91 protein-coding genes and 4 tRNA genes (2 of these 95 only partly in view) are annotated in these 115,343 nt (G+C 38.4%); 54 read left to right on the top strand and 41 right to left on the bottom strand.

What is annotated here, in order from left to right; translation table 11 throughout:
* The 3 genes from bap to EG365_RS04235 all read left to right on the top strand — a co-directional run.
* Positions 1-1,526: the 3' end of a biofilm-associated Ig-like repeat protein Bap gene (gene bap, locus EG365_RS04245; RefSeq protein ID WP_123806485.1), read on the top strand. 20,395 nt of this gene lie to the left of the window's left edge; 1,526 of the gene's 21,921 nt are visible here — the last part of the coding sequence; its start codon lies beyond the left edge, outside the window; the stop codon is at positions 1,524-1,526.
* A 148-nt stretch (positions 1,527-1,674) separates the two neighbouring features.
* Positions 1,675-3,330: a hypothetical protein gene (locus EG365_RS04240; protein WP_000257906.1), complete on the top strand. Its 1,656-nt coding sequence runs from the start codon at positions 1,675-1,677 to the stop codon at positions 3,328-3,330.
* Complete coding sequence (locus tag EG365_RS04235; protein WP_000221997.1) at positions 3,327-5,051, top strand: CapA family protein; 1,725 nt, start codon at positions 3,327-3,329, stop codon at positions 5,049-5,051. Before EG365_RS04240 ends, EG365_RS04235 begins: the two co-directional genes overlap by 4 nt.
* On the opposite strand, the gene EG365_RS04230 is transcribed toward EG365_RS04235, so the two are convergent.
* The gene (locus EG365_RS04230) at positions 5,048-5,764 is read right to left on the bottom strand and encodes a metalloprotease (RefSeq protein WP_000722324.1); all 717 of its coding nucleotides are present in this window, start codon (positions 5,762-5,764) and stop codon (positions 5,048-5,050) included. The two genes, EG365_RS04235 and EG365_RS04230, sit on opposite strands and share 4 nt — an antisense overlap.
* Positions 5,765-5,845: 81 nt before the next feature.
* Here EG365_RS04230 and EG365_RS04225 point away from each other — a divergent pair, with 81 nt between their 5' ends.
* Entirely contained in the window at positions 5,846-6,175 is a 330-nt protein-coding gene (locus EG365_RS04225) for an MGMT family protein (protein WP_000377324.1), read from the top strand.
* A 55-nt stretch (positions 6,176-6,230) separates the two neighbouring features.
* Here EG365_RS04225 and EG365_RS04220 read toward each other — a convergent pair whose 3' ends face one another.
* The 5 genes from EG365_RS04220 to carA form a co-directional block, all read right to left on the bottom strand.
* Positions 6,231-6,668 carry a universal stress protein gene (locus EG365_RS04220; protein ID WP_000966781.1) on the bottom strand — a complete coding sequence of 146 codons (438 nt, stop codon included), beginning with the start codon at positions 6,666-6,668 and terminating at the stop codon, positions 6,231-6,233.
* Positions 6,669-6,790: 122 nt separating this feature from the next.
* A complete protein-coding gene (locus EG365_RS04215; protein WP_000380747.1) occupies positions 6,791-7,423 on the bottom strand; it encodes a CatB-related O-acetyltransferase in 633 nt (210 codons plus the stop codon).
* Positions 7,424-7,501: 78 nt separating this feature from the next.
* On the bottom strand, positions 7,502-7,978 hold the full coding sequence (gene greA, locus EG365_RS04210) for a transcription elongation factor GreA (RefSeq protein ID WP_001190204.1): 477 nt from the start codon (positions 7,976-7,978) through the stop codon (positions 7,502-7,504).
* Positions 7,979-8,065: 87 nt separating this feature from the next.
* Positions 8,066-11,296, bottom strand: coding sequence for a carbamoyl-phosphate synthase large subunit (gene carB / locus EG365_RS04205; RefSeq protein WP_001126297.1), 3,231 nt, complete (start codon positions 11,294-11,296; stop codon positions 8,066-8,068).
* Positions 11,297-11,310: 14 nt separating this feature from the next.
* Positions 11,311-12,450, bottom strand: a complete 1,140-nt coding sequence (gene carA, locus EG365_RS04200; RefSeq protein WP_000106446.1) for a glutamine-hydrolyzing carbamoyl-phosphate synthase small subunit — start codon at positions 12,448-12,450, stop codon at positions 11,311-11,313.
* 313 nt (positions 12,451-12,763) lie between these two features.
* Here carA and EG365_RS04195 point away from each other — a divergent pair, with 313 nt between their 5' ends.
* Complete coding sequence (locus EG365_RS04195; protein ID WP_001282880.1) at positions 12,764-13,351, top strand: hypothetical protein; 588 nt, start codon at positions 12,764-12,766, stop codon at positions 13,349-13,351.
* 59 nt (positions 13,352-13,410) lie between these two features.
* Here the strand turns inward: EG365_RS04195 and EG365_RS04190 are convergent, their stop codons facing one another.
* Both EG365_RS04190 and yhbY read right to left on the bottom strand, forming a co-directional pair.
* A complete protein-coding gene (locus tag EG365_RS04190; RefSeq protein WP_000179363.1) occupies positions 13,411-13,947 on the bottom strand; it encodes a DOMON-like domain-containing protein in 537 nt (178 codons plus the stop codon).
* Positions 13,948-13,961: 14 nt separating this feature from the next.
* On the bottom strand, positions 13,962-14,285 hold the full coding sequence (gene yhbY / locus EG365_RS04185; protein WP_000729551.1) for a ribosome assembly RNA-binding protein YhbY: 324 nt from the start codon (positions 14,283-14,285) through the stop codon (positions 13,962-13,964).
* 199 nt (positions 14,286-14,484) lie between these two features.
* Between yhbY and rlmE the strand changes: the two genes are divergently transcribed.
* The 4 genes from rlmE (at position 14,485) to EG365_RS04165 (ending at position 18,597) form a co-directional block, all read left to right on the top strand.
* Complete coding sequence (rlmE, locus tag EG365_RS04180; protein WP_000235573.1) at positions 14,485-15,135, top strand: 23S rRNA (uridine(2552)-2'-O)-methyltransferase RlmE; 651 nt, start codon at positions 14,485-14,487, stop codon at positions 15,133-15,135.
* Positions 15,136-15,269: 134 nt separating this feature from the next.
* The gene (ftsH, locus tag EG365_RS04175) at positions 15,270-17,165 is read left to right on the top strand and encodes an ATP-dependent zinc metalloprotease FtsH (RefSeq protein WP_001286662.1); all 1,896 of its coding nucleotides are present in this window, start codon (positions 15,270-15,272) and stop codon (positions 17,163-17,165) included.
* A gap of 131 nt (positions 17,166-17,296) precedes the next feature.
* On the top strand, positions 17,297-18,148 hold the full coding sequence (folP, locus tag EG365_RS04170; protein ID WP_001176038.1) for a dihydropteroate synthase: 852 nt from the start codon (positions 17,297-17,299) through the stop codon (positions 18,146-18,148).
* A 134-nt stretch (positions 18,149-18,282) separates the two neighbouring features.
* On the top strand, positions 18,283-18,597 hold the full coding sequence (locus tag EG365_RS04165) for a DUF5713 family protein (RefSeq protein WP_000461267.1): 315 nt from the start codon (positions 18,283-18,285) through the stop codon (positions 18,595-18,597).
* Here EG365_RS04165 and EG365_RS04160 read toward each other — a convergent pair whose 3' ends face one another.
* Together EG365_RS04160 and EG365_RS04155 are read right to left on the bottom strand one after the other, a co-directional pair.
* Positions 18,598-18,942 (bottom strand): hypothetical protein, encoded by a 345-nt coding sequence (locus tag EG365_RS04160; protein ID WP_025467456.1) that lies wholly within the window; start codon positions 18,940-18,942, stop codon positions 18,598-18,600.
* A 75-nt stretch (positions 18,943-19,017) separates the two neighbouring features.
* Positions 19,018-19,103, bottom strand: a tRNA-Leu gene (locus tag EG365_RS04155).
* A 196-nt stretch (positions 19,104-19,299) separates the two neighbouring features.
* Between EG365_RS04155 and EG365_RS04150 the strand changes: the two genes are divergently transcribed.
* Complete coding sequence (locus tag EG365_RS04150) at positions 19,300-21,063, top strand: alkaline phosphatase D family protein (RefSeq protein ID WP_001290926.1); 1,764 nt, start codon at positions 19,300-19,302, stop codon at positions 21,061-21,063.
* Between the two features lie 102 nt (positions 21,064-21,165).
* Here the strand turns inward: EG365_RS04150 and EG365_RS04145 are convergent.
* Both EG365_RS04145 and EG365_RS04140 read right to left on the bottom strand, forming a co-directional pair.
* Positions 21,166-21,251 (bottom strand) — tRNA-Leu (locus EG365_RS04145).
* An 11-nt stretch (positions 21,252-21,262) separates the two neighbouring features.
* Positions 21,263-21,336 (bottom strand) — tRNA-Cys (locus EG365_RS04140).
* A gap of 152 nt (positions 21,337-21,488) precedes the next feature.
* On the opposite strand from EG365_RS04140, the gene folD reads away from it, so the two are divergent.
* On the top strand, positions 21,489-22,337 hold the full coding sequence (gene folD, locus EG365_RS04135; RefSeq protein WP_001229847.1) for a bifunctional methylenetetrahydrofolate dehydrogenase/methenyltetrahydrofolate cyclohydrolase FolD: 849 nt from the start codon (positions 21,489-21,491) through the stop codon (positions 22,335-22,337).
* Between the two features lie 240 nt (positions 22,338-22,577).
* Positions 22,578-23,246 carry a class I SAM-dependent methyltransferase gene (locus EG365_RS04130; RefSeq protein ID WP_001278011.1) on the top strand — a complete coding sequence of 223 codons (669 nt, stop codon included), beginning with the start codon at positions 22,578-22,580 and terminating at the stop codon, positions 23,244-23,246.
* 22 nt (positions 23,247-23,268) lie between these two features.
* Here the strand turns inward: EG365_RS04130 and EG365_RS04125 are convergent, their stop codons facing one another.
* Both EG365_RS04125 and EG365_RS04120 read right to left on the bottom strand, forming a co-directional pair.
* Positions 23,269-23,691, bottom strand: coding sequence for a hypothetical protein (locus tag EG365_RS04125; protein ID WP_001043188.1), 423 nt, complete (start codon positions 23,689-23,691; stop codon positions 23,269-23,271).
* A gap of 116 nt (positions 23,692-23,807) precedes the next feature.
* Positions 23,808-25,139: an MFS transporter gene (locus tag EG365_RS04120; RefSeq protein WP_001984607.1), complete on the bottom strand. Its 1,332-nt coding sequence runs from the start codon at positions 25,137-25,139 to the stop codon at positions 23,808-23,810.
* 374 nt (positions 25,140-25,513) lie between these two features.
* Here EG365_RS04120 and glpK point away from each other — a divergent pair, with 374 nt between their 5' ends.
* Together glpK and glpD are read left to right on the top strand one after the other, a co-directional pair.
* Positions 25,514-27,022: a glycerol kinase GlpK gene (gene glpK / locus EG365_RS04115; protein WP_000063779.1), complete on the top strand. Its 1,509-nt coding sequence runs from the start codon at positions 25,514-25,516 to the stop codon at positions 27,020-27,022.
* A 154-nt stretch (positions 27,023-27,176) separates the two neighbouring features.
* The gene (gene glpD, locus EG365_RS04110; protein WP_000868064.1) at positions 27,177-28,694 is read left to right on the top strand and encodes a glycerol-3-phosphate dehydrogenase; all 1,518 of its coding nucleotides are present in this window, start codon (positions 27,177-27,179) and stop codon (positions 28,692-28,694) included.
* A gap of 41 nt (positions 28,695-28,735) precedes the next feature.
* Here glpD and EG365_RS04105 read toward each other — a convergent pair whose 3' ends face one another.
* Positions 28,736-30,568, bottom strand: coding sequence for a phosphoenolpyruvate carboxykinase (GTP) (locus EG365_RS04105; protein ID WP_000214355.1), 1,833 nt, complete (start codon positions 30,566-30,568; stop codon positions 28,736-28,738).
* A 391-nt stretch (positions 30,569-30,959) separates the two neighbouring features.
* On the opposite strand from EG365_RS04105, the gene EG365_RS04100 reads away from it, so the two are divergent.
* The 5 genes from EG365_RS04100 to groL all read left to right on the top strand — a co-directional run bounded on the left by EG365_RS04100 (position 30,960) and on the right by groL (position 44,977).
* Positions 30,960-31,898: a diacylglycerol/lipid kinase family protein gene (locus EG365_RS04100; RefSeq protein WP_001247650.1), complete on the top strand. Its 939-nt coding sequence runs from the start codon at positions 30,960-30,962 to the stop codon at positions 31,896-31,898.
* Entirely contained in the window at positions 31,879-32,637 is a 759-nt protein-coding gene (locus tag EG365_RS04095) for a metallophosphoesterase family protein (RefSeq protein ID WP_000924309.1), read from the top strand. The genes EG365_RS04100 and EG365_RS04095 overlap by 20 nt, the downstream gene beginning before the upstream one ends.
* 303 nt (positions 32,638-32,940) lie before the next feature.
* The gene (blp1, locus tag EG365_RS04090; RefSeq protein WP_000250958.1) at positions 32,941-42,753 is read left to right on the top strand and encodes a biofilm-associated Ig-like repeat protein Blp1; all 9,813 of its coding nucleotides are present in this window, start codon (positions 32,941-32,943) and stop codon (positions 42,751-42,753) included.
* Between the two features lie 240 nt (positions 42,754-42,993).
* The gene (locus tag EG365_RS04085) at positions 42,994-43,284 is read left to right on the top strand and encodes a co-chaperone GroES (RefSeq protein ID WP_000065579.1); all 291 of its coding nucleotides are present in this window, start codon (positions 42,994-42,996) and stop codon (positions 43,282-43,284) included.
* Positions 43,285-43,342: 58 nt separating this feature from the next.
* Positions 43,343-44,977 (top strand): chaperonin GroEL, encoded by a 1,635-nt coding sequence (gene groL / locus EG365_RS04080; protein WP_001274623.1) that lies wholly within the window; start codon positions 43,343-43,345, stop codon positions 44,975-44,977.
* A 175-nt stretch (positions 44,978-45,152) separates the two neighbouring features.
* Here groL and EG365_RS04075 read toward each other — a convergent pair whose 3' ends face one another.
* The gene (locus EG365_RS04075; RefSeq protein ID WP_000379022.1) at positions 45,153-45,527 is read right to left on the bottom strand and encodes a diacylglycerol kinase; all 375 of its coding nucleotides are present in this window, start codon (positions 45,525-45,527) and stop codon (positions 45,153-45,155) included.
* 106 nt (positions 45,528-45,633) lie between these two features.
* Here EG365_RS04075 and EG365_RS04070 point away from each other — a divergent pair, with 106 nt between their 5' ends.
* Positions 45,634-46,596: an MBL fold metallo-hydrolase gene (locus EG365_RS04070; RefSeq protein WP_000732900.1), complete on the top strand. Its 963-nt coding sequence runs from the start codon at positions 45,634-45,636 to the stop codon at positions 46,594-46,596.
* Positions 46,597-46,640: 44 nt separating this feature from the next.
* On the opposite strand, the gene EG365_RS04065 is transcribed toward EG365_RS04070, so the two are convergent.
* On the bottom strand, positions 46,641-47,783 hold the full coding sequence (locus EG365_RS04065; protein ID WP_000488525.1) for a glycerophosphodiester phosphodiesterase: 1,143 nt from the start codon (positions 47,781-47,783) through the stop codon (positions 46,641-46,643).
* Between the two features lie 263 nt (positions 47,784-48,046).
* On the opposite strand from EG365_RS04065, the gene EG365_RS04060 reads away from it, so the two are divergent.
* Positions 48,047-51,142 carry a multidrug efflux RND transporter permease subunit gene (locus EG365_RS04060; protein WP_000949242.1) on the top strand — a complete coding sequence of 1,032 codons (3,096 nt, stop codon included), beginning with the start codon at positions 48,047-48,049 and terminating at the stop codon, positions 51,140-51,142.
* Between the two features lie 72 nt (positions 51,143-51,214).
* Positions 51,215-51,790 (top strand): DUF4112 domain-containing protein, encoded by a 576-nt coding sequence (locus EG365_RS04055; RefSeq protein WP_001135457.1) that lies wholly within the window; start codon positions 51,215-51,217, stop codon positions 51,788-51,790.
* Positions 51,791-51,839: 49 nt separating this feature from the next.
* On the opposite strand, the gene htpX is transcribed toward EG365_RS04055, so the two are convergent.
* Together htpX and EG365_RS04045 are read right to left on the bottom strand one after the other, a co-directional pair.
* On the bottom strand, positions 51,840-52,745 hold the full coding sequence (gene htpX, locus EG365_RS04050; protein WP_000984535.1) for a protease HtpX: 906 nt from the start codon (positions 52,743-52,745) through the stop codon (positions 51,840-51,842).
* Between the two features lie 257 nt (positions 52,746-53,002).
* On the bottom strand, positions 53,003-53,866 hold the full coding sequence (locus EG365_RS04045; RefSeq protein ID WP_000798647.1) for a lytic transglycosylase domain-containing protein: 864 nt from the start codon (positions 53,864-53,866) through the stop codon (positions 53,003-53,005).
* A 503-nt stretch (positions 53,867-54,369) separates the two neighbouring features.
* Here EG365_RS04045 and ttcA point away from each other — a divergent pair.
* Both ttcA and EG365_RS04030 read left to right on the top strand, forming a co-directional pair.
* Complete coding sequence (gene ttcA / locus EG365_RS04035; protein WP_000271249.1) at positions 54,370-55,275, top strand: tRNA 2-thiocytidine(32) synthetase TtcA; 906 nt, start codon at positions 54,370-54,372, stop codon at positions 55,273-55,275.
* Between the two features lie 206 nt (positions 55,276-55,481).
* Entirely contained in the window at positions 55,482-55,865 is a 384-nt protein-coding gene (locus tag EG365_RS04030) for an SCP2 sterol-binding domain-containing protein (RefSeq protein WP_001110719.1), read from the top strand.
* Between the two features lie 91 nt (positions 55,866-55,956).
* Here EG365_RS04030 and EG365_RS04025 read toward each other — a convergent pair whose 3' ends face one another.
* Complete coding sequence (locus tag EG365_RS04025) at positions 55,957-57,069, bottom strand: transglycosylase SLT domain-containing protein (protein WP_001984613.1); 1,113 nt, start codon at positions 57,067-57,069, stop codon at positions 55,957-55,959.
* A 372-nt stretch (positions 57,070-57,441) separates the two neighbouring features.
* Here EG365_RS04025 and greB point away from each other — a divergent pair, with 372 nt between their 5' ends.
* Together greB and EG365_RS04015 are read left to right on the top strand one after the other, a co-directional pair.
* Complete coding sequence (greB, locus tag EG365_RS04020; RefSeq protein ID WP_000841361.1) at positions 57,442-57,936, top strand: transcription elongation factor GreB; 495 nt, start codon at positions 57,442-57,444, stop codon at positions 57,934-57,936.
* Between the two features lie 89 nt (positions 57,937-58,025).
* Positions 58,026-58,115 (top strand) — tRNA-Ser (locus EG365_RS04015).
* 79 nt (positions 58,116-58,194) lie between these two features.
* Here EG365_RS04015 and EG365_RS04010 read toward each other — a convergent pair.
* The gene (locus EG365_RS04010) at positions 58,195-58,749 is read right to left on the bottom strand and encodes an SgcJ/EcaC family oxidoreductase (protein ID WP_000270080.1); all 555 of its coding nucleotides are present in this window, start codon (positions 58,747-58,749) and stop codon (positions 58,195-58,197) included.
* 583 nt (positions 58,750-59,332) lie between these two features.
* Between EG365_RS04010 and posA the strand changes: the two genes are divergently transcribed.
* From posA to EG365_RS03995, 3 genes are all read left to right on the top strand, one after another.
* Entirely contained in the window at positions 59,333-63,331 is a 3,999-nt protein-coding gene (gene posA, locus EG365_RS04005) for a delta-poly-L-ornithine synthetase PosA (RefSeq protein ID WP_001071463.1), read from the top strand.
* Between the two features lie 460 nt (positions 63,332-63,791).
* Positions 63,792-64,877 carry a hypothetical protein gene (locus EG365_RS04000; RefSeq protein ID WP_001090811.1) on the top strand — a complete coding sequence of 362 codons (1,086 nt, stop codon included), beginning with the start codon at positions 63,792-63,794 and terminating at the stop codon, positions 64,875-64,877.
* 663 nt (positions 64,878-65,540) lie between these two features.
* Positions 65,541-66,119, top strand: a complete 579-nt coding sequence (locus EG365_RS03995; RefSeq protein WP_001133239.1) for a TetR/AcrR family transcriptional regulator — start codon at positions 65,541-65,543, stop codon at positions 66,117-66,119.
* Positions 66,120-66,198: 79 nt separating this feature from the next.
* Here EG365_RS03995 and EG365_RS03990 read toward each other — a convergent pair whose 3' ends face one another.
* Entirely contained in the window at positions 66,199-67,062 is an 864-nt protein-coding gene (locus EG365_RS03990; protein ID WP_001090411.1) for a metal-dependent hydrolase, read from the bottom strand.
* Positions 67,063-67,170: 108 nt separating this feature from the next.
* Between EG365_RS03990 and EG365_RS03985 the strand changes: the two genes are divergently transcribed.
* Positions 67,171-67,788, top strand: coding sequence for a TetR/AcrR family transcriptional regulator (locus tag EG365_RS03985; RefSeq protein ID WP_000256447.1), 618 nt, complete (start codon positions 67,171-67,173; stop codon positions 67,786-67,788).
* Between the two features lie 115 nt (positions 67,789-67,903).
* Here the strand turns inward: EG365_RS03985 and EG365_RS03980 are convergent, their stop codons facing one another.
* Both EG365_RS03980 and EG365_RS03975 read right to left on the bottom strand, forming a co-directional pair.
* A complete protein-coding gene (locus EG365_RS03980; RefSeq protein WP_001100696.1) occupies positions 67,904-68,509 on the bottom strand; it encodes a nitroreductase family protein in 606 nt (201 codons plus the stop codon).
* A gap of 37 nt (positions 68,510-68,546) precedes the next feature.
* Complete coding sequence (locus tag EG365_RS03975; RefSeq protein ID WP_000116132.1) at positions 68,547-69,329, bottom strand: SDR family NAD(P)-dependent oxidoreductase; 783 nt, start codon at positions 69,327-69,329, stop codon at positions 68,547-68,549.
* A gap of 122 nt (positions 69,330-69,451) precedes the next feature.
* Between EG365_RS03975 and EG365_RS03970 the strand changes: the two genes are divergently transcribed.
* Positions 69,452-70,018: a TetR/AcrR family transcriptional regulator gene (locus EG365_RS03970; protein WP_000868723.1), complete on the top strand. Its 567-nt coding sequence runs from the start codon at positions 69,452-69,454 to the stop codon at positions 70,016-70,018.
* On the opposite strand, the gene EG365_RS03965 is transcribed toward EG365_RS03970, so the two are convergent.
* Positions 70,015-71,172 (bottom strand): glycerate kinase, encoded by a 1,158-nt coding sequence (locus tag EG365_RS03965; RefSeq protein WP_000869504.1) that lies wholly within the window; start codon positions 71,170-71,172, stop codon positions 70,015-70,017. The genes EG365_RS03970 and EG365_RS03965 overlap by 4 nt on opposite strands.
* Positions 71,173-71,566: 394 nt before the next feature.
* Between EG365_RS03965 and EG365_RS03960 the strand changes: the two genes are divergently transcribed.
* The 5 genes from EG365_RS03960 to epmA all read left to right on the top strand — a co-directional run bounded on the left by EG365_RS03960 (position 71,567) and on the right by epmA (position 77,500).
* Entirely contained in the window at positions 71,567-73,975 is a 2,409-nt protein-coding gene (locus EG365_RS03960) for an FdhF/YdeP family oxidoreductase (protein WP_000370439.1), read from the top strand.
* Between the two features lie 78 nt (positions 73,976-74,053).
* Positions 74,054-74,845: a formate dehydrogenase accessory sulfurtransferase FdhD gene (fdhD, locus tag EG365_RS03955; RefSeq protein WP_000187643.1), complete on the top strand. Its 792-nt coding sequence runs from the start codon at positions 74,054-74,056 to the stop codon at positions 74,843-74,845.
* 119 nt (positions 74,846-74,964) lie between these two features.
* Entirely contained in the window at positions 74,965-75,357 is a 393-nt protein-coding gene (locus EG365_RS03950; RefSeq protein WP_000119198.1) for a YkvA family protein, read from the top strand.
* 104 nt (positions 75,358-75,461) lie between these two features.
* On the top strand, positions 75,462-76,529 hold the full coding sequence (locus EG365_RS03945; protein WP_000706093.1) for a 4-phosphoerythronate dehydrogenase: 1,068 nt from the start codon (positions 75,462-75,464) through the stop codon (positions 76,527-76,529).
* Positions 76,526-77,500, top strand: a complete 975-nt coding sequence (gene epmA, locus EG365_RS03940; RefSeq protein ID WP_000059537.1) for an EF-P lysine aminoacylase EpmA — start codon at positions 76,526-76,528, stop codon at positions 77,498-77,500. Before EG365_RS03945 ends, epmA begins: the two co-directional genes overlap by 4 nt.
* A 58-nt stretch (positions 77,501-77,558) precedes the next feature.
* Here the strand turns inward: epmA and EG365_RS03935 are convergent, their stop codons facing one another.
* Positions 77,559-78,536, bottom strand: a complete 978-nt coding sequence (locus EG365_RS03935; RefSeq protein WP_000451848.1) for a Tim44 domain-containing protein — start codon at positions 78,534-78,536, stop codon at positions 77,559-77,561.
* A gap of 82 nt (positions 78,537-78,618) precedes the next feature.
* Positions 78,619-80,007, bottom strand: coding sequence for a DNA repair protein RadA (gene radA, locus EG365_RS03930; RefSeq protein WP_000048860.1), 1,389 nt, complete (start codon positions 80,005-80,007; stop codon positions 78,619-78,621).
* Between the two features lie 489 nt (positions 80,008-80,496).
* Here radA and EG365_RS03925 point away from each other — a divergent pair, with 489 nt between their 5' ends.
* The 4 genes from EG365_RS03925 (at position 80,497) to dapF (ending at position 84,392) form a co-directional block, all read left to right on the top strand.
* Positions 80,497-81,903 carry an amino acid permease gene (locus EG365_RS03925; RefSeq protein WP_000070815.1) on the top strand — a complete coding sequence of 469 codons (1,407 nt, stop codon included), beginning with the start codon at positions 80,497-80,499 and terminating at the stop codon, positions 81,901-81,903.
* Positions 81,904-82,043: 140 nt separating this feature from the next.
* Positions 82,044-82,268 carry an LPS translocon maturation chaperone LptM gene (lptM, locus tag EG365_RS03920; protein WP_001255198.1) on the top strand — a complete coding sequence of 75 codons (225 nt, stop codon included), beginning with the start codon at positions 82,044-82,046 and terminating at the stop codon, positions 82,266-82,268.
* A 22-nt stretch (positions 82,269-82,290) separates the two neighbouring features.
* Positions 82,291-83,541 (top strand): diaminopimelate decarboxylase, encoded by a 1,251-nt coding sequence (lysA, locus tag EG365_RS03915; RefSeq protein WP_000011145.1) that lies wholly within the window; start codon positions 82,291-82,293, stop codon positions 83,539-83,541.
* A gap of 5 nt (positions 83,542-83,546) precedes the next feature.
* Positions 83,547-84,392, top strand: a complete 846-nt coding sequence (gene dapF, locus EG365_RS03910) for a diaminopimelate epimerase (RefSeq protein ID WP_000923487.1) — start codon at positions 83,547-83,549, stop codon at positions 84,390-84,392.
* An 86-nt stretch (positions 84,393-84,478) separates the two neighbouring features.
* Here dapF and EG365_RS03905 read toward each other — a convergent pair whose 3' ends face one another.
* Positions 84,479-85,102 (bottom strand): LysE family translocator, encoded by a 624-nt coding sequence (locus tag EG365_RS03905; protein ID WP_000207641.1) that lies wholly within the window; start codon positions 85,100-85,102, stop codon positions 84,479-84,481.
* A 162-nt stretch (positions 85,103-85,264) separates the two neighbouring features.
* Here EG365_RS03905 and xerA point away from each other — a divergent pair, with 162 nt between their 5' ends.
* The 4 genes from xerA (at position 85,265) to gyrA (ending at position 91,367) form a co-directional block, all read left to right on the top strand.
* A complete protein-coding gene (gene xerA / locus EG365_RS03900; protein ID WP_002000102.1) occupies positions 85,265-86,152 on the top strand; it encodes a site-specific tyrosine recombinase/integron integrase in 888 nt (295 codons plus the stop codon).
* A 435-nt stretch (positions 86,153-86,587) separates the two neighbouring features.
* Positions 86,588-87,337, top strand: a complete 750-nt coding sequence (locus EG365_RS03895; RefSeq protein ID WP_000646179.1) for an electron transfer flavoprotein subunit beta/FixA family protein — start codon at positions 86,588-86,590, stop codon at positions 87,335-87,337.
* A gap of 17 nt (positions 87,338-87,354) precedes the next feature.
* Positions 87,355-88,287: an electron transfer flavoprotein subunit alpha/FixB family protein gene (locus EG365_RS03890; protein ID WP_000025985.1), complete on the top strand. Its 933-nt coding sequence runs from the start codon at positions 87,355-87,357 to the stop codon at positions 88,285-88,287.
* Positions 88,288-88,652: 365 nt separating this feature from the next.
* Positions 88,653-91,367, top strand: coding sequence for a DNA gyrase subunit A (gene gyrA / locus EG365_RS03885; RefSeq protein WP_000116444.1), 2,715 nt, complete (start codon positions 88,653-88,655; stop codon positions 91,365-91,367).
* 51 nt (positions 91,368-91,418) lie between these two features.
* Here the strand turns inward: gyrA and EG365_RS03880 are convergent, their stop codons facing one another.
* The 8 genes from EG365_RS03880 to EG365_RS03845 all read right to left on the bottom strand — a co-directional run bounded on the left by EG365_RS03880 (position 91,419) and on the right by EG365_RS03845 (position 100,334).
* A complete protein-coding gene (locus tag EG365_RS03880) occupies positions 91,419-93,065 on the bottom strand; it encodes an ArnT family glycosyltransferase (protein ID WP_001188108.1) in 1,647 nt (548 codons plus the stop codon).
* A 9-nt stretch (positions 93,066-93,074) separates the two neighbouring features.
* Positions 93,075-93,455, bottom strand: coding sequence for a GtrA family protein (locus EG365_RS03875; RefSeq protein ID WP_000494036.1), 381 nt, complete (start codon positions 93,453-93,455; stop codon positions 93,075-93,077).
* Positions 93,455-94,435 (bottom strand): glycosyltransferase family 2 protein, encoded by a 981-nt coding sequence (locus tag EG365_RS03870; protein WP_001022410.1) that lies wholly within the window; start codon positions 94,433-94,435, stop codon positions 93,455-93,457. The genes EG365_RS03875 and EG365_RS03870 overlap by 1 nt, the downstream gene beginning before the upstream one ends.
* Positions 94,432-95,226 carry a ChbG/HpnK family deacetylase gene (locus EG365_RS03865; protein WP_001140944.1) on the bottom strand — a complete coding sequence of 265 codons (795 nt, stop codon included), beginning with the start codon at positions 95,224-95,226 and terminating at the stop codon, positions 94,432-94,434. The genes EG365_RS03870 and EG365_RS03865 overlap by 4 nt, the downstream gene beginning before the upstream one ends.
* Positions 95,227-95,490: 264 nt before the next feature.
* A complete protein-coding gene (locus EG365_RS03860; RefSeq protein ID WP_000657696.1) occupies positions 95,491-96,582 on the bottom strand; it encodes an ABC transporter permease in 1,092 nt (363 codons plus the stop codon).
* Entirely contained in the window at positions 96,579-97,649 is a 1,071-nt protein-coding gene (locus EG365_RS03855) for an ABC transporter permease (RefSeq protein ID WP_000258022.1), read from the bottom strand. Before EG365_RS03855 ends, EG365_RS03860 begins: the two co-directional genes overlap by 4 nt.
* A 63-nt stretch (positions 97,650-97,712) precedes the next feature.
* Complete coding sequence (locus tag EG365_RS03850) at positions 97,713-98,834, bottom strand: HlyD family secretion protein (RefSeq protein ID WP_001070881.1); 1,122 nt, start codon at positions 98,832-98,834, stop codon at positions 97,713-97,715.
* A 12-nt stretch (positions 98,835-98,846) separates the two neighbouring features.
* On the bottom strand, positions 98,847-100,334 hold the full coding sequence (locus EG365_RS03845) for a TolC family protein (protein ID WP_001142049.1): 1,488 nt from the start codon (positions 100,332-100,334) through the stop codon (positions 98,847-98,849).
* A 379-nt stretch (positions 100,335-100,713) separates the two neighbouring features.
* On the opposite strand from EG365_RS03845, the gene serC reads away from it, so the two are divergent.
* Positions 100,714-101,793 carry a 3-phosphoserine/phosphohydroxythreonine transaminase gene (gene serC, locus EG365_RS03840; protein WP_001203182.1) on the top strand — a complete coding sequence of 360 codons (1,080 nt, stop codon included), beginning with the start codon at positions 100,714-100,716 and terminating at the stop codon, positions 101,791-101,793.
* A gap of 57 nt (positions 101,794-101,850) precedes the next feature.
* Here the strand turns inward: serC and EG365_RS19300 are convergent, their stop codons facing one another.
* Positions 101,851-101,997, bottom strand: coding sequence for a hypothetical protein (locus tag EG365_RS19300; protein ID WP_000691794.1), 147 nt, complete (start codon positions 101,995-101,997; stop codon positions 101,851-101,853).
* 33 nt (positions 101,998-102,030) lie between these two features.
* Positions 102,031-102,972, bottom strand: a complete 942-nt coding sequence (locus EG365_RS03835) for a hypothetical protein (protein WP_000795874.1) — start codon at positions 102,970-102,972, stop codon at positions 102,031-102,033.
* A 256-nt stretch (positions 102,973-103,228) separates the two neighbouring features.
* Between EG365_RS03835 and EG365_RS03830 the strand changes: the two genes are divergently transcribed.
* From EG365_RS03830 to EG365_RS03810, 5 genes are all read left to right on the top strand, one after another.
* Entirely contained in the window at positions 103,229-103,714 is a 486-nt protein-coding gene (locus EG365_RS03830) for a YaiI/YqxD family protein (protein ID WP_001985538.1), read from the top strand.
* A 10-nt stretch (positions 103,715-103,724) separates the two neighbouring features.
* Positions 103,725-104,633 carry a DMT family transporter gene (locus EG365_RS03825; RefSeq protein WP_001140078.1) on the top strand — a complete coding sequence of 303 codons (909 nt, stop codon included), beginning with the start codon at positions 103,725-103,727 and terminating at the stop codon, positions 104,631-104,633.
* 247 nt (positions 104,634-104,880) lie between these two features.
* Complete coding sequence (locus tag EG365_RS03820; protein ID WP_001984636.1) at positions 104,881-106,116, top strand: lipoprotein-releasing ABC transporter permease subunit; 1,236 nt, start codon at positions 104,881-104,883, stop codon at positions 106,114-106,116.
* Positions 106,109-106,795, top strand: a complete 687-nt coding sequence (gene lolD / locus EG365_RS03815; protein WP_000049403.1) for a lipoprotein-releasing ABC transporter ATP-binding protein LolD — start codon at positions 106,109-106,111, stop codon at positions 106,793-106,795. The genes EG365_RS03820 and lolD overlap by 8 nt, the downstream gene beginning before the upstream one ends.
* A gap of 85 nt (positions 106,796-106,880) precedes the next feature.
* Positions 106,881-109,313 (top strand): DNA internalization-related competence protein ComEC/Rec2, encoded by a 2,433-nt coding sequence (locus EG365_RS03810; RefSeq protein ID WP_000472705.1) that lies wholly within the window; start codon positions 106,881-106,883, stop codon positions 109,311-109,313.
* Here the strand turns inward: EG365_RS03810 and EG365_RS03805 are convergent.
* The gene (locus EG365_RS03805; RefSeq protein WP_001984639.1) at positions 109,266-110,249 is read right to left on the bottom strand and encodes a lysophospholipid acyltransferase family protein; all 984 of its coding nucleotides are present in this window, start codon (positions 110,247-110,249) and stop codon (positions 109,266-109,268) included. The genes EG365_RS03810 and EG365_RS03805 overlap by 48 nt on opposite strands.
* 136 nt (positions 110,250-110,385) lie before the next feature.
* Here EG365_RS03805 and sppA point away from each other — a divergent pair, with 136 nt between their 5' ends.
* Both sppA and EG365_RS03795 read left to right on the top strand, forming a co-directional pair.
* Positions 110,386-111,402: a signal peptide peptidase SppA gene (gene sppA, locus EG365_RS03800; RefSeq protein WP_001286615.1), complete on the top strand. Its 1,017-nt coding sequence runs from the start codon at positions 110,386-110,388 to the stop codon at positions 111,400-111,402.
* An 18-nt stretch (positions 111,403-111,420) separates the two neighbouring features.
* Positions 111,421-112,230, top strand: coding sequence for an alpha/beta fold hydrolase (locus EG365_RS03795; RefSeq protein WP_000114076.1), 810 nt, complete (start codon positions 111,421-111,423; stop codon positions 112,228-112,230).
* A gap of 63 nt (positions 112,231-112,293) precedes the next feature.
* On the opposite strand, the gene purN is transcribed toward EG365_RS03795, so the two are convergent.
* Complete coding sequence (gene purN, locus EG365_RS03790) at positions 112,294-112,923, bottom strand: phosphoribosylglycinamide formyltransferase (RefSeq protein ID WP_000975536.1); 630 nt, start codon at positions 112,921-112,923, stop codon at positions 112,294-112,296.
* Positions 112,920-113,990, bottom strand: a complete 1,071-nt coding sequence (purM, locus tag EG365_RS03785) for a phosphoribosylformylglycinamidine cyclo-ligase (protein WP_000071984.1) — start codon at positions 113,988-113,990, stop codon at positions 112,920-112,922. Before purM ends, purN begins: the two co-directional genes overlap by 4 nt.
* 135 nt (positions 113,991-114,125) lie before the next feature.
* Here purM and cxpE point away from each other — a divergent pair, with 135 nt between their 5' ends.
* Together cxpE and hda are read left to right on the top strand one after the other, a co-directional pair.
* A complete protein-coding gene (gene cxpE, locus EG365_RS03780) occupies positions 114,126-115,319 on the top strand; it encodes a chloramphenicol efflux transporter CxpE (protein WP_001153980.1) in 1,194 nt (397 codons plus the stop codon).
* 20 nt (positions 115,320-115,339) lie between these two features.
* On the top strand, positions 115,340-115,343 hold the 5' end (the start) of the coding sequence (hda, locus tag EG365_RS03775; RefSeq protein WP_001249535.1) for a DnaA regulatory inactivator Hda. The gene runs 695 nt beyond the window's last position; the window shows 4 of its 699 coding nt (coding positions 1-4); its start codon is at positions 115,340-115,342; its stop codon lies off the right edge, out of view.

The raw sequence follows: 115,343 nt of genomic DNA, 5'->3' as shown, positions 1-115,343 counted from the left end.
CAGATGGTAATGTATTGACTGATGACGTAACTACGTTAACTACTCAAGTTACCACTGTGACATCTGAAGTAGTGGGTGCTCTACCACAAACTGTCGGAACAGATACAGTTATAAACGGTGCATACGGTACATTGGTGATTTCTACAAATGGTCACTACACCTATACACCAAATACAACTGATCTGAGCGCGATTGGTAAAGTGGATTCATTCACTTATACAATTCGTGATGTATTAACAGGGGCAACAGATACAGCGACATTACATGTTCAGGTTGGTTCACCAGACGTAACGATCGCATGGGATGCTGCTAACCCAGCAAATGATGGCGTAGTACAATTAACTGCTAATCCTGATCATGTGGTTACAACTACAGACTTCTCAAATGCTGCTGATCTACCAGTAGATGTGGCGAGCCCTGTGGTTTCTGTAAACCTCATCGGTTCTAATTCAGTAGTGTCTGATCAGTTTGTAGTAGGAGCTGGAACTGTTGCTAATATTGATCTATCAGCGGTTTATACAGCACAACCTTTAGCAAGTGTACTACCGACAGTAAGTTATGTGATCCAAAGCTGGAATGGTACAGCATGGGTGAATACAATTTACTCAGGTTCTCAAACTGCTCTAGGAAGTGTGGCAACTATTCAAGCGGGTAGTGTTGCATTCCAAGACACTGTTGAGCATTTAGCTGCAGGTACCTACCGCGTACAATATACGCTAACAGGTGTTTCACTTGGTGCGACTTCACTAGATACAAATGTTTCTACAACGACAGTTCATCTAGATACTTATCGTTCAGATTGGATCAGCGGAAATGTGTTGGCAGGAGACAACATTGGTGGAGTAGCGGATACAGGCATCTTGTCTCATGAAGGAGCTAAACTCCAAGTTTGGGATAATGCACAAAATGCTTATGTTGATGCAGTTGGACAAACAATCAATACCGGTAACGGTGTATTGATTATGCAATCAAATGGTGAATATGAGTACCGTCCAAATGATGTGACTACAACCACACAATTGGCGTCTACTGACAGTATTAACTATAAGATTGTGTCCGTAACTGGTGGAGTTGAATCTCAATCAACCTTAACGATTGATTTAACACATACTGATTACAATCTTCTTTACACAAGTACTTCTGCGAATGACACATTCACAACAGGTACGGGTTCAGATACTGTGATTTATCAATTGTTGAATGGAACTGCTGCTACAGCTAACAATGGTGCAAATACAGGTGGTAACGGTGTAGATACTTGGACTGACTTCCATGTTGGTAATGTTGCTACAGACAAACAAGCTGATCTGATTGATATCAGAGCCTTGTTAGATGGAGATCAAACAGATGCTAATATTGGACAATATCTGAATGTCACTACAAGTGGTGGTAACACTACAATTCAGATTGACCGTGATGGATTATCAGGACTCATCCCAGGTAATAACTTCACTACATTGTTAGTCTTACAAGGTGTTACTACAACAGAGACTGAATTACTTAACAATGGTCAAATTCTCTATTAATAGATAATTGAATCATCAGAAAAAGAGAACCCTAGGGTTCTCTTTTTTTATTTTTAAACAATACTTTAACCTAGCTTTGAAAGAGTTCATGCTATGATGCATTGAGAATTTTATAGAACAACAAATAACGGATAGGGACTTAATTCGAGTGGCGGTATTTTTAGACTTCAAAAGACAGCTCAAGCTTTGGTTAGAACATATTGTTCACCATGTTTCAGACCTTCAAGAAGAAACTATTTTATTTATATCATTTGGCCCTAAAGATCACAGATGTAGCGTATGGCATAGTGAAAAAACAGTGCTTACACAAGCAACTCTACAATTATTTGATTTTATTGATGATCAGTTTTCGCCAGATCAACTTCCAGACTACATAAAAATTGATGTTGCGTACAATTTAGAAAAGCAAAGTTGGAACCAAATAGAGCAGCAGGTTCATCACCAATTTCACAATAATCATTACCGCAGAGGTATTGGATTTGATGATTCCTGTTCGTTAGCTTTTCTGGAGCAAGAAATATATGGAAAAGCCATTATTCGGGGCTTAAGTTATGACAAGCCGAACTTTTTTGATGAAACAAATCTGAACTATGCAATTAAACAAAAATATCGTGCAACAAAGCCGGAAATTAAACTTAAGTCACTACAAGAAGTGTGGACTTTCGATACCTATGCAACTTTTTATGAAAATGGACAATTTATTAATTTAGCGAGTCGCTACGATGCAAATGGTATTAGAGCCATTGCTAGCAATAAAAAACAGCACTTTAGAGACCTCATTGAAAAAAATGCAGCGTTTTTACATAGCCAGATTCAAGAAAATGGCAAATTCATTTATGGATATTTTCCTGCTTATGATCGTGATATACGGAACTATAATACGGTACGTCACTGTACTTCGCTTTACGCGCTTTTAGAGACTTTTGAAGTACAAGATAAACCTGAATATTGGCCTAAAATTGTTGCAGCAATTCAATACGCACTTACTACTTTCTATAAAGAAAAAGACCCAATAACTGCGTTTATGATTGATGGTAAAGAAGGGGAGCTAGAAATTAAATTAGGTGCAAATGCCGCAGCTATTTTAATGTTAACGAAATATCAAGAAATCACAGGAAAAGATGATTATTTAAAATATGCAGAGAAACTTGCTCATGGTATTTTAGAATTAGTGGATCCGGATGGATTAACTACTCATGTATTAAATTATCCAAATTATGATTTAAAAGAAAAGTTCAGAATCATTTATTATGATGGAGAAGCAGCATTAGCTTTATTAAGGTTATATCAAATTAATCAGGATAAAAGATTATTAGACACAGTTAAGTTAATGTTTGAAAATTTTATTCATAAAAGATATGAAAAATATCATGATCACTGGTTAAGTTATTGTACCAATGAGCTTACAAAAATATGCCCTGAAGAAAAATATTTTATTTTTGGTTTAAATAATTATTTAAAACATTTTATTTTTATTCGAAATAGAAAAACAACATATGCCACTTTATTAGAAATGCTAATGGCAGCCTATAAAATGGTAAATCGTTTAAAAGAGCAAGGCCATAATGCACTTTTTGAACAAGCATATATGTCTGAGTTAAAAAAACTCATTACATTTCGAGCCGAATTTCAAACCACAGGTTTTTTCTATCCAGAAATAGCCATGTATATGGCTCGACCAGATAAAATATTGCATGCTTTTTATGTACGGCATGATCGCTTTAGAGTAAGAATTGATGATCAGGAACACAACCTTTCTGGTTATATTGCCTACGTAAAAGATTTCGAAGGAGGGGAGATATGACTTACCCTCTATTTGAAATTAAGCTGCTAACCGCTCTTGATCATGCTCAATTTGAAGAGGCAATTTGGGCATTTGAAATTGATGGAGACATTTCTACATTATTACTGATTGATTATGCATTAGAACAATTCCATCAAAAAAAAGTTCAAGCTGATGAAGTCTATCGGGTTCCTGAACAAAAAATTAAGAAAATTGGTGAACAAAATTTAGGTCTAGAAAAAAATGAATCATATACATTTGCTGAGCTCTTACAATTCTTAATTTTTACTCAGGCAAATGATGTTAAAGATGCCTTAAGCAATATGCTGTTTGGCTCTATTGAGCAAACACAATTAATCTTGTTTAAAAGAGCAGAAGATTACCAGTTAGCTTTAAGAGCACCTAATCAATTAAAAAATCTATTTTTGTTGGTAAAACACATTTATAGCTATCCAGCCGAGCTGAAAAAACTTTTCTTTATTAGAACACTTTCTTTTAAAAATAAAGTATATCAACCGATTACGCCTTTGCTTGCTCATCCGGTACTCACTTCGGTTTTATATATCTCACATACCTTTAGACAGATTTATATCACTTATTCCGAACATAACCGGAGCATTGGTTTTTTCTCTTTTCTGGATGATATTCACCGTCTGGAGCATATGGTTCCTTACTACCATTATTTTCAAGAAGGGCATGTCGAGGCCAAAAAATATTCTTCTCAAACAGGCATTATCAATATTCTTGGAGATACCTATTTTGGTGAAATGTATACCGAAAAGCGTAAGTCTAGAGGGCAAACAGATGCCTTACAGCAATATGGGTATCATTATTCATTTGAAAAAATACAGCCCTTTTTAGGTAAAAATGACATCAACATCGCTAACTTTGAAGCAGTATTTTCTTTAGAAAATCAATCGCCGTTAAAAGATAAAAAGCCATTTGTTCTAAAAGCAGATGCTAAAAAAACATTAGAAGAATTTAAGAGTATTCATCTAAATTATTTGGTTTTAGCAAATAACCATTTGAAAGATTACGGTGAGCAAGGATTAGCCTATACATTACATCAGTTGGATCAGGCGAGTATTTCTTATATTGGCGCTGGACTGAACCAAAAAGATGCTCACAATTACTTTGAAATCACTTTTGAGACTAAGCACTATGCGATTTTTAATGGTTATTGGCATAGAGACACGGCTTATCTGGATTATGACTTTTATGCGTTAGGATCAAGAAGTGGAGTAGCTTGCTTAAATGGCGTTTTACTTGAACAAATAATGCGTTATAAGCAGGCTCATCCAGAACGCAAAATTATTGTTATTTGTCATTGGGGTGTCGACTTTAAGCCTATTACAAAAGACCAAACTAAACTCGCGACTATTCTTACTCAAGCAGGAGCGGATCTGATCGTTGGTCATGGTGCTCATACTATTCAACCAATCCAGATCATCAATCAAAAGCCTGTTGTTTTTAATATAGGCAATGCAGTCTTTAATAGTGACGGTGAATATGAACAGCAAAATGCTTTGCCATTTGGCTGTATAGCTAGACTTGATTTAGCAAAAGATATCATTCGCCTTTACCCCATTTACACCAATAATTTACAAACATTTTGGCAGCCTTATCCTGTAGATGCTGAAGACTTCTCAAAGGCCAGTATTTATATGACATCTTTACTGACCCCTGAGAATTACATGGCATCCCAAGATAAATTAGGGAGATATCTTGAAGTTAAATTTTAAGGATATTGGTTGTAAGTCGATAAAATGGTTTGCAGTTGTACTGGAGTAAACCCTAAATTTCTTAAGCCACCACTGCCTAATTTACATTCGGCACTTGTCATAATATTGGTTGGAGTACGTTTTGTAGCCTTCGGTGCACAAACATGTTTTAGACCAAATACATGCCCCATCTCATGCACACTACCAGCCTGAATATTATAATTTAGACGGTTCCAATCTAATAAAATAAAAGGTTTGCCATTATTACGAAATGCTCTGCTTGTTACATCTTCAAATTTCCATTTTGTTGAGTAGGCATCATAAATAAAGACAATGACTTCTTTACTTGCAGTGCGCTTAGGAAAACATGTATTTACACTGGCAGGAATAGTTTCAGTAGAAATGGGATAAGGCTGATTAATTTGCTGTTTCAAATCACAATGTAACTTTGAGAACTCTTCATAAGGGATATAACGGTGTAATTTAAATTTGAAAATCTTATTATTTTTATCATCTACATAATATTTATTTAAAATCTTAATTTCCTTACGCATTTGTTGATAATTATCAAATTTTGTAGCCTGAGGAGTATTGGTAGTAAAAACAAAAGTGACGGGAACAATAGGCCGACCATCTGCAGATATACTTGGACCTCTTTCTGAAAGCAGAGGGGGACGAGTAGTACAAGAAACACACAGTAAAGTTCCACTGATCAACAGCAATATTTTTTTCATGCGATTTTCCCTTGAGCTCATCTTAGAGTAGGTTTAATTTTATTCAAAAATTTTTATATGATATGAATAATGTCAACGTTTATGGATTCCATTTTGACAACTCAGTATGAACTACATCGACAAATTTTAGAAGTCATCGCTTTGATTCCATATGGAAAAGTTGCAACTTATGGCCAAGTTGCTCGTATGGCAGGTTTACCTAAACATGCCAGATTAGTTGGGTATGTGCTTAAACATCTTGAGGCAGATCATCAGGTCCCTTGGCACCGTGTTATTAATTCGCAAGGTAAAATTAGCCTAAGTAAGTTTAATGAAAAGGGCGAAAATATTCAGCAGTTAAAGCTTGAAACAGAGGGAATCTATTTATTAAATGGCAAAGTAAACTTAAAGCAATTTGCTTGGCAGCCTTAAAAGTATTTTAATAATTGCCTGCCTTGCTGTATTAAGCTAGACAGGCTTTTTAGTTTTAACGAACTATTAAAACCGGGATATGACTTTCACCTAAGACCTTTTGCGCAACACTTCCTAATACAAGTTTTCGTACACCTGTGCGGCCATGAGAACCCATCACAATCAGATCAGCATTAAGCTCTTGTGCAGCTTGAATAATTTCTTCGTGAACAACAAAACCTTCAAGTAATTTGGTTTCTACACTAAGTCCTTCTTGCAAAAATTGTTGCTTAGCTTGCTCTAAAATATCTAGCAAATATGTTCTAGTACGCTCAATCAATTCATTGGTTTGCCCCGTCTTAACGTAAAGGTCAGCAATAATCGGGTCAAGTGCCATAACTTGTACAACCGTAATTTTACTGTTTAATGCTTTCCCAATTTTGATTGCTTCCTTCATAGCAACCATAGAAGTTTCAGAACCGTCAATTGGTACAAGAATATGTTGATATAACATGAGTTTATTCCTTATTGTAATGATGGTTATTTATTCAATACTTTATACTTCTTTTCTTACGATTTAAATTCGAGCACGTAATCATTTGTGTTTTTTAAGCAAGAAATTCTTGCAAATATATTTTATTCGCTCTGTAATTTTTTAAGATGTGCTGTTAATGCATCTATATCATCCGTTTGTAAATATTCCCGCATTTTTAAAACTTGTTTTTCATCTAAATCATAAATTTTTAAAGCAAGTAGTTTTTCTATTTGCTCCTGAGGAAAACGGTATTTAATAATTTTTGCAGGTACGCCACCAACAATTGTATAAGGGGGGACATCTTTAGTGACCACAGCTCCAGTTGCAACAACAGCACCTTCACCGATTTTTACACCTTGCATAATCATTGCACGACTTCCAATCCAGCAGCCATCTGCAATTATAGTGTCACCAGCGGCTAAAAAACTTCGGGTGTCAAAGGGGAATGTCGATATCCAGTCTGGCCGATGAAGTTGGTTACCACCCATCATAATCACGCATTCAGCGCCAAAACAAACAAAATTACCAATATAGAGCTGATCAATTGGCTTGTCTGGAGTAGAAGGCTTGTCATGTAGATATCGCACTACACAGCGTTCAAAACCTTGATCCCAATATGCCGAGTAGTAAGAGTAATTCCCTTTAATATGGATATTTGGATTTTTCACAGTTTTGGAAATAAACTCAAATTCACACCAATGGCGGACTGGTGTGTTAATTAGAGGAGTATCCATAATTTATTATCCAAACAAAAATGAGCCAAACCATATTAAATAAAAACCCCTCATAAAGAGGGGTTCAAGTGTATTACCTTAGAGGTATTCTACACTTACAACTTCGTATTCCACTTCGCCTTGAGGAGTGGTAATTTTTACTTCATCACCTTCATTTTTACCCAAAAGGCCACGTGCAATTGGCGAATTTACTGAAATTTTATTGATTTTAAAATCAGCTTCATCATCACCAACAATCTTATAAGTCTTGCGTTCTTCAGTATCAAGGTTTTCAATCGTTACCGTAACACCGAATACAACACGACCGTTTTGTTCTAAGTCTTTAACATCGATGACTTGTGCAGCACCCAATTTCCCTTCGATATCTTGGATACGGCCTTCACAGAAACCTTGCTGTTCACGAGCAGCATGATATTCTGCATTTTCTTTTAAGTCCCCATGTTCACGTGCTTCAGCAATCGCTTGAGTAATACGTGGACGTTCAACAGTTTTCAGATGTTGTAATTCTTTCTCTAAGGCGATTTTACCTTCAGGGGTCATTGGATAACGTTGCATTTCGGTCCCTCTTAAGTTGAGAAAACACAGTTAAAAAAATGAAAAAATCCCGCCACCGATAAGGTGGCGGGACTTATCGGAAAAAAATTAACCTACAGTTAAATCTTGCAAGCGGTATACATCCATTGGCAATTTCACAGCAAAGGCTTGGCAAACCGCTTCTGCGCCATTGATAGTCGTTGTGTAATACACTTTGCCTTGTAGGGCAGCACGACGAATCATTGCAGAGTCATATTGAGCTTGTTTGCCTTCAGTAGTATTGACAATAAGGTGTATTTCACCATTTTTCAAGCGGTCAACAATATGTGGACGGCCTTCAGTTACTTTATTTACAGATTCACATTCTAAACCTGCTTCTTTAAGTACCTGATATGTTCCACCTGTTGCTACAAGTTTGAAGCCATATTCAACTAATTTCTTAGCAATATCAGCGATGTATTTCTTGTCTGACTCACGAACAGATAAGAAAGCATGCTTTACTTCACCTTCAGTTGGCAAGCCTGGTAAGCGGTCATTTGAGCCTAAAACAGCCTTATAGAATGCTTCACCAAAGGTTTGACCAACACCCATTACTTCACCTGTAGATTTCATCTCAGGGCCAAGCATTGGGTCTACGCCAGGGAATTTTGCAAATGGGAATACTGCTTCTTTTACTGCGAAACGATTTGGAATAATTTCTTTAGTAAAACCTTGAGACTCAAGTGATTGACCCGCCATACAACGAGCAGCTACTTTTGCTAAAGATTCACCAATACATTTCGATACGAATGGAACAGTACGTGATGCACGTGGGTTTACTTCAAGAACGTAAATATCGTTGCCTTTCACTGCGAACTGAACGTTCATTAAACCAACTACACCAAGTTCTTTTGCCATCGCAATTGTTTGACGACGCATCTCATCCTGAATCTCTTTAGAAAGAGAGTAAGGAGGGATAGAACATGCAGAGTCACCTGAGTGAATACCTGCTTGTTCGATGTGTTGCATAATACCGCCAATCACGACATCTTTACCGTCAGATACGCAGTCAACATCAACTTCAGTTGCGTCATCAAGGAAGTGGTCAAGAAGAACAGGTGCTTCATTAGAAGCCTGTACTGCTTCACGAAGATAACGTTTAAGCTCATCTTCGTTATAGACGATTTCCATTGCACGGCCACCTAATACATAAGATGGGCGAACAACTAATGGATAGCCAACTTTCGCAGCTTCAGAAATACCTTCTTCAGCAGATTTTACAATGCTGTTGTTTGGTTGACGAAGCTGTAAACGTTGAATCATTTGTTGGAAACGTTCACGGTCTTCTGCACGGTCAATTGCATCTGGAGATGTACCGATAATTGGAGTACCAGCTTCTTCTAAAGCACGTGCCAATTTAAGTGGAGTTTGACCACCATACTGTACGATTACGCCTTTAGGCTTCTCTGTACGTACGATTTCAAGTACATCTTCAAGTGTTACAGGTTCGAAGTATAGACGATCAGATGTGTCATAGTCGGTAGAAACAGTTTCAGGGTTACAGTTCACCATGATTGTTTCATAACCGTCTTCACGCATTGCTAAAGCAGCGTGTACACAGCAGTAGTCAAATTCGATACCTTGACCAATACGGTTTGGACCACCACCAATAACCATGATCTTGTCACGATTTGATGGGTTAGCTTCACACTCTTCATCGTAAGTCGAGTACATATATGCTGTACCAGATTCAAACTCGGCAGCACATGTATCAACACGTTTGTAAACAGGGTAAACACCCAAGTTCCAACGTTGCTTACGGAATTGCTTTTGAGAAATACCCATGAGGTTCGCAATACGAAGGTCAGATAAACCTTTACGTTTGAACGAACGGATATTTTCAGCAGTGAGATCACCAAAACCTAAAGTTTTTACTTGAGCTTCTGTGTTGACAATATCTTGAATTTGGATCAAGAACCAACGGTCAATTTTAGTTGCTTCAAATACATCATCTAAAGAGAAGCCGTGACGGAATGCATCTGCTACGTACCAAATACGTTCAGGTCCCGGAACTTTAAGCTCTTTTAGAATAGTTTCTTTTACATTTGTTGCACCAGCTTCGACTTTCTCATCGAAACCGCTTACGCCAACTTCAAGACCACGTAATGCTTTTTGTACAGATTCCTGGAAGTTACGACCAATAGCCATGACTTCACCAACAGATTTCATCTGAGTGGTTAATACAGGTTCTGCTTGTGGGAATTTCTCGAAGTTAAAACGAGGAATCTTTGTTACAACGTAGTCAATTGATGGTTCAAAGCTTGCAGGAGTTACGCCACCAGTGATGTCATTTTTCAATTCATCAAGGGTGTAACCAACAGCAAGTTTGGCTGCGATTTTTGCAATTGGGAAACCAGTTGCTTTAGACGCAAGCGCAGAAGAACGAGATACACGTGGGTTCATCTCGATCACAACCATACGGCCGTCTTTCGGGTTAATACCGAACTGAACGTTAGAACCACCTGTCTCAACACCAATTTCACGAAGAACTGCAACTGAAGCATTACGCATCAATTGATATTCTTTGTCAGTTAAGGTTTGAGCCGGTGCTACAGTGATTGAGTCACCTGTGTGAACGCCCATTGGGTCGAAGTTTTCGATCGCACATACGATAATACAGTTGTCGTTTTTGTCACGAACAACTTCCATTTCGTATTCTTTCCAGCCAATTAAAGATTCATCGATCAATAATTGGTGAGTAGGAGAGAGGTCGAAACCACGTTCACAAATCTCTAGGAATTCTTCGCGGTTATATGCAATACCACCGCCTGAACCACCCATAGTGAATGACGGACGGATAATTACTGGGAAACCAAAGCGAGATTGAATTTCCAATGCTTCTTCCATTGTTTCAGCAATGGCAGCTTTTGGACATTCCAAGCCGATTTTGCGCATTGCTTCATCAAACAATTTACGGTCTTCAGCTTTTTCAATTGCTTCTTTTGTTGCACCAATAAGTTCTACGCCGTATTTTTCTAATACGCCATTTTCATCAAGTGCAAGTGCGCAGTTAAGAGCAGTTTGTCCACCCATAGTAGGGAGTACTGCATCTGGGCGCTCTTTTTCAATGATTTGAGCAACAGTTTGCCAAGTAATTGGCTCAATATAAGTTGCATCAGCCATTGAAGGGTCAGTCATAATGGTTGCTGGGTTAGAGTTAACCAAAATAACACGATAGCCTTCTTCACGAAGTGCTTTACATGCTTGAGCACCAGAATAGTCAAACTCACAAGCTTGACCAATGACAATTGGACCAGCACCAATAATTAAGATGCTTTTAATATCCGTACGTTTAGGCATTATTCGCTCCTTAATTACTGTTTAGATGCTTCAATAAGTTCGATGAAATGATCGAACAAAGGTGCACAGTCATGTGGACCTGGGCTTGCTTCAGGGTGACCTTGGAAGCTGAAAGCTGGTTTGTCTGTACGATGAATCCCTTGTAGAGTGCCATCGAACAATGATTTATGCGTTGCTTTTAAGTTAGCCGGTAATGTTTCTGCATCTACAGCAAAACCATGGTTTTGAGATGTAATCATCACTGTACCATCTTCAAGATTTTGTACAGGGTGGTTCGCACCGTGGTGACCATGATTCATTTTTACAGTTTTTGCACCAGAAGCGAGTGCCAAGATTTGATGTCCTAAACAGATACCAAATACAGGTAATGTTGTGGTTTCAACAATAGTTTTTACAGCTTCGATAGCGTAATCACAAGCAGCTGGGTCGCCAGGGCCGTTTGAAAGGAATACGCCATCCGGATTAAGTGCTAATACTTTTTCAGCCGGAGTTTCAGCAGGGACAACAGTGAGTTTACAACCGCGGTCTGCAAGCATACGCAAGATGTTGGTTTTGACACCATAATCGTATGCAACCACATGGTATTTTAACTCAGGTTGAGTAAAGCCTTTACCTAATACCCACGAACCTTCAGACCATTCAAAGCCTGTCGGGTCACAGCACTCTTTTGCAAGGTCTAAACCATTTAAACCACCAAAAGCGCGAGCTTTAGCAATAGCTTCTTCTTCAGTAATATTTTCGCCGGCAAGGATGCAACCATTTTGTGCACCTTTATCACGTAAAATACGAGTAAGTTTACGTGTGTCAATATCAGCAATTGCGACAACATTGTGCGCTTGCAAATATTCACTTAATGATTGCTCAGAACGGAAGTTGCTGTGTAATAGTGGAAGGTCACGAATAATTAAACCATTCGCCCATACTTTATGGATACGACCAGATTCAACGTCTTCTTCGTTGCAACCAGTGTTACCAATATGAGGGTAAGTTAATGTCACAATTTGTTGTGCATAACTTGGGTCAGTCAAAATTTCTTGATAGCCTGTCATGGCTGTGTTAAAAACGACTTCTCCAGTCGTACTTCCCGTTGCGCCGATTGACGTTCCTTTAAAGATCGTTCCATCTGCGAGGGCTAAAATGGCGGGGGTGCTCAAACCAAAGCTCCTGAATTTCGGCTGTAAAAAAGCGAGTAGACCTAAAAAAGATAGGCGATGTTCTAAAAAAACATGCCCCTCCTCACTGGTCTGCTCGCTTGTAACTTAACAGCGCATTATACGCATGGAACCTTAAAAAGTCTATTTATTTTCTATTAAAAAATTTAATTCATTGCTTGCTTTTAGCAAAAAAATTCATCCACTTGTCTGAAATTGATACTTTTAGCAAATTGTCTGACAATCTGGCTGCTGAAATTGTCTAATTCCTCTTATTGTAATGTTAGCTAAAAAATAAACAATACGAGGAAATAGCATGAGCGATAACCAAGTTTCAAAAGACATAGCTGAGAATACTTCATCAGTAGCAGAGACTGTAAAAACAGAAGTAGCTGAAGCTAAAGAGGCCGTAGCCAAAACGACGACTCGAGCTAAAAAAGCGGTTAGCACTAAAGCTACACAGGTAAAAGAAGTTGTAGCTGAAAAAACAGAACAGGTCAAAGAAGTCGCTCACGAAGCGACTTCGCAAGTTAAAGAAGCTATTGCAGAAACACAAGAGCAAGTAAAAGCTGTAATTAATGAGACCGAAGAAAAGATTGAAGCTGAAACACAAGAATTGAATCAGAACATTCACAATCAATTTGCTCAGATTAAACAAGATATTTTACAGCGTCTTGATGTGATTAAAGCTCAGTTCAATACTTCACAAGAAGGATTGAATGAATTAAAAAATACTTTAAAAGCTGAAATCAATGCATTAATTGAAGATCTAACCAAAGTGACTAAGGAACTTAAAGGTGACATTAGCCAAATTTCTTTAAAACACAAAGACTCTTTAACTGAAAGCTTAAAACGCACTAAAAATAATGCGGTTGAAGCTTGGAACAAAGCAAGAGATCACTAAAGATTTAGCATTAAAAGTTAATAAAAAAAGCGAGAATTAATTTCTCGCTTTTTTGTTTTTTAAAACTCATGCAGCCAATCACGTTTATTGTGAAAATCAGCATGTTTTCCACTATGCTGCATTGCATAGTACTGCATACCATCTTTTGTTTTTAAAACAGCAGTCAAACCTAGATAAAGGTTTGCCCATTTTAAGCGGTGCTGTTGCATAAACTGGCTTAAGTCAAGACTTACATTTAACCCATAGTGGGTACGTTTGAGATGATTCAATTCGATATCGTAAGCAACGAGGGGAGGCATGCTTTCCGGATAGCGATATTCTTCAAACTGGTAAGTCTGCCATGCTTGAGAAGGGGAAAGATTAATTTCCCGGTAGAAATCTTCATCATGCACGCCAATGAAAATTTCAAAACAAGTCTCTTCCCACAAAAAGTCCTGGCGAGGATGAGCTGCGACTTCTTGGGGCCAGATAATTAGTTGGTTTGGATCACGAATCCAAAAACCCACATTTAATGTATATGGGGCTTGCTGTTCAATTGCGCCAACAACAGAAACAGCATGAAAACGATCAAAAGCTGAAAGTTCGTAACTTGCCATAAGTAGTCAATAAGTTAGTTTGCTAAGTGTGCGTGACGAACAAGGTTAGATAAATGTTGATTTTGCTTAGCTGCTTTTTTATAGAGTAAAACAATTTTACCAATTTTCTGTACAGCTTCAGCACCAGTTGCTTCTACAATCGCATCAATTACTGCGGCACGAGCTTCACGGTCTTCACCAGCAATTTTTACCTTGATGAGTTCATGATCGTTTAAAGCACGGAGCGTTTCTTCAATAACAGCGTCTGTTAAGCCTTGTCCACCAATCATGACAACTGGATTAAGCACATGACCAATTTGACGTAAACGTTTACGTTCATGAATAGATAAAGCGGCCATTAAAAATACCTGATTTTAAAAACGACTTAGTATAGCAAAAAACTTAAAATCAAATGTACGAAAAACTGTATAAATAATCGATCAACATTATTGGAAAAAAACTGTAAAAGTTATTGAGATTACGTTACATCCGTACTGTAATGAGAGTAATTTTCACGTACAATGAGCAATCAGAAGTTTTTTTGATATTTAGTGAGTTATGGCAACACGCATCACCAACCAAAAATTGTCTAAAAGTAGTCGTGCGTGGATGAGGGAACATCTAGACGATCCTTTTGTAAAAAAAGCACAAAAGGAAGGATATCGTGCACGAGCAGCGTATAAACTTCTTGAAATTCAAGAAAAATATAAGTTGATCAAGCCAGGCATGACAGTGGTGGACTTGGGAGCAGCTCCTGGGAGTTGGTCACAAATCGCTGGGAAACTCGTTGGTAGTAAAGGATTGGTTATTGCTTCCGATATTTTACCTATGGATGCTTTGCCAGATGTCACTTTCTTACAAGGCGACTTCAGAGAAGAAGCTGTATTTGAAAAATTGTTAAATATTTTAAACGGAAGACAAGTAGACATTGTAATTTCTGATATGGCCCCCAATACATCAGGTAATAGGGCTGTTGATCAACCTCGACAGATTTACTTGTGTGAACTTGCTTTAGACTTTGCTCAGAAAGTCTTGGGTCCAAATGGACAGTTTGTTGTTAAAGTGTTCCAAGGCGCAGGATTTGATGAGTTTCGTAAACAAGTCGTTGATAGTTTTGATGTGTTAAAAACAGCAAAACCAGCAGCTTCTCGGGCACGATCTAAAGAAGTTTTTTTGGTTGGACAAGGGCGTAAGAAAGCATTGCAATAAAGTTTACTTGCCAAGCTCCTAAAAATTGTGCATTTTGTATCTTTTAGGTTATCCGCAAGCAAGACAATTGCTGTTTTTAAGACGATCGGCCAAGTTTGGGCATGATCAAATTAGATTGATATGGGAATAAAGCTTTGAGCGATTACTTCAAGAATGCCGTATTGTGGCTAATAATACTTGGTGTTCTGATTTTAATTTTCAGTAATATCAGTGACCGCAATAAGCCAACTGCAATGAAATATTCAGATTTTGTTGCAGCGGTGAATGCTGGCCAAATTAAGCAAGTCACGATTGACGGTTTAAATATTAGTGGTGAAAAAACTAACGGATCTCAGTTTGAAACTGTTCGTCCGCAGGTTGAAGACACTGAACTTATGCCAAGCTTAAACAAGCAAAATGTTGTTGTAGAGGGCACAGCACCACAACGTCAAGGCATTTTGATGCAACTTCTCATTGCTAGTTTCCCTGTACTGTTAATCATTTTGTTATTCATGTTCTTTATGCGTAACATGGGTGGTGGTGCAGGCGGCAAAAATGGTCCGATGAGTTTTGGTAAGTCGAAGGCAAAAATGCTTTCTGAAGACCAAATCAAAGTGACTTTTGCTGACGTTGCCGGTTGTGATGAAGCGAAACAAGAAGTTGTGGAAATTGTAGATTTCTTAAAAGATCCTGCAAAATTCAAACGCTTGGGCGCTACTATTCCACGTGGCGTGCTTATGGTTGGTCCTCCAGGTACTGGTAAAACGTTATTAGCCAAAGCAATTGCTGGTGAAGCAAAAGTTCCATTCTTTAGCATTTCTGGTTCTGACTTTGTTGAGATGTTTGTGGGTGTGGGTGCGTCCCGTGTCCGTGATATGTTTGAACAAGCAAAACGTCATGCGCCATGTATTATCTTTATTGATGAGATTGACGCAGTAGGTCGTCACCGTGGTTCAGGTACAGGTGGTGGTCATGATGAACGTGAGCAAACCTTAAACCAAATGCTCGTAGAGATGGACGGTTTTGAAGGTAATGAAGGCGTAATCGTTATTGCTGCGACTAACCGTGTTGACGTATTAGATAAAGCATTGTTACGTCCAGGCCGCTTCGACCGTCAAGTTATGGTTGGTTTACCTGACATCCGTGGTCGTGAACAAATTCTGAATGTACATTTGAAAAAATTGCCTTCAGTTACTGGTGTAGATGTTAAAGTTTTATCTCGTGGTACACCTGGTTTCTCTGGTGCTCAGTTGGCAAACCTTGTAAATGAAGCTGCTTTGTTTGCTGCTCGCCGTAATAAGAACACTGTCGATATGCATGACTTTGAAGATGCAAAAGACAAGATCTATATGGGTCCTGAACGTAAATCAATGGTTCTACGTGAAGAAGAGCGTCGCGCAACTGCTTACCATGAAGCTGGACATGCAATTGTTGCTGAGATTTTACCGGGTACTGACCCTGTGCATAAGGTAACAATTATGCCGCGTGGTTGGGCTTTAGGTGTAACTTGGCAGTTACCTGAACAAGATCAGATTAGCCACTATAAAGACAAAATGCTAAATGAAATTGCAATTTTGTTTGGTGGACGTATTGCTGAAGAAGTCTTCATTCAGCAACAATCGACTGGTGCTTCAAATGACTTCGAACGTGCTACAAAAATGGCTCGTGCGATGGTAACGAAGTACGGTATGTCTGACAAAATGGGTGTGATGGTTTACGAAGATGAAAACCAAAATGGATTCTTCGGTAACGTAGGTAGCCGTACAATTTCTGAAGCGACTCAACAACAAGTTGATCAGGAAGTACGCCGTATTTTAGATGAACAATATAAAGTTGCTCGTGATATCTTGGAAAATAATAAAGATATCGCCCATGCAATGGTTAAAGCGTTGATGGAATGGGAAACTATTGATCGTGACCAAATCCGTGACATCATGGAAGGCCGCGAACCTCAACCACCGAAAGTTTATATTGCTGAAAATCCGGTATCTGCGTTTGAGCCGCCAAAAGATGGTCCATCTACTCCGCCGCCATTACCAGCGATGAATTAAGTTAATTAATAAAGAAGCCACAGTCATGTGGCTTTTTTATTTGTCTTAACTTTGGATAAAGCTGAAAAGAAATCGACAGCATGTAAAGCTTACTTGCTAAAATAGCCGCTGATTTTGAACCGGAGCTTTTTATGCAGTTAATATCTTTACCAAAGCAGATTTTACAGTGTGGACAGCTTCAATTAGATTTATCTCAGCCCCATGTTATGGGTATCTTAAATGTCACTCCTGATTCTTTCAGTGATGGTGGTAAACATAACCAATTAGACCAAGCGGTTGATCATGCACTTAGTATGATTGAGCAAGGCGCGACTATTATTGATATTGGGGGGGAATCTACCCGACCTGGTGCTTCAGAAGTTGTAGTAGAAGAAGAAGTGCGTCGTGTGGTACCTGTGGTCGAGGCTTTATCTCACCATAACGTTATTTTGTCGATCGACACAAGTCAGCCAGAAGTTATTCGCGCAGCAAAAGCAGCAGGGGCACATATCTGGAATGATGTCCGTGCCTTAACACGTCCCAATGCTTTAAAAACTGCCGTAGAATTAGATATACCTGTAGTAATTATGCATATGCGCGGTGAACCAACGACAATGAATCAGTTGGATCAGTACACTGATGTAACACTCGATGTGATGCAAGAGTTGCAACAGCGTATTGATGAGGCTTTGGCTGCTGGGGTAAAAAAGCACAATATTATTGTTGATCCTGGATTTGGCTTTGCGAAAAATGCCCAGCAAAATTTAAAACTATTAAAAGAATTTTGGAAACTTAATGAACTTGGTTATCCAATTTTATCCGGGCTTTCTCGTAAACGTTTCATAGGTGAAGCTTTACAAGGCGCTCCTGCAGATCAACGTGCTGTGGGAAGTGTAACTGGGCATTTGCTTAGTATTCAGCAGGGAGCATCCATTGTAAGAGCGCATGATGTAAAGGAAATGCATGAAGCAATTTTAGTTTGGAAAGCGATGCAGCAAGTCTGAATAATGACGTTATAAAATTGGACTCACTCAGTGCTCATTAAAATAGAGTGGATGAGTGAGTCGGGTAAATATCTCGTGATTTTTACGAAAATATGTTATAAGCGGCAAGTTTTTGCTGTTGTGTAAACTTTTGTATGTTTGAAGACTTACTTCTCCCAATGTTTGATGATGAATATTATCCAGATATTTTGGTCGCTGAACTCAAGCAGCTTATTGAGCAATTTGCTAAAAAAGTTCAAAAACCTGCGTTAGCTGAGCAAGATATCTATCGATACGCTCATCAAACTGTAAATGAAATTAATGAAATGAAGCCACAGTTCGAAGATCTAGACTCATCGCTTGATGATAGTGCTGCTGATTATATTGCTGAGGCAATGATGATGGTGGTACAAGATGCAGGATATTTGGATCTGGAAATGGAAGAGTTGGTGATGAATCGAGAGTGGTGATTACTCTCGATTTTCAAAATTTTTGAGAGCATCTAATAAATGACATGTCTCGTCTAAGTGAACTTCGTCTATTTTCTCAATTTTTAAAATTAAATTTCCATTCTGCTGTTCATTTACTTCTGCCAACACGCTGACCCAATAGTTTTTTTGTTGCTGCTGTAGCTCTTTAAATTGAGTAAATATCTCTTGAGGGGCTTCAATTAGATAGTCATCTTGAGTAATAGAGCAGCGTACAAAGTGCCAATCATTATTTTTGAACAAGATTGTACCGTTAAATATATCTTTGGCATTTGCAAAGGGTATAAAAAAGAGTAGAGCGGATATAAATATTAATATTCTGATCATGGCATTATTTTCATCAGGCATAAAAAAACCAGCTTACGCTGGATTCTTTATGGCACCAAATTCAATAGTTGAAAATGGTGCCCGGGGCCGGACTCGAACCGGCACGCTTTGAGGGCGGGGGATTTTAAATCCCCTGTGTCTACCTATTTCACCACCCGGGCATGTGCGCAATAATAGAGGACAAGTGCGCGATTGGCAAGAGAAAAACAGAGAGTTTGCTTTATTTTCAATCAGTTCTTATCAGTATTTCTATAAATTAACCAATTTATGTCATGATTTGTTCATCAAACTGAGATCAGTTGTTCATCTTCTCTACTTAAGTTTAAGACACTCATTGCTTAAAACTTAGGTAATTTTATGTCAGAGAAAATTTCACGCCGAGAATTAATTCAAAAAAGTCTGCTCGGTTTTGGGGCTTTATCTATACCTGTTGCTTTTACAGGTTGTAATGATGGCTCAGATGATGAAAGCCCAGAAATACAAGCAGATTTTCTTCATGGTGTCGCAAGCGGGGATCCACTACAAGATAAAGTTATTTTGTGGACACGAGTAACACCGACAGACTCTGGGGTGCGCTTAAAAGTTGTATGGGAAATTTCAACCGATAATCAGTTTAAACAAAATTTAAAGACGGGAATGGTTGAAACAAGCAAGACTGATGACTTTACAGTGAAAGTTGATGCAGCTGGGTTACAAGCAGATACGGTGTACTACTACCGTTTTAAATTTGGTAATAAAGTTTCACCGGTTGGGCAGACGAAAACATTACCAACATCCACCAATAAAGTGAGCTTTGCAGTATGTTCTTGTTCTAACTATCCTGCGGGTTACTTTTATGTTTATCGTGAACTGGCAAAACAGAATGTTGATGTCATTATTCACTTGGGTGACTATATTTATGAATATGGGGCAGATGGCTATGCGACAGAAGATGCAACCAAGTTAGGCCGTAATTTACCTGCCGATAATAATAAAGAAATTATTAAATTAGATGATTACCGCAAACGTTATGCGCTTTATCGTCAAGATAAAGATTTGCAAGCAGCTCATCAGCGCCATCCTTTTATTGTGATTTGGGATGACCATGAGTTGGCAAATGATGCTTGGCGTGAGGGGGCGGAAAACCATCAAAGTAATGAAGGGGCCTTTTCGGACCGTAAATTAGCTGCCCTACAGGCCTATTTTGAATGGATGCCAATTCGTCCAGTTTCTAGTACAGATCATTTAAATATTTATCGCCAGTTTAATTTTGGCTCTCTTGTTCAGTTAACCATGCTAGATACGCGTATTATTGCGCGTGATAAGCAGCTTGCATATACAGACTATATGACGGCTACAGGCTTGGATATTGCAAAGTTTCAGGCAGATTTAACTAATCCGGTGCGTACTTTGATGGGATATACGCAAAGAGATTGGTTGGTCGATAAATTAAAGCAATCTACAGCAACATGGAATGTAGTAGGACAGCAAGTATTAATGAGTAAAATGTGGATTCCAGCTGAGTTGTTGGCGTCTTTAGGGCAAATTACTTCAGGAGGAACTTCGCCTGAGGCGCTTGCTAAGATGAATGCACAAATTACCGAGTTAGTCGCTTTAAAACTTCGTTTACAACAAAATGATCCGACATTAACAGCCCAAGAAAAAGCAAGAATTATGATGGTTGCGCCATATAATCTCGATGCTTGGGATGGTTACTATGCTGAGCGAGAGTTTGTGTACGATAAATTGGCAGAGTTTAATAAAAAGATCATTGTGTTAGCCGGGGATACACATAATGCATGGGCATCTTATTTATATAGCCAGAAAGGGAAATATGTTGGAGTTGAATTAGCGACCAGTTCTGTATCGTCTCCAGGTTTAGAAAAATATTTAAGTATTCCACTGGCTCAGCTTCAACAGTTTGAATTTGCATTTACTACATTAATTGATGAATTGGTTTATTGTAATTTAAATCAACGAGGATATCTGTTGGTTACTCTAGATCAGGCGCAAGTTCATTCTGAGTGGAGATTTGTAGATTCAATTAAAAATACCGAATATCAGATAGATTCAAGCCGACAAAACGATATTGTATTGAATCTAAATTTGATGCCGTTAAAACAAGGTCAAAAGACTGCTTGAAATTATAGAAAATTAGAGGGTTGCTGAGGTAACCCTTTTTTTAGGCATAAAAAAACCAGCTTACGCTGGATTCTTTATGACACCATATTCAGTACTTGAAGATGGTGCCCGGGGCCGGACTCGAACCGGCACGCTTTGAGGGCGGGGGATTTTAAATCCCCTGTGTCTACCTATTTCACCACCCGGGCTTTACCAAATTTGGAGGCGGAGGTCGGAATCGAACCGGCGTCCACGGAGTTGCAGTCCGCTGCATGACCACTCTGCCACCCCGCCTGCATTTGGTGATGCACATATTAGCAACCTTTACAAAAAAAACAATACTGTTTTGAGCGAAGATGCACATAAAAACAACATCTAGAATAAAATTGTCGAAATTATCATGTATTATTGGCACATTAAATTCATGTCTACCTTGGAGATGTGCTGTGGCATTGGTTTTAGACGGTCGTGCATTAGCAAAGCAAATTGAAGAAAATTTGTTGGTACGTGTTGAAGCTTTAAAAGCGAAAACAGGTCGTACCCCAATTTTAGCGACTATTTTGGTTGGGGATGATGGTGCTTCTGCAACTTATGTACGTATGAAAGGGAATGCCTGCCGCCGAGTAGGTATGGATTCATTAAAAATCGAATTACCACAAGAAACCACAACAGAACAATTATTAGCTGAAATTGAAAAGCTTAATGCCAATCCAGATGTTCACGGTATTCTTTTACAGCATCCAGTTCCTGCACAAATTGATGAGCGCGCATGTTTTGATGCAATCTCTTTAGCAAAAGATGTAGATGGCGTAACTTGCCTTGGTTTTGGCCGTATGGCAATGGGTGAAGCTGCATATGGTTCAGCGACTCCTGCTGGCATTATGACGATTCTTAAAGAAAACAATATCGAAATTGCTGGCAAACACGCGGTTGTAGTTGGTCGTTCAGCAATTTTAGGTAAACCAATGGCAATGATGTTGTTGCAAGCAAATGCGACAGTAACGATTTGTCATTCACGTACACAAAACTTACCTGAGCTTGTGAAACAAGCTGACATTATTGTTGGTGCTGTAGGTAAAGCTGAACTTATTCAAAAAGATTGGATTAAACAAGGTGCAGTTGTTGTTGACGCTGGTTTCCATCCACGTGATGGCGGTGGTGTAGGCGATATTCAATTACAAGGTATTGAAGAAGTTGCTTCTGCTTATACACCTGTACCGGGTGGTGTTGGTCCAATGACCATTACAACTTTGATTCGTCAAACTGTAGAAGCTGCTGAAAAAGCTTTAGGTTAATTTAATTTATTCACGGCGGCATCCTACCGTTTAACGCAAATGTTAGGAGCTCGTATGTTACTTTTCTTTCGGGATGAGTAGCGAATGCTACGCAAGACCAAAACGGTTGCACTAATTAAAGCAGTGGAATTGAACTAACGTATTTTTAGTAACTAGCCACTATCATGCTTTAAGCTACTGTTTTAGTCTTGCTCGTTATGCAGATGATCAAATAGTAATTATAAATTGTTGAGCTTATTTATGAGCTGCACCTTTCAACTGTCCAAAGTCCCTGAACATTTACTTCAAGCCTTACATGAAGTCATTCCTCATTGTGAATTAATGGCACAACAGTTGCCAGAAACTCCAATTTCTTTATGGTTGATTCCACCTGTTTTTCCAACTGATCGGTTGGATGACGAAGTTATTCGCCGTATCTGGAATGACACGCCGTATTGGATTTTCTGTTGGGCATCAGGCTTGGCGATGGCTCAGTGGATACTTGCAGAGCCGCACCATGTTAAAGATAAAGTGGTGTTAGATTTCGGAGCAGGTTCTGGTGTAGTGGCAATTGCTGCAAAAATGGCAGGAGCAAAACGCGTAATCTGCTGTGATATTGATCAGGTCAGTTTAAATGCTTGCCGTGAAAATGCTTTACTTAATGATGTAGAACTCGAATATTTGGATGATTTATATAAGGCTGAACAAGTCGATGTTTTACTTGCTGCCGATGTGTTATATGACCAATGTAATCGCTTTTTCTTAGATGAATTTTTAAAATTTGCACCAGAAGTTTGGGTAGCAGATAGCCGAGTTAAAAATTTTAGTCATCCAAAATATGAAAAAATTGAAGAAAGAAGTGCAACAACTTGGCCAGATCTGGATGAAGCGAAAGAATTTAGAAATGTAAGTTTTTATAAGACGCTGTAAGAGAACAGCGCCTTTTTTTATGTTATGAACAAGTATAACGAACGACTTTTAATGTACTTGGACGTGCTTCAAGTGCTTGGCGTGTCGCATAATCTTCACCATTATTTAAGCTAGGTGTATTTGATAAGCCAAAAGAAGCGCGGGTTTCACCTAGTTGAATTCCGTAATGCTCATCTTTAGCTGGATTAGGAATTTCATTGATGCTTAAAATTGATAATTTATAAACTTTCTGAGCACCTAACACATTTTGACAAGCACGTTGCAATTTACGCTCATCAAGTTGCTGGTTACTACGACCAGCTAAAGTGTAAGCTAAAGTCGCTGAAGTTTTTGTTTGGTTTTCAATCTGGTAGCCAGTTGAACCATTATATTGTCGAGGCGTAGTCTGACATGCAGTTAAAATGAACATACTACTTAATGCCAAACATAGAATACTTTTATTCATCAGTATCGTCCTTATTTTCTTATATGAAGTATCTCATAAAATAGAAACGTTGTTGGAGCTTATTCACTAAGTTAGAGCTAACATTCACTTATGATATTAGCTCTAATTGAAGGATTTTAATGTTCTTTAATTTTTGAATGATGCTTGGTGTCTTTCATGAAGATATAAATCAGCAATGAAATGAAAATCATGATACTGACGTAAATAAAGAACCAAGATTCGTGCCCGGCTTCTTTAAAACTTAATGCAAAAAACTCGGCTGTACCACCAAATAAAGTATTCGCAATTGCATAAGGTAATGCGACACCTAAAGCTCGAATATGTGCAGGGAAAAGTTCAGCTTTCACTACAGCATTAATTGATGTGTAGCCAGTTACCATGACTAGTCCACCTAAACATAACCAGAAAGCAGTCCAGTAGTTATGCGTGTTTGCAAGTGTATCAAACAAAATATAAGTGAATAAAACACCTGTAACCCCGAAGGCGATCATAAGCGGTTTACGGCCAATTCGATCTGATAAGGCACCTGCCAATGGCTGTAAGCACATAAAGATGAATAAGGCTAAAGTGGTAATTTGAGTAGCCTCAGGCTTGGTAAAACCAGAAGTATTCACTAAATATTTCTGTAAATAGGTGGTGTAAGTATAAAAAGCTAAAGTACCACCAGCAGTTAGGAATAATACAGTGAAGGCCTCTTTAGGATAATGTTTAAATAAAGCAAACATTCCTGATTTCGGCTGATCTGTTTCTGCTTGAGCGTTTTTAAAGGATTGAGTTTCCAATAAGCCACGACGAATACGGAACACCACAATAGCTAAAAGGGCTCCGATGAAAAACGGAACACGCCATCCCCAGTCATGCAGTTGTTCTTCGGTGAGTATCATTTGCAAGATGAGTAGTACGCATAAAGCTGTAAGCTGTCCTGCAATTAAAGTGACATATTGGAAGCTTGAGAAAAAACCACGTCGATCTTTTTCTGCCATTTCACTTAAATACGTTGCACTTGCGCCATATTCACCGCCTACACTTAAGCCTTGAATTAAACGTGCAATAACCAAAAGCAATGGAGCAAATACGCCAATACTTTCGTAGGAAGGTGTAACAGCAATCAGTAGCGAACCGATACACATTAAAGTAACGGAAAGCGTAAGGCCCGCTTTACGTCCTTTACGGTCAGAATAGATCCCCATAATCCATGCGCCAATGGGACGCATAAGGAAACCCACTGCAAAAATAGCGGCAGCTTGAAGAAGTTGAGCGGTTTGACTTCCTTTTGGGAAAAATGCATGAGCAAAATAGAGCGTAAATGCGGCATATACATACCAGTCGTACCATTCGACAAGGTTACCGGCAGAACCGCCCAAAATTGATTTTAGACGGGTTTTTGTATCTAAATTAGAATGTGGAGTTGTTGCGGTAGAAGGTTGATCAACCATGATTCGCTCCATGTTTCGCTTGGGTTGAATGCTAAAAAAGAGAAGATTTATTCCGTTTTTACATATTATCTACAGGAGTATTTCACTTTATTTTTTTTATGTCTGTAAAACAATGTTTATTATTTAAGCAAAGGAATAAGTTGAATATTTATGTGATTTCAAATTAGCCGATCAGCATATTTTTATCTTCTAATTTCAATATTTTTCTTATTACTTTTTTCCATGCAGTAAAAAATTGATAAAGAATGGGTAATGTTTGGACGAAGAAACCCTATACCACTTAAAAATAATGATATATTCCAAAGAAAATTTTAAATAAATACAGTTAGGCATGATGTTTTTGCATTGTGGGCTAGATGTGTGTGGAAAATGAAAGGGACATTCAGATGTCAAATTGCCCGAAAAAATATATTGTCGCTTTTGATCAGGGAACAACAAGCTCAAGAGCAATTGTTTTAGATCATGATGCGAACGTTGTCAGTATTGCTCAAAGAGAATTTACCCAGATTTACCCTCAGCCAGGTTGGGTTGAGCATGATCCTATGGAAATTTGGGCAACTCAAAGTGCTGTATGGGTCGAAGCATTGGCTCAAGCTGGCATCAAGAGTGAACAAGTTGCGGCAATTGGAATTACAAACCAACGGGAAACCACTATTGTCTGGGACAAAAAAACAGGAAGACCTATTTACAATGCGATTGTTTGGCAAAGCCGACAAACAACGGAAATATGCAATCAATTGTATAAAGCAGGTTGGCAAGAATATATCCGTAAGACCACTGGTTTAGTCATTGATCCATATTTCTCGGCCACAAAAATTAAATGGATTTTGGATCATGTTGAAGGCAGCCGTGAGCGTGCTGAACGAGGAGAGCTATTATTCGGTACGGTGGACACTTGGCTGATTTGGAAACTAACTAATGGGGCCGTCCATGTCACTGATTTTACCAATGCATCTCGAACCATGCTGTTTGATATCGAAAAGCTTGAGTGGGATGAAAAGCTTTTACAAGCTTTAGACATTCCTAGAGCAATGTTGCCGGAGGTTCGTAGTTCATCTGAGGTTTATGGATATACACATACCATTAGTGGACAAGAAGTAGGAATCCCAATTGCCGGAATCGCGGGTGATCAGCAGGCTGCGCTTTTTGGTCAAATGTGTGTTGAGTCGGGACAGGCTAAAAATACCTACGGTACTGGCTGTTTTCTACTCATGAATACGGGTAAAAAGATTGTCCGTTCAGAGCATGGATTACTCACAACTATTGCCTGTGGTGCGAGTGGTGAGGTGAACTATGCCTTAGAGGGTGCCGTATTTAACGGTGGTTCTTGCGTACAGTGGTTACGTGATGAATTAAAGGTTATTAAGAATGCTAAGGATTCCGAGCTTTATGCAACACGTGTAAAGGATAATAATGGTGTATATGTAGTACCTGCTTTTACCGGGTTAGGAGCACCGTATTGGGACCCGACAGCTCGCGGCGCAATTTTTGGTCTGACGCGTGGGGCTAGTATTGAACATATTATCCGCGCAACTCTAGAGTCTATAGCCTTTCAAACTCGGGATGTTTTAGATGCCATGCAACAAGATGCAGAAGAAGAGCTTCGTACACTCCGTGTCGATGGAGGAGTAACGGAAAATAATTTCTTAATGCAATTTCAGGCTGATATTTTAGCGACACCAGTAGAACGTCCAATAATGAAAGAAACTACTGCTTTGGGTGCAGCTTTCCTTGCTGGGCTGGCGACGGGTTTCTGGCAAGATCTACATGAGTTAAGAAATAAATCTGCCATAGAAAAGGTATTTGAGCCAAAAATGTCTTCTGAGCAATCTGAGATGATTTATAAGGGTTGGCTCAAGGCAGTTAAACGTAGTCAAAGTTGGGCTGAGGATTAGTTCGTTCTTTAACTGGTTGAATTCACTAGTAGGGTAATCAATTAACGGTTAAACACTTAGTTATTTAAAATTGATTATTCTACTTTTTTGATTGTTGTTTCATCAATTTGATGTTTTAATTTTTATAAGATCAACAATAAAAAGAACATGAGAAATGAAAGTACAACCTAATGATTATTCAAAAATATATGATCTTGCCGTAATTGGCGGTGGTATTAATGGTGTTGGTATTGCCAATGATGCAGCAGGGCGCGGATTATCGGTATTTTTATGTGAAAAAGATGATTTAGCCAGCCATACCTCATCTGCTAGCAGCAAATTAATTCATGGCGGCCTACGTTATTTAGAACATAAAGAATTCAGGCTGGTCAGAGAAGCATTAGCAGAGCGTGAAGTATTGCTAGCTAAAGCGCCACATATTATTAAACCAATGCGTTTTATCATGCCTCATCGACCCCATTTACGCCCTGCATGGCTAATTCGAGCAGGTCTATTTTTTTATGATCATTTGGGAAAACGAGAAAAATTATTAGGATCAAATCTCATTTATTTCAAAGAAGATAGCCCTTTAAAACCAGCGATAACACGTGGTTTTGAATATTCTGACTGTACTGTAGATGATGCGCGTCTTGTGGTATTAAATGCACTACAAGCTAAAGAGAAAGGGGCGAAAGTCGTTACACGTACGCGTTGTGTTAAGGCTTATAGGCAACAGGAATTGTGGCATCTGGAGTTACAAAGCGGAGCTGAGTTCTATCAGATACGTGCGAAAGCTATTGTAAATGCGGCGGGACCTTGGGTTGAAGAAATTATTAGTGAAAACCTGAGTTTAAGTTCACCTTATCAAATTAGGCTTATACAAGGAAGTCATATTGTTGTGCCAAAATTATATGACTGCCATAAGGCCTTTATTATGCAAAACGAAGATCGAAGGATCGTTTTTGCAATTCCTTATTTAGAAAAATATACCCTCATTGGTACAACAGATCAGGAATACACAGGTGATCCACAAAAAGTAGAGATTACTGATGTGGAAATCGATTACCTTTTGACAGTGACAAATTCACATTTTAAAAAGCAGTTGACGCGAGCTGATATTGTAAGTCAGTACTCGGGTGTGCGTGCTTTATGTGATGATGAGTCTGATAATCCATCTGCAATTACACGCGATTATACTTTGGCTCTACAGGCAGAAGATAAAACTACACCATTGCTCTCAGTGTTTGGGGGCAAGATTACAACTTACCGAAAGTTAGCCGAAGCTGCTTTAGAGCATCTGGCTCCGTTTTTTAATGACATGGCAGAGGAGTGGACTGCAGATGAGCCATTACCTGGCGCCGAAAACTGGACCACACTAGATGATTTAATCAATCAGATTAAAACACGTGTAAGTGGAATTTCTGACTCACTTGCCAACCGTTGGGCTCATGCATATGGCACAAGAGTGTGGAATATGCTTAAAGAGCGAAATGCTATAGAACAATTGGGTCAACATTTTGGCCATGATTTGTTTGAGTGTGAAGTCAGATATTTGTGTGAATATGAATGGGCTCACACAGCAGAAGATATACTTTGGCGCAGATCTAAATTAGGTTTGGCATTTGATGAAAAACAGGTAAAAGTTTTAGAAGCTTATTTATCTGAACGTCGATTAAAAGACGATGCCGCATAATAAAAAAGGTCGCACATGGCGACCTTTTTTATATAGAGCAATTAGAAGCCAGTTTTTACAGCTTCAAGTAAAGCTGCTTGACGTTCTTTTAATGCTTTAGGTAAGCGTTCGCCAAGTTTATTGAATAACTCAGTGTGGCTTTCAATTTCAGTAACCCACTGGTCTTTATCTTGATTTGTGATGAGGTCAAATTGTTCTTTAGTGAACTCAGTACCTTCCCAATTCAAGTCTTCATATGTTGGAACAAAACCGATAGGTGTTTCAACAGCGTTCGCACGACCTTCACAACGATCAATGATCCACTCAAGAACACGCATGTTTTGACCGAAACCAGGCCATACGAAGTTGCCTTCAGCATCACGACGGAACCAGTTTACATTGAAGATTTTTGGTAATTTGTTGCCAGAAGCTTCAGCTTTTTCACTTACTTTCGCACCAAGGTTTAACCAGTGGTCAAAGTAATCAGCCATATTATAGCCAGCAAATGGAAGCATCGCGAATGGGTCACGGCGAACAATACCTTGTTGACCAACAGCAGCAGCAGTAGTTTCAGAACCCATAGTTGCCGCTTTATATACACCGTCAACCCAGTCGAAAGCTTCAGAAACTAAAGGTACTGTATCTGCACGACGACCACCGAAGATGAATGCAGAAATTGGAACACCTGCTGGGTTTTCCCAATCAGCATCGATAGATGGACATTGACCTGCTGCAACAGTGAAACGAGCATTTGGATGTGCTGCTTTTTCGCCGTTTACGTGAGGTTGACCTTTCCAGTTAGTTAAGTTTGCTGGAACTTCTTTAGAAAGACCTTCCCACCATACTTGACCATCGTCAGTTACTGCTACGTTTGTATAGATAACGTCTTTGTGAAGAGTTGCCATACAGTTCGGGTTAGTTTTGGTATTTGTACCAGGTGCTACACCGAAGAAACCAGCTTCAGGGTTAATCGCATATAAGCGACCATCTTCACCTGGTTTAATCCAAGCAATATCGTCACCTACAGTTTCGATTTTCCAACCTTCATAACCTGCTGGTGGAATTAACATTGCAAAGTTTGTTTTACCACAAGCAGACGGGAATGCAGCAGCGATGTAGTGTTTTTCACCTTGAGGGTTAGTTACACCAAGAATAAGCATGTGTTCAGCTAACCAACCTTGTTCGCGTCCCATGACAGAAGCGATACGAAGAGCTAAACATTTTTTACCAAGTAACGCGTTACCGCCGTAACCAGAACCGAAAGACCAGATTTCGCGAGTTTCTGGGTAATGAACGATATATTTCTCTGGGTTACAAGGCCAAGCAACATCTTTTTGACCTTCAGCAAGTGGAGCACCTACTGTATGTACGCAAGGAACAAACTCGCCATCCGTACCTAATACGTCATAAACTGCTTTACCCATACGTGCCATTTTGCGCATGCTAACAGCTACATAAGGAGAGTCAGTTAACTCGATACCAATGTGAGCAATATGGCTACCTAAAGGACCCATAGAGAAAGGAACAACGTACATGGTACGGCCTTTCATTGAACCTTCAAATAAACCATTTAATTTTTCACGCATAACAGCTGGATCTTCCCAGTTGTTTGTCGCACCAGCATCTTCTTTATTTTGAGAGCAGATGTAAGTACGATCTTCAACACGCGCAACGTCAGATGGGTCAGAATTTGCAAGATAAGAACCAGGATGTTTTTCTTGGTTTAATTTCTGCATGGTGCCGTTAGCGATCATCAAGTCGATTAGACGTTGATACTCTTCTTCGCTTCCGTCACACCATTCGATTTTTGCTGGTTTGGTTAAGTTTGCAATTTCTTCAACCCATGCTATAAGCTTAGGATGACGAACGAATTCTGGTGCGTTCACTGTGGTCATGGTGAGGCCTATTCAAAATATGTACAACGTACAAGTCATTCATTGGGATACAATGAAAGATCAAATAAAAAAGTGGCTGTATTAAAGCATAAAATCATAAAAAAAATAAGACTAAAGACTAACTAGCAGATATTTGGAGTTTTCTTTATTTTTTAATGAAAATCATATGTTTATATGTTTTTATAAGGTTTTTGCTTTTATATTTTTATGTTATATGTATGTTATTTATCTAAATTATTTTGTTTAAAATCAATTAATTAGGCTTGAAAAATTTTTTTGAGAATTATTATTGATTATACAAATGAAGCTCATTCAAAATTTACATAAAGAGACTTTTAATAGGCGATTTTATATACAAAATAGAATAAAGAACTGACTTTACGATAATAAAATGCGGCCTTTGAAACCTCTTTCAATCATCTATAACGAAAAATCAGGATTTCATGCTTCAAAACATGAAGACGTCTATGAGCAGCTCATGACTGTATTTACAGAATATGGTTTTGAAATACAAGTATTTGAATTAAATGAAAATACATTATTTGATGATTTGATAAATAATGTTATTCATCGACATTCACAAAATGAAAATACAGGAGTGGTTGTTGCGGCAGGAGGAGACGGTACTTTAAATGCGGTTGCAACTAAACTTAAAAATACTTCTATTCCCATGGGAATTCTGCCTTTAGGGACTTTTAATTATGTTGCTAAAGTTTTAGAGATTCCGTTAGACCTTTTAGAGGCAGCGGAGGTTATTGCAACAGGTAAACCTAGGTCAGTACATGTAGCAGTTATTAATGATCATATTTATCTAAATAATGCCAGTTTAGGTTTATATCCTCTTTTTATCAAAAAACGCGAACTCTACAATAAATATTTAGGAAGACTGCCTTTACATGCCTATACCTCAGCTTTAGATGTTTTATTGAGAGAAAATAAATCAATGAAGCTTTCTATAACTGTAGATGGCAAGAAATACCCAGTTAAAGCGCCGCTCATTTTCTTTGGAAATAACCAATTGCAACTATGTGATATGAAGCTCAGAATTGCAGAATGTGCAGCACAGGGAAGAGTCGCTGGAGTTGTAATTACAAAAAGTGATAAGCTGAGTTTACTAAATATGCTTTGGCAATGGGTTCAAGGTAAAGTTGAAGATGCACAAGATGTATATAGTTTTTGTGCTGATCATGTCATTGTTGATTGTGCAAAGAAAACCAAACTCACAGTGGCCTTAGATGGAGAAATCATAGAGATGAAACCTCCTTTAAATTTCACTGTAGAAAAAAATGCTTTAAATATTATGGTGCCGAATGTTACTACATCTGTCTGATTTACACTTTGGGACAGAAAAAAAAGAGTGTTTAGAGGCAATAAGAGATTTTTGTATTCAGCAACAGCCTGAAGTGATTGTTGTGAGCGGCGATATTACTCAACGCGCCAAATATGAACAATTTTTTAAATGTCGACAGTATTTAGATAGCCTCAATATTCCTTATCTTGTGGTGCCTGGTAACCACGATATACCTTTGTATCATGTCTGGAACCGTTTTTTTTCTCCATTTACCCGTTATAGATATTTTTTTGGTGAATTAGAGCCGACTTTAGAAACTGAACATTTTTATATTGTTGGGGTGAATAGTATACGTCGTCGTTATCATACGCGTGGGCATATTTCGATTGAACAAATTCAAGCTACTTATGAGCGTTTAGACAGGGGACCTAAAAATAAAATAAAGCTAGTTGTTTTTCATCAACCCTTTTATACGCCCCCTGATAATAAGCATGGAATAAAAGATTGTCCGGTTCTGGGTAAAATCGCTTTAGAAAAGTGGAGTACAACTGGTCTATTTGGAATGTTACATGGGCATCTCCATAAAACAGCTATATATGATTTAACTCAGATTTATTCTCTAAAAATAGATCATCCTATTTTTGATATACATGCAGGTACAGCAACTTCTACTCGCCTATATCATCATAATCCAAATAGCTTTAATACAATTTCAAATGAAGGAAAAATTCAGCATTATTGGTTTAATTACGATTTAAAGATTTTTCAATTAATTTAATTTATAAAAATTCTATAAGACACTTAACTTATGAGTAGATTGATAAAATTTTATCCATTACAATGCTTAAGCTAAAAATTCTATATATGGGGAATAGGAAAACATTTTAAATGTTTTATCATTTTAAAAAATAATATTAATGCATAAAAAGATTTTTACTATATAAAAAGCTGTGCTTTTTAACTAGCTACAATATGGATTTAGTTTTTTATGTTCTTTAATAATATTTTATTAAAATGAATCTCTATTTGACTTAATATTTTAGAAAAACTTAATAATTATTTGAAATTTCATGGTGGAAAAATGGTACAAGTATCATTAATGGCAAATAATGCTTCAAAAAATAATACAGTTGATATTAATGTTGGCCAAACAAAAAATATTGTAGTAGATCCGAAGGTAATCGCAAAAATTGATATTAATCCAGAAAAAATTGCTTCAATAACAAGAGATGGTAATAGTGCGGTTATCCATCTAAAAGATGGGACTGAAATTGTTTTAGAGAACTTTTTTATTAGTGAAAATCCACAAATTCTTTTAAATGAGGGGCAGATTTATTGGGCTGCTAATTTAGCTGAAGATGCTACAGGACAGACCACTGTTAATTATTTAGAATTAAAAGAGATACCAAAATATATAGATGCTTCATCTTCTGTACCTATCTGGTCTTGGGTGGTTAGTGCTTTAGCTGGTGCAGGAACAGTTGCATTATTATCCCAGCAAGACGCCAAAGATAAAACACCTCCGGAACCAGGTAAATTGTCTTTCCAAAATCTTTTAGATTCAGGGGAGTTAACACAAGATCAAATCACGAATGATAACAAGTTTAATTTAAAACTCAGCGGACAGGAAAAGGGAAGTAGCGTAACGTATTTAATCTCTACCGATGAAGGTAAAACCTGGCAAGAGACGACATTAAATCAAAAAGATTTAGCTGACGGTATTTATCTTTATAAAGCTGTAGTGACAGACGCTGCTGGCAATACCTCGGAAACGGCTGTACAAAAAGTAGTTGTGGATACTACCGCGCCGCAAGCAGGTGAACTGACTTTATCTGACTTGAGTGATACAGGTATTTCAGCAACAGATCAGATCACGCAAGATAAAAACTTCAATTTAAAGCTTGAAGGACAGGAAAGCGGCAGCCGAGTAACATATTTAGTTTCTACCGATGAAGGTAAAACCTGGCAAGAGACGACATTAAATCAAAAAGATTTAGCTGACGGTATTTATCTTTATAAAGCTGTAGTGACAGACGCTGCTGGCAATACCTCGGAAACGGCTGTACAAAAAGTGGTTGTGGATACTACCACACCACACTCAGGTGAACTGACTCTATCTGACTTGAATGATACAGGCGTTTCAGTAACAGATCAGATCACGCAAGATAAAAACTTCAATTTAAAGCTTGAAGGACAGGAAACTGGTAGCCGAGTAACATATTTAGTTTCCACTGATGAAGGAAAAACTTGGCAGGAAACCACGGTAGTCCAAAAAGATTTGGCTGACGGTATTTATCAATATAAAGCTGTAGTGACAGACGCTGCTGGCAATACCTCGGAAACGGCTGTACAAAAAGTGGTTGTGGATACTACCACACCACAAGCAGGTGAACTGACTTTATCTGACTTGAATGATACAGGCGTTTCAGCCACAGATCAGATTACGCAAGATCAAAACTTCAATTTAAAGCTTGAAGGACAGGAAACTGGTAGCCGAGTAACATATTTAGTTTCCACCGATGAAGGAAAAACGTGGCAGGAAACCACGGTAGCCCAAAAAGATTTGGCTGATGGTGTTTACAAATATAAAGCTGTAGTGACAGACGCTGCCGGCAATACCTCGGAAACGGCTGTACAAAAAGTGGTTGTGGATACTACCGCACCGCAAGCAGGTAAACTCACTTTATCTGATTTGAATGATACAGGTGTTTCAGCAACAGATCAGATTACGCAAGATAATAGTTTTACTTTAAAGCTAGTTCAACCGATTGTGATTGGGGAACAAGCCGCTTTACTAGACCACTATGAAGTTTCAAAAGATGAAGGAAAAACTTGGCAAGAGACAACAGCTGATCAAAAAGATTTAGCTGATGGTATTTACCAATATAAAGCTATAGTGACAGACCTAGCAGGCAATATCTCAGAATCTGCTATACAAAAAGTTGTTGTAGATAATTCCTTAAATGTTGAATCAACCACAGTGATTGTAAAGCCGATTACTGAAGACAATACAATAAGTCTAGTTGAAAAAGATCAAGTTATTTCTATAAGACTTGAAATAGCTAATTTACCCACAGATTTAAATAGCTCACTGACATCAGTAAATACGACATTAGACAATGTTACTTATAACTTTCATTTTGATGAAGTCACGCAAGAATGGGTTACCGAAATTCCAGCAGAGTTTCTTTGGTCAGTAGAGCCGCAAACCAATATATCAATTGATATTAGTCTTACTGATCAAGCTGGCAATACAGCCATTATCACACATACCCAAAATTATAATGTGGATCATACTCCGAATTCACCAACCCTAGATTCACTAACTTTCAACAATATAGATGGAGCTATCATTTCAGGTAGTGCATATAAAGGAAGTAAGGTCGATATCTACAATAAAAATGGTGATTGGCTTGCAAGTACAATAACTAATGAAGAAGGTAAATTTACTTTACAAGATCTTTCAATTAACTCAAATCAAGAAGTTTACGCAGTCGCTACTTATAATGGTTATAGCAGTGAAAATTCATCAATTGGGTTAGTTACTGAAGTTCCAGCTATTAGTATTACACGAATTAGTCCAGAAGGCGTGATTAGTGGTTATGCGACTGAAGGTAGTCATTTTATTGTAAAAGATCAGAATGGAAATATTCTACAAGAATTTAATTCTAATGTATTTGATAGCTCTGGTATTACACCATTTAGTGTAATGGCATTAGGCGAAGTAAGACCATTTATTTTGTCCCTCGATCAGCCTTTAGAGGAAGGGGCTCAAATTATTATCTCTACAGATAAAGATAATATTTCAGGCCATCCACAATATATTACTGCAGACTATACTCCAGCAGTATTTTTAGAAACTCCACAATTTGATATTAGTGGTGAGACTTTATCAGTACATGTTAATGAACCTAACAGCTTTATTCGTGCATTTTCTGGAGAAGGCAATTTAATTGCTACAGGTTTTACCGATGAGCAAGGCTTTGCAAGTTTACAAGTGTTCCAATTTTTAAAAGAAGGCGAAACGGTTACTGTACAAGTAGTAGATAAAAATCAAAATACGAGTGAAACCCTAATCGAGGTTCCAAACTTTGCTTATATTCCACATGTTGAACGTATTACACAAGAAGGCTTAATTTCTGGAGTTGCTGAAGATAATAGTACGGTAATTGTACGTGATGCTGATGGCAATGAATTAGGAAAGGTTACATTAGGTGATGATAATAGTTGGAGTGACTTTAGTCATTTTAGCTTGAGTGTAAACCGCCCTTTAATTGATGGAGAGAAAATTTCCGTTCAAATTATTGATAATAAAGGGTTAATGAGTCCTGAGCAAAATATCATCGTAGATCTGACTCCTCCACCTGCTCCAACGGAGTTAAATTTCAATGATGCTGGTGATTTAGTTTATGGTCATGCAGAACCTTTCTCTGAAATTTTAGTTAAAGATGGGCAAGGAAATATTCTTAATAAATGGTTTTGGAATAACTGGACCGATGAGAGTGGAAGTTTCTCAATAGAACTAGGTACATTTTTAACCAATGCTGAGACGGTTTATGTCACGGCTACCGATGTAAATGGAAACGTAAGTTTAGCAGCTCAGATACAAGCACCTAATTATGCCTTTGCTCCATATGTTGATGGCTTTACTTCGGATGGCGTGATAAGTGGGCAAGCTGAAAATAATAGTACTCTCGTTGTTAAAGACGCCAAAGGTGACGTTGTAGCCGAAATTAAAGTTGGTGAAGATAACGGTTGGAATGGATCGAGTTATTTTAAACTCCAGCTTGACCGTCCTCTTGTTGATGGTGAGCAGTTTTTCTTATCAATTAAGGATGCTCGTGGGCAAGTAAGCACCGATACTGTAATTACCGCTGATACGGTTGCTCCCGCACCAGCCAGTAATTTAGTTTTCTCAGAAGATGGTTCATATCTTACGGGTGTAGCAGAGCTGAATACTACGATTCAGGTTTTTGATCATAATGGTCAGCTAGTGAATATATGGAATAACACCATTAACTCTGATGGTACATTTACTATTTACTTAGGTAGCAACAATTTACATGGAGAAGCATTCACAGTCACTGTTAAAGACCAAGCCGGAAATGTGAGTGAAGCTATTTCAATAAATGCGCCACTTGACGATATTGCACCGAATCCAATTAAAAATATTTTACTTGATGCAAATGGTCAAAACTTTACAGCACAAGCAGAAGCAAATAGTCAGATCGAAGTTTTTGATTCATTGGGTAATCAGACAGGTTGGGGTTCTACAGATAGTGCAGGTAATGCTTCTGGTTCTTTCAATCAAACTTATTTACACGGTGAGGAACTCACTTTTGTTGTTATAGATCGAGCAGGTAATCGCAGTATCGAATTTAAGCAAAATGCTTTAATTGATACCATTGCACCAAATCCGATTGAAAATATCATCTTCAACGAAAATGGCCAAAGTTTTACAGCTCAGGCAGAAGCCGGAAGTTCTATTGATGTATTAGATCAGACTGGAAATAAGATTGGTTTTGGTTACACCGATAGCTCAGGTAATGTATCTGGTTATTTTCAACAAGTTTACTTACACGGTGAGGAACTTACTTTTGTCGTGATCGATCGAGCAGGTAACCGCAGTGCAGAGGTCAAGCAGAGTGCTTTGAATGATGACGTCGCACCAAATCCGATTGAAAATATTGTATTAGATCTCAATGGCCAGAACTTTACAGCTCAGGCAGAAGCAAATAGCCAAATTGAAATCAAAAATAATAACGGTGACGTCGTAGGTTATGGATCAGCAGATAGTGCAGGTAATGTTTCAGGATATTTGTATCAAGTGCATTTACATGGCGAAGAGCTCACTTTTATTGTAGTTGACCGAGCGGGTAACCGTAGTACAGAGGTTAAGCAGAATGCCTTGATTGATGATATTGCGCCAAATCCGATTGAAAATATTATATTAGATATCAATGGTCAAAACTTTACAGCGCAAGCAGAAGCAAATACTCAAATTGAAGTTAAAAATGCTGTTGGTGAGATTGTAGGTTCAGGTTATGTGGATGGCGCTGGTAACGTGTCAGGTTATTTATATCAAGTCTATTTACATGGAGAAGAGCTCACTTTTATTGTAGTTGACCGAGCGGGTAACCGCAGTACAGAGGTCAAGCAGAATGCCTTGATTGATAATATCGCACCAAATCCGATTGAGAATATTTTACTTGATGCGAACGGACAGAACTTTACAGCTCAGGCAGAAGCAAACACTCAAATTGAAGTCAAAAATACTGCTGGTGAAGTCATAGGATCTGGTTCAACCGATAGCATGGGTAATGTTTCTGGTTACTTCTATCAGGTCTATTTACATGGTGAAGAACTCACTTTTGTTGTAGTTGATCGAGCGGGTAACCGCAGTACAGAGGTCAAGCAGAATGCCTTGATTGATGACATTGCTCCGAATGCGATTGAAAACATTATCTTTAATGAAAATGGTCAAAACTTTACAGCGCAAGCAGAAGCAAATAGCAAAGTTGAAGTTAAAAATGCTGCGGGTGAGGTTGTAGGTTCTGGTTATGTGGATAGTGCTGGTAATGTGTCAGGTTACTTGAATCAAGTTTATTTAAAAGGTGAGGAGCTCACTTTTGTTGTGATTGATCAAGCTGGTAATCGTAGCATTGAAGTAAAACAAACAGCCTTTCTTGATAATACAGCACCGGAAAATGCGACTAATTTAGTATTTAGTGAAGATGGCTCATATCTAAGTGGTATGGCTGAGCCAAATGCGACGATTCAAATATTTGATCAGTATGGTCAATTATTAAATCAGTGGAATAATAATGTTAATTGGGATGGAACATTTAACATCTATTTAAACAGTAACTACATGCATGGAGAAGTATTTAAAGTAGTTGTAGTTGATCAGGCTGGTAATTTGAGTGGTGAGGTTACTGTAAAAGCACCGCTTGATGATATTGCTCCTGTAGCTGCAAGTGATCTGGTCTTTAATGAAGATGGTTCATCCCTTTCTGGTGTAGCTGAGCCAAATACCTTCATCCAGATTTTTGATCAAAATGGTCAGCAGATGAATACGTGGAGTCAGAGTGTAAATGCTGATGGTACATTTACTATTTTTTTCGGTACTTACAATTTACATGGTGAAGAGTTTACAGTCATTGTTAAAGACCTTGCTGGAAATGTGAGTGAAGCTGTTTCAGTTAAGGCGCCGCTTGATGATATTGCCCCAAATCTGATTAAAAATATTGTATTTGATGCAAATGGCCAAAGCTTTACGGCACAAGCAGAAGCAAATAGTCAGATTGAAATTTTTGACTCATTTGGTAGTCAGATAGGTTGGGGCTCTACCGATAGCACTGGTAATGTGACGGGTTACTTCTATCAAGTGTATTTACATGGAGAAGAATTAACGTTCGTTGTTATAGACCGAGTAGGTAACCGTAGCGATGAAATGAAGTTAAATGCTTTGATGGATACCATTGCACCAAAGCCGATTGAAAACATCATCTTTAATGAAAATGGGCAAAATTTTACAGCACAAGCAGAAGCCAATAGTTTTATTAGTGTCAAAAATGCTGCGGGTGAGTTTGTTGGCTATGGTTATGTCGATAGTACTGGTAATGTGTCCGGTCACTTCAATCAGGTTTACTTAAAAGGTGAGGAACTCACTTTTATTGTTATAGATAAAGCAGGTAATCAAAGTATTGAATATAAGCAAAATGCTTTAACTGATGATATTGCACCAAATCCGATTGAAAACATCGTCTTAAATAAAAATGGACAAAACTTTACAGCGCAAGCGGAAGCCGATAGCCAAATCGAAGTTAAAAATACTGCGGGTGAGGTCGTAGGTTCTGGTTATGTAGATAGTATTGGTAATGTGTCAGGTTCTTTTAATCAAGTCTATTTACATGGAGAAGAGCTTACTTTTGTTGTAGTTGACCGAGCAGGTAACCGCAGTACAGAGGTCAAGCAGAATGCTTTGATTGATGATATCGCACCTAATCAAATTGAGAATATTGTTTTTGATGTAAATGGTCAGTACTTTACGGGGCATGCTGAAGCAGATACTCGAATTGAAGTACTAGATCAATTTGGCAATCGCGCTGGTTGGGGATATGTTGATAGCCAAGGTAACGTGATAGGTTATTTCAATCAGGTTTATTTACATGGAGAGGAATTAACTTTCATCGTTGTAGATATAGCTGGTAACCGAAGTGTTGAAGTTAAGCAAAATGCTTTAATTGATGATGTCGCACCGCCAGCAGCAGCAAATATTACATTAACTTCAGACGGATTGCTTTTTGGTGAGGCGGAGCCAAACTCAACTGTTGAAATTATTGATCAATATGGTGCAGTTATCACAACAACTTATGTTTGGTACGATGGCACATTTAATCAATGGATTAATTTGAGTCAATACCAGACACAAAATTTAAGTATTGTTGTCAAAGATCAAGCAGGTAACCGCAGTGAAGTTGCTCATCAGTTAGTACCAGTATTTACCAACTCACCAATTGCTGCAACAGAGCTAAAATTGGATATAGATGGTCATATTCTAACAGGGAAGGCGACAGTAGGAATGTCGGTTGTTGTTACATCTACTGATGGTCAGACCATTAACGGAGGGTGGAATAATGCTGTGAATGAAGATGGTAGTTTTGCTATTCAGTTAAATGATTACTATCTACAGGGACAGACATTACAAGTTCGAGTTTATGATCAGAATACGAATCAATATAGCCTAATCTCTGAAATTATTGCGCCTTTAGACAATATTGCTCCAATAATTAATGATGTGGTAATTAACAATGATGGTTATAGCATTACTGGACACACTGATCCGAAAGTAATCATTAAAGTAATGGATGAGGACGGAGATTTTAGAGCAGAATTTCAATCGGATGAAGCGGGATATTTCAATGCTAGTATTTATCCACCACTATTACGTGGAGAGCAGTTATTTATCACGGCAACAGATTTAGCCAAAAATATAAGTACGCCATTTAATATTACTTTTAATGCAGATATTAATGCACCACCTTCAGCAAATCATGTTGTGATATCTGAAAATGGTTTCTTTATTGAGGGAACTGCTTTACCAAATAGTGTGGTGCGTATTTATGATGTGTATAGTAATTATATTGGCGGTGGTTTTGTAGACGAAACAGAGCATTTTAATATCCAGTTATATTCACCTCAGGCGAATGGGCAAACTTTACGCGTTGTTGTGGAGCAAAATGGCTATCAAAGCGCTTACACCGAAATTACCGCACCTATAGACACTGTCGCACCAAATGCAGCAACTCAGCTTGTCTTAGAAGATGGAAATGTACTTTCAGGACAAGCGGAAGCATATTCAACAGTTAATATTTTTGATGCTAATAATAATTTAGTTGGTCAGACTACTGTCGGAAGTGAAGGTAGTTTCTTAACACAATTATGGTCACAATATTGGCATGGAGAAACATTGACGGTAAAAGTAGTTGATGCCAATCAAAATGTGAGTGTAAGTACGACGATTACTGCTACAAATGATACAACAGCACCGAAAGTGGTCACCCAGCTTGCCATAAATGAATGGGGTAATTGGCTGGTAGGACATGCCGAAAGCAATGCTACTCTTGAAATTACATATTATTTTGCTGATCAAGAACCTTCCGTAACGAGTACTACGGTCATGGCAGATGGAACTTTCTCTACTTATGTGTATGGGACTGCAACGTCATTTGACCTTACTGTTATTGATCGTGCAGGAAATCGTAGTGAAACTATCAGCAAAGCGATTAATGATTTACCTACAATCACTGTTGATCAGTTTAAAGGTGATGCTACGGATAATACGTATATAGTTGATCATATAAGTGATTTTGTTGAAGAATATACTGTTGAGCCGTATGCAATATATAAAGATGTTTGGATTGATAATAGCTATATGTATCCAGAATGGGTTAGTGAAGGTCATTATGAACAAATATGGTTTGTTGATGGATATTATGATTCCCAATGGATCACAAGTGGTTACTCAACTGTACAAAATGTTTATCAAGATCAGAATGGTATAACTTATATTGATAATGGTACGGCAGATAGCGATTATAGTCGATATGAACAACAATATTATGATTTCGTGAATGGGCAATGGCAAGAAGGCTACGAACTGACTTATATACGTTCTGAAGAAGGTTGGGTTGATACAAGTCATAATGAAGATGTTTATATTGATACAAGTCATTATGAAGATGTTTGGGTAGATACTAGCCACTATGAAGATGTTTGGGTAGAAAGTGGCTATTGGGAGAACCAGCTTGTCGAATCAGGCTACCGAGATTTCGATTTTGGTGGACACGATAAAATAGTAAGCTCTGTGAGTTATAGTCTGGTTGGATATTCTGATTGGTCGACAGGTCTAGAAAGCGGGCGTTATGTAGAAGACTTGGAACTGGTTGGTTCTGCTCATCTCAATGCAACAGGTAATGCTTTAGATAATCTTTTAACAGGTAACTCTGGTAATAACATTTTGAATGGGCGTGAAGGTAACGATACCTATATCACTAATGAAGGTACTGATACCATTCTGTTCCAATTGCTAAATAGCCAAGATGCGACTGGCGGGAATGGACATGACACGGTGTTAGATTTTACTTTAGGTGATATAAGAACTAACCTTCAAGCTGACAAAATCGATTTAAGTGAACTATTAATTGACTATTCTAAAGATGTAAGCGCATTAGCTAAATTTATTACTGTAGAGCAAGATGCTGGGAACACGACTATTAGTCTTGACCGAGATGGCGAAGGTACAATGTTTAATAGTGTGTCACTGTTAACTCTAAATCAAGTAAATACAACATTAGACGAATTACTAAACAACCAGCAAATTATTGTTTAGTATGAATATTTAACTTTAGGAAAGAGGCTATGAAAATAGCCTCTTTTATTTTGTGCTTTAAATTTAATAAAAACTCTTCACAACCTGTTAAAAAATGACCAAAAAAATAGAATTTTTTTTCATTTTCCCCTTGAAGCCATTTTTTTCATCCCCACAAAAGTGACATCTAAATATTTTGTTATTGCTCTGGATTAAAGCAATAACGATTAATCAAAAAGACTAAGTCTGATGGAGTTAATTATGAGCAACATTCGTCCATTACATGATCGCGTTGTGATTCGTCGCGTAGAAGAAGAAACCAAAACTGCTGGCGGTATTTTATTGCCAGGTTCTGCTGCTGAAAAACCATCTCAAGGTGAAGTAATTGCAGTAGGCAATGGTCAAATCACTGATAACGGCGTACGTGCTTTGGATGTTAAAGTTGGTGACAAGGTGTTATTTGGTACTTATGCAGGTACAACAGTTAAAGTAAATGGTGAAGAACTCTTAATCATGAAAGAGTCAGACATCTTAGCTGTATTAGAAGGCTAATCGATCCATAACTCAATTCATTATCAGATTCAGTATTTAAAAAGATTCGGAGTTTAATATGTCAGCTAAAGACGTAAAATTTGGTGATTCAGCTCGCTCAAAAATGATTGCAGGGGTAAACGTACTTGCAGATGCGGTTAAAGTGACTTTAGGTCCTAAAGGCCGTAATGTTGTGATCGACCGCTCTTTCGGCGCGCCGCACATCACTAAAGACGGTGTAACTGTTGCAAAAGAAATTTCATTAAAAGACAAGTTTGAAAACATGGGTGCTCAACTTGTTCGTGAAGTTTCAAGCAAAACTAACGACATCGCAGGTGACGGTACAACAACTGCAACTGTACTTGCTCAAGCAATTTTAAATGAAGGTATCAAATCAGTAACTGCTGGTATGAACCCAATGGATTTAAAACGCGGTATCGACATTGCAGTAAAAACTGTAGTTGAAAATATCCGTTCTATTGCTAAACCAGCTGATGATTTCAAAGCAATTGAACAAGTAGGTTCAATCTCTGCTAACTCTGATACTACTGTTGGTAAACTTATTGCTCAAGCAATGGAAAAAGTAGGTAAAGAAGGCGTAATCACTGTAGAAGAAGGCTCAGGCTTCGAAGACGCATTAGACGTTGTAGAAGGTATGCAGTTTGACCGTGGTTATATCTCTCCGTACTTTGCAAACAAACAAGATACTTTAACTGCTGAACTTGAAAATCCGTTCATCCTTCTTGTTGATAAAAAAATCAGCAACATTCGTGAATTGATTTCTGTTTTAGAAGCAGTTGCTAAAACTGGTAAACCACTTCTTATCATCGCTGAAGATGTTGAAGGTGAAGCGCTTGCAACTCTTGTTGTAAACAACATGCGCGGTATCATCAAAGTATGTGCTGTTAAAGCTCCTGGTTTCGGTGACCGTCGTAAAGCAATGCTTCAAGACATTGCGATTTTGACTGGCGCAACAGTTATTTCTGAAGAAGTTGGTATGTCTTTAGAACAAGCAACTCTTCAAGATTTAGGTACAGCGCACAAAATTACTGTTTCTAAAGAAAACACAGTTATTGTTGACGGTGCTGGTGATGCTGCTGCTATCGCTGAGCGTGTTCAACAAATCCGTGCTCAAATCGAAGAGTCTACTTCAGAATATGACCGTGAAAAATTACAAGAACGTGTTGCTAAGTTAGCAGGCGGTGTTGCTGTAATTAAAATCGGTGCAGCAACTGAAGTTGAAATGAAAGAGAAGAAAGACCGCGTAGACGACGCACTTCACGCAACTCGTGCAGCAGTTGAAGAAGGTGTTGTTGCTGGTGGTGGTGTTGCTCTTGTTCGCGCTGTAAATGCTCTTGAAGGCTTAAAAGGCGCTAACGAAGATCAAACAGCTGGTATCAACATTTTACGCCGTGCGATCGAAGCTCCACTTCGTCAAATCGTTGCGAATGCTGGTGATGAGCCATCTGTAGTTATCAACGCTGTTAAGAATGGTGAAGGTAACTTCGGTTACAACGCTGCAACTGGCGAATATGGTGATATGTTAGAAATGGGTATCCTTGACCCAGCTAAAGTAACTCGTTCTGCACTTGAGCACGCTGCTTCTGTTGCTGGCTTAATGTTAACTACAGAATGTATGATTACTGACATTCCTGAAGACAAACCAGCTGCTCCAGATATGGGCGGTATGGGTGGTATGGGCGGAATGATGTAATAACGCATCAACGCTTTAACCCAAAAAAATCCCTGCATTCGCAGGGATTTTTTTTATTTTTCCAGTAATTTTAAGGATAAGTTAAGTTCAGAACCCTAAAATTAAAACAGGAACAGCAGCTAGAAGTTCCTCTTTTGTTACAACCATGCTTATCTATTTATAAGCATGGTTTTTTTTATCCAAATAAAATAATAAGCCAAGTGGCGACAATAATAGAAAGTGCAACAAACTGAGCGGCACTACCCATATCTTTTGCATTTTTGGAAAGTTGGTGTTTCTCGAGTGAAACTCGGTCAACCACTGCTTCAATGGCAGAGTTGAAGAGCTCAACAATGATGGCAAATAAACAGACAATGATCATCAGGGCATGTTCGCCGCGAGTTACATCCAGGAAAAAGCTTACAGGGATGAGTACAAGATTAATTAAAACAATTTGCCGAAATGCAGCTTCATTTTGATAAGCAGCTTTAAATCCTGAAATTGAATAACTGGTAGCGTTCAAGATGCGCTTTAGGCCACTTTTACCTTTATAGGGAGAATAACTATCCATTCACTTATATTTTTGACACTTTTCATGCATTATATAGTGCAGCCCTTAAAAAAATATTAAATCTTTTTTAAAGATTTTGACTTTATAACTCCATAGAGAAGAAGAGATGAAAAAACTATTTGTAGCCTTAGGACTTATAATGGGTAGCTTGCATATAAGCTATGCAGAACCAGCTTCAGCTCAACAAGTACCCGGATATTACCATCATCAATTTGGTAATTATCGGATAACTTCCTTGCTCGATGGCACTATTTATCTAGATCCTAAATTGTTTAAAAATTTAAGTCCGGCTGAAAAAACTAAAATTTTAACGAAATATGCTGCTGTAAATGAGAAGGGGATTCAGACTTCAGTAAATGCCTTTTTAGTTGATGATGGTAAAAGTTTGACGCTTGTTGACAGTGGAGCTGCGAGTTGTTTTGGTCCACAGTTAGGTTCAATTGCTAAAAATCTTGAATTAGCGGGCTATCAACTTGCCAATGTGAAAACTGTTTTATTGACCCACTTACATCCAGACCATGTGTGCGGTATTGCTCAAAATGGAAAAGCCGTATTTCCTAATGCAACGATCTATGCTCATGAACGTGAAGCAGATTATTGGTTAAATCCAGCAAATGAAAAAACTGTACCAGCGGATAAAAAAGAAAATTATTTAGGTACTGTTAAAAACGTAAAAGCTGCACTTGCACCTTATCAAGCAAAAAAAGCATTCAAAACCTTTAAAGATGGTGATGTTATTCAAGGTTTTGAAGTGATCAATACACATGGGCACACACCGGGACACCATAGCTTCCGTTTGAAGAGTAAAGGGCAACAAATTGTCTTTGTTGGTGATATTGTCCACTCACATTCTTTACAGTTTGATGCTCCAAAAACTGGGGTAGATTTTGATGTAAATTCAGAGCAGGCAATTAATACTCGTTTAAAAATGTTTGCTGAAATTTCAAATAAGCAACAATGGGTAGCTGCCCCGCATTTACCGTTCCCTGGAATTGGCCATGTGTATAAAGTGAGTGCTGAGCAGTATCAGTGGATTCCTTTATATTTTAATAACAGTCTTGATAAATAAAAAAAACAGGGCATTCATTGCCCTGTTTTTTTATGAAGATTGAGTTATTTTACTGCTTTTTCAAAATTAGTGACAGCTTCGCGACCGAGTGCCGGGTCATCGGTAAAGACGCCATCAACGCCTGCCTTGAAATAGGCTTCAAACTCTTTTAATGCACCAGATGGACAACGTTCTGCAGGTTTATCTGGGCTGCACTTTAACGGCGCTGGTAAGAAGTTGTTTTCTGGTCGGAAAGTGTAAGGATGTACTTTTAAACCAGCCGTATGTGCATCAGCAATAAACGTACTAGTTTTATAAGAGCCATCATTATTAAAGGTCAGTATGTAACCTTTACTTGGTCCTACACCATTTGCATATTTGGCAACATCTTTTAACCCTTGTGCTGTGGCTAAATCAGCATAAGTTTTAGTGTCACCAGACTCTACGAAGTCTGCTGGTCGAGATGTTTTTGAATCGTATAGCTGAATAATTTGTGCATGTTTAAGCGTTTTATGAAGATCAAGCTCCCTTTTTAAATCTTTTAGATTCTGAACTTCAAAAGACTGTAAATAGACAGGTGCAATATCACGTGTATATTTATATTTGGCTAAGGTTTTTAGAAGAGTATCTTCCATTGCCAGATTTTGATTTTTAAAATAAGTCGGATGTTTCGTCTCAATATATAAACCTATAATTTTCCCTGTCTTTTTATAGTTAGCTTCGGCAAGCTCAATGATTTGTTCTAGAGTTGGGACAGGGTAAAGGTCATTATAAGCTGTGTTGGCTGGTCGAAACTCAGGAATACGTTCACGCGCTTTAAGCTGCTGTAATTCACTTAAAGTGAAGTCTTCCGTGAACCAACCAGTTAAGTCGACGCCATCAATATTTTTTGTTTTTTTACGGTCTGCAAACTGACTTAAAGTGCTTACATTGGTTGTTCCACCAATCTCATTTTCATGGCGGGCAACCAGTACGCCATCTTTTGTAGAGACTAGATCCGGTTCAATGAAATCTGCGCCGTCATCAATCGCTTTTTGATATGAAGCTAAAGTATGTTCAGGACGTAAAGCGCTAGCGCCGCGGTGTCCTACTACTACAATTTTAGGAAGTTGATATTCTGGCGTGGTTGGCGTCGTTTCAGTTTTATCGTCATCATTACAACCAACCAAGCTAATTAAACTTAAGCATAAAAGTGCTTTTCTAAACATAATTCTACTCATATTGTTTTAGTTGAAACGACTCAAGTTTCAGGGCTTTGTTTGACATGATCATGAAGAATTCATGAATTTTAAGTGACACTCGTTAACTGGTTTTTTATTGGTTTGTTGGAAATATTCAATCACGCTTTGTTTTTGTCTTAATTACATTTATTGTTTAATTCTACTTGTCTTTTTTATACCGCTCGTTGATCATCACAAGGTCTCGAAGCGGCATTTACTTCTGTTAATTAACGACATCATACCGAGCAGCCATGCTATCTAAATTTTTTATTCAACGCCCCATTTTTGCCAATGTATTGGCGATCATTGTTATGGCTTTCGGTATTTTTTCGGTCATGAATTTGCCTGTAGAACGGTATCCAGACATTGCTCCACCTAAAATTACTGTGTCAGCCAACTATAGTGGTGCAGATGCACAAACGGTTGAGCAAAGTGTTACTCAAATTTTAGAACAGCAAATACAAGGGATTGATCACTTACTCTATTTTAGTTCATCAAGTGACTCATCAGGACGTAGCCGAATTACTATAAGTTTTGATAACGGAACAAATCCGGATACTGCTCAGGTCCAAGTACAAAATAGTATTAGTGGCGTAATACGTCGCTTACCGGATGAAGTTCAACGGCAAGGTGTTACGGTAAGTAAGTCACTGGGTGACACTTTTATGGTAATTGGCTTATATGACTCGACTGGTAAAACAGGAAACATTGAGCTATCGGACTATTTAACTACGCATGTGGTAGATAACCTGAACCGTATTGAAGGGGTGGGTGAAACTGATGTATTTGGTTCACAATATGCCATGCGTATCTGGTTAAATCCGGATAAATTAAAACAATATAATTTAATGCCAAGTGATGTAGCGAATGCAATCACCGCACAAAATACTCAGGTCGCCGCAGGGGCAATTGGTGACTTACCCGTAATTGACGGTCAATATTTAAATACAAAAGTCACAGCAGGTTCTCGCTTAAAAACAGTTGAGGATTTTAAAAATATTGTCGTGAAGTCGAATAAAACGGCGAGTTATGTGTATTTAAAAGATATTGCCAGAGTTGAGCTAGGTGCAGAAAACTATCAGTCTTTTAACACTATTAATGGCTATCCTGCCGCAGGTTTGGGTATTTCTTTATCTTCGGGTGCAAATGCAATTCAGACCTCTAAGCTCATCCACCAAACTCTAGATCAGCTTACAACGAAACTACCAGCGGGTTATAAAATCGTTTATCCACGAGATAATACGCCGTTTGTTCAAGAGTCAATTAAGGAAGTAGTAAAGACTCTGGTAGAGGCGATTATTCTGGTTATTTTGGTCATGTTCCTGTTCTTACAAAGCTGGCGTGCTACGCTCATTCCGAGTATTACCGTTCCAGTTGTGATTTTAGGAACTTTCGCTGTCTTATATGTGCTTGGTTTTAGTATTAACACCTTAACGTTATTTGCGCTGGTACTCGCGATTGGTTTGCTGGTCGATGATGCAATCGTGGTCGTGGAAAATGTTGAGCGGCTCATGCATGAACAGCACTTATCTCCTAAAGAAGCTGCTATTGAGTCGATGGGGGAAATTAGTGGTGCCTTAGTCGGAATTACGTTGGTTTTAACTGCTGTTTTTATTCCAATGTCCTTTTTAGGCGGTTCAATTGGGGTGATTTACCGTCAGTTTTCTATTACTTTAGTTGCCGCTATGGCGTTGTCGCTTATTGTTGCGCTCATTTTAACACCGGCTTTATGTGCATTAATTTTAAAACCAAATCTTCAACCTCAGCGCTGGGCCGTATGGTTTAACCAAAAGATTGAGCAACTTAAAAATCAATATATCAAGCTTGTTCAGACGAGTATTCATTACAGTAAATCAGTTATTGTGATTTTTGTGGCTTTAATTGCCGTTTTTACGCTGTTCTATAACGGTTTAAAAAGCGGTTTTATTCCTAAAGAAGACCAAGGAATTTTAAGTGTTCAAATTAAGCTCGTAGATAGCGCACCAATTTCTCAAAGCCAGAAAATTGGTGAGCAAGTCCGCCAATATTTCTTAACTCAAGAAGATAAAAATGTAGATTTGGTTTTAATCCGCTATGGACGAAATTATTCGGGCACAGGACAAAACTTGGCACAAGGGTTTATTGCTCTAAAACCGTGGGATGTCCGAACAGGAAAAGAAAACTCGGCTGAGGCTATACAAAAGCGTGCAATGAAATACTTTAGTCATTTTAATAATGCACAGATTAATGTGACTTTACCTGCCTCAGTTAATGGCTTAGGTCAAACAGATGGCCTGGATTTATGGATTCAGGATTTGAATGGACAAGGGCAAGATTTTCTAGATAGTGCCTTCCGCCAATTGCAGGCTCAAAGTAAAAATTATTCAACTTTCGAAAACTTTGATAAGCAGTCAACCAATAGCAAGGCAAATCTTAATATTAAGATTGACCAGAAACAGGCACTAGCAAATGGACTACAGCTATCGGCAATTAATAATACTTTATCTAGCGCATGGGGCGGAACTTATGTAAATGACTTTATTGATCGGGGCCGTATTAAACGTGTCATGATTCAAGGTGATGCCGAGTTTAGATCTAAACCGGAAGATTTATATAACTGGTCTGTACGTAATGACCAAAATGAAATGGTTCCCTTTAGTTCATTTGCCAACTTTAGCTGGGGCGGGGCGCCGGAAATTGTAAAACGCTATATGGGATATAGTGCTTTACAACTACAAGCAGATGTCGCGAGTGGCAGCAGTTCTGGCCAAGCGATGAAAGATGTAGAACAACTTGTTAACCAACAAAAAGATATTGGTTTAGCGTGGACAGGTTTATCTTTTGAAGAACAGAAGTCGACTAATCAGGCCGTATGGTTATATTTAATTTCGGCTGGATTTATTTTCTTATGTTTAGCTGCTTTATATGAAAGCTTAAGTATTCCCGCCGCCGTAATGACATCTATTCCGCTTGGTGTAGGAGGAAGTGTGATTTTCTCTTATATTTTTGGTTTGCCAAATGACGTGTATTTCCAAATTGCGCTATTAACGACTATTGGTTTGTCATGTAAAAACGCCATTTTAATTGTTGAGTTCGCGGCCTTAGCGCAAGAAAAAGGTAAGAATGCCATTCAGGCGGCCTTAGAAGGTGCGAGCTTACGATTAAGACCGATTTTAATGACATCTTTGGCTTTTGGTGCTGGTGTGATTCCGCTTGTGTTTGCACAAGGCGCTGGTGCGGTTAGTCGTCAAGAAATTGGTATTAGTATTTTAGGTGGCGTTATGTTTGGTACTGTGCTGGTTCTGTTCTTTATTCCAGTCATGTACGTGTTACTGCGTTCCTTGTTCAGATCGAAAGCTTCAACCTAAAAGTAAACAATTTAAAAACGGGCATCAAATCAAGTATATTAAGATTAACTTTTCTTCTTATATTTGATTTTGATGCCTCAAGAAAAAAAATTAACACAGCAGCAGGTTATCGCCCTAGAACGGGATCTTGCCAAGTTCGCAACCATGATGGATAGTGCGGTCCGTATTCCTTTTACAAAGCAGGGTATTGGCGCTGATGCTGCCTTAAGTACTATTCCAATTGCCGGTGATGTCGCTGGGTTCGCACTGACGTGTTATGCCATTTATAAGGCTAAACAAATAGGTGTGCCTCAGCATAAGCTCACTCCAGTGATCAAACTTGCTGTAGTCGATGCCGTAGTCGGTTTTGTTCCAGTTGCAGGGACTATTTTCGATATTTTTATACGACCAAGTCGAAAAGCATTAGATGTGGTGCATACGCATATTCGTGAAGAATATGCGATCCAAAGTGATATTCATGTCGTTCATCCGTATTTACATGAAAAGCTCGAAAAGAAGCAACAACAGTCGGCCTTCTGGCGTAACCCTGTTGTGAGTTGGTTATGGTTGCACATACCCGATTTATTAGGTGCGTTTGTACTGCTATTAATTGGCTTAGCTGTGTGGTGGGGTGCAAGTTACCTTTGGGGACTTTATCAAACCATGTAATCAAAAAATAAAGCCTCCATTTGGAGGCTTTATTTTTACATTAAACGTTTTATGGGCAATCTAATTGGTGTAGAGCTGCCACACGTTGTTCAATTGTAGGGTGAGTTTGGAACAATGCAGCTAAACTAAAGCCTTGTTCTTTACCTTCCGCAATTGCGAATGCTTTCATTTCTTTTGGCATTTGGTCAGGTAACTCTGTTTCAGCTTGCAAACGTAATAAAGCAGAAATCATCGCTTGTTTACCAGCTAAACGTGCACCGGCTTCATCTGCACGGTATTCACGGTAACGAGAGAACCACATCACAATGGCAGAGGCAAGAATACCGAACACGATATCTAGAACCATTGTAATGATGAAATAACCCATACCTGGGGCTTCATTGTCTTGACGACCAAAGACATTACGGTCAATAAAGTCACCTACTACACGAGCAAAGAACATAACGAAGGCGTTTACTACACCTTGAATGAGTGCGAGTGTAACCATGTCACCATTTGCAACGTGGCCGATCTCGTGCGCGAGTACAGCACGTAGCTCATCTTTGTTCATACGCTCAAGTAGACCGCTTGAAACGGCAACTAAGGCATCATTTTTATTCCAGCCTGTTGCAAAGGCATTAGACTGATATGAAGGGAAGATACCAACTTCTGGCATATTAATACCAGCACGTTGAGAAAGTTCAGCGACTGTTTGCAATAACCAGCTTTCAGCTTGGTTACGAGGAGCATTTGGGTCAATCAGTTCTGTACCAGTAGTTTTCTTAGCCATCCATTTGGACATGAATAGAGAGACTAAAGAGCCCACCATACCGAACACAAAACAGATGACTAAAAGGTTGCCTAGATTTAAGCCACCCGCGCCATGGTAACTACCGACACCGAAGAGTGACAAAATAATGCCAGCTACAACCAGTACCGCGAGGTTGGTAAGCAAAAACAAACCAATCCGCATCATTGAGAAAATCCTCTTATAAATAAAATATTATCTGATTTATAAATTATAAATCACTCAGCTAATATGCGGCGCTTAGGGGAAAAATTCAAGAAAAAAATAAGGAATCAATACATTCTTTGCGATCGAAGAATGTATTTAAATTAAACAAGTTATTAGAGAGCCCCTCTGAACACGACAGTGGGGGTAATAGATCATTACAATTTTTTGACAATAGGGCCCGCTAAATAAATAACCGTAAGGTATGAGGCTTTTAAAGCTTACTCAATCCGGATATGTGCAATAGCAGTTGCATTATTGGTGACATAAGTTCCCGTAGGTGCATCTGTATATGTACCATCTGGCAATGTAACGATTTGGCGCGAAGAAGAATACTTAATAGGCTGAGCAGAGACTTGCGTCGAAGTACTGTGCGGTATGGCTGGTTGGTTTATCGCTTGGGCAGAAATACTCGAATTGCTAAAAGAAGAAAGGCCTACACCAGAAGAATATAAGTTTTGGTAGCGGCTAGTGACTCGGCGAACATAATCTTGGGTTTCACGGAATGGGGGAATACCGCCATATTTATCGACGTTTCCTTCTCCTGCATTATAAGCGGCAAGCGCCATTTGCGTATTACCGTTAAAACGTTTGAGCAACCAACTTAAATATTTAGCACCAGCGAAGATGTTTTGCTGAGGATCATAAGCGTTAGATACGTTAAAACGACGAGCAGTAGCCGGCATAAGCTGCATTAAACCTTGGGCACCAACCGGAGAGTGGGCATTTACGTTAAAGCCAGACTCGGTATGCATAACGGCTTTGATTAATCCTTCCGAAACGCCGTGCTGTTGTGCTGCCTGCTTAATAATATGATCAAAAGCATTTTTGTTTTTGCTATAGCTTGGTAGAACCGAAGCTTCTGAAGTCCCCCAGTTGCTATAACTATGAATATTACTATCCGGGTAGTAGGTGACTTTTACTTTTTTGAGTGAATGGTCATAACTTTTACGGTTAGTCAGTAAAGTACTGCCGTTTTTGTCTTGGTAAATGTACATCTGACCTGCTGAAGTCGGCGTTATACCTACCGAAAAAGTGGTCATCCCCAGTAAACAAGAAAAAAGATATTGAACCGAATTTTTCATTTTATGTTATTCACAATTTTAGGGTCTCAAAACTTGTCAAAGAGTTTATCAAAAAATATTACTTAAAGAAGTTTTGTGTAATTTTTTTTATTTTGACTCTTTGAAAAAATCAAGCAGTTTTGCTCGAATGATCATCAAAAAAAATTAAAAAAAATTTTTAAAATGATTCTATTGACTTGAATAACTATTTGAAAAATAAGGGTAAAAATCATTGGTTAAAAAATGATCAATTTAAATAAAACCCTTAACAGAAGGTCAAAACAGTTTGTCAAGTATTAAGAAATCCACAATTTTATCCACAGGTTTTGTGGAAAACTGTGGAAAAGTCCAAAAAGTAAGCATTTTGCGCAAAAAATGAACTCATCGGTCAAAATGGCGCACTGCTTTTGCATCATGCCTGAGCATTATGACGACTTCAAGAATTGAAACTATTCTTTTGATGCGATTCTCATCCGAATCATATAAAATTGCGCGGTATTTTTATTTATGGGTATATCTCGTCTATGTACGCGCCAGTTGAGTCCAACGAAGGATTTAATTTTAAGCCTGAACTTCCAACAAGCTCGGCCTATTATCGTTTGCTTAAGAAGCTTCGCCGTCAAGTTGGACATGCCATCCGTGACTTCAATATGATTGAAGATGGTGACAAGGTCATGGTGTGTGTGTCTGGTGGTAAAGACAGTTATACCTTGCTCGACATTTTGTTGCAGTTCAAACGTATTGCACCAATCAATTTTGATATTGTTGCGGTTAACCTTGACCAAAAGCAGCCGGGTTTCCCTGAAGATGTCTTACCACGTTATATGGAAGAAAATAACATTCCGTATTACATTTTGGAAAAAGACACTTACAGCATTACCAAACGTTTAACTCCTGAAGGTAAAACGTACTGTGCTGTGTGTTCACGTTTACGCCGTGGTTCGCTTTATGGCTTTGCTCAAGAAATTGGTGCAACCAAAGTTGCGCTAGGGCATCACCGTGATGACATTATTGCTACTTTCTTCTTGAACTTATTCCATGGCGGTAGCTTAAAGGCAATGCCACCTAAGCTTTTATCGTCGGATAAGAAAAATATTTTGATTCGTCCTTTGGCTTATGTTGAAGAAAAGGACATTATCAAATATGCAGAGTTACGTAAGTTCCCGATTATTCCGTGTAACCTTTGTGGTTCACAAGAGAACTTACAACGTGCCATGATCAATGAAATGCTTCGTGAATGGGACAAACAGTATCCAAAACGTTTACACAGCATTTTTGGTGCGTTACAGAACGTTTCACCTTCACAACTTGCTGACCGTGATTTGTTCGATTTCGAAGTTCTTGACTCGCAGCGCGAATTAGACTTTAAAGATCCAGAAGAACTGAAAAAACGTTTAGATGTAGTGAACTTAAGCTTTGCTGCTGAATAAAACGAATTAATAAGTCAATTGAAGGCACTTTATAAACAAGTGCCTTTAATGTATCAAAATACTAAAAAATGAATGTTCCGTACAAAAAGTCATAGCTCAACCTTAAAATTACATGCTATAACAACGCTCAAGCAGAAGTGCTTCACACGATGTTGTCTGGATAGGCAACACTAGAGAAATTGAACAAATAAATTTGAGGAAGAATCATGCCTGCATTTTTAACTGATGATTGGTTTGCGACTGTCGAAAAATTAACTGCTGAAGCAGGTGATCTTAATTTGCCACCAGCTCTTGCGAATTTGGCAATTAATTTAGTAGTTACAGATGCTTCTGGAAATACCGAATTAGCGTTAGATGGGGGTAAAATCCAAAAAGGTTTGTCTTCAAATGCCAAAACTACATTAAACATGGATGCTGAAACTTTACGTAAAGTATTCCTTGAGTTTGATATGGCAGCTGCTATGCAGGCATTCATGACTGGTAAAATAAAAGTTCAAGGCGATATGTCTCAGTTAATGGCTTTACAAACAGCTAAACCAAGCCAAGAACAAAAAGATTTGTTCAAAAAAGTATTAGAGCAAACCGCTTAAACTAAAAAAGAATTCATATAAAAAGCTTACCCGAGAGGTAAGCTTTTTATTTATACAAACAATGAATTTATCAACTTTTAGATGATAAAAACTAGATATTAATTCGCGTTTGTGCCGTTTTAATGTGCTCAAGATAAGCACGTATACGAGTCACATACTGAACTGCTTGTTTGTATCGACCATTGCGAGTTTTGTTACTCTGCAAATAATTATAGAGATTAACCCATTGGTTCGGGTCTTTCCCTTGGGCTTGCAAGCGCTTTTGAATCTGGTTCACTGCACCCGGTCCCATATTGTAAGCCACAAGCGCATACCAGTTGCGATCTGGGAAAGGAATATCATCATACTCACTTAACATGAGATCATAATATTTCGCACCGCCCTGAATACTCTGTGCTGGATCGTTACGGTTACTCACACCCATTGCCCGAGCTGTACTATTGGTTAACATCATTAACCCACGTACACCTGTTGGTGAAACAGACTCCGGTTTTAGGTACGATTCTTGATAACCAATCGCTGCAAGCAAATGCCAGTCTAAATCGTACTGAGCAGCACTTTGTTTAAAGCTTGCTTTGTAAATCGGTATACGTGCACTTAAGTCACGTTGAATCGTAGACCAAGCTTCTGGTTTTACAACATTACGGTTATAAAAAGAAGCAAGTTGCTGAGTTAGACCATTTTGTTTGCTTTGACAAACAAAACCGCTTGCTGTTTGTGTAAGCGGATCATCTGCTTGTTTAAACACCCAGCTTAGATTCGGATTTAATCCATTTTTTTGCAAATTTACGATATCACCACAACTTGCAGAAAAAGACATTAAACCTTTGTTCTCGATTGAACTTAAGCTTGCGGTTGTCATGGCAAGATTTGCTTTACCTTGCTGAACCCACTTAAGCGCCGTGGCATTGTCTGTCACGATTTTGAAGTCCAACTTTACATTTAAGCTTTGTGCATAGTTACGCGCTAAGTCATAACCGAAGCCGTGTAAAAACTGGTCTTCTTTAAAAACAGTCGTTGGGCTTTCTACAGCAACCACTGTTAATGTGTTTGTGTTAACTACAGTATTGTACTGTAGGGTTTTTCCTGCATTGATACTATGAAAGGGAAAAAACATAGTGCTGAGCGCAAGAACTTTCAATGGGAGAGAAGAAAATAAAGAGCTAAGGCCAAGCCTCGACCCAGAACTTGAATTACTGTGCATGTTGTCTCCGCTACAGGTAATTTATGCCCTAAAAGTCAGACAAAAAGCTGCCATAACTTCTAAAAGTTGATAAATTCAATAAGGGGTGGGCAGTCATGACGTCATTCAAAATGACATGAAATGAAAAAAGCAAACTGTGTAGAAAATCTACATAGTTTTTGAGTGGGTTAAAAAATACTCAACATTTAAGATGCGCGCATCATAATATTGATAAAAAGTATTGTCAAATTTTGTACAATTAAATATCCGATATATCATCATAACAACATGAATTTATTAAGGAAGAAAATTTATACACTTCTGATGTGAGAAAATAGGGTATAAAATGCTACATCTTGTAACCCTTATGTTGTTAATCAGTGGTTTTTAATCATGAAATCTAACTTAATCACTCGGTCAGGCCATGACAAATTAGTTGCTGAATTAAAACAACTTTGGCATGAAGAAAGACCAGAAATTACGAAAAAAGTAAATTGGGCTGCAAGCCTCGGTGACCGTAGTGAGAATGCAGATTATCAATATAACAAGCAGCTCCTTAGAAAAATTGATCGACGAGTACGCTACTTAGGAAAGCGTTTAGAAGAGTTAAAAATTGTTGATTACTCACCTGAGCAAGAAGGCAAAGTTTACTTTGGTGCTTGGGTCGACATTGAAAATGAAGAAGGGGAGCAAAAAACTTTACGAATTGTCGGGGTAGATGAAATTTATGATCACCATCCTCAGCATATTTCAATTGAGTCACCTATGGCACGTGCACTCTTGAGTAAAGAAGTCGATGATGAAGTAGAAGTACACACGCCTTTGGGCAAAAAGCTGTGGTATATCAATGCAATTCGCTATGAAAAACCTAAAAATGATGAAATTTAGATAGATTTGTTTTTATTTTGAGCGTTTGAATTAAAAATTAAATAAAAGATTTGCCAACTTGCATTTTTGTTTATATTATAGCGCTCGTTGGAAGCGTGGCAGAGCGGTTTAATGCACCGGTCTTGAAAACCGACGAGGGTGTGAGTCCTCCGTGAGTTCGAATCTCACCGCTTCCGCCAAAATTCTTAAAAAGCCCTTGTTAATGACAAGGGCTTTTTTTTATGCATATAAGTTACTAAAAAATGATCGTGTTCCCTTCTACATATTTCTAAGTATAGTCTCTCCCGTTCGAGGGTTCGTTAAAGTGACATTTTCCAGCGCCTGAATGTACCAAGAATGATTCTTCTGGGTGAGCACAGTAAGAATGAGAGTATCAATCTGATGAGGCCCTTGAGGATGAGCTACGCCTGCAGTGAGGCGGCTCCAAAAATGTGAAATACATATATCCTCACTCATAGGTATGAGGTCTATCAGCTCATTCTCTAGTGTTGAATCACGATAAATGGTTTCATGAATAGGTTGATGCATTGCAATAATTTCATCAACTCCTTTAACGTAGTGACCGAAACGGTTAACGAAAGTCGCATCTTTATCAAAAAGAGCAGCAAAGGCCTGCATATCATGCTTATTCCAAGCGGTTTGAAATGCTAAAGGTATTTCTTTTGGGTTTATTATGTGTTGACTCATACCAGCACCACTGTTTAATTCTTTAAGTCCATTTTCAAATATTATAAATAAAGATACTTCGTCATGCTTAAATGAAACAGGTGATCTTAGCTCGCCTTTCAAGAGTATCTTCGTTTTAACCCACATGGCCCACCGCACAAAATAGGATAGGTTGAGTTATGAGTAGAACGTGTAAATAACTGCTCGCTCAATCCGCTTAATGGAGTTAACTTTTTATAAAATCCAGATAAAGATATAAGTTAAAAAGAATTGATGCATACAAATTTAATATAATGTTAATAATCAAACATTATGTATAAATTTAAATAAACTCTTTTATTTTTTAAGAACTCTTTTAATAATTCAGAACTAAACAATTAAGTTTAAAATATGGAGAATTTGTATACAGGATGGCTTTTATTAGTTTAATTAAAATGAGAACTATATAAATCTTGTGAATTCTAGCTTTTTACTTCATTAGTTTTGTACGTTTTTATCTTAAAGATAATCATAAAATTAGAATAATAATATTAAATATTTGATTTTTATTTATAAATTAAAATTAACAGCTAAGGTTCTTACTGTGTTGAATAAACATCAAAACTAAAAAATTTAATCTTGCTTTAAGTTCTCTTAATTAATTTATGGCCTATCTAGATTTCGTTAATGGGTCAGAAAAATAAATTATGACTTCATTTAAGCCAAATCAGAAAATTAAGAGAGTATAAAAATGAACCAGTTTGTAACGAACACGAAAAATGTAATTCGTGGAAAGTATCATCCGGAATTTTTGCAGAATGAAGTCTTAGCCGATATTTTTGCTCATACTGCACAAACTCTTCCTGATAAAACGGCTTTAATTGAAGCAGATAAAACGCTGAGTTATGGTGAGCTGTATCAGCAAGCCTTAATTATGGCTCAACATCTGGCTTTAAAAGGGGTAAAGCCAGGTCATATTGTAGGGCTATGGCTGCCGCGTGGTATTGAGCTTTTAAAAGCTCAACTGGCCATTTGTTTAAGCGGTGCAGCTTGGCTTCCTTTTGATATGGATACGCCCGCGGACCGTATTGCGGTATGTCTTGAAGATGCTGAAGCGGTAGGAATGATTACTACAGATGAATGGTATGAACATTTAGCTGAAGTGCCGCAAACAAAATGGACCAACACCGAGCTGCAAAAACCATTAAGCGAAAGTGTAAGTTTAGCGAAAACCACTCCAGATCAACCTGCCTATATTATTTATACCTCGGGTTCGACAGGTAAACCCAAAGGAATTGTGATTACTCAAAAAAATATTTGTCACTTTTTACGTAGTGAAAATAGTATTTTGGGTATTCAAGAGCAAGACAAGGTCTATCAAGGCTTTTCAGTCGCTTTTGATATGTCGTTTGAAGAGATTTGGCTTTCTTATTTGGTAGGTGCAACGTTGTGGATTGCACCGAAGTCACTTGTCAGTGACCCTGAGCGGTTATGCCAAACCTTAAAGCAGGAACAAATTACAGTACTGCATGCTGTTCCAACGTTACTTGCCTTATTTCCTGAAGACGTACCTAATTTAAGAATTATTAATTTAGGTGGGGAAATGTGTCCGGACTCACTGGTTGACCGCTGGGCATTACCTCATCATCAAATGTTTAACACCTATGGACCAACCGAAACCACGGTTTCTGCAAGTCTTGAGTTATTAGAACGCGGTAAACCCGTCACCATTGGCAAGCCCTTACCAAACTACGGTATGTTGGTCATTAACTCTGAAAGAGAGTTGCTGGAGCAAGGTGAAACAGGGGAGTTATGTATTTTTGGTCCAAGTGTGGCACAAGGCTATTTAGGACGTCCTGATTTAACCGCAGATAAGTTTATTGAAAACCCTTGGGCAATGAGTGTAGAGGAAGAATTACTCTACCGTACTGGGGATTTGGCTAAAATTGATGAGTTTGGTCAAGTACACTGTTTAGGTCGTGCCGATGACCAAGTTAAAATCCGTGGTTTCCGTGTAGAGCTTGGCGAGATCGAAGCTGCGCTTTGCGATATTGATGGAATTGGTACGGCAGCCGTTATTCTTCGTCCTGAAGACGGCATTGATCAACTTATTGCGTTTATTGCGCCAGAAATTGATGCAAAGCAAGCTATAGAAATTAAAGAACTACGGCATAACTTGAGTCAGCGATTACCGCCTTATATGGTGCCAAATCGTTTTGAGATTATTGAAGAAGTTCCACGTCTATTATCCGGGAAAATTGACCGTAAAGCTTTAAAAGCAAGACCGCTCACAAGTGTGGTAGATCGCAGTGAATCTGACCAGCCACAGAACCCGGCCGAAGAAATCCTATTTGAAATTTTGAATCGCTTGTTCCCGAACATGCCGATTAAACTCGATTCAGATTTCTTCGATGATTTAGGCGGGCATTCACTACTCGCTGCTGTTTTAATTTCAAATCTGCGTGAGCATGCGGAATATAGCCATCTGACCATTCAAAACTTATATCAAGCGAGAAGAGTAGGCGCGATTGCTGCACTCATGTTAGAGCAGCCTGAACCTACTTTATTTGATAGCCAAATTGGACAAGATAACCCTCGTAATCAGACCTATAAATGGTTATGTGGTATTGCACAGCTTGTAACTATTCCGGTTTTAATCTCGATTAATATTTTGCAGTGGTTAGCGCCATTCTTTACCTATCACTACTTTACCGGTGGAACTCGCGACAGTATTCCGTATGCGATTGCGTTGTCTTTATTGGTGTATGTCAGTGTCATTATGAGCAGTTTTGTACTGTCGATTACGGTAAAACGACTATTAATGTTAGGAATTGGCGCAGGGCGTTATCCATTATGGGGATTAACCTATTTCCGTTGGTGGCTAGCAGACCGTATTAGTAATATTTCACCTGTCTATCTCTTGTCGGGTTCGACTTTACTTAACTTATATTTGAAAGCACTTGGTGCAAAAATCGGTCACGACGTTACCATTAGTTCTGTACATATTCGTATGCCATCTTTACTGACTATTGAAGATGGCGTGAGTATCGGTTCTCAGGTGAATTTAGAAAATGCCAAAGTTGAACATGGCCACTTGGTATTAGGTTCAATTCACCTTAAACAAGACAGTTATGTAGGTTCGTATGCTGTATTAGAAGAAAATACAGTGTTAGAAAAACAGGCCCATGTAAATGCCTTAACTTCAATTGAATATGACACGGTTGTACCTGAGGGCGAAATTTGGGATGGAACACCTGCTCAGAAAATAGGGCATATAGATGAGCAAGCTAAATTGCCAGAGCGTCCTAAACTATCGTTTATACGTAAAATTGCTGAATATGGATACTATGGCGTTAGCGCATTAATTATTGCCTGTCTTTTCTTTATTCCAATTTTTCCAAGCTTCCTTTTGGTCGACTGGTTAGATGTAAATGTATTTAATATTAACCCGAACAACCATTTGCAAATCGCGCTTTATTATTTCATTTTAGCGATTCCGGCTAGTGCAATGATGATGATGATTACTGCGGTGATTTCTTCAGGTTTACGTAAAATTGCATTGCCGCGTCTTGAAACCGGAACCTATGCGGTTCATGGCAGCACATATTATCGTAAATGGTTTGCGGCCCAAATTTTAGAAACGAGCTTACAAACCTTACATGGCTTGTTTGCCACCATTTATGCGCCTACATGGTTCCGTATGCTTGGAGCAAAAGTAGGTAAAAATACCGAAATTTCTACCGCAACCGGCGTCATTCCAGAAATGCTGACTTTGGGTGAAGAGAGCTTTATTGCCGATGCTGTAATGCTGGGTGATGAAGAGATTAAAGGCGGTTGGATGTCTTTAAAAGCAACCAAAATCGGTAACCGTAGTTTTGTGGGAAATAGTGCTTATATTGCTGATGGGACAGTGTTACCAGACAATGTTTTAATTGGCGTGCAATCAAAAACACCAGATAACCGTGAAATGTATGATGGACAAACTTGGTTTGGTTCTCCGGCGTTGCTGTTACCTGCACGTGAAGCTGCTGAAAAATATCCTGACCATTTAACCTTTAAACCAAGTATTAAGCGCCGTTTAATGCGCGGGTTTATTGAAGGGCTTCGTATTGTATTGCCGGCCGCACTTGCGATTGGGGTGGGTTATATGATCGTGCTAGACGTTATTGATGTGATTAATAACTACAATATTGAGACGGGTCTGGTTGCATTAACGCTCGCAGGACTGCTTTATGGTGTTGGCTGTTTCCTTATTGTTGCGCTATTAAAGTGGATTTTGATTGGTCGCTATCAACCGCGTTCGACACCTATGTGGACCATGTTTGTATGGTTAAGTGAAGGGATTACCAGCCTATATGAATCAGTTGCGATTCCTAACTTCTTAAACTACTTAAGAGGAACACCAATGTTGCCATTCTTCTTGCGTATTTTAGGGGTTCGTATTGGTAAAGACGTTTATATGGATACAGCTGATATTACCGAGTTCGACTGTGTCAGCATTGGTGACCGTGCCGAGTTTAATAGCTTCTCGGGCCCACAAACTCACTTGTTTGAAGACCGTATTATGAAAATTGGGCAAGTAAATGTTGGCAATGATGTAGTGGTCAATGCGCGCAGTATTATTTTATATAACGCAAACGTGAGCAATCATGCAGTGTTAGGGCCATTAACACTGGTCATGAAAGGTGAAAATATTCCGGCTAAATCTGCATGGATTGGTTCACCGGCTGTGCCTTGGGTTCACAAATAATACTTTGTTGAATTGAAAAAAGCCTCTGTAGAAACAGGGGCTTTTTTGTAGATAACTTATGATTAACCTATTTAGCTTGGGCCTAGTAGAGGGGTGTAATTAAATTCATGATTATCTATATAACACTAAATATTTTTTATACTTCAGATAATATTCATTATATTAAATTGATTAATTTTATACTTTTAAACTTAGTTAATTTTTGAAAGATTACTATTAAACTTATATAAAGACTATGGTTATGAGTTAGAGGTTGAAAATCAATGGAGGATTCTATTTCTCTTTTTCTTTGAGTGACCTCTTATCCACAGTGTAAGTTGGATGAAATTATTTAAAAGTATAATTTATAGAATTTTTTTACTTTTTAACTTATAATAAGCCGATGTTCGCAAAAGACTAATTATGGCTTCTGCTGGATTCGAGATATCATAATTTTTAACAAAGATTGTACACTATTACTATGAATACAGATGTTGTTGAGTTAAAAACCATTAATGAAGTTGGTTTACCATTAGATCCTGAGACATTTTCTAGAGTAATCCTAGATTTTTTAGGGCGTAAAGAAAATTTATCTTATAAAAGTCATGATAATTTTATTATAAATCTTGAAGATATATCTCAATTTAATCATATTTTAAATAGTAAAATTTCTTATCAAAAAAATATTATTCTTGAACATTTTTCAATTAACTTTGGATATTCAGATGGTACCTTTCGAGAAATAAATGGCAGTGAGGCTTTGAGTAAATTTCTGGAAACAAGGTCGATTGATACAACTAGTATAAATTTAAATTGGAAAATTATTATTAAGTTTGATCACAGTCCTACTATAGAAACGCAAGAGATTGATTTATTATTTATTTCTTCTATAGAGAAAAAAATTAATGATGAGGATTTTTCATATATAGAGCTTTCTATAAACCACACTAATCAGTCATGGGCCTTGGATATTTTAAGTGCATTTAAGGATAAAATTAATGAGATTGCTATAAAACCTTCAATATTAAAAGAAAAATATAATAAAATAACAGATAACTTATTTTTTGCAACTATAGTGCCTATGTTTTTTATTGTGTTAGGTTTAGGTTTAACTATCCCTGTTGCACAGAATGAAACGCAAAGACTTAGACAAGATTTAGTTCAATATAATTTGAAACAGAACTATAAAGATGATTTATCAAAAGTTGTTGGGCTTTTAAATATTACAACTCTTGAAAGATCTGAATTAAAAGAATTAGGTACTAAAAATAAGGAAATAGAAAAGATAATTGAAAAAAATCAAAAAAATGTTGCATTACACTTAACTCTTATAGTTTTACTTTTTATAATTCCTTTTGTTGTTCGTAAATATATTAAATATAGTATTAATTATTTTAATCATAAAAGCTTTATTTTAGTAAATAATTATTCTCAAAGAAAATTGCAGAAATATAAAGATGATAAAAGTAAGATAACCTATATAGGATTTACTGTCTTTGTAACTTCAATAACATTTTCTATATTGGCATCCGTAATTTTTAAGGTATTAGATGCTCTTGTTTTTTAAATAGTTAAATTAACATACTATATCTTATACGAAATCTCTCTAGCTTTAAAAATAGCCTATTATCAATAGGCTATTTTTATTTCCCCTTTATAAACCCCCATTTAACAATAACTCACTCATTATTTATCCTTACTTTTTAATGATCTAAATTAAAACAAATGTCATTTTGTGTGCTTGACTGCAAAAGGGTTGAGCACTATTCTTTGCCTGCTGGCCACATTGCCAGCCGGCTTTGACAGGCTGATTCAAACGAGCATTAAAGGTTTTATACTTTTAGTGTGTACACCCTCGTGCCCCCTCTGCGGCGGAACGGGAGGGGGACACCTTTGGGTGTGCTGGCCTCGTTTGACCAGTCTGTCAACCCTCTTTCGTTCTGCCACCATAATTTTAATGCTTTGGCAGAACTCCCAATAAAAAGGAGTTGGCTTTGCACATCCATTATTTCTTGGCAAGCTTTGCCAAAAGCTATAACGACACCACATAAGCTTTAAAGCAGTTTGAGGGCCATTAGCGCTTTCAGGCTTTAAATCGTCACAACCAAAAACTTAGCAACAATAAAACTTGAGATGTGCCAAGCACAGTCTTTATAGGCTTTGCTGTGCCTTTTTTTCTCCCAAAAAAGTATCTCATTTACAAACAACAAGAATTTATAACGGTAAAACTATGCCAAATTTAGTTCTTCCAACACGTGCCTTATATGTTGTAAATAAAGCAATTGATCTATTTCACCACCGGGGATTTCACCTTATTGGCGTCGACAGGATAGTGAAAGAGTCAGAGATTACAAAAGCCACTTTTTATAATTATTTTCACTCTAAAGAACGACTCATTGAAATTTGCCTGATGGTGCAAAAAGAAAAGCTCCAAGAACAAGTGGTCGCAATGGTCGAATATGACTTAAGCACTCCTGCCATCGATAAACTCAAAAAGCTTTATGATTTACATACCGATTTAGAAGGGCCGTATTACTTATTATTTAAAGCCGTTTTTGAAATTAAAAATAGTTATCCCAACGCTTATCAAACCGCGGTGCGCTATAGAACCTGGCTAAAAAATGAAATTTATAGCCAGCTTAGAGTACTAAACGCGGATACTTCTTTTAATGATGCCAAACTATTTTTATATATGGTGGAGGGCACAATCATTCAGCTTTTAAGCTCTGGTGGGGTAGATGAAAGGGAGAGATTACTAGATTATTTTCTTGGTCTAAGTGATCTAGGCCGATTTCAAATAGAAAGTTAAGGTCAATCAAAATACATACAAATTAAAAGAGTTATTTCTATAAAAGCCCGCTAATGAGGGCTTTTATAGATTGGTTTTTCTAGCTGAGGTAGTCTCTAAGAAAGCCTGCTTGGCCAAATAGTTTTTCTCGGAATTCGGCTTCTAATTGTTCTGTTTGCATGTTTAACGGGTCAAAATTTTCTGCTCTGACATCCAGCATATCTACAAATGCTTTAGACAAAATTCCGACCCGATTGATTCCACCAAAACCTAAATAAATACCATCCTTCAACTGTTTCAAAGTGAAGTTAATATCTTTTCTTTTTAAGATTTTTATCCAATATTTAAAAATAATAGGCGTGATGAGTTTTGCAACTCTAGCTAAAGCTACTTTTCTGTTTTTGCTAGAATTTCCTCCTATCGCATTTAATACATCAAACGCGACCGATTTATGCTCAAGCTCCTCGAGGGCATGCCACTCCCACAGATTTCTGCTCTCTTGCGTGGTTTTTGCTTTAATTAACGAGTCTGTGAGTAATAGGCGAGCAAGTGTGGCGGTGTAGTGTTCCATCACGACTGTAGCAGTGACTTGTTCGACTGCTGAAAGTTGACGTAATTTATCCAAGCGTGCTTTGGTTTTGGCCTCAATTTCGACAACTTCAGGATAGTTCGAATGGATAAGGTGATTGTTTAGCGTTTTATGTTCACGGCTATGGAAAGCTTCTTGAGCAATAAAGGCTTTTATATCTTCTAAAAGTTTTTCATCCTTAATTTGATTTCGAACATTTCTAATGCTTTCTATAAAAAACATTTCACCAGCGGGAAACATCGCTGAAAGTACAACGAATAAGGAAGTAACAACAGGATTTTCCTCATAATAAAAAGAGTAACTTTTATGATGATCGTAAGTCAGTTCAACATTACGACGAAAAATTTTTTGATCCGATTTTAGAGCTGTATTCATTTTTTTAAACTCATCTTTATAAAATAATTGATCAAATTTTGATTTATACTAAAATTTATCAATGAATTTATACAGAAAAAAGACGGATTATTAGAAGGATAAAAAATTATGGTAACTATAAGAAAACCAAAACAAAATAGAGCAATAAATACCTTTGATTCTATAGTGGGTGCCGGATTTATATCTGTTATGAAAAATGGCTTGGACCATACAACAGTACTTAAAGTGTGTGAGATAGCAGGCGTAGGATCGGGGAGTTTTTATGAGTACTTTAAAAATAAAGAAGCACTTTTTGTTGAGATGCAGCAGCACTTTATTGCAGAAATTTCAAAAGTTATTTATGGCGTGATTCCTGAAATTTTAGATTTAGAGATTCCTGAAGCAATCAGAACAATTTTTTTAAAAATCGGCGAGTTTTTGGCAAAAGATAATAATAAATATTTTTATTGGCTCAGTGTTTCTTCTAAATATAGTACTGAGGCAAGTCATGTAAAAGCCGTAAAAGCGATCAATGTCTTGGCCATTGAATATGCTATGAAGCATCCTGAAGTATTAAAAATCAAAAATTTAAAAATGATGGTTTATATTTTGATTCATTCAAGTATTGCTTTAACAATGAACTTTTTTACTTCTGAAAATATGGGTTTTACTTTTGAAGAGTTAGTTGACTGCTTAATTAATATTACGATGTCATACATAGAAGATGATAGAAATAAAGTCGCTTAATTTACGTTCGTCAATTTATGATTTTTAGCGCCTAAATGTATGCCAAATTAAAGGCTTCCATCTATTTATCATAAAAACAACAAATAGAATGAAAGCCTAAAATTTGAATTACAATTTAGAATGTATTTTTAATAATAACGTCGTCGTAAGGGAGTTTGCCCACGCGTGGATAAGGTTCTGAAGCAGATTTACCAACCGCAATCATTAAACACACCACGTGATCTTCAGGTAAGTTAATGAGCTTTGCCATTGCATCAAAGTCAAAACCGTCCATTGGACAGCTATCTAAACCATGCTCTTGAGCAAGTAACATAAGGGTTTGAGCAAAGATGCCCGCACTACGCATCACTTCGTCACGTTGGGTTTGTGGGCGGTCACGGTAATACTGGTCGATTGCACCAACCATAATATCTTGAACTTCTGGAGAAGCTCCATCCCATACACGTTTAGCGTCAACTTCCCATGTATTTACTTTGGCACATAACACAAGCAGTAATGATGACTCTGTTACTTGTGGTTGGTCCCAAGCAATCGCGCGAATTTTTTGTCTTAACTCTGCATCTTCAACAATGACTGGACGCCAATGCTGCAAGTTAAAAGCGCTTGGTGCATTTGCTAAAACTTCTTGTAATAACTGCTTCTTGTCATCTTCAGAGAGTTGAAAAGCAGGGTCGAAGCGTTTAACTGCACGGCGTTTGCGGAGAGCATCAATAACATTCATAAGATTTTCCTACTTGAGAGTTGGGTAGCCGTAGTCGTTAGTTTTTATAACGTTGGGCTACTTCAGCCGAAGAGAAGTTTGGTAATAATGTCATACGCGATTTTTCAAAATTATTCCATTGATTTTCATCTTTCAGCACAGGAATTGTAATTGTTTCTTTACGATCAAAACCAATCAGGGCTGCATCGACCAAATCATTGACATCCATTAATGGCGGAACTTGGCTTAAATCTATACCTGAACGTTCCCAAATTTCGGTTTTAGTGGCAGAAGGCAATACCGCTTGAACGTGTACCCCATGATCTTTTAACTCTAAATGTAAACCTTGGCTAAAAAATTGAATAAAGGATTTACTTGCGCCATAAATGGTAGAACCAAATTCAGGCGCTAAGCCCAGCACAGAGCCTAAATTAATAATGGCGCCTTTACCTTTGCGTATAAGGGATTGCGACATTGCATGAGACAATCGCACCACCGCAGTCATATTTAAAGTTAGAAGTTTTTCAATCTCATTACGATCTTGAGTTAAAAAGTTTCCGTTCAGTGCAATCCCAGCATTATTTACCAAAATTTCAATATCAGCATCGTTTTTGAGTACATCTTCAATTTTGCGTATATCTTGATCGTTTGATAAATCGGCTTGAATGAACTCGACCTGTACGCCGTATTTTTCTTGAAGATCTTTTGAAATTTTATCTAAACGGTTGGTATCTCGTGCCACCAAGATTAAGTGATAGCCACGTTGAGCAAATCGATCTGCATAAACAGAACCAATTCCTGACGAAGCCCCTGTAATAAGTACTTTTGATTGAACTGACATGTGATGTCTCCACGCTTTGATTTTTAGATGATGATCATAATCTAAAATATATGGGTTTTGATGTCAATCATAATCAATGTATAATAATGACGAGCAAGGTGAATAAAAGTGAGCGCACCAACATGAAAGTTAGTAAAACTCAGGTAAAAGAAAACCGAGATAAAATTGTTGAAAAGGCGACTCAACTGTTCCGTAGTAAAGGCTACGACGGGGTGGGCATTGCCGAATTAATGTCTAGCGCAGGCTTTACTCACGGTGGGTTTTATAAACATTTCAGCTCGAAAACAGACCTTGTTACTATTACTGCCAAACATGGTCTTGAGCAGGTTTTAAAAAGAATAGAAGGTTTAAACTTACCCCAATTTATTCAAATGTATGTGTCTCGTACACATCGGGACAACCGAGATCAGGGCTGTACCTTAACAGCGCTATCTTGTGATGCCGCTAGACAGCCCGACGAAGTAAAAGTCGAGTTTGAAGAGGGCATTGAGCAGCTTATTGAGTTCATTATGAATGAACGCGCAAAACAAGTTTCTTTAGAAACAGAAGAGCTGAGAAAGCAAGCTATTAATATTCTTGCTCAGTCAGTAGGGGCAATTGCATTGTCACGTGCATGCCCAGACCAATCAAACCTTAGCGATGAAATCTTGGAGAGCTGTAGAGAGAGTCTTTTAAAATTAACCGATTAAGTTTTTTTATCTTTTAAGCTGGTTTGACTAAACTGAATTAATCTCGCTATATCGACTGTTCGCTCATAAATGAGTTCTGCTGCATGTTCGCAGGCGTGTTCTAGGGTGATGGGGCCATTGGCTAGTGAAAAAGCGGCGCTTACGCCGTGCTCATAAAGTGCTTGGTAGCCTTCACCTAAAGTTCCTGTAATCACAATGACCGGAACATTGTGGGCTTTGGCAATTTGGCTTATCCCAAAAACGGTTTTACCGCTTAAGGTTTGTTGGTCAAATTTACCTTCACCCGTAATTACCCAATCTGCGTTAGAGATTTTATGCTCAAGCTGATTCAGTTCAGCCACAACTTTAACGCCAGCTTTAAAGTCTGCATTTAAATAACTTTTGGCGGCGAAGCCCAAACCACCAGCAGCCCCAGAACCCGCTTCATCTCGTTTGTCGAAACCTAAAAGTTGTGCCGTGACATCGGCAAAATGGGCAAGGGCTGCATCGAGTAACTGTACTTGAGCAGGAGAAGCACCTTTTTGTGGGCCAAAAATATGTGATGCGCCGTTTGGGCCACAAAGTGGATTGGTTACATCGGCAGCCAGTAAAAACCGTGTGTGCTGAATACGTGAGTCGAAATGTGTTAAATCAATTTTGGATAGGTGGCTAAGGGCAAGGCCGCCAGCGGGTAAAACGTTTTGGTTAGCATCGAGTAAAACTGCACCCAAAGCACTGAGTAAGCCTGTGCCGCCATCATTGGTCGCGCTGCCGCCTACAGTTAAAATAATGTCTTTTGCACCCGTGTCTAAGGCATCCAAAATAAGCTGGCCTGTGCCAAACGTTGTGCTGTGGCAGGCATCACGCTCAGACGGTGGAACCAACTGTATGCCACTCGCTTGAGCCATTTCAATCATGGCAATTTTTTGTTTTTCTAACCATCCCCATTTGGCCTGAACAGGCTGACCTAATGGTCCAACCACTGTTTTTTCACGCCATTGTCCATCGCAGACTTCTAAAACTGCTTCAATGGTTCCTTCACCGCCATCTGCCATTGGGCACAAAATCGTTTCTGCATGAGGAAATACTGCTTGCCATCCTTGGGCAATGGCTTGAGCTACCTTTAAAGCAGATAAGCTATCTTTAAATGAATCAGGGGCGATCACAACCTTCATAAATGCTCTAATGCAGATAAATTTTTAATTGTTTTATACTGCTTAATGCGAAAAAAACATAGATAAAGTCGTGTAAGTGTCAATTTTAAAAAGCTTTCAGTCGGTTAAAAATGAAACCCAATAATGTTTTTATCTGTAAAAGATAGAATTAATATCTATTTAAATCATTGTTTTGTATTTTTTTATGCAAATAACGTGGTTGGCTTGAATTATTGTAATTGTAAAGAATATGGCACATATTATAAGAACGGTTGAGCCGGCTTTTAGCATAGTGGCAATAATATAAAAAGTGGACTCTACTCATCGGTAAACAGCGGGTAGCTTTGATAAAACCATAATTAAATTGTGATTTCACTGAGCCTGTTGAGTGTAAAAAAGATAAGAGGATGAAAAAGTGGATAATTCAGAAGAACAAAAGCACATACAGGAAAATAACGGTTTTGCGCGAATTGAGCCATATACTCATCCTGCTGGCGGGTGGGGTGCACTGCTCAGTGTTGCTCGTAACTTAAAGCGACAAGATATTTTAGGTAAAGGTTCAATTACCTTACTCAATATTAACCAGCCTACAGGTTTTGACTGTCCCGGTTGTGCATGGCCTGAAAAGAAAGATGCTCATGCCTTTAACTTCTGTGAAAATGGTGCAAAGGCGGTTGCTTTTGAAGCGACCAGTAAAACCGTCACTCCCGAATATTTTGCAGGGCATACCGTTAGTTGGCTATCAGAACAAAGTGACTTTTTCCTAGAAGACCTAGGCCGCTTAACCGACCCAGTTCGTTATGATGCTGCAACCGATAAATATGTGCCTATTTCATGGGACGATGCCTTTAAGCTCATCGCTCAACATTTGCATGCGCTAGACCATCCAGACCAAGCGGCATTTTATACCTCTGGCCGTGCCAGTAACGAAGCAGCATTTTTATATCAATTGTTTGTGCGAAGCTTTGGTACAAATAACTTTCCAGATTGCTCGAACATGTGCCATGAAACCACAAGTGTTGGTTTGCTCGACTCGATTGGTTTAGGAAAAGGCACAGTCACCTTAGAAGATTTTGATTTAGCCGACGCCATTTTTAGTTTTGGGCATAACCCGGGAACCAACCATCCACGTATGTTAGGTACTTTGCGTGAAGTGTCTAAACGCGGCGGCAACATTATTGCGATTAACCCTATTAAAGAGCGAGGTCTCGAACGTTTCCAAGACCCGCAAGCACCGCTTGAAATGATGACCAATGGCAGTACGCCAATTAGTCGCTATTATTTCCAGCCTAAAATTGGCGGCGACTATGCACTGATGTTGGGTATTTTAAAGCACTTACATGAGTGGGATAAAAAGGCCCTTGCCTCGGGCAAACCAAGCGTTTTTGACCGAAACTTTATTGCAGTCAATACCGTTGGTTTCGACGAAATGATTGCTGAGGTAGAAAGAACGGAGTGGGCAGATCTTTATAAGCACTCAGGTCTGTCACCTGAACATTTAGAAAAACTGGCTAAACTCTTTTTAGAGTCAGAGCGTTCAATTTTCTGTTGGGGTATGGGGATTACCCAGCATCGTCACGGAACTGCTAACGTACATATGCTGGCAAATTTATTGTTGGCACGTGGTCAAATTGGTAGACCGGGTGCAGGGCTTTGTCCGGTTCGTGGGCACAGTAACGTGCAAGGCGACCGCACTATGGGCATTAATGAACTCCCTAGCCCGAAACTTCTCGATAATATTGACCGTGTGTTCGGTATTAAATCACCAAGAAAAAATGGATATGGTGTGGTTGAAACCATTAAAGCCATGGCCGAAGGTGATATCAAAGTCTTTATTGGTTTGGGCGGAAACTTTGCCGTTGCAACACCTGACACCGCTTATACACAAGAAGCGCTTAGAAAATGTAATTTAACCGTACATGTGGCAACCAAGTTAAATCGTAGCCATTTGGTGTGTGGTAAAGATGCGCTTATTTTGCCATGTTTAGGCCGTACCGAAATTGATGAGCAGCTTCATGGACCACAAGCTATTACAGTTGAAGACTCAATGAGTAATGTCCACTTGTCTGCAGGGCGTAATACTCCAATTTCTAAAAATATTTTGTCTGAACCCGATATTGTGGCAAGAATGGCTGAGGCCGTGCTGCCAGAGAGTCAGATTAAATGGAAATGGTACATTGAAAGCTATGACCGCATTCGTGACTCAATTGCCGATGTGTTTGATGAATTCCATGATTTTAATTTACGCGTTTATAAACCCGGCGGTTTCCATTTAGAACATCCAGCTAATCAGCACATCTGGAATACAAAGAGTGGTAAAGCGCAATTTCTAATTACGCCACTTGAAGAAGTCTATGCGGATAAAGAAAATCAGTACGCTGCTGCATATACCGAAAGTAAGGTTTATACCTTAATGACCACCCGTTCTCACGACCAATACAACACCACTTTATATGGTCTGGATGACCGTTACCGTGGGGTGTTTGGTCAGCGCCGTGTGTTGTTTATGAACCAAGCCGATATTGATGAAGCGGGCTTTGAAGCAAATCAGTGGGTCGATATTGAAAGTGTTTTCTCGGATGGTGTGAAGCGTATTGTGCATAGTTTCCGTATTGTGCCGTACAACATTCCACGAGGCAGCTTAGCGGCTTACTATCCGGAAACCAATCCTTTGGTGGCCTTAAGCAGTCATGATAAATATGCCAAGATTCCGGCTTCTAAAAGTGTTCCTGTGATTTTACATCCCGGAAATGCGCCAGAGCATTTTAACTTGGCAACAGCCGTTGACCCTGAAGATGCCAATAAGAAAGTCAGCAGTCTTTAAGTGAATCTGATTTTTTAAAATGAAATTTAAGCAAAAGGCGCTCTAAACAAGCGCCATTTTGAAGTAAAGGAAATAATTTTGACACCACATGCTTATGGGGTTGAAACATTGCCAGTACAGCGGTTTAACAAAACCGAATCTGAAAATGTCTTAGATCATATTGTGCAAGAGTACCCAATTGCCTTGGTATATAACGGTATTTCGCATGCGGTGATGATGGCGACACCGACCGATGTCGATTTATTTGCTAAAGGTTTTAGTCTCTCGGAAGGAATTTTAACCAGCTTAAAAGAGCTATATACCCTTGATGTGCATCAAAATGAACTAGGCATTACGGTGGAAATGACCATTTCATCGAGAGCATTTGCCGCCCTAAAGGAACATCGCCGTATGATGGTAGGCCGTACAGGCTGCGGTTTATGTGGAATTGAAAGCTTAGAGCAGTTTCAGTTAGACGTGCCAAAAATTACAACGCATGCATCAAAAATATGGCTTGAGCAAATTCCGAGTGCTATTTCCCATTTAAAAACTCAACAAGAAATTACTGCTTTAACGGGTGGGGCGCATGCCGCAGCGTGGGTAGTTGACGGTCAAATCGTGGCTTTATTTGAAGATGTGGGCCGCCATAATGCCTTAGACAAATTGCTCGGTTATTTAGCGCAAGAAAATTACGACACCAGTTTAGGTTTTGTGGTGATGACCAGTCGGGCAAGTTATGAACTGATACGAAAATGTGCTCAGCTCAATATTAGCTTGCTTGCTTCAATTTCAGCGCCTACCAGTATGGCCATTCAGTTAGCCAAGCAATCGGGCCTGACTTTGGCAAGCTTTTGTAGGGGCGATGGATTTGTTTTATATACGGAAATATAAAATATGTCGTTTAATATGAGTGAATTAGGGCTGGGTTCATTCGATATTCCTTTCACTTTTAAGCTAAGGTTAGTTTTTATAGATTATTATAAAATTCTAAAGGTTCAGAGTCTGTCCAAATGTCTTGGGTACAATCAATAAAAGAATGGGCAAAACGTCTAAAAAAACAAATTATTATGCTTTGGTTTGCCTCAAGGCATCCTCAAATGCCGTGGTTACCCAAAATTATTGCTGTGGTAGCGGTGGCTTATGCGTTTAGTCCAATCGACTTAATTCCAGACTTTATTCCTATTTTAGGCTTCATTGATGACGCGGTTATTTTACCCATACTCATTTGGTTAGCAGTTCGTTTTACGCCTCAGCAAGTCATTTTTGATGCTGAACAACAAGCTAAAGAATGGCTAGATGAACATGAAAAGCGGCCAAAAAACTATTTGGTTGCCGTACTTATTATTTTAATTTGGCTCACACTTGCCGTGATGGCTTACTTTTATTTTGGCGGTGGTTTGTAAGTGAACTGAGTCTTGAAACCCTGTGCGAATTTAATACCCTTAACATTGTACTTTGCCACAACTCAAAGGATAATAACGTTTTTATAAGCTATGGGTTGCAGACCATGAAAATCGTCGCAGATGAAAATTTGGCGTTTACCGATTACTTTTTTTCAGAGTTTGGCGATATTCAATATAAAGCAGGGCGCACCTTAACGCATACAGACGTACAAGATGCTGAAGCTTTATTGGTTCGTTCAGTCACCGCAGTAAATGAAAGTTTAATTCAAAATACCGCCCTAAAATATGTGGGCAGTGCCACAATCGGGACCGATCATTTAGATATTCAAGCTTTAGAAAAGCAGGGCATTACATGGGCCAATGCAGCAGGTTGTAATGCACAGGCGGTTGCTGAATATGTCATTACAGCTTTACTGCATTTAGATGCTAGCCTTTTAGAACAACAAGAAAAATTTACGCTAGGCATTGTGGGGCTTGGCAATGTCGGTAAGCGCTTGGCCTATATGGCTCAGTTGCTTGGTTGGAAAGTGATTGGCTTCGACCCCTATGTACAGTTAGATTCAATTGAAAATGTAAGCTTTCAAACCTTGTTGCAACAAGCTAATGCAGTTTCAATTCATGTGCCGCTGACCAAAAAAGGCGAACATGCGACATATCATCTGTTTGACGAAAAAGCTTTTGCAGCGCTTCAACCGAACACGATTTTAATTAATAGTGCACGTGGTCCGGTCGTAAAAGAAGCCGCTTTAATCGAAGACATTCAACGTACCCAGCGTAAAGTGGTACTCGATGTATTTGAGCATGAGCCAGTGATATCTGAAGAGCTTTTAAATATGTTGGCGTTGGCGACACCGCATATTGCAGGTTATAGCTTGGAAGGAAAAGCTCGTGGTACGCAAATGATTTATGAAGCGTTTTGTCAAAAATTTGGATATGACATTAATAAGCGTTTCGAAACCCAGTTGCCTGCATGTGAAGACTATTTTTCAGGACATGATTTAAAAGCAGTGTTAAAGCAAAAACTATCTCAAATTTATGATATTGCTCAAGATGATGCCAACATCCGTGCCTGTGTTAAAGAGGGCAAGGTAGAGCAAAAAGCATTTGATTTATTACGTAAGAATTATCCGCTGCGCCGTGAATGGGCAGCTCACGGGGGACCACAGGCATGAGTTTAAGTTATCAACCTACTTGTTCAATTGATGCCTTAAAGGCTCGTGCCAAGCTTTATACTCAAATCCGTCAGTTTTTTGCAGAACGTGAAGTCATGGAAGTCGAAACACCAATCGTTTCACAAGCAGGTGTGACTGACGTACATTTAGCCTCAGTTCAGGCGTTACGTCATATCAATGGCAAATTGCAGACTCAGTATTTACAGACTTCGCCTGAATTTGCCATGAAACGTTTACTGGCAAGTGGCAGCGGACCGATTTATCAAATCTGTAAGGTTTTCCGAGACGATGAGCACGGGCGCAAACACAACAGTGAATTTACCATGCTTGAATGGTACCGTCCGGGTCTGGACTTAAAAGCGTTAATGCACGAAACAGCCGATTTATTACAAACCTGTTTGCAGCATCGTTTTGGCGAAGTTCGTCCATTTATTTTAAGTTATAAGCATGCTTTTCAGGACCGTTTAGATATTAACCCGTTGCAAGCGACTTTGAAGCAACTTAAAGACACAGCAAATCGTGTTGGGTTAAATCTCGACTTGGGCGATGACCGTTTAGCTTATATGGATTTGTTGTTTTCTCATTTTGTTGAACCAAGTTTAGGGTTTGATGCACCTGTCTTTTTAACTGACTTTCCACCAGAAATGGCATCTTTAGCGAAAGTGAAATTAGATGAAGATGGGGAAGAGGTTGCAGCGCGTTTTGAGGTTTATATCGAAGGCTTAGAGCTAGCCAATGCTTACGATGAATTGCTCGATTCAGACGTGTTGCGTTCTCGCTTTGAAGCAGATAATGCAGAGCGAGCTAAACAAGGACTTCATATCATGCCATTAGATGAGCACTTGTTAGCAGCATTGTCTCATATGCCTGAATGTTCAGGGATCGCTTTGGGAATTGACCGATTACTCATGGTTGCAACCGATCAACTTAAAATTGAAAAAGTCATTGCTTTTCCAGCCGAAATTGCCTGAAAACAACGAAATAAAAAAGCCACAATAATGTGGCTTTTTTATTTAGAACTTATTTAAGTTAGGCTTGTTGAATACCTGCAACAACCCAATCTTGCTGTGAACCAACAGGTTTTACAAAGTGCCAGATTTCAGTAAATGGCTGTGGCAAGCTGTTTAAATCTTCACTTACTGTACCTGTGAAACGTACGCTCACAATGTATTGACCATTTTCAGTCGCACTGTCTACAACCATTGCATTTAAGTTACTAAACTCAGCAACGTCCTGATCTTGGTTCTCCATGATGTCGTTATACATAGAGTTATAAAGTTCAGGGGTTAAGTAACGACGAATTTCTTCAATGTTACTTGCACTATTGATTGACTGAATGTGGTTAAAACGCTGACGGGCAACGCGTAAGAAAGAAGCAGGCTCACTACCATCTGGTAATTGGTTACCGCTATTCGTCGTTGCGCTACCAAAAGGAGCTTGTGTTGCTGCACCGCCACCTACAGATTGACCAAAGATATTGGTATTATCACCTGTATTGGTTGGAGCTGCCGAGCGGCCAAATGGGTTTTGACCGCCATTATTTGGTGCATAAGGGTTATTAGCTGCTAATTTTTTTTTTGATCCCAATTTACGGAATACAAAGAAAGCTACAGCGGCTGCAAGTAAGACCCAAAGCCAGCCAGGAATACCACCTTTTTTCTCTTCTTGGGCTTGAACAGCTTGTTCATTACCAGGTTGAGTTACTTGGTGTTCAGCTGATGTTGATTTGTCATCTGCTAAAGCATTTGCTGCAACAGCACCTACGGCAGCACCAGCCACACCAGCGGCAACCATTGAACCAACACCTGGACCAGATCTCTGAGGTGCTGTAGCAGGTTGTTGAACTGGAGTCACTTGACGAGGTTGTTGATAAGACTGGCTTGAAGTAGTAGAACGTGCCATACCGTGGCTTTTACCACCACCTGCACGTTTAGCTTCAGCAAGCGGAGAAATTGCTAAAGCAGCCATTAAAATACCGGTAATCAAGCCACGCTGGTGTACTTCCATAGGAAATTCCTGTTTAAAGTTAATTTGTAATAGTATTTATGCAGGTATTTACTCTAAATTTCAACCTTAAAAGTATGTTTTTTTATGTCAATTCATCACTGAGTTGCATCGCCTCAGTCAAGGCTTCATGCAGGCGGGCAACAGCAATCACTTGTACGCCCGGAATTGCTTTTTGCGGGGCATTACCTCTTGGTAAGATGACGTATTTAAAGCCATGTTTTGCTGCTTCTTTTAAACGTTCCTGACCATTAGGTACAGGGCGGATTTCACCTGAAAGCCCAACTTCACCAAAAACTGCAAGCTGCTGAGGTAAGGCTTTTGTTCGCAAACTCGAAGCACATGCAAGTAAAACAGCCAAGTCCGAACCTGTTTCGGTAATTTTTAAACCACCTACAATATTGACATACACATCTTGTCCGGTGGTTTGTACACCCCCATGACGATGCATAACAGCAAGCAACATGTTTAAACGGTTTTGTTCAAGACCAAGTGCAACACGTCTTGGTTGTCCTTGAGCATCATCGACTAAAGCCTGAACTTCAACTAAAAGTGGGCGAGTGCCTTCACGGCTAATCATGACAATTGAACCTGGAATGGCTTCGTCATAACGACTTAAGAAAATAGCAGAAGGGTTAGCCACTTCACGTAAGCCTTTATCGGTCATGCCAAATACACCAAGCTCATTGACTGCACCAAAACGGTTTTTCACTGCACGAATCATTCGATAACGTGAGTCTGATTGGCCTTCAAAGTAAAGTACGCAGTCCACCATGTGTTCTAAAACACGAGGACCTGCCAATGCACCTTCTTTGGTCACGTGACCAACAATAAATAGCGCTGTGCCACTATTTTTTGCATAACGGGTTAATAACGCAGCAGATTCACGAATTTGTGAAACCCCACCCGGCGCAGATTGAAGCGTTTCTGTGTAAAGCGTTTGGATAGAGTCCAAAATTGCGACAACAGGACGTTCTTGTTCTAAAACTTCACAAATGCGTTCGACACAAGTTTCAGCCATGACTTTTAACTGGTCTGTTGGTAGGTCAAGGCGTTGGGCGCGTAAGGCAACCTGTGACAGCGATTCCTCACCCGTAATATAAAGTGCAGAACTTTTTGCACTTGCCATGTGAGTTGCTGTTTGTAAAAGAATGGTCGATTTACCAATACCCGGGTCACCACCAATGAGTACTACAGAACCTGTCACCAAGCCACCGCCAAGCACGCGGTCAAATTCGCTAATACCTGTTGGTAAACGGGTTTCATGAGAAACAGAGACTTTATTAAGCGTTGTAATATTGGCGACTTGACCCGCATAACCCCCAACTTTAGGACGTGCACGATGAGCAGTAGTGGGTTCTAGTTTGACTTCATTAAGACAATTCCATTCACCACACTCTGAACATTGACCTGCCCATTTTAGATGATCGGCACCACATTGCTCACAACGGTAAACGGTTTTGACTTTGCTCATATTCGACTTCAGTGAGATAACTTCATAATCATTAAAAGCAGAGTATAGCAAAAAGCCCAATAGAGAACTTAATCGATATGGAATACATTTTGCTTAAGCTTCGGTGAGCAAAATTAAAGAGTAAATGTCATGTTTTAAAAATAGAGAGATAACGTAGTACTCAGTCAAATTTCGAGAAAGTATTAGAAGCTCGAGAGGGAATTGATAGTTAAAAAGTTGATCAATTGATATGGCTTTTTAATTTAAAAATCAAAGTGGTTCAAGTCTTAATTTTAGACTGAAAAGTGCGTTGTATTGCTAGGTTCTTGTGCGTATTATCGGATTTAATTGTATGTATCTTGAAATTATCAGCAATACAGACAAAAATTGGTTAGCTGAAAAGTTGTCAAAAAATATACATTTAAAAGATACCTGCAAATGGTGCGATATCGTCTTTTTGATTTGATTTTAGCTAACGGACTAAAAAAATTACTGGAGTGTATTCATAAAATGTCGAATCAAAATCTGAGCGACCCTCATGAACAAGGTGAGCTCCATCGTAGTCTCTCTAATCGGCATTTACAGCTGATCGCGATTGGTGGTGCCATCGGTACCGGATTATTTATGGGTTCAGGTAAAACTATTAGTCTTGCCGGACCTTCTATCTTATTTATTTATATGATTATTGGTTTGATGGTGTTTTTTGTCATGCGTGCGCTTGGCGAACTTCTTCTGTCAAATTTAACCTATAAATCATTTATTGATTTTTCTACCGATTTAATTGGCCCATGGGCTGGTTACTTCGTGGGTTGGACCTACTGGCTGTGTTGGATCACGATTGGTATCGCCGATCTGTCTGCAATTATTTATTACTTACAGTTCTTCAATAATGGCTTACCTTTCTCGCCTGTTGAAGGCGCAATGATTAGTGTTGCCGCGATTGTGTTCATTATGGGATTGAACTTACTAACAGTTCGATTGTTTGGTGAATTAGAGTTCTGGTTTGCACTTATTAAAATCCTTGCGATTATTATTTTAATTGCAGTGGGTCTGTGGATGATCTTTACAGGCTTTACGTCTACTACAGGTGAAGTCGCTTCATTTACTCATCTTTGGGCAAATGGCGGTTTCTTCCCAACTGGTGTGCATGGCTTCTTGGCCGGTTTCCAGATTGCAATTTTTGCTTTTGTGGGTGTTGAACTTGTGGGAACAACAGCTGCGGAAACTAAAGACCCTGAGCGTAATTTGCCTAAGGCGATTAACTCAATTCCAATCCGTATCATTATTTTCTATGTATTGGCGCTACTCATTGTAATGTCAGTAACACCATGGAACAGAATTGATCCGGCGATCAGCCCATTTGTAAACCTGTTTAGTCAAGCAGGGGTAGCTGCAGCCGCGATTTTGATGAACTTGGTAGTATTGTCATCAGTCATGTCATCCATGAACAGTGGTGTATTCTCAACAAGTCGTATGTTGTTTGGTTTATCTCGTGAAGATCAGGGGCCAAAAGCTTTTGGTAAACTTAACAGACGTGCGGTACCAGCAAATGCATTGTATTTCTCTGCTGCGTGTTTATTGTTAGGTGCAGCATTACAGTATTTTGTACCAAATACAGTTGAAGCATTTACGCTTGCAACAACACTTTCAACGATTCTCTTCATCTGCGTGTGGTTGCTTATTATCTGGAGTTACATCCGTTATTACACCACGCGTCCTGAACTGCATGCCAAATCAACATTTAAATTGCCGGGTGGCTTATTTACATGTTGGATCACGATTATTTTCTTTATTGGTATGATTTACGTATTGTCTTTAGAGCCAGACACTTTTAAAGCGCTTAAAGTCAGCCCAATTTGGTTTGTTATTTTGATCATTGGTTATTTCTTCTTCTATAAACCACGTCATAAAAAATAATTAAATTTATTTGGTTATGATCAAACGCTGGCTGAAAAGCTGGCGTTTTTTATGCATATTGTTTTTCTATTCAAGTTTACTCTTTAGCCGCTTGCCTGATCACGGTATACTGCATCGAATTGTTTAAATCAGGTGCTCAGATGCGTCGTGTCATTTGCCTCATCAGTTTATTGAGCAGCAGTATTTTGCTTAGCGCTTGCGGTCAGTCAGGAGCATTGCAGCTACCTTCTGATCCAAATTATGACAAACGTGCAAAATACTTGCTCTATCGTAATAAAGAACAGAAACAAGTTGTGCAACAAGATGAACAGGCTGAACAGTCAGTCGAATCATCAGCAGCTCAACCACAAACTACATCACCTTAAGCTTTGAAATAAGGACACCTTCATGAGTTTCACCCGCATTAATGGAGTATTGCATGCAGAGCAATGTTCTCTAGAGCAGCTTGCGCAGCAATTTGGCACACCGTTATATGTTTATTCAAAAGCAGCTTTTGAAAAACATTATTTAGATATGGATCGTGCCTTTGACTTTATTGATCATCAAATCTGTTTTGCGGTGAAGTCGAACTCAAATATAGCTGTTCTTAATGTCTTGGCAAAACTTGGTGCGGGTTTTGACATTGTGTCTGGTGGTGAGCTAGCACGTGTTTTAAAAGCAGGTGGCGATGCTTCTAAAATTGTTTTTTCAGGTTTAGGTAAAACTGAAGCTGATATTGAAACGTCATTAAATGTAGGTATTGCCTGTTTTAATGTCGAGTCTTATGCAGAGTTGGACCGTATTCAAAAAGTAGCAGCTCGCCTAGGCAAAAAAGCGCCTATTTCTTTACGTGTAAATCCTGATGTCGATGCAAAAACGCATCCTTATATTTCAACAGGATTAAAAGAAAATAAATTTGGTATTCCAAGTGATGCAGTTTATGAAACCTATCAATATGCTGCATCTTTACCTAACCTTGAAATCGTAGGTATTGATTGCCACATTGGTTCACAGCTCACTGAAACTAAACCATTTGTTGATGCTTTAGACCGTGTCATTGTGATGATTGATGAGTTGAAAAAACTAGGCATTAATCTAAAACATATCGATATCGGTGGTGGTTTAGGGGTTTGTTATAAAGATGAAACACCGCCAAGTGTTGAAGAATATGCAAACTCTATGAAGCCGGCTTTAGAAAAATTAGGCTTGAAAGTTTATATGGAGCCGGGTCGTAGCATCAGTGCAAATGCAGGTGTACTTTTAACCAAAGTTGATTTGCTTAAACCAACGACGCATCGTAACTTCGCGATTATTGATGCAGCAATGAATGATTTAATTCGTCCTGCTTTATATGAAGCTTGGATGGATATTCAACCTGTTGTACCACGTACAGATACCGAAGAAAAAACTTGGGATTTGGTTGGTGCAATTTGTGAGACAGGTGATTTCATTGGTAAAGACCGCTCACTTGCATTACAAGAAAATGACTTGTTGACTGTACTTGGTGCCGGGGCTTATGGTTTTGTCATGAGCTCAAATTACAACACGCGTGGCCGTGCAGCAGAAGTCATGGTATCAGGTGAAAAGAGCTATTTAATTCGTGAACGTGAAACGGTTGAGTCGCTTTGGGAAAAAGAACGTTTATTGCCTGAGGAGTAAATGAGATGTTATTAGAATTTACCAAAATGCATGGTTTAGGCAATGATTTCATGGTGGTTGATCTAATTAGCCAAAGAGCTTATTTAGATACAGCAACAATTCAACGTTTGGCAGACCGACACTTTGGTGTGGGGTTTGATCAGCTTTTAATTGTTGAACCACCAGATGTACCCGAAGCTGATTTTAAATACCGTATTTTCAATGCAGATGGTTCTGAGGTTGAGCAATGTGGTAATGGTGTGCGTTGTTTTGCCCGTTTTGTCCACGAACGTCATTTAACCAATAAAACCAACATTACCGTACAAACCAAAGCGGGTATTGTAAAGCCAGAGCTTGGGCAAAATGGTTGGGTGCGCGTAAATATGGGTTACCCAAAGTTTCTGCCGAATGAAATTCCATTTGTTGCCGAAGAGCCAAAAGCTTTATATACCCTTGAGTTGGCAAATGACCAAAACATTAGTATTGATGTGGTCAACATGGGTAACCCACACGCGGTCACTATAGTTCCAGATGTACTAACCGCGGATGTAGCTGGTATTGGTCCGCAAGTTGAATCACATAAACGTTTCCCTGAGCGCGTTAATGCTGGTTTCATGCAAGTGATTGATGACAAGCATGTTCGCTTACGTGTATTTGAACGTGGTGTGGGTGAAACACTTGCGTGTGGTACAGGAGCTTGTGCTGCTGCGGTAAGTGGCATGCGCCGTGGTCTACTTGCGAACTCTGTAGAAGTTGAACTTGCTGGTGGTAAGCTACAAATTGAATGGCAAGAAGGCGATGTGGTCTGGATGACTGGTCCAACAACTCATGTATATGATGGACGTTTGGATTTACGTTATTTCCAAGGTTAATCGCATGGCCTAAATAGAAGCCTCTTTTCATCAGTTAACGTGATAAAAGAGGCTTTCTTTTATATGTACAATATTTTTTGATTTTATTACCTTTTACTCAACGCCAATTTCAAAGCAAATAGAACAAAAATACTGCCCGTAATTCGGTCCATATATTTTACAAACTTGGGTTGCTTTAGATAGCGCGAAAGTGGCTGCATAGCCAGAATTAATAGACTTGACCATAACACGCCAATCACCACATGAATCATTACTAGCCCCATCACCCAAGTAACAGCCGATGCTTGCGCTGGAATGAACTGGGGAAGAAATGAAATATAAAAAATGCCAACTTTTGGATTGAGCAAGTTGCCAAAGAAACCTTTAATAAACCAATTCTCTGAAGTAGAGCGATTTGAATGATTGTCTTGTATATCTGCGAGCTGACTACGAGGTTTTAAAATCATATTTAAACCCAGCCATGCTAAATAAGCGGCGCCCATCCATTTCAATATATTGAATGCTAAGTCAGATGCCATCAGTAGGGCACCTAGACCGCATGCCACGACAATGCCCCAAGCAATACAGCCAAGACTAATTCCAAGAGCTGCTTGAAACGCTTTAGACTTTCCTTCAAGTGTTGCAGTACGAATAATTAAAGTTGTATCTAAACCAGGGGTAAGGGTAAGTAAAGTAATGGCAATTAAATAAGGAATGAGTATGGTGGTCATGGTGTAAGGTCCAACGGATACTTGGTATAAATTGTAATATATAAGTTAGATTCATTATGCTGTGCGATATCAAATTTTCCTGATTAAATAGTTTTTGGTACACTCAAAAAAATGGGCAAATAAATGGAGAGCAATTTGGATTTTGCATTACAACTGCTCTCAATGTGGTTAAAAGAAAGAAAAATTCAAAACCAGTCTGAGCATACAATTACTGCTTATGAGCGAGATGTTAAAAGCTTCCTTGAGTTTTGTGAGCTTAAAAAAGTTGATTTAAGAAATGTTGAAGCTTCAGATTTACGTGAATATTTGGCTCAACGTGTCGAACAGGACCAGTTAAGTTCAAGTAGCATGCAACGTCATCTTACTTCTATTCGTCAGTTTATGAAGTGGGCTGAACAGGGCAAATACCTAGAAATTAATCCTACTGACGATTTTAAATTGAAACGTCAGCCTAGACCTTTACCGGGCATGATTGACATAGAAACGGTTAATCAAATTTTAGATCAACCCATGCCTGAAAAACCAGTTGATCAGCAGCTTTGGTTAAGAGATAAAGCCATGTTGGAACTACTGTACTCAAGTGGTTTACGGCTCGCTGAACTGCAAGGCTTAACGATTAAAGATATTGATTTTAATCGTCAACTCGTTCGTATTACAGGTAAAGGAAATAAAACCCGTATTGTACCGTTTGGGAAAAAGGCAAAAGAAAGCTTATTGAATTGGCTAAAAATTTATAATATCTGGAAAGGCCATTTTGACCAAAATGCTTCCGTTTTCATTTCACAGCGAGGCGGTGCATTAACCCCTAGGCAAATTGAAAAGCGTGTAAAACTTCAGGCACAAAGAGCGGGTGTAAATGTCGACTTACACCCACATTTACTTCGACATTGTTTTGCTAGTCATATGTTATCAAGTAGTGGTGATTTACGCTCAGTTCAAGAAATGTTAGGTCATAGCAATTTATCGACTACTCAAATTTATACACATATTGATTTTGATCATTTGGCCCAAGTGTACGATCAGGCCCATCCACGAGCCACTAAGCATTAAGCCGCTTTAACTGGAATAAAAAGCAGAATGTAGAGATCATTTGTATTTTTTTACAAATTTGTTTAAAAGAAATCGATGAAATTACCCAATTGACCATTTTGATCTTTGCACATTTTGTCGGCATATATAGTCTAAAAACTATAAATTTTGACTCATTTTTGAGAGTCTTATCCCTCTGACTAATAAGGTAAATAAGATAAAAAGATAATAAAAATCAATGTATAAAATAGACTTTAAAAAGAATAAAATAGGAGTTAGATATGTATAAAATTTTTTTTATGAACTGATGATTTCATTTTTTTTGCCCCGTTCCAGAAAATTGTGACTTGACCGAAATGCCAAACACATTGCAAGATAGGGTACCTAAAAAATTTTAATCGAAGAGTTAATATACTTTTCTCAACATTTACTTTTGCTAGAACAGCCGAGGATTACATGAAGGCTCTTGTTGCTGTAAAACGTGTGGTTGATGCCAACGTTAAAGTTCGTGTTAAGCCGGACAATAGTGGGGTTGACCTTACCAACGTTAAAATGTCAATTAACCCATTTTGTGAAATCGCAGTGGAAGAAGCGGTTCGCTTAAAAGAAAAAGGAACAGTATCAGAAATCGTTGTTGTTTCTATTGGTCCTAAAGAAGCTCAAGAACAAATCCGTTCTGCAATGGCTTTGGGTGCAGACCGCGGTATTTTAGTTGAAACTACTGACGAAATTGGCGCTCTAGAAGTTGCTAAAATCTTAAAAGGTGTTGTTGACGCTGAAAAACCAGAACTTATCCTTCTTGGCAAACAAGCAATTGATGATGACTCTAACCAAGTAGGTCAAATGCTTGGTGCATTATTGGGCGCTGGTCAAGGTACGTTTGCTTCTGAAGTGAAAGTGGATGGCGGTAAAGTACAAGTGACTCGTGAAATCGACGGTGGTTTACAAACTGTTGAACTTGCACTTCCTGCAATCATTACAACTGACTTGCGTTTAAACGAGCCACGTTATGCTGCATTGCCTAACATCATGAAAGCTCGTAAAAAACCGCTTGATACTAAATCTCCTGCTGATTACGGTGTAACAGCTGGTACGAAGCTTAAAACGATTAAAGTTGAAGCGCCTGCAGAACGTAAAGCTGGTGTACAAGTGAAATCTGTAGATGAGCTTGTTGAAAAATTGAAAAATGAAGCGAAAGTGATCTAATACGGAAGGATAAAATCATGAGTATTTTAGTTATCGCTGATCACAACAACCAGACACTTAACGGTGCTACTTTAAACGTTGTTGCTGCAGCTCAAAAAATCGGTGGTGATATTACTGTATTAGTTGCTGGTTCAGGCGCTCAAGCAGTTGCTGACGCTGCTGCTAAAGTTGCTGGTGTGAGCAAAGTATTACTTGCTGACAACGCTGCTTATGCAAACCAATTAGCTGAAAACGTAGCTGGCTTAGTTGCTGACTTGGCTAAAGGTTACAAATACGTTTTAGCTGCTTCTACAACTACTGGTAAGAACATTCTTCCACGTGTTGCTGCGCTTCTTGATGTAAGCATGATCACAGACATTATTTCTGTTGAATCGGCTAACACATTCAAGCGTCCAATTTACGCTGGTAACGCAATTGCAACTGTTCAATCTGACGAAGCAATCATTGTTGGTACTGTTCGTGGTACAGCATTTGATCCAGTTGCTGCGGAAGGTGGTTCAGCTGCTGTTGAAACAGTTGGCGAAGTAAAAGATGCTGGTGTTTCTAAGTTTGTATCTGAAGAAATCGTTAAACTTGATCGTCCAGAATTAACAGCTGCTCGTATTGTTGTATCTGGTGGTCGTGGTGTAGGTTCTGGTGAGAACTACCACAAAGTACTTGACCCATTAGCTGACAAGCTTGGTGCAGCACAAGGTGCTTCACGTGCAGCAGTTGATGCAGGCTTCGTACCTAACGACTTCCAAGTTGGTCAAACTGGTAAAATCGTTGCACCTGAGCTTTACATTGCTGTAGGTATTTCTGGTGCGATCCAGCACTTGGCTGGTATGAAAGATTCTAAAGTTATTGTTGCTATCAACAAAGACGAAGAAGCACCAATCAACAGCGTTGCTGACTACTGGTTAGTTGGTGATTTGAACGCTGTAGTACCAGAGTTGGTATCTAAGCTTTAATCTTTATTGATTAAAGTTAAAAACCCCTAGTTTTGAACTAGGGGTTTTTTGTTTTAGAGTCTGAAGTTAGAAGTAAAAATTAGAAAATTTAAGCTTTGGATGTTTGATTTTTATAAAATAAAATTCACATAGTTTTGATTAGGCATGAAGATAATGATTGCAGCTAAAAGAGTAGAATAATATGCAATTAAATTATACAAATATCACCAGATTGGCAGTGTAGATTCCGCACATTACAGAGCGCTTTTATGCTATAGTATACAGCTATATTTTTTTCGATTTTAGTTCACTTTCCGGAACTAAATTTTTTGCAAGATCAAGACATATAAACGGATAGAAATATCTATCTGTAAGAAGGAGTATGCATGAGCGTATCGGAAATCCGACCGATTGCCATTGAGGACGAACTCAAGCATTCATATTTAGATTACGCGATGAGTGTAATTGTATCTCGTGCATTGCCGGATGTGAGAGACGGTCTTAAACCTGTTCACCGTCGTGTGCTTTATGCCATGCACGAATTGGGCAATGACTATAACAAAGCCTACAAGAAATCTGCTCGTGTCGTTGGGGACGTAATCGGTAAATATCACCCGCATGGTGACTTAGCTGTTTATGAAACCATTGTTCGTATGGCTCAAGACTTTAGCTTACGTTATTTATTGGTTGATGGTCAGGGTAACTTCGGTTCGATCGATGGTGATAGCGCTGCGGCAATGCGTTATACCGAAGTCCGTATGACTAAGCTGGCACATGAGCTTCTTGCAGATTTAGAAAAAGACACAGTTGACTGGGAAGATAACTACGACGGTTCGGAACGTATCCCTGAAGTACTTCCGACACGTGTTCCAAACTTGTTAATTAACGGTGCTGCTGGTATTGCTGTAGGTATGGCAACTAACATGGCACCACACAACATGACAGAAGTTGTGAATGCTTGTTTGGCTTATGCTGACAATCCGAATATCTCGATTGAAGGATTGATGGAATACATTACCGGCCCTGACTTCCCTACAGGCGGTATTATTTACGGTAAATCAGGTATTGTTGATGCCTACCGTACCGGTAAAGGTCGTTTACACATTCGTGGTAAATACCATTTCGAAGAAGATGAAAAGACAGGTCGTACAACCATCGTCTTTACTGAAATTCCATATCAAGTAAACAAAGCAAGAGTTATTGAACGTATTGCCGAGTTAGTAAAAGAGAAAAAGCTTGAAGGTATTTCAGAACTTCGTGATGAGTCTGATAAAGAAGGTATGCGTATTGCAATTGACTTGAAACGCGGTGAAAACGCAGAAGTCGTTGTAAATAACTTATTCTTAAATACCCAGCTTGAAAACTCATTCAGCATCAACATGGTTTGTCTAGACAATGGACAACCAAAATTGATGAATCTAAAAGATATTATTGCGGCATTTATTCGTCACCGCCAAGAAGTTGTGACACGCCGTACCATGTTCGAATTACGTAAAGCACGTGAACGTGGGCATATCTTGGAAGGCTTGACAGTTGCTTTAGCCAATATTGATGAAATTATTGAAACCATCAAAACTTCTGCAAACCCTGCTGAAGCGCGTGAGCGTTTACTTGCGGGTGAGTGGGCAGGTGGTGGCGTTGTTGCACTACTTGAAAAAGCTGGTGCAATTTCTGTTCGCCCAGATGAAATTGAAGGTGAAGATCCAAATCGTCCATTTGGTTTAAGTGATTCAATTTATCGTCTGTCACCAACACAAGTAGGCGCAATTTTAGAATTACGTTTACACCGTTTAACTGGTCTTGAACAAGACAAGTTACATGCGGAATATACTGAAATTTTAGGTCAAATTGCTGAACTTACTGCAATTTTAAATGACTTTAACTTGTTAATGGGTGTTATTCGCGAAGAGTTGGCACAAGTTTTACAACAATATGGTGATGCACGTCGTACCGAAATTGTTGAATCTCGTGTGGATTTCTGCCGTGAAGATTTGATTCCTGAAGAGCAAGTGGTATTAACTGTTTCACAAACGGGTTATGCAAAAACTCAACCACTTTCAGACTATCAGGCACAGCGCCGTGGTGGACGTGGTAAGTCTGCGACTTCAATGAAAGATGATGACTTTATTCAACATCTGATTGTGGCATCGAACCATGCGACCGTACTTTGCTTTACCAACGTGGGTAAAGTGTACCGTCTGAAAGTTTTTGAAGTTCCTCAAGCATCACGTGGGGCAAAAGGCCGTCCAATCGTGAATTTGTTACCACTAGATGCAACAGAAACCGTAACCGCAATCTTGCCGTTAACCGAGTTCCCGGAAAACCACTATGTGTTTATGGCGACAGCTTCTGGTACGGTTAAGCGTGTTGAGTTAGAACAATTTGCAAACATTCGTTCAAATGGTCTACGTGCTATTGAACTTAATGAAGAAGATACCTTAATTGGTGTTGCGATTACTGATGGTAATCAGCAAATCATGTTGTTCTCTAACGAAGGTAAAGCAATTCGTTTTGCTGAAACTGACGTACGTGCAATGGGTCGTACAGCGAAAGGTGTACGTGGTATGCGTGTAAGCTTTGCAAGCAGCACCTTAAGTGAAGAAGATGCAGATGTTGAAAATGATGATTCAGATGATAATGATGATTCAGCAGATTCAAGTCTAGTAAGTCGCATCGTATCGCTTGTTGTTGTACCTGAGACAGGCGAAGTACTGTGCGCGAGTGCCAACGGTTATGGTAAACGTACTCCAGTAAATGACTTCCCGACCAAGAAACGTGGTGGTAAGGGTGTTATTGCGATCAAGACAAGTGAACGTAACGGTGAGCTAGTTGGTGCAGTTTCTATTGATGAAACCAAAGAGTTATTATTAATTTCTGATGGTGGTACGCTTGTTCGTACGCGTGCTGCAGAAGTTGCAATGACAGGCCGTAATGCTCAAGGTGTTCGTCTGATCCGTTTAAGCGAAGAAGAAACGCTCGTTGGCGTAGTTTCAATTGAAGCTGTAGAAGACGAAGAAGAACTTCTTGAAGGTGAAGTAGATACGACTGAAACTGATAGCGAAGAAGCTGTATCTAATAATGAAGATACTTCTGAAGAGTAAAACGTTTTAAAATAAAAAAAGGAAGCTTCGGCTTCCTTTTTTATTTCTGGTTTATTTCGAGGGATGGAAAATAAACACATCATAGTTTCTGTAATGCAAAGTTTTTACTGACGGGTCTTTAGTTGCAAAATTATGAGGTTGACTTATCACGATCAGATCTTGTTTTTGCATTAGAGCATCTTGAAGCTGCTGTTCGCTCCACAAGTACTTTTTGAGTTGCGGTTCAAATAACAAACCATCTTTAATTTCTAAAGAGGCACTATCTGAATGTACAGTATCCCATTGGTTTACGATATAAACGGGCTGCTTAAGTTTTAAAAGGAATGGAACATCATAGAAATAATAATTGTAGAAAACGATTTTTGTAGATGGGGCAATGTACTCAGCAAAATCTGTTTGGCCTACATTGTTTTTGGTATCTAAAATACGAACAGCAAATGGGACTGCACTACATAGAACAATTAAACTTATAAAAATATAGGTCAAATATTTCAATTTCTGTTTTTTATATAGCCCAACTAACACAAGTGGAAGCACAATTAATAAGGCACCAATGAGATAAATAAATATGGCTTGGTTTTGGAAAAAAGGCTGATGTGCACGAATAAAATGTGGTGTTGCACTAACGCCAATTCCAACAAGTATAGTAAATACAGGAATACCCCAAGTCTGCAATCTGGTTTTATTACTGCTTTCAAGAACCTTATTCATCACAAGCGCGAAGAAAATGGCAAGAGGCGGAACAGCAGGTAAAATATAGCCTGCTAGCTTAGAAGGCGGAATAGAGAAGAAAACCGTAACAGAAACAAACCACCATACAAATAGGGCAAGTAAAGAGCATGATTTATAATCTTTAAAAATGGTTTTTATAGACGTAAATCTACTCGCAAAAAGCCATGGTAAAAAACTGACAAATAAAATAATCAGATAAAAACACCATGGCTGTTTGTTATTAAACTCTTTTGAACTAAAACGATTAAATTGTTGATCAATAAAAAAATAGTGTAAAAATTGAGGATATTTACTTTGTACTAAGTAGAGCCACGGACTAACGATGAGTAGAAATAACAAGATAGCCAATGGATTAAGAAGAGAAGGTATTTTCTTCCATTGCTTGGTGTAAATTAACCACGGTAAAAGAATCATCCCGGGAATTAAAATCCCAATTAAACCTTTGCTTAAGAAGGCTGCTGCACCAGCGATATAACCTAAAAATAAAATAGATTTCTGTGCAGAAATGGTGAAGTCAACAAAACATAAAACACTAATGGTGATCCAAGAGGCGAGCAGTAAATCATGGTTAATATATTGGCTACTACCAAAAAAAAGCAGGTTAGTGGCTAAAATAATAACGGTAAGTTGTGCAACGCTTTCTGAAATATGCTTTTTTACGAATAAAAATAATCCCACTAACATGAGGGTACCAGCCAAAACAGGTACTAAACGTAACACCCATACATGCACACCAAAAAGCTCCATAAACATAGAACTTAACCAATGTAGTAAAGGAGGCTTATGCATGAAAGGTAAGCCATCGATTCGTGGAGTTAACCAGTCTCCAGATTCGAACATGGTACGGCTAATATCTCCATAGCGACCTTCATCTGGTACAGATAAGGGTCTAATCCAAGACAAAACAAATAGCCAAATCGGTAAGAATATTAATAAAAATTTGGAACTACGAAGCCATTGCTGCATACATAATCCTTAATGTTGGAATGCAAAAAAACGGTTAAGTAAAAAAGTCACCATAGATGTCAGAACAATTGCAGTACACACTAAGGTTGAAACAGGTACGTTAAAATAGAGGTTTGAAAGTAAAAGAAAACTTTCATTAAATAAAAAACCTAAGCCAGCAACCAACGTGAATTTTGGGAGAGTCTGCCGATGCGTAAGATGTTGCGCTTTAAACGTAAAAACGCGGTGCCCAAAATAGCTCACCCAATAGGCGAGAAGAAAAGCCAATAAATTGGCATATTGCAGTGCAACATGTTTCTTAAATAGAAGCATGGCTACACTATAATGAGTAAGTGCTGCTGCGGTCCCTGTAGTAGTAAACCGTGCAAGCTGAAGAATATGAGTAAACATTAGAAACTAGAGAACGTATTTTCTTGGTGGGTGATTGAATGTTCCTGCTTAGTACGAGAATGTTCGGTAGAAATAATATATTTTGGGCGGTTTTTAACTTCAGCATAAATGCGGCCAATGTATTCACCTAAAATTCCTATGAATAACAATTGAATGCCACCTAATAGCGTCATACCTGCCGCAAGTGTTGCCCAGCCTGGAATGGAAATTCCCTCAATCAAAGTTTTAATGATAATCCATACGCCGTAGCTCATCGCACCTAAGGCTAGAATTGCACCTAAGTAAATACATACGCGTAAAGGTAAATCAGAAAAACCCGTTAAACCTGACATGGCTAAGTTAAAAAGAGATTTTAAGTTGAAGCTAGAACGGCCATGTTGACGTTCTTGCTCAGAAAAATTAATGCCTATACTTTTAAAGCCAACCCAAGCATATAGGCCTTTCATATAACGATTTTTTTCTGGTAACTGTTTGATGGCTTCAACAACTCTTGCATCAAGAAGTCGGAAATCTCCAGCACTTTCTGGAATATCAATAGGTGAACTTAAGTTTAAAATACGGTAATAAGCTTGGGTTAAAACACGTTTAAGCCATGATTCGGTTGTACGATTACGAATACCATAGACCATGTCATAACCATTTTTCCAAAGATTAATCATGGTTGGAATTGCTTCAAATGGATGTTGAAAATCAGCATCAATCAGTAGAGCAACTTCACCAGTCACATGGTCTAAACCGGCACTTAAAGCTGCTTCTTTGCCAAAGTTCCGTGAAAGCTCCAGCACAACTAAAGGATAATCCTCAATCATTGTTTGTAAAATTGGAATGGTATCGTCTTTACTTCCATCATCTACCACAATAATTTCATAGCTAAGATTTTGCTGTTTTAGACTATTTGCTAAAGCAGGAATAAAGGTTTTTAAATTCTCTGCTTCGTTGTAGGCTGGAACAACGCAGGATAAAAAGGGTTTTATATTCATTGCATTGCCCCTAGTCTGGTGAGCTGGATACCGTATTGTTGACAATCAAGTTGGAACTGATCCGAACTGAAGTATTGATATTCTTGAATTCGGGCGTGTTGAATTGGATCTTGATCCTTTGATTGTGCAAGTGCTGGATGGCACATAATCAGTAAATGGTCTTTTGCATTCGCAAGCCAATATTGATTGAGTTGGCCATAATTGGTCAGTTTGAAATCATAGATGCCAGCAAATTGGCCATTTTGATTAAAGTGATATGTCTGGCAAGCTTTTGCCAAAGAGTTAGAACCTAATGCTGAGAGCATACGAGTTTTAAAACGGTAATGAGGGGGATTGATCGGCTGTTGTAAATTTCGAATCCAACCCGTAAATTTTTTCTCTTTTAGTAATTGCAGCAAAATATCACGTATAAATGGAAATTGATGAATATGTTGATGACCATCTATAAAGTCAGGTTGTTTTCCTAATACTGAAACAAATAAGTCCCATTGCTCCTCAATACATTGAGTGATTAATTCGCGATTAAGACTTGCAGACCATGCTCGGACTATAAGCATAGGTAAGGGAAAAACCAGATTACCCGAAGCGAAAGTATGGGTAAGATTTAAATGTAAACCGATATCAACTCGATCACTAAACGGTTTTAATTTGGCAGCAGCAGTTTCCCATAAATCAGATTGGGTCATACATGAGGTGGCTTGAAGCGCACCTTGTTCAATAAGTTGAATAATTGCGTCAGATATTTCTGCATTCATTGCAAAGTCATCTGCGCAATAGCACACCTTTGCCATATCTAAATTCCACCATAGGGCAGGGTTACAGAATTATTCTGCTTAGCTGCTGAAAAACTATACGTTTTTAATATGGAGAAATTTCCTTAATTCCAACTTAAAGTTTTCTTAAGGTTTTATGACAATTGATGTAAATTAATTATTTGAATTTATTTAATTTTTTATAAAATTTAAGTCAATTTTTTTAAGAAATAAGCTTTAACTATAAGATTTTATAGTAAATAAAAATATAATCTGTACACTTTGATTAGCCTATAAATAAGTTTATTTAAATACTTTTAAACGTGAATAGGCAGTAATTAAAAATATAACCCCAATAGTCGCAAGAAAAATTAATTTCGGGACCACGACATTTAAAGGCACGCCCATTTGATTAAGTTGTACAAACATCTGTACGCCGTGTGTAGAGGGTAAACACCAAGCAAACCATTGCAACCATTCAGGCATGGCTTGATGAGGCCAGGCGGCGCCAGTTAATAAGAAAAGAGGAACTGAGCTAAATACAATAATATGTCCGGCACGTTCCGGCATATCTAAAAGTGAGCCAATCAGCATACCTAATCCAATTACACAGCTAATAAAAATAGGAACAGCGACTAGCAAACCGACAAAGTTTCCACCGTGTGGATAGTCATTGAACCACAAGGTAAAACCAAAAAGATAAAAACTTCCTAAACAACCAATTGTAAAGATACTGGCAAAAATTCCTGCAAAACGAATAGGGGTAATTTTTTCATGTTGTTCGCGGTAACTTGCAACCAGCATGGCCAGTCCTAACACAATTGTTTGGTGAATAATAAGTGATGCAACTGCAGGAAAAATATAACTACCGTAGCCTGAAAGCGTATTAAATAAAGGCATTTGGTGAATAGAAAGAGCAGGCTGGAAGTGTGTACGTTGTCCAAACCTTTCAATATATTCCTTTAAGGTTGCTTCAATAGAAGTGGCAAGACCTAACCCAATTTCTTTAGTTTTTAAAAAGTTGGTTGTGCTTAAGTATAAGCCGATTCCGCCAGTTTCTCCGCGGCGTAAGCTCTTCGTTAAATTGCTTGGTAAAAGTAAAATACCATCGGCTTTTTGTTCGCGAACCATTTGTTCAGCTTCAAGAAAATTAGCAGTGACATCAACAATTTTAACGTGAGGGCTATTGGCTGTTTGACCAATGACTTGAGAAGTTAAAAGACTTTGTTCTTCATCAACAATGACAATTGGAATTGATTCTGCGCGCTCAGCTTTATAGGCTGTCGGATAAAAAAAGCTATAAAGAATGACGGATAAAATAAGTGTTGTGAAAACTGAACTGTTACTCACAATATCTTTAAATGTTTGAACGTAAGCCTTTAAAAATTCCTTCATGATGTTGCTCCTTGAACCAGTTTTTTAAGCAGCAAACAACTTAAAAAGAAATAAATAAGGCAGTAGCCAATAAGTATTAAGAAGGGAGACATCGAAATGAAAAGTGGACTTCCAATCACCCATTGTTCGGTCTGGAGCTTTGCATAAGGGGTGTACGGAATAATCAGTGACCAAAATTTAGTGAAAATCGGTGCATTATTTAAAGGTAGAGTAACGCCTGCAAAACTTAAAGAAGATCCGCCATATACTGCAATAAAACCAAAAGTTTTACTTAAATTTTTGGTCGCGAGAATGACGGTACTACTAATTAAAGCATAAGAAAAATAAAGTAAGAACTGAGCAGCTAATAAGAAACTTAGTGAACCTGCTACAAACCAGCCTCGAATTTCAACCAGCCAAAACATCCATAACCAAGTCCAGAAACAGAAAATAAAGCTATACAGCAAATTTTTAGACAATAAGCCTTGAATAAAACTCTCTCGGTTCACCCACTGTGTTAGTGTGCCGCGTTTAATTTCTTGTCCAATAGCAAATGCCACACAGCAACATAGTAATAAATGTAATACGGCTGGAACCATGAAGGGTTCTAAATAGAACTCATAGCTCATGCTTGGGTTATAAAGCGTTGAAATTTTGACGTGTGCTGTAGGTACATCTAAATAGGGAATATTATTTGCAAGATAATTCTGGCCAGCATAGTCTGCTAAAGCATTGAGAGTGCTGACTAACATCGCCGAGGAAATCGTGTTCCCGACACTAAAAAAAGATTGGTTAAAAGCAATACTGATTTGCGCATCTTGAGCTTTCACAAAACGTTTTTCGGCACCATCCGGAATAAAAATATAACCCCATATTTTGGTTTCATTGAGTAATCTCTCGGCTTCACTTGAGCTTGTAGTAATTGTTTTTACATCGACTGTATGATTTAGCGAAAGATACTTTCCAATATTACGGCTTAGTTCACTCTGGTCTTGATCAATAATGGCAATGGGTAAATGTTCAGCTTTACCTGCATAAAACATGCTGCTAAACAAAAAAATGATAAAAGCAGGGATGAGTGTCACCATACACAAATCCCATTTATTGCTTCTTAAATATTTTAGTTCACGTAATATGCTGGCAAACATGTTTTATTTTTCTTCTTTAATTTTAAATAGAACACTCATGCCCACTTTTAAGTCTTTGACAGGACGCTCAGGCACCAAATGTAATTTAAAACTACGAATATCATAACCACCGGTCTGACGTGTGGTTTTAATGGTGGCAAATTCGCCTTCGGCATCAATATTTTTCACTTTAAACATCACACTTTGATTCAGTGCAGGAATGAAACCTTCCAGCGTTTTGTTTTTATAAACAGAAGCGTATTGGTTTTCACCGACATTTAAACTGACCCACAAATCATCATCTTCTAAAATGCTGACAACAGGTACACCCATAGCAACGAGTTCAGAAGGTTTGCCATAAGTTTTTGAAACTGTACCTGAAATAGGAGCGAGTAAACGAGTTTCTGCCTCAAGTGCTTGAGCTTCACTTACCGCGGCTTTTGCAATCTCAACTTGTGCATCCGCTGTAGATTTCTGCTGACTGGTACTTCCGCGCTTTGCTCGAGCATATTGTTGATAAGCTGCTTCACTTAACTCTTGAGCAGAAGTCTGTGCGGCTAACATCTCATCTCGTCTTTGACGAGAAATAACACCTTGTCTATATAAATTTTCTCCACGTTGATAAGTGGTTTTAGCAAGGTTTGCCTGTGCTTTCATACTCTGCCAATTGGCATAAAGAGTATCAATATTTTCCTGTTGAGAGCCTCGGTCTACCGTAGATTGAAATGCCAAAGCTGATTGTAGGGTGGCTAAAGCTTGTTGTTTTTTAGCTTCTATTTCAGGGCTAACTAAACGAACAAGGGGCTGACCTTTGGAAATTTTCTGGCCCTCTTGCACATAAATTTCTTCAATACGGCTCGGAACCTTAGTACTGACATGAACTGTTTCAGCCTCAACTCGGCCTTGTAATTCAATAGGCTTAGGTTGATAGCTTTTCCACAAACCAAAAATGATTAATCCTAATAGAGCAATAACCACGACCGCAATAATTAGTTTAATTTTCGAATTTTTAGGAGGTTGAGAATCACTTTTACTCGTTTTTACTTCTTGAGTATTGTCGGTTTGAGTATTTTGCTGATTTTGGTGAGTTTCTGCCGTACCCGCAACAGGAGAATTTTGTTCTGAATGAGCTGAGTCTTGATTCATGTTATGCCCCCATTAGCGAATATAGTCAGTGTGTGGTTGAGTCACATAAGCTTTAAACTGGTCCATAGAACCATGGCTTTGCAACAGAGTTGCGAGCGACATGACATATTTATAAGCATTTAAAGCCATTTCTGTTTTTAAAGCACTTAATGCATTTTGTGCATCGATCACTTGAGTCGCTGTACCCATGCCTTCTCGGAAAGAAAGTTCCTGAATACGTAGGTTTTCTTGAGCTGCGCTGATATTCCTTTGTAATAGCGTATGACTTTGCTGTGCTGAATTGAGCTCGTTATAAGACTTATTCAATAATGCTTCAATCTCTTGTTTAGTTCGTTCAGTCATGAGTTCTGAAGCATAACGTTTTAACTCGGCAGCATGAATATTCTTATTTTTATCTACGCCAGAAAAAAGATTGTATTTTGCCATAACACCTACAATCCAGTTTTCATTTTCATCGAGTGAATACTCACCAAAAGCGAAAAGACTGGGTTTTTTTGCTGCTTGTTGAGCCTGAATATTTGCATTTGCCAATTGAGTGTCTAACTGCATTTTTTGCACAAGGCTAGATTTTTGAGAGTAACTGCTTAAAAGAGATTCTAACGATTGGCTACGAACAGTATTTACAAAAAGAGGAGTACTTAAATCAGCATTATTTTGCTGGTGCAAAAGATTGTTTAAATTAAATTGGCTAGCATTCAGATTTGCCTGCGCATTTTGTAGAGTTCGTTCGGCATTGTTACGAGCAACTTCAAACTGCATACGTTGCCCTTTACTAATAAAACCTTGCTGTTCGAGCTTTAACGCATTGCTGTAATGTTTTTGCATTGCATTAAAGTTAAATAGACTACTTGCGACCAGTTGTTGTTGTAATTGCACATTAAAATAACTTTGTACGACTTCGAAGCGCTGGATATCTTGTTGTTGTTGGCTTGAAAGCTCGGAGCGTTGAGCCTGAATGTTAGCTATTTTTTTTGCACTAGTTGTTAACCCACCTGTGTAGAGCGGCATCACCACTGAAATAGATGGTCGGACTACTTGGTCTTCTACAGTCAAATTAGCGTAGTCAGGAAAACGGTTTATACCGTCATGTATGATTTGGTTTGAGCCTTCCTGAACTTGACCTAAAACATCTGATGGAATGACATTGTTCCACTGGGATAATTTATCATTGAGTCCTTGGCTTAAATCATTTTCAAGTTTTTGTTTAAAAGAGCCTAAGGGTACATCTGTTTCACTATGAAAAGCATATGCTCTCACATTTAAATCAACTCTGGGGAGTCCTAAACCTTTTACCGCTTCGGCTTCTAACTGAGAGGCTTGTTGTAATGCTTGGTTGGCTTGAGTGCTGTATGAGCTTTTTAAAGCCTGTTGTTCTGCTTCAGCATAACTTAAACTTTGCGCATAAATAGGCGTTGCAATTAATACTCCCAATACCAACGCAAGGTAATTGGGTTTAAACAAAAAAGGACGTTTAGACTGTCGATATTGATGTGTTGGCATTTTATATAACAATTTTTGATCATCCCTTATAGTTTAAATTTCTTGTTATTAAATTCAATTATCATATTGTTTATTATACAATTGTATAAAAGCACAAAATGATTTTGAGGTTATTTTTGCTTGATGGAAAATCATACAGCAAGTTTTTATATGTTCACCACAGTATGGGAAACTATATTCACAAGTCAAGTTGAACTTTATTTAATAAAACTTATAAAAAAATAAGTGAAAGCAATGAAATAAATAAAATAGTTATTGAAAAAATAGGCATAAACACGCCCTAGCATTGAAATATTTACTAGAGAAGCTGCTGCAACCTTAAGCAATCTGTGGTTAAATGCCTTTTTTTATTGTGTTTCACTTTTACAAGGGAAAAATCATGCGCGCGTACAATTTCTGTGCTGGTCCTGCTGCATTACCTACTGCCGTTTTAGAAAAAGCTCAACAAGAATTGTTGGATTGGCAAGGTAAGGGTCTATCCATCATGGAAATGAGTCACCGTAGTGCTGACTATGTTGCTGTTGCGGAAAAAGCTGAAGCAGATTTGCGTAAGCTCATGAATATTCCTGAAAACTATAAAGTGCTATTTTTACAAGGTGGCGCGTCATTACAATTTTCAGCAATTCCTTTAAACCTGCTTGGAAAAAATAACAAAGCAGATTATATCCATACTGGAATTTGGTCTGAAAAAGCTTTAAAAGAAGCAAAACGTTATGGCGATATTAATGTTGTAGAAGCTGGTATTAAAGTAGACGGTAAGTTCGCCATTTCTGAGCAAAGCGAATGGAACTTGTCTGACGATGCAGCTTATGTCCATTATGCCGATAACGAAACAATTGGCGGTTTACAGTTTGCTGGTGTTCCTGATGTTAAAGCACCACTGGTATGTGACTTCTCATCAAGCATTTTATCTGCTCCACTTGATGTTTCGAAATTTGGTCTCATCTATGCAGGTGCGCAAAAAAATATTGGTCCTGCTGGTTTAACAATTGTTATTATCCGTGATGACTTACTGGATCAAGCTAAAGCAGAGATTCCAAGCATTTTAAAATATGCTGATCAAGCCAAGAATGGCTCTATGGTAAATACACCATCGACTTATGCTTGGTACTTGTCTGGTTTAGTATTTGAATGGTTACTAGAGCAGGGTGGGGTAGATGCTATCCATAAAGTTAACCTTGAAAAAGCTCAGTTACTCTATGGTTATATCGATTCAAGCGACTTTTATAATAACCCGATTGCCATTCCAAATCGTTCAATTATGAATGTACCATTTACTTTGGCAGATGAAGCATTAGAAAAGCAATTCTTGAAAGAAGCTGAAGAAAATCACTTATTGAACTTGGCAGGTCACCGCTCAGTAGGTGGTATGCGTGCAAGTATTTATAACGCTGTACCATTAGAAGGCGTTCAGGCGCTTATCCGCTTTATGGATGATTTTGCTAAACGTAATGGTTAAGTCATAAAATGAATAAAGCCCTCAAAAAGAGGGCTTTATTTTTATATAAATGATCAATTAAAAAGGCATAAAACCAAATTGATGTATCATAATTGCGGCTAAGAACATACCCAAAACGAAAAAGCAAAACGCACCAGTATCGACCCTTATACGTGGGTTACTAGTTTGAATGAGGCTGGTGGTTTGTTCAGGTATAATCTTCATTCAATAGCCTAATTTTTAAAATATTAGTGAAATTCAATTAGTTTCACTATTTTTAGCATAAATATTCGCCTGAATCCAGATATTGCCACGAATATATTCGCCAATATTAAAGTTTTTGTACAAATCATTTTTTGTAGCAATGCGCACTAATATGGCAGGAAGGTTGTCTTCTAAAACTAAAGTGACATCATAAAGGGTATATTCTGCACCCATAAATGACATTGAAGTTTTACCGACAATATTACCTTGGAACCAAGCTTCATCTTCTTGACCAAGATTTTCTCCATATAAATATGCAACCATTTTAGAAAAATCAACCGTTACAGGTTCTTGATCTTCTTTAGTTTTTGGTTGCCATTCATTAATCAGTTCTTGTAGGTTTTCGGGTGCAATTCCATTATGTTCAGTTAAAATCGCATTTAATGCACGGTGATGTTTAATTGACGCTGGATCATCTACGACAATTGTTTCTCCCGCAGGCACTGATTCTAATTCATAGGCCCATGCATTAAATTGGACTTGATAAGTTTGGGTTTTGTCATATTGGCAACGATTAACGCTAAATAAATTATCAAATGCATAAATCGTTGTACTTTTATTTAGTTTTAAACTTAATACTGCTTGAGTAGCAGAGTCACAAGTAATGATGCGCTCAATTTGGGCATTATATTGATAGGGACTATCAAAACTAGGGAAGGCAGTTTTTAAAGCACGAGGTTTTTGATTTTCAACTGCAATAATTTGATTAATGGTGACCTTCTGACCTTGTGGACCTTGAATGAGCCAAAAAGATTGATCCATTTCGTCTTCATTTTGGCATAAACCCATTGGCATTACAGGAGCATCAAGCGCTAGTCCAAGCCATTTTGGTACATCTGTCTCTGGATGGGAAGTCAGTAGATTCCAATGCTCTCCATGACTACCAAAATTTTGGTCGTTTACCGTAATAACTTCTGGACTGTTTTGATTTTTCATAGGTACGATTGATGTTGGGTTTATCTCACTTGATATATTAAATCGAGGGTAATTGCTATTTTTCAAGTCAACATATGTAAATTCTCTTGTAAAAGCACGTATTTAGTTATTAAAAAGTTCTCCACCTAGCAAAACATGTGCTGTTAAGAGTACATATAAATAATCATTAACGTATTGTTCAAATTAAATTTAAAAAACAAGTTTTATATTTAGCGCTATTCTCTAATAAAATGCATCTGTTAGACTTATATTTTTAGTGGAAATAGAGAATAACGTGCTGCCATTCAAGTTGTGGGTAGACGCAGATGCATTACCTAAAATTTTGCGTGAAGTCATTTTAAGAGCTTCGGATCGTTATCAATTAGAAGTGATTTTTGTAGCCAATCAAAATGTCGGTATTACCCCTTCAGTGCGTATTAAATCTCTGCAAGTTTTAAGTGGAGCCGATCAAGCCGATCAGGAAATTGTGAATCGTATGTCTGAAAATGACATTGTCATTACGCAAGATATTCCACTCGCAGCTCAAGTTATTGAGAAAGGTGGTATTGCGATTCACCCACGTGGTGAGGTGTATACCACAGCGAACGTAAAAGCACGTTTGCACTTACGTGATTTTATGGATACGTTGCGCGGCGCTGGTGTACAGACGGGTGGTCCACCACCTATTTCAGAACGTGATAAGCGCGAATTTTCTAGTGCACTAGACCAAACAATTTTAAAGCAAAAACGTAAAACTGCTTAGTGAGTCTCTTATGCCATCCCAAACCAACTTGGCTTCAACTTATGTCTTGCTTGTATTTATCTGGGCAACGACACCTTTAGCCATTGTATGGAGCGTATCTGACTTACATGTCATGTGGGCTTTACTGTTACGGTTTTATATAGCTTTGCCTCTGTCGGTTATTGTTTTACTTGTTCTAAAAACTTCTTTTCCAACTCATAAGCAAGCTTTACATAGTTATTTTGCAGGGTCTTTTAGTTTAATCGGCTCGCAAATTTTTACCTATGCTGCGACCCAATATTTAAGTTCTGGCATGATTGCCTTGATGTTTGGTCTAGCGCCCATTATGGCTGGGTTGATTGGACGTTTTGCTTTTGGTCAGCATCTTTTTAAATTGCAGTGGCTAGGTATGGCTGTTGCTGTTTGTGGACTAGCGATCATTTGTTTAAATGGTTCAAATCAACATGTGCATCCATTTGGCATTGTCTTAATGTTGGTCAGCGTTTTTGTTTATTCATTTTCTATATTTTGGGTAAAGAAAGTGAATGCCAAAATTCAGCCAATGGCTCAGGCGACTGGTTCGATCTTGGTTTCTTCAATTTTGGCAAGCTGCCTTATTCCATTTATTTGGCAATATGCACCGACTCATTTACCACAAGCTAAATCTTTATTTGCATTAATTTATACAGTTCTGATGGCTTCACTTGTGGCTATGTTCTGTTATTTCAAACTTGTTCAGAATATAAAACCGACCACTTTATCGTTAACGACAGTCATTACACCAATGCTAGCAATGATCATTGGAGCTGTTTTAAATCATGAACAATTGTCGATTATGGTTTTCGTGGGAGCTTTCATTATCTTATTTGGTCTATTTCTATATTTTTATAAAGACATTCAAGCAAATCGTAATTTTGCTCAACATATTAAGTCTAAGTAGGAGAAGATGAGGGTAATTTGTTGAGCTTATTCATTAAATTGTTCTAATTCGTAGCTAAATGCATGATCAAATTGATCTCATATCTTAAGTAGTAGAAAATAGCCCAGCAATATAATATTAGGATTGTTAAGGATAGATCAGAACTTACTGATTTTTAAGCCTTAATACAGCATCTAACGATATGGCTAAATAAGAAGTGTGAATGAACACTTCTCTTTTTCCATCAATGACCTTGGATTTAGAAGGTATGTTTAAACCAATCTCACTGTATATAGGGTTGAGATATACTCGCGCTCGACGCAGTAATCATTTTATTTCTTTTATTGCATTGGTTTCGATGGTCGGTTTGACACTTGGTGTCGCTGTACTAATTACGGTACTTTCTGTAATGAACGGTTTCGACCGCGAATTAAAAAATCGTGTTTTGGGAATGGTACCGCAAGCGACAGTTTCATCGACGCAAATCCTTACGGATTGGCCTGAACTGGTTAAACGAGTTGAAAATCATCCCCACGTGACAGGAGTTGCACCTTTTACCCAATTGCAAGGTATGTTAACTGCTCAAGGGCAAGTGGCAGGTATTATGGTGACGGGTATTGACCCTAAATATGAAAAGAATGTCTCTATCATTCAAAACCATATTGTTGCCGGTAGTCTAGACTCACTTAAAAAAGGTGAATTCGGTATCGTACTTGGTAAAGACATGGCCGATTCGCTTGGCTTACGTTTAAACGATAGCGTGACATTGGTTTTACCTGAAGCGACTCCATCTCCAGCTGGTGTTGTACCTCGTTTTAAACGCTTTAAAGTGGTGGGTATTTTCAGTGTAGGTGCTGAAGTTGACTCGATGGTTGGATACATTGCTTTATATGATGCTTCAACCTTATTGCGTTTACCTGATGGCGCTCAAGGCGTTCGTCTAAAATTAGATGACATTTTTGCCGCTCCTCAAGTTGCCGATGACATTGTGAAAAATTTGCCAAGCAATTTCTACGCAACCAACTGGACTTATACACATGGCAACTTATTTAATGCCATCCAAATGGAAAAAACATTAGTTGGTTTATTGCTTGTACTAATTATTGTAGTTGCTGCATTTAACATTGTTTCGTCTTTGGTTATGGTCGTGACTGACAAAAAATCAGACATTGCAATTTTACGTACTTTAGGTGCATCGCCATCTATGATTACTAAAATCTTTATGGTGCAAGGTACGGTTATTGGTGTGATCGGTACAGTTGCGGGTACGGTTTTAGGGGTAATTCTGGCACTTACGATCAGCGATATTATTTCTTGGTTTAATAATGTTCTCGGGCTTAATCTGTTCGATGCCTATTTTGTACATTACTTACCTTCTTACTTAAGATGGCAAGACGTGACAATTATTGTGATTGTTTCTTTACTCTTAAGTTTCTTGGCAACTATTTATCCGGCGCTTCGTGCAGCCAAAGTTCAACCTGCCGAGGCATTGCGTTATGAGTAAAGTCGTTTTAGAAGCAAAAGATATTTATAAACATTTTGATGACGGTAAATCTAAGGTTGAAGTCATTAAAGGTCTCTCTTTACAAGTGGAAGCAGGGCAGTTTGTATCTATTGTCGGAGCAAGTGGTTCAGGTAAAAGTACTTTGTTGCATGTACTTGGTGGCTTAGATCAGCCGACTAAAGGACAGGTATTTTTGAATGGTCAGCACTTTGATAATTTAGGTGAAGCGGAACGTGGCTTTCAACGTAACCAATTCTTAGGTTTTGTTTACCAGTTCCACCATTTATTACCTGAATTTACTGCTCTTGAAAATGTAGCTATGCCTTTAATGCTTCGAGCAGACAGTCAATATAAGTCGGTAAAGGCACAGGCTGAATATTTGCTAGATCGAGTTGGGCTATCTCATCGTATGGACCATAAACCAGGTGAACTTTCAGGTGGTGAGCGTCAACGTGTTGCACTTGCTCGTGCATTAGTGACTAAGCCTGCGGTAGTACTAGCTGATGAGCCTACGGGTAACCTAGATCGTAAAACCGCAGTAGGTATTTTTGAGTTGCTCACCGATCTTAAGAAAGAACTAAACATGGCAATGTTAATTGTGACCCATGATGAGCAATTAGCTCAGGCAGCAGATTCAATCTTGCATATGGAAGATGGGCTGTGGGTAAACGGTTCTTAAAAAAATTGTCATTAAATCACATTGTTAAAGCCCACTGAGTTGGGCTTTAATTTTGCCCCTAAAATGATAATGACTAGATTTTTAAATGTTTAAGATTATTCTATTGGGGTGGATTGGCGGTATTGCATTGATGGGAATAGATTTCCCTTTAATCATGCAATATGAAAAAGTGGGCGAGGCTCTACTGTTACTTGCCTTTATTTTTTATCTTTATAAACGACCAATGTTCGTTGATCGACCATTTTTAAAGGCAGTGTTTTGCTTATTATGTACAACAAGTCTTTTTATGGTTGGTTACCACTATGCTGAAAAAGCACTGATTGAACGATTAGAACAAAGAGAAACGGATACCCGAAATCTCGACATTATTGTTTATATAAACCGTTTAAGTGAAGAAAAAGATAATAAGGTTCAACAAACTGCACAAGTTCTAAATTTTTCTAAAGAACCGGTGAATTGGTTGCTATATTTAAAAAGTAATAATCAAAATTTATTAAAGAATAATCAGAATCTTGAATTAGGTCACTATTATCGAATATCTGGAAAAACAAGACCTGCGCATAGTTATGCCACCCCAGGAGCTTTTGATCAGGAAAAATGGTTTATTCAGCGAAATATTATGTCTGGTTTTAATGTGAGATATATTGAGCCTTTAAGTCTCGATGAAATCTATCGATTGGGCTATCAGCAACATTTAAAAGAACAACAGTCTTTTTCCAATAGTTTTCGTTTAAATATAGAAAAACTTCGCTTAACTTTTAGGCAAATATTAAACAGCTCATCTCTACAGCAAAAGGGTTTAATTTTAGCTTTGCTGACAGGTGATGAAAGCCTTTTATCAGATGAAACTCAACTACAGTTCAAACAATTAGGAATTAGTCATTTATTGGCGATCTCAGGCCCACATGTGCTCATTTTTGCCATTATGTTATCTTGGGCATGTCATCAATTTATCAGTCGTTATTATCCTCAAATTTACTTATGGAAACCGAAACAGGTTTTGATGGCTGTACCATGCTGCCTTGGTGTTTTAATTTATACTGCATTTGTAGGTTTCGAAATTCCTGCACTACGAACATTATTATCAGCATTTATATTTATTGGATTTCTATTATTAAAACAACCTATTAAACCTTTTACATTACTCGTATATAGCGCAAGTCTACTGTTGCTAATTGACCCGTTTAGTGTGCTTTCTGCAGGTTTTTGGCTGTCTTATGGGGCATGCTTTATTTTATTAAGAATTTACCAAACTATAGCGCAGCTACCTGAGCAACAGTTTTTAAGTCTGAGCTCAAAAATGATTTTTATGGGTAAGGTGTTAATTGAGTCTCAAGGCAAAATATTTATTGCATTGAGTCCCTTAACCTTACTTTTCTTTCAACAAATTTCTTGGGTTGCTCCATTAACCAATATTATTGCCGTGCCTATTGTTGGTGGTGTTATTGTCCCTTTAAACATCATGGCTGCTTGCGCATGGTTTATAGTAAAACCGTTTGGAAATATGCTTTTTCATTTCAATGATATGTTGCTCAGCATATTGCTGAGTTGTTTGGGCTTATTAGAAAAACTCTCTTTACCATTACAAGGTATAAGCTTGACGCCACTGTCTTTATTAGCGATTAGTTTTGCCATAATTATTTTATTTTTACCTAAAGGAATTCTGCCCAAAACTTGGGGGATATTATGTTGTTTACCCTTAGTTATTATGAACAAAACGAGTCAACAAATTCAGCTTAATATTTTAGATGTTGGACAGGGGCAAGCCATTTTTTTACAACATTCCGAACAAAACTGGTTAATTGATACAGGCGGTTCTTACGATGAAAAAATATTTAGTATTGGACAAAATGTTGTAGTGCCTTTTCTACGTCAGCAAGGCGTAAGACAATTAGATCATGTTGTGCTATCCCATCTTGATCAAGACCATAGTGGCGCGTTTCCTCTTATTCAACAAGAGATTCCTGTAAAGCAGCTTATTTCGAATGAACAATTACCAAATGATTTAAAGCAACCATTCCAATATTGCCATCAAGGGCAACAATGGCATTATCCTGAGTTAGATATTCAAATTTTATGGCCTAAAGAAAAAGATCTGGCTTTTGTTGCTTCTAACCAGAATCAATATTCTTGTGTTGTATATCTTCAATTTAAAAAAGTTGGTGGTTACCAAAATTTTCTTATTATGGGCGATGCAGGATGGGAAGCCGAATACGAGTTATTAAAAGATTATCCTAACTTGAAGATAGATGTGTTGGTGCTAGGGCATCATGGAAGTAAGCACAGTTCGGCTTATGATTTCTTGGCGACCTTAAAACCTAAACTGGCCATTGCATCGGCAGGGTTTGATAACCGTTATGGCCATCCTAGCCAACAAGTTATAGCACGTTTAAAAGCTCTACATATTCCGCTAAAAAGCACTGTGGAACAAGGGACCTTAAGTTTTGTGTTGGAAAATCACAAAATAGTTTTACATGACCGACGTTTGGATAGGCTCTGGTTGAGTAGAGGTTTTTAAAGCTTCTGCTTTGAGCCTATCTACAATTTTAAGTGCTTCTGTCGGATCGATATTATAGATATTGTCTAAAGCAGGGTTCGCTTTAAAACGTTTATAGCTCCAGTGATAGTGTTCTGGATATTGATAAATGAGTTGCTCAATCGCTTGATGGATGACATACGTTCCATCGTCCGCAGTGCCTTCATAGATTTTCTCATCCATTGGCTCGATATGCATGGTAAAGCCATCGTTTTCATTACGGATTGCATAAAGAAACAGAGCTTTTGCTTTAGTTTTCTGGATGAGTTTTGCACTTAAATTACTTGAAGCAAGTGGAACGCCAAAATAGTTCACCATATCTCCACCCACATTAGGGGTATGATCCGGCAAAATTACTGTCGTTTCACCTTGCTTTAATGCTTTAAAAATTTGTCTTACACCGCTTTCATCGGTAGGGACGAGATTCGCTTGTTCACGGCTACGGGCTTCTCGCACAAAACGGTCTGCATCAGCATTTTTAACGGGTTTATATAAAATGGTCATTGATGTGAATTGAGCACACCATGCATTCATGACTTCCCACGTACCAAAATGTGGAACAATAAGAACTACACCTTTTTTTGCAGCCAATGCTTCATGAAAAAAATGTTCACCTTCAATACGGTGAATGCGTGAGATATTTTTACTATTTGATGAGCCCCAAATACTTAAAAACTCAAAATATGAAGTTAATTCGTTTCTTACAGCTTTTTCTGTAATCGCTATACGCTGCTGAGGTGTTAAATACGGAAGCGCAATTCTTAAGTTAAGCTCAATACTTTTTGATGTTCTAGTAATTTTTAGAGTATTTACAAGTCCTGCTAACAGACGAGCAAGAAAACGCCCAAATTGAATGGGTTGGCGGCTAAATGTTTTGAGTAATTGATAGTTCATGCTTTTTGAATCTGGTCTAGTCATCTATAGCAGTAAGTAAGGAAGAAACAACAAGTAAAAAAAGACAAAAATATTATAAATGAAATCATATTATTTAGACAGTTTTTATCAAATCAACGTATATAATGACATCATTTCGATTGATTTGGATTGGAATTTTATGTCCGATTGGCCACCAAAACCACAAAATGAACCTATAACCCCTAAACAGAACGGACCGGAATGGCAAATCCTTGAGAAAGCTGTACTGGCTTCTGTAGAAGAACAACGCCGTAGTCGTCGCTGGGGTATATTCTTTAAAACACTTACTTTTATTTATCTATTGTTCATTATCGTCTTAATGGGCAAAGGCTGTTCGACCACTAAAGATGGCTCTACAGCAAGTAGTAGCAGTGCTCACCTTGCAGTAGTTGATATTATTGGAACTATTGATGCTTCAAGCAATCAGGCTGTGAATAGTGAAGATACAAACAAAGCGCTTAAACGTGCTTTTGAGGCATCGAATAGTAAAGCAATTGCCCTTAATATTAATTCTCCTGGCGGTTCACCTGTTCAGTCAGATGAAATCTGGCAGGAAATTCGCTATTTGAAAAAAGAGCATCCTGACAAGAAAGTCTATGCGGTAATTGGCGATATGGGTGCTTCGGGTGCTTATTATATTGCTTCTGCTGCCGATGAAATTATTGTGAATCCATCAAGTTTGGTAGGTTCAATTGGTGTCATTATGCCAAACTATGGCATTACTGGTTTAGCTCAAAAACTAGGAATTGAAGATCGAACTCTTACAGCGGGGACGAATAAAGACATTTTAAGTATGACAAAACCGATTAATCCTGTACAAAGACAACATATCCAATCTGTACTCGATAATGTTCATACTCACTTTATTAACGCAGTTAAAGAAGGACGTGGGAAACGCTTAAAAACTAATGATCCTGCTATTTTCTCTGGTCTTTTCTGGACTGGCGAGCAAGCAATTCAGTTAGGCGTAGCTGACCGTTCAGGTAACATTACAAGCTTGATGCGTGAACTGAAGCTTGATAATAAAGTTGACTACACGATTGAACGTAACCCATTACAATCCATTCTAGGGCGAATGGGATCAGAAATGGGGAAAGGTTTAAGTGAGTCGGTTGCTGAACGCTTACAAACAAGTCAGGACGCAAAACTACAATAATTTAAGCAGGATAACGGTATGTCAGTAAAACCGGTTATACACTTTGCGCATGCCAACGGCGTGCCATCTATGGTGTATCAAAAATTGTTTGATCAATTAAAAGATGAGTATGACGTAATTTATGTTCCACTCATTGGACCTGACAAACGTTATCCGATTACCAATCATTGGCCTTTTTTGGTTGATCAGGTAATTGATAGTATTGTACGTCAAGCGAAGGGGCGAAAAGTGATTGGACTGGGCCATTCACTCGGTTCAGTTTTAACTTTAATGTCTTCTTTTAGACGGCCTGAGTTGTTCTCACAAGTGATCATGTTAGATCCGCCTCTTATTTTAGGTAGATATTCTTTTGCTTTTCATATGGCAAAATTATTTAAACCCAAAATAGTTGATGATATGACACCAGCAGGTTTATCTGCGCGTCGTCGCGAGCATTGGGAATCACGTGAGCAAGCAGCTGCATTGTTACGCCCAAAAGGTTTTTATAAAGACTTTGATGAAGATTGCTTTCAAGCATACATTGACTATGCTTTAAAAGAAGACTCGGTACGTGGTGGTGTAACGTTAACTATTTCCCGTGAAGATGAAGTTGCGATTTTCCGTAAAAACCCTTCTTGGTGGTGGTTACCTATGCCAAAACCGAAAATGCCAGTACATTTAGTTGTAGGAAAAGAGAGTGCCTTCTTAAAAAGAGGTTTTCCTCAAATGGCAAAACGTAAAATGGGGATTCCATTTAGTGTAGTTGAAGGAGGGCATATGTTCCCTCTAGAGCATCCGATTGATACAGTGAATTATATTAAGGAACTTATTCACCGTAATTCACGCTAATAAAGCTTTCGCAAAAAAAGGACATGCATGCATGTCCTTTTTTAATTGACGTTAAGCAAACTTTTACCAAGATGCAAAACGGATAGGGTGTTCAAGAATTTGATTGCGGAAATAGGCTTGTCCATTTTTCCATGTGAGCTGGCCATTACATAACCACTCTGCAACTTGAGGATAAATAAAATGCTCAAGTTTATGTACACGTTCGGCCAAGGATGCAACATTGTCATGTTCTTTTACTTCAATGGCAGATTGAGCAATTGCTTGACCAGCATCAAGTTCAGAAGTCACAAAGTGAACGGTACAGCCATGTAATCGATCCCCCGTATTTAATACACGTTGATGTGTATTAACGCCTTTATAGGCAGGTAATAATGAAGGATGGATATTAAGCATTTTACCTTGCCATTTGTTGACAAAGTCAGCAGTTAAAATACGCATAAAGCCAGCTAAAATAACCACGTCAGCTTGCCATGCGACAAGTTGCTGATGCATAGCTTCATCAAAATCTTCACGACTAGGAAAGTCTTTGTGAGAGATTACGGCTGTCGCGATATTGGCATTTTGAGCACGCTCTAGGGCATAAGCATCGGCTTTATTAGACAGTACACCTACAATTTGCCCTGATAGATTTGCATCTATCAAGGCTTGTAAGTTGCTGCCGTTCCCAGAGACTAGAACAGCAATTTTCATCATTCAAAGATCACACGAATTTTTTCGTCTGCACCTTCCACTGATTCAGCATTTTCTTGGATATGTCCGATTTTCCAAGCTTTTTCACCTTGAGCATTAAGCACTTCAATTGCTTTTTCTGCATCATTTGCATCAACAGCAATGACCATACCTACACCACAGTTAAAGGTACGGTACATTTCAAAACGTTCTACATTGCCTTCGCGTTGTAAAAGTTTGAATAATTCTGGCCATTCCCAAGAAGCTTCATTAATTACAGCTTGAGCACCATTTGGTAATACACGTGGTAAGTTACCTGGTAAGCCGCCACCAGTGATGTGTGCCATCGCGTGTACATCAACTTGTTTGCAAAGCTCTAGAACTGGTTTTACATAAATACGTGTTGGCTCCATTGCTACATCTGCAAGAGGGCGACCATCAATTACTTGAGTTAAGTCTACATTCTTAACATCTAAGATTTTACGTAGTAATGAATAACCATTTGAGTGAGCACCGCTTGATGCAACACCAATAAGTACATCACCAGATTTTACTTTAGAGCCATCAATAATTTTGCTTTGCTCAACTACACCTACGGCAAAACCAGCAAGATCGTAATCTTCGCCTTCATACATGCCAGGCATTTCAGCTGTTTCACCACCTACAAGTGCGCAACCTGCAAGTTCACAACCTTTACCGATACCAGTAACTACGTTTGCAGCTACATCGACATTTAAGTGACCAGTCGCATAATAGTCGAGGAAGAATAGTGGTTCTGCACCACAAACCAAAAGATCGTTTACACACATAGCGACAAGATCTTGGCCGATTGTGTCATGACGATTAAGGTTAAGTGCTAAACGTAATTTAGTACCTACACCGTCAGTTCCAGAAACCAAAACAGGTTCTTCGTAACCTTTAGGAATTTTGCATAGTGCACCAAAGCCACCAAGTCCGCCCATTACTTCTGGACGAGTTGTACGTTTAGCGACTGACTTGATACGATCGACCAGTGCGTCGCCCGCTTCAATGTCAACACCCGCATCTTTGTAGCTTAAACCGGTATTTGGGGTAGAAGTTGAGTTGCTCATAAATGAAGTCTCCGCATTGGCGGCAGATTATAACCTGAATATACGAAACTCTTATGTTATTTATGCTCGAAAATGCTATCTTTAATAAAAATATTTTTCCATTTATAACGATTAAATCAAAAAAGGCTAGATTTTATGCAAGATCGTATACTGCGCCGTATTTTCTTACTCGCAGGTATTGTATTGCTGGTATGGGTATTATACTTGCTCAAGCCTGTGGTCATCCCATTTATTGGTGCTTTTTTCCTGGCTTATTTATTTAGTCCACTAGTCGAAGTTCTAGTAAAAATTAAGATACCTCGCTGGTTGGCAATTAGTATTGTTTTTATTGGTATAGGTGTAACTTTAACCGTTGCATTATGGTACCTGGTTCCACTGATCTGGAAACAACTTGTTTACGCTCGAGACAGTATTCCAGCAGGGATTCATTGGATTAATGCAGAGCTATTACCATGGATTTCTTCGACCTTCCATGTCCAGCAAATGGAAATTGATACCGATCAAATGTCCAAAGCTGTGATGGATTATGTTCAGACCAATTACAGTGCTGATAGTATTCAAGCAGTTTTATTAAAGCTTGCACAATCAGGACTTAATTTTATTCAAATTGGTGGAACAGTTGTTTTAATCCCAATTATTGCTTTTTACTTCTTATTAGACTGGGACCGTATGTTACAAAACTTACGTCGTCTCATTCCACGGCCATATGAGGCTACGACCTTACAAATCGTCCGTGAATGCCATAGCGTGTTAGGAGCATTTGTTAAAGGTCAGTTCCTTGTTATGCTTTTGCTCGGTGTAGTTTATGCAGTAGGCTTACAATTAATTGGATTAGAGGTAGGCCTAATTATTGGTATGGTGGCAGGTCTTGCCAGTATTATTCCTTATCTAGGATTTGCAGTCGGGATTATTGCAGCGGTTATTGCAAGTTTGTTCCAATTTGGAATGGACTGGACACACTTATTACTTGTTGGCGTAGTCTTTATGATTGGGCAGGCAGTAGAGGGCTATATTCTGCAGCCATTCCTACTCGGTGATAAAATTGGTCTTTCACCTGTTGCAGTTGTATTTGCTGTTTTAGCTGGGGCTCAATTGGCTGGCTTTTTAGGAATGTTAATTGCATTACCTGTGGCGGCTGTCATTGTGGTGCTCTTAAAACACCTCAGAGAAAATTACGAACGGAGTTCATTCTATGCTCCATCTTCTACATTATTAATCCAAGAGGGTAATATTGAGCAACTTCATGTAGAAACTGAAAATACTAAACTTGATCTTGAAGTTAAAAAACAGCAAGATACAGATACCCCGAATCTTTCAGATCAGAAATAATTTCAAGGCCAATTCATTATATGC

The organism is Acinetobacter sp. FDAARGOS_494, assembly GCF_003812225.1.
Taxonomy (GTDB): domain Bacteria; phylum Pseudomonadota; class Gammaproteobacteria; order Pseudomonadales; family Moraxellaceae; genus Acinetobacter; species Acinetobacter baumannii.
This window is presented reverse-complemented; position numbering and strand designations above follow the sequence as displayed.

Coding starts and splice junctions, on each gene's coding strand:
- EG365_RS04235 (WP_000221997.1), top strand. CDS start 3,327: ATGACTTACCCTCTATTTGAAATTAAGCTGCTAACCGCTCTTGATCAT.
- EG365_RS04230 (WP_000722324.1), bottom strand. CDS start 5,764: ATGAAAAAAATATTGCTGTTGATCAGTGGAACTTTACTGTGTGTTTCT.
- EG365_RS04225 (WP_000377324.1), top strand. CDS start 5,846: ATGGATTCCATTTTGACAACTCAGTATGAACTACATCGACAAATTTTA.
- EG365_RS04220 (WP_000966781.1), bottom strand. CDS start 6,668: ATGTTATATCAACATATTCTTGTACCAATTGACGGTTCTGAAACTTCT.
- EG365_RS04215 (WP_000380747.1), bottom strand. CDS start 7,423: ATGGATACTCCTCTAATTAACACACCAGTCCGCCATTGGTGTGAATTT.
- greA (WP_001190204.1), bottom strand. CDS start 7,978: ATGCAACGTTATCCAATGACCCCTGAAGGTAAAATCGCCTTAGAGAAA.
- carB (WP_001126297.1), bottom strand. CDS start 11,296: ATGCCTAAACGTACGGATATTAAAAGCATCTTAATTATTGGTGCTGGT.
- EG365_RS04195 (WP_001282880.1), top strand. CDS start 12,764: ATGAGCGATAACCAAGTTTCAAAAGACATAGCTGAGAATACTTCATCA.
- EG365_RS04190 (WP_000179363.1), bottom strand. CDS start 13,947: ATGGCAAGTTACGAACTTTCAGCTTTTGATCGTTTTCATGCTGTTTCT.
- yhbY (WP_000729551.1), bottom strand. CDS start 14,285: ATGGCCGCTTTATCTATTCATGAACGTAAACGTTTACGTCAAATTGGT.
- rlmE (WP_000235573.1), top strand. CDS start 14,485: ATGGCAACACGCATCACCAACCAAAAATTGTCTAAAAGTAGTCGTGCG.
- folP (WP_001176038.1), top strand. CDS start 17,297: ATGCAGTTAATATCTTTACCAAAGCAGATTTTACAGTGTGGACAGCTT.
- EG365_RS04165 (WP_000461267.1), top strand. CDS start 18,283: ATGTTTGAAGACTTACTTCTCCCAATGTTTGATGATGAATATTATCCA.
- EG365_RS04160 (WP_025467456.1), bottom strand. CDS start 18,942: ATGATCAGAATATTAATATTTATATCCGCTCTACTCTTTTTTATACCC.
- EG365_RS04150 (WP_001290926.1), top strand. CDS start 19,300: ATGTCAGAGAAAATTTCACGCCGAGAATTAATTCAAAAAAGTCTGCTC.
- EG365_RS04130 (WP_001278011.1), top strand. CDS start 22,578: ATGAGCTGCACCTTTCAACTGTCCAAAGTCCCTGAACATTTACTTCAA.
- EG365_RS04125 (WP_001043188.1), bottom strand. CDS start 23,691: ATGAATAAAAGTATTCTATGTTTGGCATTAAGTAGTATGTTCATTTTA.
- EG365_RS04120 (WP_001984607.1), bottom strand. CDS start 25,139: ATGGAGCGAATCATGGTTGATCAACCTTCTACCGCAACAACTCCACAT.
- glpK (WP_000063779.1), top strand. CDS start 25,514: ATGTCAAATTGCCCGAAAAAATATATTGTCGCTTTTGATCAGGGAACA.
- glpD (WP_000868064.1), top strand. CDS start 27,177: ATGAAAGTACAACCTAATGATTATTCAAAAATATATGATCTTGCCGTA.
- EG365_RS04105 (WP_000214355.1), bottom strand. CDS start 30,568: ATGACCACAGTGAACGCACCAGAATTCGTTCGTCATCCTAAGCTTATA.
- EG365_RS04100 (WP_001247650.1), top strand. CDS start 30,960: ATGCGGCCTTTGAAACCTCTTTCAATCATCTATAACGAAAAATCAGGA.
- EG365_RS04095 (WP_000924309.1), top strand. CDS start 31,879: ATGTTACTACATCTGTCTGATTTACACTTTGGGACAGAAAAAAAAGAG.
- blp1 (WP_000250958.1), top strand. CDS start 32,941: ATGGTACAAGTATCATTAATGGCAAATAATGCTTCAAAAAATAATACA.
- EG365_RS04085 (WP_000065579.1), top strand. CDS start 42,994: ATGAGCAACATTCGTCCATTACATGATCGCGTTGTGATTCGTCGCGTA.
- groL (WP_001274623.1), top strand. CDS start 43,343: ATGTCAGCTAAAGACGTAAAATTTGGTGATTCAGCTCGCTCAAAAATG.
- EG365_RS04075 (WP_000379022.1), bottom strand. CDS start 45,527: ATGGATAGTTATTCTCCCTATAAAGGTAAAAGTGGCCTAAAGCGCATC.
- EG365_RS04070 (WP_000732900.1), top strand. CDS start 45,634: ATGAAAAAACTATTTGTAGCCTTAGGACTTATAATGGGTAGCTTGCAT.
- EG365_RS04065 (WP_000488525.1), bottom strand. CDS start 47,783: ATGTTTAGAAAAGCACTTTTATGCTTAAGTTTAATTAGCTTGGTTGGT.
- EG365_RS04060 (WP_000949242.1), top strand. CDS start 48,047: ATGCTATCTAAATTTTTTATTCAACGCCCCATTTTTGCCAATGTATTG.
- EG365_RS04055 (WP_001135457.1), top strand. CDS start 51,215: ATGCCTCAAGAAAAAAAATTAACACAGCAGCAGGTTATCGCCCTAGAA.
- htpX (WP_000984535.1), bottom strand. CDS start 52,745: ATGATGCGGATTGGTTTGTTTTTGCTTACCAACCTCGCGGTACTGGTT.
- EG365_RS04045 (WP_000798647.1), bottom strand. CDS start 53,866: ATGAAAAATTCGGTTCAATATCTTTTTTCTTGTTTACTGGGGATGACC.
- ttcA (WP_000271249.1), top strand. CDS start 54,370: ATGTACGCGCCAGTTGAGTCCAACGAAGGATTTAATTTTAAGCCTGAA.
- EG365_RS04030 (WP_001110719.1), top strand. CDS start 55,482: ATGCCTGCATTTTTAACTGATGATTGGTTTGCGACTGTCGAAAAATTA.
- EG365_RS04025 (WP_001984613.1), bottom strand. CDS start 57,069: ATGCACAGTAATTCAAGTTCTGGGTCGAGGCTTGGCCTTAGCTCTTTA.
- greB (WP_000841361.1), top strand. CDS start 57,442: ATGAAATCTAACTTAATCACTCGGTCAGGCCATGACAAATTAGTTGCT.
- EG365_RS04010 (WP_000270080.1), bottom strand. CDS start 58,749: ATGTGGGTTAAAACGAAGATACTCTTGAAAGGCGAGCTAAGATCACCT.
- posA (WP_001071463.1), top strand. CDS start 59,333: ATGAACCAGTTTGTAACGAACACGAAAAATGTAATTCGTGGAAAGTAT.
- EG365_RS04000 (WP_001090811.1), top strand. CDS start 63,792: ATGAATACAGATGTTGTTGAGTTAAAAACCATTAATGAAGTTGGTTTA.
- EG365_RS03995 (WP_001133239.1), top strand. CDS start 65,541: ATGCCAAATTTAGTTCTTCCAACACGTGCCTTATATGTTGTAAATAAA.
- EG365_RS03990 (WP_001090411.1), bottom strand. CDS start 67,062: ATGAATACAGCTCTAAAATCGGATCAAAAAATTTTTCGTCGTAATGTT.
- EG365_RS03985 (WP_000256447.1), top strand. CDS start 67,171: ATGGTAACTATAAGAAAACCAAAACAAAATAGAGCAATAAATACCTTT.
- EG365_RS03980 (WP_001100696.1), bottom strand. CDS start 68,509: ATGAATGTTATTGATGCTCTCCGCAAACGCCGTGCAGTTAAACGCTTC.
- EG365_RS03975 (WP_000116132.1), bottom strand. CDS start 69,329: ATGTCAGTTCAATCAAAAGTACTTATTACAGGGGCTTCGTCAGGAATT.
- EG365_RS03970 (WP_000868723.1), top strand. CDS start 69,452: ATGAAAGTTAGTAAAACTCAGGTAAAAGAAAACCGAGATAAAATTGTT.
- EG365_RS03965 (WP_000869504.1), bottom strand. CDS start 71,172: ATGAAGGTTGTGATCGCCCCTGATTCATTTAAAGATAGCTTATCTGCT.
- EG365_RS03950 (WP_000119198.1), top strand. CDS start 74,965: ATGTCTTGGGTACAATCAATAAAAGAATGGGCAAAACGTCTAAAAAAA.
- EG365_RS03945 (WP_000706093.1), top strand. CDS start 75,462: ATGAAAATCGTCGCAGATGAAAATTTGGCGTTTACCGATTACTTTTTT.
- epmA (WP_000059537.1), top strand. CDS start 76,526: ATGAGTTTAAGTTATCAACCTACTTGTTCAATTGATGCCTTAAAGGCT.
- EG365_RS03935 (WP_000451848.1), bottom strand. CDS start 78,536: ATGGAAGTACACCAGCGTGGCTTGATTACCGGTATTTTAATGGCTGCT.
- radA (WP_000048860.1), bottom strand. CDS start 80,007: ATGAGCAAAGTCAAAACCGTTTACCGTTGTGAGCAATGTGGTGCCGAT.
- EG365_RS03925 (WP_000070815.1), top strand. CDS start 80,497: ATGTCGAATCAAAATCTGAGCGACCCTCATGAACAAGGTGAGCTCCAT.
- lptM (WP_001255198.1), top strand. CDS start 82,044: ATGCGTCGTGTCATTTGCCTCATCAGTTTATTGAGCAGCAGTATTTTG.
- lysA (WP_000011145.1), top strand. CDS start 82,291: ATGAGTTTCACCCGCATTAATGGAGTATTGCATGCAGAGCAATGTTCT.
- dapF (WP_000923487.1), top strand. CDS start 83,547: ATGTTATTAGAATTTACCAAAATGCATGGTTTAGGCAATGATTTCATG.
- EG365_RS03905 (WP_000207641.1), bottom strand. CDS start 85,102: ATGACCACCATACTCATTCCTTATTTAATTGCCATTACTTTACTTACC.
- xerA (WP_002000102.1), top strand. CDS start 85,265: ATGTGGTTAAAAGAAAGAAAAATTCAAAACCAGTCTGAGCATACAATT.
- EG365_RS03895 (WP_000646179.1), top strand. CDS start 86,588: ATGAAGGCTCTTGTTGCTGTAAAACGTGTGGTTGATGCCAACGTTAAA.
- EG365_RS03890 (WP_000025985.1), top strand. CDS start 87,355: ATGAGTATTTTAGTTATCGCTGATCACAACAACCAGACACTTAACGGT.
- gyrA (WP_000116444.1), top strand. CDS start 88,653: ATGAGCGTATCGGAAATCCGACCGATTGCCATTGAGGACGAACTCAAG.
- EG365_RS03880 (WP_001188108.1), bottom strand. CDS start 93,065: ATGCAGCAATGGCTTCGTAGTTCCAAATTTTTATTAATATTCTTACCG.
- EG365_RS03875 (WP_000494036.1), bottom strand. CDS start 93,455: ATGTTTACTCATATTCTTCAGCTTGCACGGTTTACTACTACAGGGACC.
- EG365_RS03870 (WP_001022410.1), bottom strand. CDS start 94,435: ATGAATATAAAACCCTTTTTATCCTGCGTTGTTCCAGCCTACAACGAA.
- EG365_RS03865 (WP_001140944.1), bottom strand. CDS start 95,226: ATGGCAAAGGTGTGCTATTGCGCAGATGACTTTGCAATGAATGCAGAA.
- EG365_RS03860 (WP_000657696.1), bottom strand. CDS start 96,582: ATGAAGGAATTTTTAAAGGCTTACGTTCAAACATTTAAAGATATTGTG.
- EG365_RS03855 (WP_000258022.1), bottom strand. CDS start 97,649: ATGGTGACACTCATCCCTGCTTTTATCATTTTTTTGTTTAGCAGCATG.
- EG365_RS03850 (WP_001070881.1), bottom strand. CDS start 98,834: ATGAATCAAGACTCAGCTCATTCAGAACAAAATTCTCCTGTTGCGGGT.
- EG365_RS03845 (WP_001142049.1), bottom strand. CDS start 100,334: ATGCCAACACATCAATATCGACAGTCTAAACGTCCTTTTTTGTTTAAA.
- serC (WP_001203182.1), top strand. CDS start 100,714: ATGCGCGCGTACAATTTCTGTGCTGGTCCTGCTGCATTACCTACTGCC.
- EG365_RS19300 (WP_000691794.1), bottom strand. CDS start 101,997: ATGAAGATTATACCTGAACAAACCACCAGCCTCATTCAAACTAGTAAC.
- EG365_RS03835 (WP_000795874.1), bottom strand. CDS start 102,972: ATGAAAAATCAAAACAGTCCAGAAGTTATTACGGTAAACGACCAAAAT.
- EG365_RS03825 (WP_001140078.1), top strand. CDS start 103,725: ATGCCATCCCAAACCAACTTGGCTTCAACTTATGTCTTGCTTGTATTT.
- EG365_RS03820 (WP_001984636.1), top strand. CDS start 104,881: ATGTTTAAACCAATCTCACTGTATATAGGGTTGAGATATACTCGCGCT.
- lolD (WP_000049403.1), top strand. CDS start 106,109: ATGAGTAAAGTCGTTTTAGAAGCAAAAGATATTTATAAACATTTTGAT.
- EG365_RS03810 (WP_000472705.1), top strand. CDS start 106,881: ATGTTTAAGATTATTCTATTGGGGTGGATTGGCGGTATTGCATTGATG.
- EG365_RS03805 (WP_001984639.1), bottom strand. CDS start 110,249: ATGACTAGACCAGATTCAAAAAGCATGAACTATCAATTACTCAAAACA.
- sppA (WP_001286615.1), top strand. CDS start 110,386: ATGTCCGATTGGCCACCAAAACCACAAAATGAACCTATAACCCCTAAA.
- EG365_RS03795 (WP_000114076.1), top strand. CDS start 111,421: ATGTCAGTAAAACCGGTTATACACTTTGCGCATGCCAACGGCGTGCCA.
- purN (WP_000975536.1), bottom strand. CDS start 112,923: ATGATGAAAATTGCTGTTCTAGTCTCTGGGAACGGCAGCAACTTACAA.
- purM (WP_000071984.1), bottom strand. CDS start 113,990: ATGAGCAACTCAACTTCTACCCCAAATACCGGTTTAAGCTACAAAGAT.
- cxpE (WP_001153980.1), top strand. CDS start 114,126: ATGCAAGATCGTATACTGCGCCGTATTTTCTTACTCGCAGGTATTGTA.